The organism is Bradyrhizobium sp. SBR1B (genome assembly GCF_014198205.1).
GTDB lineage: Bacteria > Pseudomonadota > Alphaproteobacteria > Rhizobiales > Xanthobacteraceae > Bradyrhizobium.
In genome coordinates this window covers 1-113,159 of the sequence record NZ_JACIHC010000013.1, presented here as the reverse complement: position 1 = coordinate 113,159, position 113,159 = coordinate 1, and the positions used below count along the sequence as shown (strand labels likewise).

The window sequence follows — 113,159 nt, the reverse complement described above, 5'->3', positions numbered from 1 at the left end:
GCTCGGTCTGAAGGTGGCGCAGGGCCTGAACTTCACCGAGACCTTCTATTGGGACATGAACGACGGTACGCGCGCGTTCTCCAAGCGCTTCTCCGAGCGCATGAAGAACAAGGCGATGCCCTCGATGGTGCAGGCCGGCGTCTACTCGGGTCTGCTGCACTATTTCAAGGCGCTGGAGGCGATGGGCGGCAATCCGCATGACGGGGCCAAGGTGGTCGCCAAGATGAAGGAGATGCCGACGGACGATCCGCTGTTCGGCAAGGGAACGATCCGCGAGGACGGTCGCAAGCTGCATCCCGCCTATCTGTTCGAGGTCAAGAAGCCCGAGGAATCCAAAGGGCCCTGGGACTATTACAAGCTGATCGGCACGACGGCCGCGGATCAGGCGTTCCGGCCGCTGTCCGAGAGCGTCTGTCCGCTCGTGAAGAAGTAAGTGTGATGATGCGAGCCGGCGCAACTGCGCCGGCTTGCTCTTGGGGAACGACGAGAAGGGACCGGGTGCGGGATCGATGCAGGCTCTATACGCTCAGCTACTGGTGGGATTGATCAACGGCTCGTTCTACGCGCTGCTCAGTCTCGGGCTTGCCGTGATTTTCGGCATGCTGAACATCATCAATTTCGCCCATGGCGCGCTCTACATGATGGGCGCCTTCGTTGCCTATTTCCTGTTGAGCCTCGGTGGCATCAACTACTGGTGGGCACTGCTGATCGCACCCGTGATCGTCGGCATCTTCGGCATGATCCTGGAAAGGACCATGCTGCAATGGCTGACCGGGCTCGACCATCTCTACGGCCTGCTCCTGACCTTCGGCATCGCGCTGATCGTGCAGGGCGTGTTCCAGAATTATTTCGGCTCCTCCGGTCTGCCTTACGCCATTCCGGACCAGCTCAAGGGCGGCATGAATCTGGGCTTCATGTTCTTGCCGATCTATCGCGGCTGGGTGGTCGTGTTCTCGCTGGTCGTATGTCTGGCGACATGGTTCCTGATCGAGAAGACCCAGCTCGGCGCTTACCTGCGCGCCGCCACCGAAAATCCGACGCTGGTGCGTGCCTTCGGCATCAACGTGCCGCGCATGATCACGCTGACCTATGGTCTCGGCGTCGGCCTTGCCGCGCTCGCGGGCGTGCTGTCGGCGCCGATCAACCAGGTGCGACCGCTGATGGGCGCCGACCTGATTATCGTGGTGTTCGCGGTGGTCGTGATCGGCGGCATGGGTTCGATCATGGGCTCCATCATCACCGGCTTCGCGCTCGGCGTGATCGAGGGTCTGACCAAGTATTTCTATCCCGAGGCCTCCAACACCGTCGTGTTCGTGCTGATGGTGCTGGTGCTCTTGGTGAAGCCAACGGGATTGACGGGAAGGGCGGCCTGATATGACAACCCTGACGGACGACACGCTGCCGGTGACCCCTCGCGCGATGCGCGACGAGATGATCGCTTTCGTAGTGATGGCGCTGCTGCTGGCGTCGGTACCATTCACGGGCGTCTACCCGTTCTTCGTGATGCAGGCGCTGTGCTTTGCGCTGCTCGCCTGCGCCTTCAATCTGCTGGTCGGCTATGGCGGCCTGCTGTCGTTCGGCCACGCCATGTTCCTGGGGACCGCCGGCTATTGCTGCGCGCATGCGCTGAAAGTGTGGGCGTTGCCGCCTGAGCTCGGCATCCTCGTCGGCATCGCCGCGGCTTTCGTGCTCTCGATCATCACCGGCTACATCTCGATCCGCCGCCAGGGCATCTATTTCTCGATGATCACCCTGGCTCTGTCACAACTCCTGTACTTCATCTACCTCCAGGCCCCGTTCACCCACGGTGAGGACGGCATCCAGGGCATCCCGCAGGGACGCATGTTCGGCGTCTTCGATCTCTCCAAGCCGACGGTGCTCTATTACGTCGTGCTGGTCGGGTTTCTTGCCGGCTTCCTGTTGATCTACCGCATCATCAACTCGCCGTTCGGCGAGGTGCTGAAGTCGATCCGGGAGAACGAGCAGCGCGCGATTTCGCTCGGCTACCGCACCGACCAGTACAAGTTCCTGGCCTTCGTGCTGTCGGGAACGCTGGCCGGTTTTGCCGGTGCGCTGAAGGTCTTTGTGGCGCAGAACGCCTCGCTCACCGACGTCCATTGGTCGATGTCGGGCGAGGTCGTGCTGATGACGCTGGTTGGCGGCCTCGGAACCATCTTCGGCCCCGTGGTCGGTGCCTTCGCGATCATCGCCATGCAGCAATATCTCGCCGGTTTCGGCCAATGGGTGACGGTGATCCAGGGCTCGATCTTCGTGGTCTGCGTGCTCACCTTCCGCCGCGGCGTCATCGGCGAAATCGCGCATTACTTCCGGAGATCGCTCTAACTGGTTGATTTTAAATCGGTTTGCCGGCCGCTTGAAAGCGGTGGATGATCCGGCTCCGCGGGCGTGAGATGACACGCGCGCGGATCGAAAATGGTCTATGACAGTTTCATGACGGCCTGATAGGGCCGGGCCATTTCCAACCGGTAGCCTCCCCCCATGATGCGATGGTTTCGTGCTTTCCTGCCCAAGGAAGAACGGTTCTTTGACCTGTTCGACCGGCATGCCCAGACGGTGATCCAGGGCTCCATCGCGCTCCAGGGCATGCTCAACGGGGGCGAGGAGACGCCGGTCTATTGCCAGCGCGTCAACCAGTTCGAGAATGATGCCGACAACATCACCCGAGAGGTGCTGACGGCGGTGCGCCGCACCTTCATCACCCCGTTCGACCGCGGCGACATCAAGAACCTGATCACGTCGATGGACGACGCCATCGACCAGATGCAGCAGACGGCCAAGGCGGTGATGTTGTTCGAGGTCCGCACCTTCGAGCCGCCCATGCGCGAGATCGGCGGGCTTCTGATCGAGTGCGCCAATCTGGTCGGCCGCGCGCTGCCGCTCATGCAGTCGATCGGTCCGAACGTCGCCATGCTGACCGCGATCACGGAGGAACTCGGAAAGCTCGAGGGCCGCGTCGACGATCTCCACGACATCGGTCTGAAGGAGCTGTTCCTCAAGCATCGCGACGGCAATGCGATGGACTTCATCGTCGGCGTCGAGATCTACGACCACCTCGAGAAGGTCGCGGATCGCTTCGACGACGTCGCGAACGAGATCAACAGCATCGTCATCGAGCAAGTTTAGGGCAGGCCGCTGTGGATGCCGCGTTGGGTCTTCCCGTCCTGGTCGGCTTGATCGCCGTCGCGCTGCTGTTCGATTTCCTAAATGGCCTGCACGACGCCGCCAATTCGATCGCGACCATCGTCTCGACCCGCGTGCTGCGGCCGCAATTCGCGGTGTTCTGGGCCGCGTTCTTCAATTTCGTCGCCTTCATGGTGTTCGGCCTGCACGTCGCCCAGACCATCGGCACCGGCATCATCGATCCCTCGATCGTCGACGCCCAGGTGATCTTCGCAGCCCTGGTCGGCGCCATCGTCTGGAACCTCGTGACCTGGGCGCTCGGCATCCCGTCCTCGTCGTCGCATGCGCTGATCGGCGGGCTCGTCGGCGGCGGCATGGCCAAAGCCGGGATCTCCGCTGCGGTGTGGAGCGGATTGAGCAAGACGGTGCTGGCGATCGTGCTGTCGCCGCTGATCGGCTTCCTGCTGGCGATGATGCTGGTGGCGATCGTGTCCTGGGCCTCGGTGCGCTCGACGCCATTCGCGGTCGATCGCGCCTTCCGCATCCTGCAATTCGCCTCCGCCTCGCTCTATTCGCTCGGCCATGGCGGCAACGACGCGCAGAAGACCATGGGCATCATCGCGGTGTTGCTCTATTCGCAGGGCCATCTCGGCAGCGACTTCTCGGTGCCGTTCTGGGTGGTGCTGTCATGCCAGGCGGCGATGGCGCTGGGCACGCTGATGGGCGGCTGGCGCATCGTCCGCACCATGGGCCTGCGCATCACCAAATTGACTCCCATGCAGGGCTTTTGCGCCGAGACTGGCGGGGCCGCGACTTTGTTCATGGCGACCTATCTTGGGGTTCCCGTCTCCACCACGCACACGATCACCGGCGCCATCGTCGGCGTCGGCGCCGCCCGCCGCGTCTCGGCGGTGCGCTGGAACGTTGCCAGCTCGATCGTCTACGCCTGGGTGATCACTATCCCGGCCTCGGCCATCGTAGCGGCGCTGACCTGGTGGGCGGTCAAGATCTTCGTCAAGTAACCAGCTTCAGCCCGACGATCCCGGCAACGATCAGGGCGATGCTGGCAAGACGAAGGGCGGTGGCCGGCTCCCCGAACAGGACAATGCCGAGGGTCGCGGTGCCGACCGCGCCGATGCCGGTCCACACCGCATAGGCGGTTCCGACGGGCAGCGATTTGAGGGCGAGGCCGAGCAGGATGACGCTGCCAGCCATGGCCGCGAGCGTGACGACGGACGGAACAAGTCTGCTAAAACCCTCGGTATATTTCAGGCCGATCGCCCAGGTGATCTCGAGAAGACCCGCGACGAACAGGATGCTCCAGGCCATGACGACCCTCCCTTCAAGGCAGGGTCGTCCCCGCGGCTGATGGGCGAGGAGGCCGTCCTCCCCCCAAGGCCAGTATGGCCAAGGCCGATATGGGGCTGGCCGGAAGGCTCCGCAATCACCAAATGAGGCTTGATCAGGCCCGTTTTCCCTGCCACACGCTCCCGCCATGTCCGACATCGCCACCACCACAGCCGAATCGCCGGCCCGTTCCCCGCTTGCCGCCGAAGTGGCGCGGCGGCGCACGTTTGCGATCATCTCCCATCCCGACGCCGGCAAGACCACGCTGACCGAAAAGCTGCTGCTGTTCGGCGGCGCCATCAACCTGGCCGGCCAAGTCAAGGCCAAGGGCGAGCGGCGCAACACGCGCTCGGACTGGATGAAGATCGAGCGCGAGCGCGGTATCTCTGTCGTGACCTCGGTGATGACCTTCGAGTTCGAGGGCCTTGTCTTCAACCTGCTGGACACGCCGGGCCACGAGGACTTTTCGGAAGACACCTATCGCACGCTGACCGCGGTCGATTCCGCCGTGATGGTGATCGACGCCGCCAAGGGCATCGAGGCGCGCACTCGAAAGCTGTTCGAGGTGTGTCGTCTTCGGGATATCCCGATCATCACCTTCATCAACAAGATGGATCGCGAGAGCCGCGACGTGTTCGAGCTGCTCGACGAGATCGAGAAGACGCTGGCGCTCGACACCACGCCGATGACCTGGCCGGTCGGCCGCGGCCGCGACTTCCTCGGCACTTACGACGTCGCCAATGGCGGCGTGCGCCTGCTCGAAGGCGGCGGTGCCAAGACCGGCGCGGCGCAGCAGATCGAGATCGCCGAGCTCGCCAAGCTCAATGCCAATCTCGATGTCTCCGCGGTCAAGGACGAGCTCGAGCTCGTCACCGAAGCGTCAAAACCGTTCGAGCTCGACGCGTTCCGCGAGGGCCATCTGACGCCGGTCTATTTCGGCAGCGCGCTGCGCAATTTCGGCGTCGGCGACCTGCTGGAAGGCCTCGGCAAGTTCGCGCCCGAGCCGCGCGCGCAGGACAGCGACCAGCGCAAGGTCGAGGCCACCGATCCGCGCATGAGCGCCTTCGTGTTCAAGATCCAGGCCAATATGGATCCGAACCACCGCGACCGCATCGCCTTCGCGCGCCTCTGCTCGGGCAAGCTCAGCCGCGGCATGAAGGCCAAGCTGGTGCGCACCGGCAAGAGCATGCCGCTGTCGAGCCCGCAATTCTTCTTCGCCCAGGACCGTTCGGTCGCGGATGAAGCCTTCGCCGGCGACGTCGTCGGCATTCCCAATCACGGCACGCTGCGCATCGGCGACACGCTGACCGAGGGCGAGGATTTCAACTTCGTCGGCGTGCCGAGTTTCGCGCCGGAAATCGTCCGCCGCGTCCGTCTCACCGACGCGATGAAGGCCAAGAAGCTGAAGGAAGCGCTGCAGCAGATGTCGGAAGAGGGCGTGGTGCAGGTGTTCCGCCCGCGCGACGGAGCGCCGGCGCTGGTGGGTGTCGTCGGCGCGCTCCAGCTCGACGTGCTGAAGGCACGGCTGGAGGCGGAATATTCACTGCCGGTCGAGTTCGAGGTCAGCGAATTCCAGCTCGCGCGCTGGGTCTCCTCGGAGGACCGCAAGAAGCTCGACACCTTCATCGCCGCCAACACCTCCAGCATCGCCGACGACGTCGACGGCGATCCCGTGTATCTGGCGCGGAACGAATTCTATCTCGGCTACACCAAGGAACGCGCCGAGGGCATCGAATTCACCAACGTGAAGGACGTCAAGAAGAAGGGGTAGGGTGGGCCTGCCGCTCGCGCGCGAGCATGTGAACGCGCGCGGACTTGACGCATTCATGGACAATGCCACCTTTTCTGGTGGCATTGCGAGCTCACTCCATGTGGCGCGGCTTCCTTGTTTTTCTCCTGCTGACGATCTCGACGATCGCCGCCGACGCGCAGCGACGCCAGATCAATCCAATCCCGTTTGCGCACGAGCCGTGCAGCGTGCTCGACTATCGGCCCTGCACGCCGTCCTATTGCAGTCCCCTCGAGCCCGGCCCCTGCATTCCCGAGATCGACTATCCCTATGGGCAAAATCTTCAGCTGACGATCGAGAGCGTGCCCTCCGAAGCCGATCGCGCCAAGTATCGGAAGCCGGATCACGATCTCGACACGATCGGCGATCTCTTCGCCGAGCTACGCACCTGCTGGTCGCCGCCATCAGACGGTGCGCGCGCGGGCATGCAGATGTCGGTGCGTTTCAGTTTCAACAAGGCGGGCGGCCTGATCGGTCCGCCGCGCCTGACATTCGCAACCACCGGCGTTCCGGCCGACACCCGCGCGACCTATCTGAAGGCGATCAACGCCTCGCTGAACGCCTGCCTGCCGCTGAAATTCACTGGCGGACTCGCCGGTGCCCTGGCCGGGCGGCCGATCGCGATCCGATATGTCGACAATCGGCAGATCGGCCAGTAGCGCACGAGTTGCGAGCAGCCGCCAATCGATGATACCTCAGAGGCGGGGGCTGCATTGCGGGGAGGATGTCGTGGGTCTGCTGGTCATGATCCTGGGGCTGGTGCTGTTCTTCGCCACCCATGTTTTCACCACCAAACGTGAGGCGCGTGCGCAGGCAATCGCAAGGCTGGGCGAGGGGACCTACAAGATCCTCTATACCGTGGTCTCGCTCGCGGGTCTCGCGTTGATCATCTGGGGCTTTGCGCATTACCGCAGCTCCGGCTGGATCGACGTCTGGTATCCGCCGAAGGCGATGAAGCACATCACGCTCGCGCTGATGCTGCCCGCGGTCATCCTGGTGGTCGCCTCTTATCTGCGCGGCCGCATCTACGCGACGCTAAAGCATCCGATGCTGGCCGGCATCAAGCTGTGGGCGGCGGCGCATCTTTTGGCCAACGGCGATCTCGGCTCCATCATTCTGTTCGGCTCGTTCCTGGGCTGGGCGGTGTATGACCGCATTTCGCTCAAGCATCGCACCGACGCCGGCGGCCCCCCGATCCCGGTGGGCGGCGTCAGCAATGATCTGATTGCGGTCGTCGTCGGCGTCGTCGCCTATCTCGCGCTGGCCTTCGCGTTCCATCCGGTCGTGATCGGTGTTCCCGTGATCGGGGTCTAGCCGGTCAGCACAAGACGAAACCCCGATGTCCATGCGCGGAAGCTGATAAGAGCAACAAACCGAGGGCCCTTCGATGGACTGGTCGCAATCTCAGATCCCGCCGATGCGGTTCGAGGCGCGCTTCGGCGACCGGGTGGTGCCGGCATTTTCGGATCGGCCGGCGAGCGTGTGGGCGATGATCGCGGAGGCGCGCGATCGCAATGCCGAAGGCGAGGCACTGATCGCAGGCAATGTCCGGCTGAGCTGGCGGCAGGCCGTGGAGCAGGCTGCGCGGATCGCCGCGGGCTTCCGCAAGCTTGGCCTGCAACGGGGCGACCGCGTCGCGATCCTGCTCGGTAACCGCATCGAATTCCCGCTGCTGCTGTTTGCCGCCGCGCATGAGGGGCTGGTGACGGTGCTGCTCAGCACGCGCCAGCAGAAGCCGGAGATCGCCTATGTCCTCGCCGATTGCGGCGCCAAGATCCTGATCCACGAAGCAGGCCTCGCAGAGCGGCTGCCCGATGCGGAGGAGGTGCCCGATGTGATCCACCGCATCGCCGTCGATGACGATCCGGCTCGCTCACGTTTCGCTGCGCTCGCCGACAACCCGTCGGCGCCTGCGCCGATCGAGGTGAGCGAAGAGGACACCGCGATGATCCTCTACACCTCGGGCACGACAGGCAGGCCGAAGGGCGCGATGCTGGCCCATTGCAACATCGTCCATTCCTCGATGGTGTTCGTGTCCTGCCTGCAATTGACGCAAACGGATCGCTCGATCGCGGCGGTGCCGCTCGGTCATGTCACCGGTGTCGTCGCCAACATCACGACGATGATCCGCTGCGGCGGGGCGCTGATCATCATGCCCGAGTTCAAGGCCGCCGATTACCTCAAGCTCGCCGCGCGCGAGCGCGTCACCTACACGGTGATGGTGCCGGCGATGTACAATCTCTGCCTGCTGCAGCCGGATTTCGACAGCTACGATCTGTCGAGCTGGCGCATCGGCGGCTTTGGCGGGGCGCCGATGCCGGTCGCGACCATCGAGAAGCTCAAGGCGACAATTCCCGGCCTGAAGCTGATGAACTGCTACGGCGCGACCGAGACGACGTCGCCCTCGACGATCATGCCGGGCGAGCTGACCGAGAGCCATATCGACAGCGTCGGCCTGCCCTGTCCCGGCGCGCGCATCGTCGCGATGGATCCGAGCGGGCGCGAGCTGCCGCACGGGGAGATCGGCGAGCTCTGGATCCAGAGCGCCTCCGTCATCAAGGGCTATTGGAATAATCCCAAAGCCACCGCCGAGAGCTTCACCAGCGGGTTCTGGCACTCCGGCGATCTCGGCTCGGTCGATGCGGAAGGGTTCGTCCGCGTGTTCGACCGCCAGAAGGACATGATCAATCGCGGCGGCCTGAAGATCTATTCGGCCGAGGTGGAATCCGTGCTGGCGGGCCATCCCGCCGTGATCGAGAGCGCGATCATCGCCAAGGCGTGCCCGGTGCTGGGCGAGCGCGTCCACGCCGTGGTGGTGACGCGCGCGCCGGTCGCCGGCGAGGCCCTGCGCGCCTGGTGCGCGGAGCGTCTGTCCGACTACAAGGTTCCCGAGACCCTGGCGATCACACCTGAGCCGCTGCCGCGCAACGCCAACGGCAAGGTGCTGAAGCGGCAGCTCCGGGAGCTCCTGGGCGCTTGAGCCGGGCAGGGCCATCCGGGCTCTCCCGGGTGGTTAACGCCTTGATCGGGCTCGCTTTGCCTTGCCACCGCCATATCGTTAGGGTACCTCGCCGCCACGTGGGGGACGGGATTCCTGACGCGAACGCTTCGGCGCGCGCACCCGGACGGGCATGGGATTAGCATAAGTGTCTGAATTATTTGACGAAGTCGACGAGGAAGTACGTCGCGAACAGCTCAAGAAGCTGTGGGATAGATATTCGATCTACTTCATCGCCCTGATGGTGCTGGTCGTTGCCGGCGTCGGCGGCTGGCGCGGTTATCAATATCTGGAAGCCAAGAAGGCCGCCGAGGCCGGCGCCGCCTTCGAGAAGGCGGCGGAGCTGTCCGACCAGGACAAGCATGCCGAGGCCGAGGCCGCCTTCACCGAGCTCGCCGCCAAGGCGCCCTCGGGTTATCGCACCCTGGCGCGGCTGCGCGCCGCAGCCGAGGCGGCGCCCCGTGACGCCAAGGCTGCTGCCAAGATGTATGACGACATCGCTGCCGACCGCAGCGTCGGTGGTGAGTGGCAGGATCTGGCCAAGATCCGCGCCGCCGGCCTGGTGCTCGACAGCGCCAGCTATGCCGACATGCAGCAGCGGCTGGAGCCTTCCGCCGCCCCCAAATCGACCTTCCGCCACACCGCCCGCGAGATGCTGGCGCTGTCGGCCTGGCGCAACAACGACATGACGGCGGCCCGCAAATGGCTCGACGCGATTGGTGAAGACGGCGAAACGCCGCCCGGCCTGCGCTCGCGCGCCGAGGCGCTCCAGGCCCTGCTGCCGCCCGTCGCCAAGAGCTGAGCAAAAAGAGCTGAGCAAGAAGAGCTGACGACGGCTCCCTGACCTAGACGAGACACGATATGCGCCGCACGCCACGCTTGATCGCAGCCGCCGTCCTGATCGCCTTCACGGGCGTCCTGGGCGGCTGCTCCAGCTTCGATCCAAGCGATATGCTCGACTTCCTCGACACCAAGAAGAAGCTGCCGGGCGACCGCAAGCCGGTCTTCCCGGAGGGTGTGCCGGGCCTCGAGCAGGGCGTTCCGAAGGACCTGTACAAGGGCGCGCAGCAGCAGCCCGATCCGAACGCGCCTGCCGTCGCGGCTCTGCCCGCCGAGCCGCCGCCCGAGCCGGCCAAGCCGGCGAAGGGTGCCAAGGCGAAGCACACGAGGCAGCCGACCGCCGCAGCGGCAGCACCGACTGAAGCGCCCGCCGGCGAAGTCGACGGCGAGGCTCAGCCGGAGGCGGCGCCGGCCACGGCCGCTCCGCCGCCCAAGCACAAGATCGTCCGCAAGCGCACCACTGCGCCGCCGCCGGATCAGCCGGTCCAGCAGGCGCAACCGACCCAGACCACGCAGCAGCAGACGCAGGGCGGCTTCCCGGCGCCGCTGCCGAGCGGCAGCTTCTCGCGCTAATTTTTTCCTTTGATTGACAGGCGCAGCCCCGGCAGCGCACGAATGACCGATGTCCTTCACGATCGCCATCATCGGCCGGCCCAATGTCGGCAAATCGACGCTGTTCAACCGCCTGGTCGGACAGAAGCTTGCGCTCGTCGACGACCTGCCGGGCGTCACCCGCGACCGCCGCGAGGGTGAGGCGAGGCTCGGCGATCTCGAATTCACCATCATCGATACCGCAGGCCTCGACGAGGGCGCCAAGGGCTCGCTGACCGCGCGCATGCAGGAGCAGACCGAGACCGCGATCGCGCAGGCCGACGCGCTGTTCTTCGTCATCGATGCCCGCGTCGGCCTCACGCCCACCGACCGCGCCTTCGCCGATTTCGCCCGCAAGGCCAACAAGCCCGTGCTGCTGGTCGCCAACAAGAGCGAGGGCAAGCATGGCGATGCCGGCGCGATGGAATCCTTTGCGCTCGGCCTTGGCGATCCCATCCAGATCTCGGCCGAGCATGGCGAGGGCATGGGCGAGCTCTACGATGAGCTCGCCAAGTTGATGCCGGAGCCCGTCGACGACGACGAGACCGAGGACGACGAGCCGCTCACCGAGGAAGAGGCCGCGACGCGCCCGATCCGGGTCGCCATCGTCGGCCGGCCCAATGCCGGCAAGTCGACGCTGATCAACCATCTGCTCGGCGAGGAACGCCTGCTGACGAGCCCGGAGGCCGGCACCACGCGCGATTCCATCGCGGTCGAGATCAACTGGAAGGGCCGCGAGTTTCGCGTGTTCGACACTGCAGGTCTCCGCCGGCGCTCCCGCATCGAGGAGAAGCTGGAAAAGCTCTCGGTCGCCGACGCCCTGCGCGCGGTCCGTTTTGCCGAAGTCGTCGTGATGATGATGGATTCGCAGAACCGCTTCGAGGAGCAGGATTTGCGCATCGCCGATCTGATCGAGCGCGAGGGCCGCGCGGTGGTGCTCGCCGTCAACAAATGGGACCTGATGGAGAGCAAGGGGGGCGGTGCGATCTCGGGTCTGCGTCGCGATGCCGACCATTGGCTGCCGCAGATGAAGGGCGTGCCGATCGTCGCGGTCTCGGGCCTGATGGGCGAGGGCATCGATCGGCTGATGCAGGCGATCCAGGACGCCTACGCGCTTTGGAACCGGCGCGTGTCGACGTCGGCATTGAACCGCTGGTTCGAGCAGGCGGTTCAGGCCAATCCGCCGCCGGCCGTGTCCGGCCGACGGCTCAAGCTCAATTACATCACGCAGACCAAGGCGCGCCCGCCGAGCTTCGTGCTGTTCTGCTCGCGCGCTGACGCGGTGCCGCAGTCCTATTTGCGCTACCTCATCAATTCCATGCGCGAGACCTTCGAGCTGCCGGGCACGCCGGTGCGCATCACCTTGCGCGAGAAGGCCAATCCCTTCGCGCACAAGCGCAAGCGGCCGTCGTGAGTGACGGCGCCAGCGAGGCGGCGGCGCAAGGCGCTGTGCCGGTCCAGCGCGGCGCGGTCGCCTTCATCTTCGTCACCATCCTCCTGGACATGCTCGCGCTCGGCGTCATCATGCCGATCCTGCCGAAGCTGATCGAGAGCTTCGTCGACAACGATACCGCCCACGCCGCCCGCATCTTCGGCCTGTTCGGCACCGCCTGGGCGCTGATGCAGTTCGTGTTCTCGCCGTTGCTCGGCGCGCTGTCGGATCGTTTCGGGCGGCGGCCGGTGGTATTGCTGTCGAATTTCGGGCTCGCGGCCGACTACGTGCTGATGGCGCTGGCGCCGTCCCTGGTGTGGTTGTTCGTCGGCCGCGTCATCTCGGGGATCACTTCGGCCAGCATCTCGACGGCCTTTGCCTATATCGCCGACATCACGCCGCCGGAGCGACGCGCGGCGGTCTTCGGCCGGATTGGCGCGGCGTTCGGCGCCGGCTTCATCCTGGGGCCAGCGCTCGGCGGTCTGCTCGGCGACATCGATCCGCGCCTGCCGTTCTGGGCGTCGGCGGCCCTCAGCTTCGCCAATGCCCTCTACGGTCTGTTCGTCCTGCCGGAATCGCTTGCGCCTGACAAGCGCGCGCCGTTCCGCTGGCGAAGTGCCAGTCCGCTCGGCGCGCTCCGCCTGTTGCGCTCCAATGCGGTGCTCGCTGCGTTGTCCGTCGTCAATTTCATCGCGCAGGTCGCGCATGTCGTGTTGCCCTCGACCTTCGTGCTCTATGCGACCTATCGCTACGGCTGGGATTCCAAGACCGTGGGACTGACGCTGGCGATGGTCGGCATCTGCGCCATGGTGGTGCAGGGGCTTGCGATCGGCCCGATCGTGCGCGTGCTCGGCGAGCGGAACGCGCTGTTGCTGGGCCTGTGTTGTGGCGCGCTCGGCTTCGTCGTCCTGGGCGCTGCGCCGACCGGGCCGCTGTCCTGGATCGGGATTCCCATTCTGGCGCTGTGGGGCATCTCGGGTGCCGCCTCGCAAGCATTGATGACGCGGCTGGTCGCGGCCGAGCAGCAGGGCCAGCTCCAGGGCGCAACCGCGAGCGTGCAGAGCGTGTCGCAGCTCGTCGGCCCGTTCCTGTTCACGCTGACCTTTTCCTATTTCATCAGCGCCGGCGCGCCGCTGCACCTGCCCGGCGCACCGTTCCTGCTCGCGGCAGCGCTCATGGTGGTCTGCGTGGCGATCGCGGTGCGGACGCGGGGTGGGGCGAAGACGGGATCGTAGGGTGGGCAAAGGCGCGCAGCGCCGTGCCCACCATCTGTTCGTGATAGCAAGAAGTCGTGGGCACGCTTCGCTTTGCCCACCCTACGGCAGCGGAGAATGCCGCGCGAGATCCCGGGTTCGATGCTTCGCATCGCCCCGGGATGCCGCTACACTCTTACTTTTTCACCAGCGGACAATCGCTGTCCTTGAGCGGCTTTGCTGCGTCTTCGGCGGAGATCGTGGCGATCTGCTTGTAATAGTCCCACGGCCCCTTCGACTCCTCGGGCTTCTTCACCTCGAACAGGTAGGCCGGGATGAGGCGGCGGCCGTCCTGGCGCAGCGGGCCGTTGCCGAACAGCGGATCGTCGGTCGGCAGCTCCTTCATCTTGGCGACGACCTTGGCGCCGTCATGCGGATTGCCGCCGAGCGCGTCCATCGCCTTGAGATAGTGCAGCACCATCGCGTAGTTGCCGGCCTGGGTCATCGACGGCATCGCGTTCTTGCTGGCCAGCGCCGAGAAGCGCTTGGACCATTCGCGGGTCTTGTCGTTCAGGTCCCAGTAGAACGATTCGGTGAAGGTCAGGCCCTGCGCGGTCTTGAGCCCCAGCGAGTGCACGTCGTTGATGAACAGCAGCAGCGCCGCGAGCTTCTGGCCGCCCTGGACGATGCCGAACTCGGCCGCCTGCTTGATGGCGTTGGTGGTGTCGCCGCCGGCGTTGGCGAGGCCGATGATCTTGGCCTTCGACGATTGCGCCTGGAGCAGGAAGGAGGAGAAGTCCGCGGTGTTGAGCGGGTGCTTGACGCCGCCGAGCAGCTTGCCGCCATTGGCGGTGACGACGGCGCTGGTGTCGCGCTCCAGCGCGTGACCGAACGCGTAGTCGGCGGTGAGGAAGAACCAGCTGTCGCCGCCGGCCTTGGTCAGCGCCTTGCCGGTGCCGTTGGCGAGCATGTAGGTGTCATAGGTGTAGGAGACCGTGTTGGGCGTGCAGGCCTTGCCGGTGAGATCCGCGGTGGCAGCGCCCGAATTGAGCAGCACTGCATTCTTTTCCTTGACGAGGTTGCTGACCGCCAGCGCGACGCCGGAGCTCGGCGTGTCCGCGATCGCATCGACCTTGTCGTTGTCGATCCACTGCCGGGCGATGTTGACGCCGACGTCGGGCTTGTTCTGGTGATCGCCGCTCAGCACCTCGATCTTCCAGCCCTTCTTGAGCAAGCCGGAATCCTCGACCGCCATCTTGATCGCAACCACGGAGTTGGGGCCGCCGATGTCGGCATAGAGGCTCGACATGTCGTTGAGCACGCCGATCTTGACGGTCTTGTCCTGCGCGTAGGCGGATGTTGCAAAACCGAAGGCGGCACAGGCCAGAAGGGCGGCGGAGCGGCGCGCGAACGTCGTCGTCATAAAAGGTTTCCTCCATTGTCAAATATGCGGACTGCTCTCTTGCGGAGCCTTGTTCCGGCTGATTGGCTCTAGCCTGTCCCAGGGCCGGCGGCAATGCGCCTAAAGCCGGATGACGCTGCGTCGTAGCGTCATCCGTCGGTTAACTTTTTGGGAAAAATGCGTTGAGACGCTATTTGAGCGCGTCCGATGTCAGCTTGAATTTCTGGATGCGCTTTCCGGTATCGACCTCGGCGGTATAGACGTTACCCCCGGCGTCGATCGCCATGGCGTGCACCCAGTGGAATTGACCGGCGTTGCGGCCGTTATGCCCGAAGCTGCCGACCACGCTGCCGTCCTCGCGCTTGATGACCCGGATCTCGTTGTTCTCGCCGTCGGCGCTGAGCAGATAGGTTTGCTTCGGATCGGGCCAGATCGCGATGTCCCACACCGCGCCGTTGCCGAGCGTGTTCTTCTCGAAGAAGAACTCTTTCACGAAGCTGCCGTCCTTCTTGAACACCTGGATACGGTTGTTGATGCGATCGCAGACATAGACGAGGCCGTCATTGGCGAGCTTCACGCAGTGGACGGGGTTGCCGAATTGCTGCGATGCCGGCGCCTTGGGATCGTAGGGCGCCTGCTTGTTGTCATCGGGCTTGTTGCCGTAGGCCCCCCAGTGCCGCTTGTAGGCCAGCGTCGTCGCATCGAACACGATGACGCGGCGGTTGCCATAGCCGTCGGCGACGTAGATTTCGTTGGCCTCCTTGTCGAGCGCGGTCTCGGCGGGTTTGCCGAGCTGCGTCGTATCGTTGCTGCCCAGGCTCGGGGCGAACTTGCCGATCTGGGCGACGAATTTGCCGTCGAGCGTGAACTTCACGATGGCGTTGTCGTTGTCGGCATTGCCGCCGACCCAGACGAAGCCGCGCTCGTCGACCTCGATGCCGTGCTCGCGGCCAACCCATTCATAGCCCTGCCCGGGACCGCCCCATGAGCGCAGCAGATTGCCGTCGACGTCGAACTCGAGCACGGGCGGCGCCGACACGCAGCATTTCGAGCGCGGCGGATTGAGGCTTGCGCCTTTCTCGTCGTCGGTAAGCGAGCGCGGGCGATGGATCACCCAGATATGGCCCTGCCAGTCGACGGTGATGCCGCCGACCTGGCCGAGGATCCAGTTGTTCGGCAGCTGCTTTGGCCAGGAGGGATCGACCGCAAAAGTCGGGACGTCGCCAGCATTCGACGCAACCGGAAGAGCAAAGGCGACGGCTGCGATCAGAATGGAGAGAGCGTGACGTGCGAGCGCAGACGCAGAGCCTGCGCGATCGTGCCATGGCGCCATGGCAACCTCCCTTTTGTTGGCGTGCGGCTTGCTGCCGCTTACGCGCGGGCAGTCAATCGCGGGGAGGCAGTCAAGTCAATCAGGCCGGGGAGCGGAAGCTCATCAGGCTGCGGGTCTTGTAGTCATAGAACTTGCCGGTCTCGGTCCAGTCAGGCGCGCACATCGGCACGATGAATTCGGCGACCTGCTCGGGCGTGTCGAGCGTCGCCGGGTCTTCGCCCGGCATCAGCGTCGCGCGCATGCGGGTGCGGACCGGTCCCGGGTTGAACAGATTGACGCGCAGCTTCGTGTTCGCGGTCTCCTGCGCCCAGGCGCGAGCCAGCGTCTCCAGCGCGGCCTTGGACGCCGCGTAGGGGCTGACATAGGCGGTCGCCTTGTTGGCGGCGCCCGAGGTGATGAACACGGCGCGGCCGGCATCGGATTGCTTGAGCAGCGGCTCCATGCAGCGGATCAGCTGGAAGTTCGCGGAGACGTTGACGGCCATCACGTCGGTGAAGGTCTTCAGCTCGATATGACCGATCGGCGAGGAGGGGCCGAGCACGCCGGCATTGCCGACGAGGATGTCGAGCTTGCCGTAGCGTTCGTGCAGGCCGGCGCCCAGTCGCGCGATGCCGTCGGAATCGGTGAGATTGAGCGGCACCAAGGTGGCGCTGCCGCCGAGTTTCCGGATCTCGTCGTCGAGCTCTTCCAGCCCGCCTTGCGTGCGCGCCACCGCCACAATATGCGCGCCGGCCTTGGCGAGTGCGATGGCGGTGGCATAGCCGATGCCGCGCGAGGCGCCGGTGACGAGAGCGATACGGTCAGCGAGGGGTTTTGTCATGGCAGGGTTTTACAGCGGTGGATGGCCGGGACAAGCCCGGTTGAAGCGGAATCCGAGCACATACCCGGTCAGGGCGTGTAGTTCTCGAACTCCCAGGAGCCGAAGAGGCCAACTTTTTCGGCAGTCTCTTTCCAGCTGTTACCCATGCATTTCTGGCAATAGCCCCGCACGTACCGCTCTAGCGCGGGGTAGTCGTATTCCTTGACGAATAGGAAGTGTCGTCCCGGGACATGAGTGTCTTTCATGTTCTCCGCGAACCATTCCGGTGTGCACAAAGTGAATCCAAAGGACTCCTCGCCTGGCTCGCCAGCAGGGCCAACCATTGCGAGGATGTAGATGCCGAATGGCCCTTCAGGCCGAAATGTCTCCAGCGACGGCGTGTCGCTGCACGACAAGTGCCTGAGGTTGGCGACGACGACCATACTCGCGCCGTCAGCTCGCCTCCGCCAGCAGAGACAGCTGCCGGGGCTGCTGCTCGGTCTGGGTCTGGTCGGTGAGGTGGGTCGGATAGGCCCCGGTAAAGCAGTGATCCGAGAATTTTGGATTGGCAGGATCGCGGCCGGGTTCGCCCATGGCGCGGTACATGCCGTCGATCGACAGGAAGGCGAGCGAGTCGGCACCGATGATCTCGCGCATCTCCTCCAGCGAATGCGTCGCCGCGAGAAGACCGCCGCGATCGGGCAGGTCGATGCCGTAATAATCGGGATAGAGGATCGGCGGTGAGGCGAGACGGAAGTGCACTTCCTTGGCGCCGGCATCGCGCATCATGCGCACGATCTTCTTCGAGGTGGTGCCGCGCACCAGCGAGTCGTCGATCAGGATGATGCGCTTGCCTTCGATCGCGGCACGGTTGGCCGAATGCTTCATGCGCACGCCGGATTCGCGGATCGCCTGCGTCGGCTGGATGAAGGTGCGGCCGACATAATGGTTGCGGATGATGCCGAGCTCGAACGGCACACCGGAATATTGGCTGTAGCCGACCGCGGCGGGGACGCCGGAATCCGGCACCGGCACGACGACGTCGATCGGCACGTGGCTCTCGCGCGCGAGCTGCGCACCGAAGGCCTTGCGCACCTCGTAGACCGAACGGCCGTGGACGATGGAATCCGGGCGGGCGAAATAGATGTATTCGAAGATGCAGGGACGCGGCGCCATCGGCGGGAACGGCTTGTGGATGTCCTGGCCGTTCTCGTCGAACACGATGACTTCACCCGGCTCGATGTCGCGGATGAAGCGCGCGCCGATGATGTCGAGCGCGCAGGTCTCCGAGGTCAGGATCGGGCAGCCGTCGAGCTCGCCGAGCACCAGGGGACGGATGCCGCGCGGATCGCGCGCGCCGACCAGCTTCTTGTTGGTCAGCGAGACCAGCGCATAGGCGCCCTCGATCTCGCGCAGCGCGTCGATATAGCGCTCGATGAAGCGGGCGCGCCTGGAGCGCGCGACCAGATGCAGGATCACCTCGGTGTCGGTGGTCGACTGCATCATCGCGCCGTGCTTCACGAGCTCGCGGCGCAGCGTCAGGCCGTTGGTGAGGTTGCCGTTATGGGCGACCGCGAGACCGCCGGCATTGAGCTCGGCGAACAGCGGCTGCACGTTGCGCAGGATGGTGGCGCCGGTGGTGGAATAGCGGACATGGCCGACGGCCATATTGCCGGGGAGGCGGTCGATCACCTCGCGGCGGGAGAAGGTGTCGCCGACGAGCCCGAGGCGGCGTTCACTGTGGAAGCGGCTGCCGTCGTAGGAGACGATGCCGGCGGCCTCCTGGCCGCGATGCTGAAGGGCGTGAAGGCCGAGCGCGGTGATGGCGGCGGCGTCCGGGTGGCCATAGATGCCGAAGACGCCGCATTCCTCGCGCAGCGTATCTCCTTCCAGGTCGTCCTGAACCTCTAGCGCGGCCGGGCCCGGACCGGCGTTTGGATCGAGATCAAGTTGGGCGTCCTGGTCAGGGTGTCGCATCTCGTCCGCGCCTCTCTTTAAGGGCAATCAACGCGCCGCAGGTTTCTCGATCAGTTTCTTCAAACTGTCACGAGCAGGTTTACTGTATCCGTCACCACTGCCCGAAGGCTGCTGCTCGGATTCAGCTTGATCATCATCTGGTTTGTTTTTCTTGAATCTCTTCAAGATGGTGTTCTCGGGGTCGTCAGGCAAGAGGGCCATCAGCCAATCCCCGGTTCCCTGGAGCACGACGCGGGATTTGGCCCCCGTCACCCAGTCCGGGCGTTGCTTGTCCGGAACCAGCCAGGTGAAGAACAGGAAGGCGACCACGACGATCAAAAGCCCGCGAGCCAGGCCAAACAGGAAGCCGAGGGTGCGGTCCAGCGCACCGATCCTGGAATCCAGGATCATGTCGGAGATCCGGACCGTGATCACGGAAACCACGACCAGGGTGCCCACGAACACGCCGGCGACCACGACCACGCTCGCGACGGTGTCGTTGTTGAAATAGGTCTTGGCGGTCGGCAGCAGCTTCGAGAACGAGTACAGCGTCACGATCGCCGCGGCGCCCCAGGCCGCGATCGACAGGATTTCGCGCATGAAGCCGCGGACCATGGCAAGCAGGCCCGAGATCAGCATCACACCGAGCAGGATCAGGTCGAGGAGTGTTACTGGCATCGGCTGGTCTGGTCCGCTCGTACGTCGAAGGTGCTCTAGCGAATCGGTGTTTGGCCGCTGCCCTAAAAGAGGGGCAGACGGCGTTCCCGGCAAGGCCGCAACCACGCAATCCCATGCTGCTTTTGTGACGGCTGTATAGCGGCGGGGGCCTCCGACGTCACCTCCACCTAACCCTCTCCACGGCGGAATCTTGCCGGTGTGGCGTTTTTCTCTGCCGGCGCGTTCGATTCGCCCCGGCGGGAGCCCTTGGCGGCAATCTCTGCGACCAATGTCGTCAGGCTGTTGACCGCATTCAGGGCCAGTCCGGCGTCACCGCCGGCATCCCCGCCTCGGGCCGATTCGGGCAGCACGGCGCGCTTGAAGCCCAGCTTGACCGCCTCCTTGAGCCGGGCCGGGGTCTGCGCCACCGGCCGGATCACGCCAGAAAGTGAAATCTCGCCGAAATAGACCGCATCGGTGGGTAACTGCGCATTAACCAGGGAGGACACCAGCGCGGCCGCGGCGGCCATGTCGGCCGCGGGCTCGTGGATGCGCAGGCCTCCCGCCACGTTCAGATAGACGTCGTGGCCCGACAGCTTGACCCCGCAATGGGCCTCCAGCACCGCCAGCACCATCGAGAGCCGACTCTGATCCCAGCCTACCACCGCGCGCCGCGGCGTGCCGAGCGAGGTCGGCGCCACCAGCGCCTGCAATTCGACCAGGACGGGCCGCGTGCCCTCGATTCCCGCGAACACTGCGGTGCCGGGCGTGCCGAGATCGCGCTCGGACAGGAACAGCTCGGAGGGATTGGTGACCTCGCGCAGGCCAAGGCCCGTCATCTCGAACACGCCGATCTCGTCGGTCGGGCCGAAACGGTTCTTCACGGCGCGCAGGATGCGGAATTGCTGCGAGCCTTCGCCCTCGAACGACAGCACGGCGTCGACCATGTGCTCGACCACGCGGGGGCCGGCGATCTGGCCGTCCTTGGTGACATGGCCGACCAGGATGATGGCCGCACCGGTTTTCTTCGCAAAGCGGATCAGCGCCTGTGCCGAGGCGCGCACCTGCGTGACGGTGCCGGGCGCGGATTCCACCGTGTCGGTCCACATGGTCTGGATCGAATCGATCACGATCAGCCGCGGCACCGCGCCCTCCGACAGCGTCGAGACGATGTCCTCGACCGAGGTCTCGGCGGCGAGCTGCACCGGCGCATCCGACAGCCCCAGCCGTTCGGCGCGCAGCCGCACCTGCGCGACCGCCTCTTCGCCGGAGATGTAGACGATGCGGTGGCCGGCGCGTGCCATCATGCTGGTGGCCTGCGTCAGCAATGTCGACTTGCCGATGCCGGGGTCGCCGCCGACCAGCAGCACCGAGCCGCGGACGAAGCCGCCGCCGGTGACGCGGTCGAGCTCGGTCATCCCGGAGGACAGGCGAGGCGCATCCTGGGTTTTCCCCGAGAGGCTCTCCAGCGCAAACGTTCGTCCCTTGCGCTTGGAGCGGATCGACACCGGCACGCTGCCGCTGGTGTCTTCTTCCGCGAGCGTATTCCACTCGCCGCAGGATTCGCACTTGCCCTGCCAGCGGTTATAGGCCGCGCCGCAGTTCTGGCAGACGAAGGAAAGGGTGTTCTTGGCCATGGGGCGTCAATCGTGCTCAGGGAGATTGCGTCGCGTTCCATAGCATGGAGAGCCCGGCCGCGACCATGATCGCGTCCATCAGCAGGCGGAACACGTCCGGCTTCAGGTGCAGCACGAAGCGTTTTGCGATGAAGGCGCCCGACATCAGCGAGGCGCCCGCGATCAGCCCCTTCATGAAGACATCGCCGGTCAAGGCGCCGAAGCGCTCGAAGGTCACGGATTTCGCGAAGTAGAGGCCGAGCGAGGAGGCCGCCTCGGTGGCGAGGAAAGCGCCCTTGCTGAGTCCGTAGAACAGGAACAGCGGCACGCTGAGCGGGCCGGTCGAGACCACGATGCCGGTGAGATAGCCGATCACGGCGCCGCCGACGGCGAGATGCCAAAGATTGGCCTTGAGGTCGTGCCGCGCCAGCCAGTGCCGCACCGGCACCATCGCGATCAGGAACATGCCGATGGCGAGATCCACCGCATGCGAAGGCAGCGCCAGCAGCGTCCGTGCGCCGAGCACGGCCGCCGGAATGCCCGTGACCGAGTAGGCCGCACAGGCCCGCCAGTCGACCTCGCGCCACCAGGCCAGGATCCGCGAAAAGTTCGCCATCACGGACGCCACCGCCATGATCGGCACCGCCTCCTTCGGCCCATAGGCGTAGACCAGCACCGGCATCAGCATGATCGACGAGCCGGTGCCGACGATGCCTGAGATGGTGCCGGCGACGAGGCCGACGGTGAGGACGAAGAGGAAGGCCAAAACGCTCTCCACGAATCGGGAGAGTTTAGCCGCGGGCAGCGATATGGGCGATTCGTGCTAGGCGAGGGAACCTATTGCGCTGCGCATCGGCATGCCGGTCTGGGCGCCGGCTTTGAGGCATTTCAATGCGGCGGCTTCGCAGCTCACATCGAGCGCAATCTGCAGCGACACGCCTTCGCTCAGCATGGCCGCAAACGCGCCGACAAAGGTGTCGCCAGCGCCGGTCGTGTCCACCGGCGTGATGCGCGGGGCGGGCGCACGCAGGCGGGTGCCGTCGGCCGTCACGGCCAGCGCGCCTTGCGCACCGGCGGTCACGATGCAGGTGAGGTCGCCGGCCCTGGCGAGCTCGGCGGCTGCGGTTTCGTAGTCGGATGCGACGATGCCGATGGCTGCGGCCGCGTCCTGCGCCTCGTGCTCGTTGACGAGGAGATGGTCGGTCACGGCAAGAAGCTTTGTCACCATCTCGCGGGTCATCCTCTCCGGGACGGGCGCGAGATTCCAGACGACGGTGCCGGCGGCCAATGTCGTCCTGCGCGCAGCCTCGAGCGCCTGCGCGAAGGGCACTTCCATCTGAAGCACCAGCACCGTGTCGGGCGTGAAGAGTGCGGCACCAAGATCTCCGGCACTCGCGGCCATGTTGGCGCCGCTCGCCACCGTGATCGCATTCTCGCCGGCCTGATCGACCGTGATGAAGGCGCAGCCGGTCGGCTCGTCGGCCCTGGCGATGAGATCGGCGTCGACACCGTTTGTCCGGAGGTTCTCGATCGCGCTGTCGCCAAACCCGTCCCGGCCGACGCGGCCTGCCATCCGGACTTGACCCGGTCGCGCGATCCGCGCGGCGGCGACAGCCTGGTTGGCGCCCTTGCCGCCGAAATGCGTCTGGTAGGACGGCGCCAGCACCGTCCGGCCGGGGCCGGGAATGATCGGGACCTTCGCGACGAGGTCGATGTTGAGCGATCCGAACACCAGGATCATGGCGGAGAGGCCTTCAGCCTTGCTCGTCCATGACGCGCAGTTTCTCGACCCGGCGGCGGAAATCCTCGTCGGTCGAGAATTCCGCGGAGAGGTAGGACGAGACGAGATCCACGGCGAGCCAGGCGCCGACGATCTGCGCGCCGATGCACATGACGTTGACGTCGTCGTGCTCGACGCTCTGATGGGCGGAATGAACGTCGTGGCAGACCGCGGCGCGGATGCCCTTCATCTTGTTGGCCGCGATCGAGGCTCCGACCCCGGTGCCGCAGACCATGATGCCCCGCGCGGCTTCGCCCGACGTCACCTTCTGCGCCACGGCCCGCGCGATGTCGGGGAAGTCCACCGGCTTGTCGTCATGGGAGCCGACATCGACGATGTCGTGGCCGAGCTTGCGGATGTGGTCGATGACGGTCTGCTTGAGCGGCCAGCCGGCGTGGTCGGATCCGATGACGAGACGCATGTGGTGTCCTTCTTGATTTTGCATTGACCGTGACAGCCGGAAAGCGGCTGTCACGGCTTCTCTTCGTTCAGCTACGCATGTCGGGCGGCAGCTCGACCCCGTGGAATTTCTTGTAGATCGCGTTGAGCTTGCCGTTCTTGACGTTCTCGGTGATCCAGCCGTTGAGCTTGTCCATCAGGCGCTGCTCGCCCTTCTTCAGGCCGATGGCGAGGTCGAAGGTTGCGAGCGGAATCTTCGACTCGAAGATGCGGGCGGGATTCTTGACGCCGATCTGGTTGATGATCGTGGCCGATGTGCCGACGCAATCGACCTGACCGGAGACGGCCGCCGTGACTTCCGTGGCGTCGTCGTCATAGCGGGCGATCGTCAGCTCCTTGTCCTTCATGTTGGACAGGGTGGTATCCTGCGTGGTCCCGCGCGAAACGCCGATGGTCTTGCCTTTCAGGTCGGGCCAGTCCTTGACGTTCATCGACTTGAGGCAGCCGACGTCGGATTGCAGCGTCGCATAACGCTTGGTGAAGTCGATGACCTTGGCGCGCTCGGGCGTCACCGACAGGGTCGAGATGATGATGTCGGCCTTGCCGGTCAGGACGTTCGGGATGCGGGTCGCGCCGGTGGTCTGGATGAATTCGAGCTCGAGGCCCCAGTCCTTGGCGAGCAGCTGGGCCACCTCGACGTCGGAGCCGGTCGGCTTCATGCTGGAATCCATCATGCCCGAGGGCGGAATCGCAAGGTCGGTTGAAATGCGAATCTTCTTGGCCTTCATCACGTCGTCGAGCAGGTCGGCCGATGCCGGCGTGGTGGACAAAATGACGAGGCCGAGCAGCGCGGCGGCGGTCCCAAGCAGTGTCTTGTTGGTCATCCCTAGTTCTCCTCTCCCTGTTATGATTTTAGATTTCCGGTGCCCACGAATTGCGTGAGTTCCGGCGTCGTCGGCGATGTCAGGATCGAGGCGGGGCCGGTTTCGTGAACCTTGCCGCGGTGCATGAACACGATCCGGTCGGCGATCCCTTTGGCAAAGCCCATCTCGTGCGTGACCATCACCATGGTCATGCCGTCCGCCGCCAGCTGCTCGATCACCTTCAGCACTTCGGCGGTGAGCTCGGGGTCGAGCGCAGAGGTGACCTCGTCAAACAGCATCACCTTCGGCTGCATGGCGAGCGAGCGCGCGATCGCGGCGCGCTGCTGCTGGCCGCCCGACAATTGCTCCGGATAGGCGTGCAGTTTCTCCTCGAGCCCGACTTGCGCCAGCACTTTTCGCGCGAGGTCCTTGGCCTGCGAGTGCGCCAGGCCCTTCACCGCGCAGGGCGCCAGCGTGATGTTCTGCTCGATTGTCAGGTGTGGAAACAGGTTATAGCTCTGGAACACGATGCCGACGTCCTGGCGTAGCGCGCGCAGATCGACGTCGGGACGGTCGACCCGATGCCCGCAAACGACGATCTCGCCGCCGTCGACCTTCTCGAAACGGTCGATGCAGCGCAGCGCTGTGCTTTTGCCGGAGCCTGAGCGGCCGATCAGCGCCAGCACTTCGCCGCGCTCGACTGCGAAGCTGACGCCATCGAGGACCCGGAGCGAGCCAAAGCTCTTTTGCACGTCGCGGAGCGACACGATTGAATCGGAGGAGGGGTTCTGTTGCATGTCAGGCTGGCGCGAGGTTGGATCTGCCACGCCCCATCCGCCGTTCCAGCCTCTGGCTGAACAGCGACAGCGGATAGCACATGGCGAAATAGATGACGGCGATGATGGCGTAGATGGCGAACGGCTCGAACAGCGAGTTGTTGACGATCTGGCCGGAGCGCATCAGCTCGACGAAGCCAACGACGGAGGCGAGCGAGGTGTTCTTGACGATCTGCACCATGAAGCCGACGGTGGGCGGCGTCGCGATGCGAATGGCTTGTGGCAGGATAACTTTCATCATGCGCTGGGTCCGGCTCAGCGCCAGGCCTTCGGCGGCCTCCCATTGCGGCTTCGGCACCGACTGAATGCAGCCGCGCCAGATCTCGCCGAGATAGGCGGCGACGTACAGCGTCAGCGAGGCGCCGGCCGCAGCGAGCGGCGACACCTTGAGGCCGATCGCGGCGAGACCGAAATAGCCCAGGAACAGGATGACGAGCAGCGGCGTGCCCTGGATGAGCTGGACATAGACGGCGCTGGCGATCCGCACCGATTTCAGCGGCGAGATCCGCGCGAGCGCGATCACGAACCCGACGATGCCGCCGCCGATCAGCGCGATCACCGACAGGCCAATGGTCCACAGCGCGCCCTGGCCGAGGAACATCAGATGATTGATGTTGAGATGTCCGCCCATGATCATCTCACAATGGCGTGCCGAGCCGGCGACGGCGCGGAAACAGCACGAGGCCGAGACCCCAGAAGCCGGCGCGCATCACCAGCGACAGGATGACGTAGAGAACTGCGACGATGATGTAGGTCTCGAACGCGCGATAGGTATCCGACTGGATGTAGTTGGCGACGGCGGTGAGCTCCTCGGCCGAGATTTGCGAGCAGACCGAAGAGGCCAGCATCAGCAGCACGAACTGGCTGGTCAGCGCCGGATAGACCTTCTCGATCGCCGGCAACAGGATGATGTGCCAGTAGATCTGGAGGCGCGACAGCGCCAGGCCCTCGGCCGCCTCGATCTGTCCGCGCGGGATCGCCTCGAAGCCGGCGCGCATGATCTCGGCGGTGTAGGCGCCGACATTGATCGTCAGCGCGGCCACGGCCACCGCGAAAGCGGAGAATTTCAGCCCCAGACTGGCAAGGCCGAAATAGACCAGGAAGATCTGCACCAAGAGCGGCGTGTTGCGGATGGTCTCGACATAGACCTTGCAGGGGCCTGATATCAGCGCGTTGTGCGTTCCGCGCCCGACCGCCGCGAGCGTGCCGAGGAGGGCGCCGAGCACCGTCGCGAAGGCGGCAAGCTCCAACGTGAGGACGGCGCCGGCGAGAAAGCTCGTCCAACGCTCCAGCACTGCGGGAAAGTCGAGTTGAAGGCTCATCGGCGCCCGTTCAGCCGGTTGTCTGGTTGGTCATGCGGTCGTAGACGCGGAACAGCGCCTGGTTGCCGTTGCTTCCTTCGCCATGCGCGCGCGCATCGACATACTGGCTGGTCACGAGCGCGGTGCCGGGGAGCGGCACGCTGAGCGCCTGCGCATGCTCCTGGACCAGACGAAGGTCCTTGAGCTGGAGATCGATCCGGAAGCCGGCGGAGACGTCGCCGGCGATCATCTGGGGGCCGAGCTTGTCGAGCATCCAGGAGGCGGCGGAGCCACCGAGCAGCACCCGGCGCAGCAGATTGAGATCGAGGCCCGAAGCGCGGCCAAGCGCCAGCGCCTCGCAGATCGCCTGGATGTTGATGCCGCAGATCAGCTGGTTGCAGAGCTTGACGGTCTGGCCGGCGCCGGACGCGCCGACATGCGTGATGGTGGTGCCCATCGCACGAAAGAACGGCTCGGCCTTGGCGAACGCGTCGGCGTCGCCGCCGGCCATGATCGAGAGCGCGGCATTCTTGGCGCCCACCGGCCCGCCCGAGACCGGCGCGTCGACGAAGCTGACGCCGCCCTTTTGCAGGTCGGCGTGGATCTTGCGGACCGCGACCGGCGAAATCGTGCTCATGTCGACGATGAGCTTGCCTGATGGCGGCGACTTCAGCAGGCCGTGCTCGCCGTAGATGGTCGCCTCGACATGGGGCGTGTCGGGCAGCATGGTGATGACGATGTCGGCGCCTTGCGCGGCATCGGCAGGGCTGTCGGCGCGAGTCGCGCCTTCCCTGGCGCTGTCGGCAAGTGCCGCCTCATTGAGATCGAACACGCGAACTGCGTGGCCGGCCCTCAGCAAGTTGCGCACCATCTCTCGGCCCATCGTGCCGATGCCGATGAAGCCGACATTGCCCTTGTCGTTCCGTCCCATGTGATCAGTCCGTTTCTTGGTTGATTGGCTTCTTGGTTGATCGCGCTGCCGCGATCATCCCGAGGCGCTGGTCTTGTCGATGTCGCCGACGATGGCGCGCCGCCGGTACTCGTCGCCGATGGCAAAATGCTTGCGCAGGGTCGCGTCCGCCCGCTCCGGGTCGCGCGCGATAACGGCCTCGAAGATGCGGCGGTGATCGTCGATCAGATAGGTCTTCATCGACGGGAAGGCCTGCACCAGCTCACGGCGGCTGCGATGCGAATGCGTCAACAGGCCGGCCAACGAACCATGCAGGACCGTCAGCGTCTCCGAATGCGAGGCGACGACGATGGCGCGGTGGAAGTCGAAATCGGCCATGCCGCCGGCATCGGCCTCGTCGATCGTCTCGCCGATCTTCACGAGCGCGCGCTGCAGGCGTTCGAAATCGGCAATGTTGGCGCGCTCGCAGGCGAGGCGGATCGCCTGGCATTCGATCGCGACGCGCGCCTGCATGACGTCGTCGAGCATGTCGGCCTGCTGGGCCAGCGCGAAGGTGAAGAAGTCGTTCAGCACCGACACGTCCGGCCGGGTCACCACGGTGCCGATGCGGTCGCGGATCTCGACGATGCCGAGCACGGTGAGGGCGCGTAGCGCCTCGCGCACGATCGGCCGGCTGACGCCCAGGAGAGTTGCCAGCTCGCGTTCCGAGATGAGGCGGTCGCCGGGCTTGAGCGAGCCCGCAAGCAGGCGTTCGCGCAGGAAGGCGAACACCTTCTCGAACCCTTTTTCGCCTTCGGTGGCCCGCTTCAGCTCCATTTCCGTCCCACTGGTCTGATCTTGGTCAGACCAGTATGCTGACCAATGGGCCGAGGTCAAGAGGTTCAGCTCTCAAGCCGGCCTCGGTTCCGACCTTGGTCCACCAGCGGAGCCGCTTTTGGCCGTCGATGTCGACATCGCCCAGTCCGTGATCGGGTCGTCAGGGCGGCATCGAGGCGGCGCTCGCGGCAAACTGGACGGCGAAGCTCGACTATCTCCACATCGACCTTGGCAGCACCTATTCGACGAAGACGTTCATTCTCGACAACGACGAGTTACCGATCCGACATCCGCAACAATGTCGATCGCGTCGGCTTCAACTCAGCGGACGATCCTCGCAGCGATACTGACACCCATTGCGGTCGGAGTTTCGGAAAACGCATCTTGAAGAAATGGTCATTGGTCACGTTGCGGCGCGCTCTCCGGGTTGCCATCATTCGTGCAAACCGCGATCATGATGCCGTGACCCTCACTTCTCTCAGAAGCAATGTCCGTCGCCTCTACGAGGGCGCAACGCCGAGCGGCGTGCGCTTCCGCTACGCGCTGCTCGCCTTCGACATCGTGACGGTGCTGTTCATCATTGCAACCTCGTTCCTGCCTCCCAGTGAGATCGTTGAAACGCTCGACGTCCTGTTCGGCGTCACGTTACTTGCCGACTTCTCGGCGCGGCTTCTGGTCGATCGGCATCCGTTTCGAAAATTCAGTCAACTCGCGACTTGGGCTGACATGGTTGCGATCGTGTCGTTCCTGGCACCGCTTGCCGGCGAGGCGGGCGGCTTTTTCCGGATCCTGCGAACGTTGGGCCTGCTTCGCGACTACCAGATGCTGGTGAGATTGCGCATCGATTCTCCGTTCTTCCGTCGCAACGAAGACGTCATCTTCGCCGTCACGAACCTGGCCGTTTTCATCTTCGTCATGACCGGGATCGTTTACGAGACTCAGAAGTTTCGCAACGATGAGATCCGGAACTATGCCGATGCCCTGTATTTCACCGTCACGGCGCTGACAACGACCGGCTTTGGCGACATTACCCTGCCGGGCACGCTCGGTCGTCTCATCACCGTCGTGATCATGATCTTCGGCGTGACGCTGTTCTTCAATCTCGCACGCGCTCTCCTCAGTCCCCACAAGGTGCGATTTCCGTGCCCGGCTTGCGGGCTCCAGAGGCACGATGCCGACGCCGTGCATTGCAAGGCCTGTGGCGTTGTTCTCAATATTCCCGACGAAGGCGCCACCTGAATCCCCGACGGAGGCATCGTGCCGGTGTTTTGCCCGACGGCAGGCAGGTCGAATTGCGGAATCAGTAACTCATTGATCCGACAGCGGTCGGCTACTGTGTATGGGGTTGTTTTTCATATTTTGGTTGAGGCGTCCTGCTGCTGACAGCATGTTGGCAGCAGGAGCTGGCTATGCCCCAGCTCTGACACAACGGGGAGCGGGTCATGCCGATCGAGGCAAGTTGTCATTGCGGTGAGACGGTGTTCGAGGTGACGGAGGTGCCTTCGAGCGTGACGCGCTGCACCTGCTCGCTCTGTGCCAAGCGCGGCGCGCTGTGGGCCTATTACACGCCGGCGCAGTTTCGTCTGCTGTCACCGCCGGACAATGTCGCGACCTATCTTTGGGGTAGCCGCACCGTCAAACATCATTTCTGTGCAAGCTGCGGCTGCGGCACCTATTCGGAGTCGCCGGACTGGTCGACCGGCAAGCCGGATTTCGACAATCCCAAGGTCGCGGTGAACGCGCGCCTGTTCGACGATTTCGATCTGGAGGCGGTGCCAGTCAACATGATCGACGGCAAGAACTTGTGGTGAGCATGCATGCGCGCCGATGTCCGCAGCACGTTCGTGCTCTTGTCGACAGTTCCTACACCATGGGGCTGGATGCGGGGACGGCGCAGCTTCTGCAAAAGGCGGCGTGGGAGACGGTGTGGACTATTACGGGCGCTGAACTCGCGTGATCTCGTAGGGTGGGCAAAGGCGCACTTGCGCCGTGCCCACCATCTGTCTCCGTAAGCCGGGATTGCGTGGGCACGCTTCCGCCTTCGCTCGTCGAGCTACGGCGGACAAGTCGCTTTGCCCACCATTGAGGTTACTTCAACACCACCCATGCCGGCGCGTGATCGCTGGCGCCATCCTCGCCACGGATCTTCTTGTCGACGCCGGACTTGGCCAGGCGCGGGGCGAGAGCAGGGCTGAGCAGGAGATGATCGAGCCGCAGCCCGGCATCGCGCGGCCAGCGGTTCCGCTTGTAGTCCCAGAACGTGTAGATGCGCTGGTCCGGATGCAGCTCGCGGATCGCATCGCACCAGCCTTGCTCGACCAGCGAAGCAAAAGCTGCGCGGCTCTTTGGCTGGATCAGCGCATCCTTGTCCCATGAGCGCGTCGGATAGATGTCGATCTCTGTAGGCGCGACGTTGTAGTCGCCGGCGAGCACGACCGGCAGATCCTGCTTGATGAAGCTCTTGGCGTGGCGCCTGAGGCGCGCGAACCAGTCCAGCTTGTAGTCGAATTTCGGTCCCGGCTGCGGATTGCCGTTCGGCAGGTAGATGCTCGTGACGATGATCCCGCGCACGGCGGCTTCGATGTAGCGGGCTTCGAGATCGCTCGGTTTTCCCGGCAGGCGGTCGCGGGTCAGAATGGGCTCTGCATTGCGGGCGAGGATCGCGACACCATTCCAGGCCTTCTGTCCGCGCCACACCGCGCCATAGCCGGCCTTTTCGATCGCGGCCGCCGGAAATTCGCCATCACTTGCCTTCAATTCCTGAAGCGCGACGACATCGGGCTTTGCGGCGCGCAGCCATGCCAACAGATTGGGCAGGCGGCGGTTGACGTTGTTGATGTTGAATGTCGCGATCTTCATGTAGAGCTACCGGCTCCTGCCTTCCGTACCCGGAGATACAATGTCCAAGTTGAACTTTGCCGCCATCATCGTCGCCCTCGCGTTCTCCGGGGCCGCGTCGGCACAATCTTCCGACCCGCGCGGCGCGTGCAAGGCAGACTATGACAAATTCTGCGCCGGCATCGCGCCGGGTGGAGGGCGCGTCGTCGCCTGCCTCACCGACAAGCACGACCAGCTCAGCGCGACCTGCAAGGCGGCGCTGGACAACAGGAAGAAGAAGTAAGCGATCCCTTCCGTGTCCCGGACGCGCGCAGCGCGAGCCGGGACCTAGAAGGCGACACGGTGCGCTATTGAGAGATGGGCCCCGGCCCAGCAGCATTACGCCGCAAAGTGCAGCGCACTGCGCCGCGTCCGGGGCACGAAAGTTCAGCCCGGTAGCGGCGGCGGGGCCGCGGGCTGCTCGATCGGCGGCGGGGAGGGCGGTTGCTCTGCCGTGCTCGCCGGAGCCGGCTTCACCAGCGGCTCCTCCACATTGCCGCCCTTGTAGAGGCGGGCGTAGCGGTGGCCGAGGCTGGTCAGCACCTCATAACCGATGGTGCCGAAATGATGCGCGAGCTCGTCAACGGTGATGCCCTCGCCGAGCAGCGTCACCATGTGGCCGCGCCGCGCTGCGTTCGGCGGCAGATCGGTGATGTCGATCGCGATCAGATCCATGGAGACGCGGCCGGCGACCGGGCAGCGCTTGCCGGCGACGATAACCTCGGCGCCGCGGGTGCCGTCATTGGAGCTGGCGGCGCGGAAATAGCCGTCGGCATAACCGACAGCGATGATCGCCAGTTTCGTCGGCCGCCGCGCGGTCCAGGTGCCGCCATAGCCGACGGTCTCGCCGCGTTCGATGGTGCGGATCTGCACGATGCGCGCCTTGAGGTCGACCACCGGCTGCATCGGATTGTCGGCCTCCGGCGTCGGGTTGACGCCATAGAGCGCAGCGCCCGGCCGCACCATATCGAACTGGAAGGGCGCGCCGAGGAAGATGCCGGAGGAATTGGCGAGCGCCGCGGGCACGCCGGAGAATTCGCTGGCGATGCCGCGGAAGGCTGCCAGCTGCTTGGCGTTCACCGGGCTGTTGAGCTGCTCGGCCGAGACCAGATGGCTCATCACCAGCGTGATGCCGTGATCGCCGGCATTGATGCGGGGGATGATGGCCTGCGCTTCCGATAGCGTCAGGCCAAGCCGGTTCATGCCGGTGTCGATGTGAACCGCCGTGCCCCCGGTCCAGCCGGTGCGGCGACAGAACACGTCCCATTCGGCGAGCTCGTTGAGATCGCCGATGACCGGACGGCAATTGATCTTGGCGTAGTGCTCGCCGGTGTTCTGGAAATAGCCGCCGAGCACGTAGATCGTGGGTTCCGGCACGGCTGCGCGCACCTTGCGCGCTTCCTCGATGGTGGCGACGAAAAAGGTCTTGCAGCCGGCCTTGCTCAGCGCGCGCGCGACCTCGGCGGCGCCGCAGCCATAGGCGTCGGCCTTGATCACCGCCGAGCATTCGGCCGGTACCGCGGTCTTCTCGAGCTTGCGCCAATTGGCAATGATGGCGTCGAGATCGACGGTCAGCACGCCGCCATAGGCAGCGAGCGCGGCAGCCTGGTTGGCCTCCGCGGAGAGAAGGCCGGATTGTGAGATGGTTTTCGGGTCGGACGCCATTGTCATGACGCCGTTTTACGCAAGAGGCAGGTCCTGTTCAAGGAACTCAGTAGTCGTTGCCGCTGCGAACCGGAAGCTGACTGTCAGGGGCGAGGTCGCCAAACCGCGTGACCGAGGCTTCGAAGGCCAGGTCGACGGTGCCTGTGGGGCCGTGACGCTGCTTGCCGATGATGACCTCGGCCTTTCCGTGCGCAAGACTCATGTCAAGCTGCCACTTCTCGTGTTCAGGCGTGCCCGGGCGCGGCTCCTTCATGGCGAGGTAATATTCCTCACGATACACGAACAGCACGACGTCGGCGTCCTGCTCGATCGAGCCGGATTCACGAAGGTCCGAGAGCTGCGGCCGCTTGTCGTCGCGGGATTCGACCTGTCGTGAAAGCTGCGACAGCGCGATGACGGGAACGTTGAGTTCCTTCGCCAGCGCCTTCAGGCTGGTCGTGATCTCCGTGATTTCCTGCACGCGATTATCGCTCCGCTTGCCCGAGCCCGACAGCAGCTGAATGTAGTCGATCACAAGCAGGTCGAGGCCCTTCTGCCGTTTCAGCCGGCGCGCGCGCGCCATCAGCTGCGCGATCGACAGGCCGCCGGTCGCGTCGACATAGAACGGCAGCGATTGCAGCTCGATCGAGACCTCCCGGATCTTTTCGAAATCGGCTTCCGAGATGCCGCCGCGGCGGATGTGGGAGGAGGGAACGCCGGTGCGCTCGGCCACGATACGGGTCGCGAGCTGGTCGGCCGACATTTCACAGGAGAAGAAGCCGATCACGCCGCCATTGGCGGCCTTCGTGGTGCCGTCGGCCTGGAGTTCCGGCACATAGGCTTGCGCGACATTGTAGGCGATGTTGGTCGCCAGCGAGGTCTTGCCCATGCCGGGACGGCCCGCGACGATGATGAGGTCGGAGTGCTGCAGGCCGCCCATCTTGGTGTCGAGGTCGCGCATGCCCGTCGAGATGCCGGACAGCTTGCCGTCGCGCTGGAACGCCTTTGCAGCGAGATCGACAGCGACCGCCAGCGCCTGCGAGAATTTCTGGAATCCGCCGTCATAGCGGCCGGATTCGGCGAGTTCGTAGAGACGGCGCTCGGCGTCCTCGATCTGCGCTCGCGGCGCGAAATCGACCGGGGCGTCATAGGCGACATTGACCATGTCCTCGCCGATGCCGATGAGGTCGCGTCGCAGCGCAAGGTCATAGATGGTGCGGCCGTAGTCCTGGGCATTGATGATGGTGGTCGCTTCGGCCGCGAGGCGCGCCAGATACTGCCCGATGGTCATACCGCCGACATCGGTGTCGGCGGGCAGGAACGTCTTCAGCGTCACGGGCGTGGCGATCTTGCCCATCCGGATCAGGCTGCCGGCAGTCTCGTAGATGGTCTGGTGCAGCGGCTCGAAATAATGCTTCGGCTCGAGGAAGTCGGAGACACGGTAGAACGCATCGTTGTTGACCAGGATTGCGCCCAGCAGGCTCTGTTCCGCTTCGATATTATGCGGCGCGCTCCGATAGGCGGGAGTTCCGGGCTCGTGTGCGAGTTTGAGGACGTTCGAATCAGTCAGGGCCATGGTCGGACGTGCTTAGCAATTTTCTTGGGCGGATGCGGGGCCGGGATAAAGCGCCGCCTCGGTGCAAAGCGGAAGCGAAAGCTGACCGCTATCAACCGCTCAGTTAAAATGGTGGATGATTAGCGCTCGCAGCACGCGTCGCGCTTGACGGATTTTTGCGGAACTCGTCCCGGCCTGGAAAGCGGCCGCGCCCGCACCATGGAAAAATCCTGAAACCATGAACCTTATGGCATGAACCTGATGGATGGGCGCGCAGACGAATCCGGAGGCGCGCGAAATGACGCACGCTGGCGGCCTTGGGCTCGCCTTCAGACCAGCAGGAGGTAGACCAGCGCAACCAGAGCCGCCCCGACGCCGGTAACGATCAGGGCGTAATCGGTGCGGAGGTCGTCCTGCACGTCGAATGAGGTTTGGGTCTCTTTGCTCATGGCGACGGTCTAGGCCAGGCCCGACCAGACTTATGTGAATTGGATCACATCTCCCCGGAATCTTTCGGGGGTAAGACGGGAACAGGCAGGCGGGGAGGGAATTGTCTCCCGCGATCCGTCAACAGGGAACGAGGCAGGCGATGCGGCCAGAACGGCAGCACCAGATTTGGCGGAGCGAGGCAGGTAGCCGGCTTTGGCTCTCAGGGCTGATTGCGGCCATGGAGCACGCGGAACGGCCGGAAATACGTCGCCAGCCGGTCGCCCCGGAAATCCTGGTCGCGCTGAGGGCGCAACTGGCGTTAACGGCCAGTTTCCGCTCCTCCCAACTTTCGACCCTGCGTCACTAGGATCTATTCACCAGACTAGGATCTATTCACCAGCCAATTTCAGCCTGGGCTTGCTCGTGCGTTCGCGAGCTCGCAGCCGGGCTTCTTCACGCGGCATGTAGTCGCGGGTCATCGGCACCACGCCCTGGCGCCGGGTGAGCTGGATCTGGAAGTTCATCATGGCCTGCTTGCGGAACGTCATCTCGCAGGCCGCCAGATAGAATTCCCACATCAGTGCGAAGCGCTCGTCGTAGAGCTGCACGGCCTCCTCGCGCCGCGCCATGAAACGTTCCCGCCAGGCCTTCAGCGTTTCCGCGTAATGCAGGCGCAGGATCTCGATATCGCAGACCAGGAGGCCGGCGCGCTCGATCGCCGGCAGCACCTCCGACAGCGCCGGGATGTAGCCGCCGGGGAAGATGTATTTGGCGATCCAGGGATTGGTCGAGTCCGGGCCCTGCGAACGGCCGATCGCGTGTAGCAGCATGATGCCGTTTTCGCTCAACAGCTCGGCGCAGCGTTGGAAGTAGGTGTCGTAGAAGCGGGCGCCGACATGCTCGAGCATGCCGACCGAGACGATGCGGTCGAACGGGCCTTCGACGTCGCGATAGTCCTGGAGCAGGAATCTGGCCGAGCCGGTCAGGCGCTTTTCGGCCGCGCGCGCGTTGGCGAGCTGCAACTGCTCGCTCGACAGCGTCACGCCGGTGACGTCGGCGCCGGCGATCTCGGCGAGATAGAGCCCGAGCCCGCCCCAGCCCGAGCCGATGTCGAGGACGCGCTGGCCGGGCCTGACCAGCAGCTTTGCGGCGATGTGCCGTTTCTTGGCGAGCTGCGCGTCGTCGAGCGTCGCGTCCTGCGTCTCGAAATAGGCGCAGCTATATTGCTTGTCAGCGTCCAGGAAGAGCGAATAGAGCCGGGCATCGAGATCATAATGATGCGCGACGTTGTGGCGGGAGCGCGAGCGCGGATTGAATTGCTTCAGATGCCGCGTCAGATAGCGCAGGCGCCACCAGGGTTTTGCCCACTGCGGCAATAGGTCGGGTTGATCGAGCAGGATCGCGAGGGCATCAGCTATGGTGCCGCGCTCGACGACGAACTCGCCGTCCATATAGGCCTCGCCAAGCCCGAGCTCGGGATTAACGAGGATCTTCCGCTCCGCCTCCGCGGTGACGAAGCGCACCGCGACCGGCTCGCCAGTGGCGTCGCCGACGGTGAACTTCGATCCGCGCGAGCCGGTCACCGTCATCGTGCCGCGGCGGATGAATTGAGACAGAAATCTACGCAACAAGAGGTCCATCGACACCTTCCTCTCGAGCGAACCCGAAGGGATGCGACTAACCCGGCCTTCACTTCTGACGCCCAGGTGACGCGGCGGTTCCTATGCGCTTGCATCCAAATTTGGGGAGGCAGGATCGGCTACGCTAATGCGCTGAGTTCACAGCCGATATTCGCAAACCGCTTAATCACATCCTTGCGCGTGGTGCCTGCTTCCATTCGTGGCTCAATCGGATAAAAGGTGACCGCGCCGCGCCGGACGCCGGCTGCACCTCTCGGAATTCAATGGAGATGATGGGAATGTCGAGCCGAGCGCTCAGCCTCGCGACGGTATTGCTTCTGATCGGCTTCGGCGCGGCCGATGCCGTTTTTGCGCAGGTGACCAATCTCGAGGCCGGCAAAACCCCGTCCCAGCTGTTCGCGCAGACCTGCAATGCGTGCCACAAGAGCCCGCGCGGACTTCTGAAGTCCGTCGCGCCGGGCTCGCTGCCGGGCTTCCTGCGCCAGCACTACACCACGAGCTCGGACATGGCGGGCATCCTCGCCTCCTATCTCGTCTCCAACGGTGCCACCGACACCCGCTACCAGGCCAAGGACGGCAAGAAGGACGGCGCCAGGGAGAAGGACGCGAGCACCAATCCCGAGCATCAGGGCCGCCGCCCGCGCGCCCAGGACGCGGCCAGGCCGGACGGCGAGGCTGTTGCTCCCGCAGCCGAGGGTGCGCGCCAGAAGCGCGCTGCGCGGCCGGCCGAGGAGGGCACGAAGCCCGAGGGACAAGCTGCGCCCGAGGGACGCAAGAGCAAGCGCCGCGCCAAGCCCGGCACCGAGGAGGCGCCGAAGATCGATGCCGCCGCGCCAGCCACTGACGAGAAGAAGAGCGAGCCCAAGCCTGAATCCAAGTCCGAATCCAAGCCTGAGTCCAAGCCCGACGCGGCGAAGGTCGAGCCCGGTCGCGACGAGGCCAAGCCCGACAGCGGCAAGGCATCCGAGAAGCCCGTTGAGACGAGGCCCGATAGCGCCAGGGTCGAGCCCCGCGGCAGTGACGCTCCGGCGCTGCGGCCCGATCCGGTCCCGGCGGTAACGCCGGCTGCAAAGCCTGCCGAGCCAGCCGCACCCAAGCCGGCGGAAGAGGCTGCTCCCAAGCCGGCCGCGCCTGCGGCCAGCTCCGAACCGGCGGCCAAGCCGCAGCCCGCACCGCCCGCGACCGCTGCAGCCCCACCTGCTGCGCCGGCCGAGCAGTCCGGTCCGCCAACGCCGCCTATCTCGCGCTAAGCCAGCTATTTTTTGATCGACATGCGGAGGCCGCCTTCATCGCGGCCTCCGCATTGTTGACCACGCCTAGAGTATTGCTCTAGAGTATTGCTCTAGGAGGAAGTCTCGATGACGGCGAGCGTGCGGGACGACCTGTTGGCAGCCGGGCTGATCGTGTTCGACCGCGTCGGCTTCGAAGCCGCGACCGTGGCCGCGATCCGCACCCGGGCGCGCGCCTCCAATGGCAGCTTCTTTCACGCCTTCGGCTCGAAGAAGGAGCTTGCCGGTGCGCTGTTTCTTGAGGTCTTGCGGCACTATCACGCCGCGGTGCTGGCGGCGCTCGATCCCGCGCCCGATGCGAAGCAGGGCATCGATCGGCTGATCCGGGCCCATCTCGACTGGGTTGTGACCAGCCGGCGCGAGGCGCGCTACCTGTTCGAGATTTCGCGGAGCGAGTGGGGCGAGGAGGTTCGCGACGCCCAACGCGCTCAGAATGCGCGGCTCGCCGATGGCATCGAGCGCTGGCGCGCGCCGCTGGTTGCAAATGGCGAACTCTTGCCGATGACGCCGGTGATGTTCGTCAGCCAGCTCATCGGTCCCGCGCAGATCTTCTGCCGTGCGTTCCTGTCGGGACGCGACCGCGCCGATCCGCGCGTCGAGGCCGATACGCTGATCGCCTGCGCAGTCCGCGCGCTGGTCCCGCCCGATCGCATCAACAAACAATAAGGAGAGGCTGCATGCGCAACGACGCAGATCCTGAATTTGGACCGATCGCCGAGCACATCCATGCCAATGTCGGCCGGCAGGGTTTTATGAACCTGGTCGGCGCCGAGCTCTCGGAATTGTCGCGCGGCACCTGCACGATCGCCGTGGACCGCCGGCCGGAGCTGCTGCAGCAGCACGGCTTCTTCCACGGCGGCGTCACCGCCTTCCTGGTCGACAACGCCACGACGATCGCAGCCGCGACCTCGCGCGGCCAGCCGGCGCTGACGGCGGAATACAAGCTCAACCTGCTGTCGCCCGCGGTCGGCGAGAAGCTGATCTGCCGTGCCCGGGTGATCAAGCCGGGCCGCCAGGTGTCGGTGGTTGCGGCCGACGTGTTCTGTGTCAGCGGCGGTGTCGAGAAGCACACGGCAACGGCGCTGGCCTCGATCGCGATGTTGAGCGAGGACGTCGCCGCCAAAACGAAAGCCCGGCCGCCTGAGGCGACCGGGCCTTAATCGTGCCCGTCATTCCGGGATGGGGCGCAAGCGCCAGACCCGGAATCTCGAGATTCCGGGTCTGGTCCTTCGGACCATCCCGGAATGACGAGTTGAGCCGCTTACTTCTCTTCCGCGGCCGGCGCCGGCGCGACGTCGTCGTGCTCGGCTTCCGGATCGAAGAACTCGCCGGCGGCGGCGATCGCCTCGGCGGCTGCGTCGCGGTCCTCGTTGCGGGTCGAGATGTCCTCGCCGCGGTTGATGCGTTCGGCCTCGTCCTGGCTGCGCGCGACCGTCACTGTGATCTCGACCTCGACCTCGGGGTGGACGGCGACGGTGATCGCGTGCTTGCCGATGGTCTTGATCGGCGCGTCGAGCTGGATCTGCGGGCGGGCGAGCGAAACGCCATCGGCCTCGAACGCGATGACGATGTCACGCACGTTGACCGAGCCGAACAGCTGGCCGGCTTCCGAGGCCTGACGGATCACGATGATGTTCTTGCCTTCGATCTTCTCGGCGACCTTGGCAGCTTCGCCCTTCGAGGCGAGGTTGCGGGCCTCGAGCTCGGCCTTCATGCCGTCATACTTGGCACGGTTGTCGGCGGTGGCGCGCAACGCCTTGCCGCGCTTGAGCAGGAAATTGCGGGCATAGCCGTCGCGAACCTTCACGACTTCGCCCATCTGGCCGAGCTTGTTGACGCGTTCCAGCAAAATGACTTCCATATTCGTTCTCCTTTTGAAGTGCTCTGTAAGGTTTCGGTTTCGGGTTGAACTCAAGGGGTCGGCAGCGGCGGCGGTTGCCGGCTGCGCAGGAAGCGTTCGCGGAAGCCGAACACGGCATCCGCAAGGCCGAGGATCACCATCGCGATCACGGGCCATCCGAACACGACCACGGCGGCATAGGCCGAGCCGAGCCAGAAGGTGCGGCTCTTCAGTGCCAGCGTGAGCGTATGCAGCACGGCAAAGCCGGTTACCGCATAGCCCATCATGAGCGCGGCCGCGGTGATCTGGGCGACGATCGCGAGCAGCCCGCCGGTGAAGCAGAAGGCGAGTGCGATGCACAGCGCCACCAGCGTCATCGGCGGCAGCTCGGCCGTCCTCATATCCGGCCACGGGCGTCGCAACCGGCCCGACGTCGCCGTGACCTTGGCGCTGAGCCAGAGGTTGAGGGTCAGCGTCATCATCGCGATGATGGTGGCCCCGGCTGGTGCGATCCGCACCAGCGCGTCGACGAACTGTCCGGCTTCGCCGGAGCTTTGCGGGTCGGTGGCCCGGAGCAGGCGCATCAGGCCGCGTCTGAGCGTACCGATGATGGTCTCGGCGTCGGTCCCGAGCGTGAGCAGGGCGGCGAGCGTGGTCAGCGTGGCGAAGCCCGCGAGCCAAAGCAGGATGCGGCCGACCGGATACCATTCGAGCTCGGGCTCGGCGGGCGCGGTGGCGTCAGGCGCGACATGTCCCACGGCAACCTTTCCCACAGGACGGCTGAGCAGCACGAGATGGCCGAGCCACCACGCCGGCAGCGCGACGGTGAGGGCGAATGCGATGCAATAGGGCAGGCCGAACAGGGCACCGAGGCCGATCGCAGCAGCGATGCCGCCGAGGCTTGCGCAAAGCGGTCCCCAGCCGATCGCGGCGACCATCAGCGGCAGCGGTGCGAGATAGAACAGGACGAGCGAGATCAGCGCGCCCGAAATGATCGAGGCGAACATCAGGGCCGACGCAGCGCCGGCGATCAAGGCTATCAGCACAAAGGCCATCATCAGCTGTCCCGCTCCCTTCGAGCGGTTAGAGGCATCTCGCCCCAACCATCGGCGACCGGACGATCCGGAAGCCTTATGAGTTCAGAAAAGTCGCGACCGGCGGCTTGGCGCCGCCGGTCGAATTGGTCGTATCAGCGAATGACGTAGGGCAACAGGCCCAGGAACCGCGCGCGCTTGATGGCGCGGGCGAGCTCACGCTGCTTCTTCGCAGACACCGCGGTGATGCGGCTCGGCACGATCTTGCCGCGCTCGGAGACGTAACGCATCAAGAGCTTGGAGTCCTTGTAGTCGATCTTGGGAGCATTGGCGCCCGTGAACGGGCAGCTCTTGCGACGACGGAAAAACGGGCGGCGTGCACCAGCTTCAGCCATTGTTCTTACTCCCCATCCGTCGTGGTGGTTTCAGCTTCTTCGCGTGGACGGCGCGGGCCGCGGTCGCCACGGAAGCCACCGCCTTCACGATCGCCACCACGGAAACCACCCTCGCGGTCACCGCGGAAGCCGCCTTCACGCTCGCCGCGGAAGCCGCCGCCACGATCGTCACGCTCGCGGTCACGGTCGGCCTTGCGCATCATCGCGGACGGGCCCTCCTCGAGTTCCTCGACGCGGACGCTGAGATAGCGGATCACGTCTTCGCTGATGCGCTCCTGGCGCTCGATCTCGGCGATCGCCGCGGACGGCGCGTCGATGTTGAGCAGCACGAAGTGCGCCTTGCGGTTCTTGTTCATGCGGTAGGTGAGGGAGCGTACGCCCCAATTCTCGGTCTTGGTGACCTTGCCGCCGAGACCCTCGACGATACCGGTCATCTGCGCAGTCAGCTCTTCGACCTGCTGCGTGCTCGCGTCCTGACGCGCGAGAAAGACATGCTCATAAAGAGCCATGGTGGTCCTTTCCTCATGTTGGCGCATCGCCCGGCGTCAAGCCCTTAAGAGGCCTTCGGAAAGGACTCTGGGATTAAGCTCAGAAGGCGGAAACACGGGACGACGGGCCGACTGGCCCTGCCACACCAAAATCACGAATGACTTGCTGAGACCGTCCGTTCAGCTCCCGGCCGGGGTCTGCGGATGCGCGCCTTATACGGATTTTGGCTGACTTGGCAAGGTTGGAGCGCCTCGTTTTCGGCCAGACGGTGCTGACAGGCGCGTCCAAACCACCCTCCCGTACCAGCTTGACCTATTTGTTTGTATGTCATACAAATAATGGATCGGGAGGTGCTGATGGCGGGTGAATCGGTCCAGGCTCCGCTTGAGGCGTCGGCGGGTGATCCGAAGCACGCTGCGCGGGCCACACGGTCGGCCGGCCGCAAGATGCGCTCGCTGCTGCTGGATGCAGCAAGTCCGCTGTTCCGGGAGCGCGGGCTGTCGGGCACGGCGATCACCGACATCGCGGCCGCCGCGGACGCCTTCCCAAGCCAGATCACCTACTACTTCCGCACCAAGGAGGCGCTGTTCGTCGAATGCGCCTGCCGCGACCTCTTGTATCTGGCGCGTGCGACCGAGCAGGCGGCGCTGAAGGCGCGCACGCCACGGGAATACACGCATGCGCTGGCGGAGACCGTGACGGCGAGCGATTCGGTGGCTTTCTTCGCCGAGGCGCTGACATTGACGCGGCGCCGCCAGGATCTTGCACCGCTCGTCGAGCGCACGATCGAGCGCCTGCACGGCGAAGGCGCGCGCGCCTATGCGAGCCAGGTGGCGCGGCACGGCTGGCGCTCCCTGCGCGCGCCCGACGAAAGCTCGCGGCGGTTCTGGGCCGTCGCTATCGGCGTCATTCTCGAAGGCTACGCCATGGGCCGTTCGCCCGAGGCGCTCTGTGCCGAGATGCTGCGCGTGCTGGGCGAGCAAGCGAAATCTGATGACGCAGCGCGCCTGCGTCTTGTCGAGGGCCGCGAGGCATCAAGCAATTCGAACGAGGAAGGCTAGGCCATGACCGCTCTTCGCATGCGTGCCCGCGATTTCCTGACCGACGACCAGCTTGCCGACGTGCGAGAGCGTGTGACCTGGAAAGGTGTTGCTCTGATCGTGCACGCCTGGGCGCTGATCATTGGCGCGATCGCCCTGGTCGCGTGGTGGCCCAATCCGGTCACCTATGTCCTTGCCGTTGCAATCATCGGCTCGCGCCAACTGGGCCTTGCGATCCTGATGCATGATGGCGCACATGGCTGCCTGTCCGCCGACGAGAAAACCAATCTGGCCCTGAGCCAGTGGCTCTGTGCCTATCCGCTGTTTGCGGAGACGCGCAGCTACCGGCGTTACCACCTGCAGCACCATGCGCGCACGCAGCAGGAGGATGATCCCGATCTCGTGCTGTCGGCACCGTTTCCGATTACGAAGCTGAGCTATCGCCGCAAGTTCATTCGCGATATCACCGGGCAGACCGGCTACCAGCAGCGCAAGGCGCAGCTGCTCAATGCGCTCGGTCCGAAGGACTGGCCGTGGCGGCAGCGTCTGGCGCATTTCTGGGACAAGCTAGGTCCGCAATGCCTGCTCAACGCCGCGATGTTCGCCGCGCTCGCGGCGGCCGGCATATGGTGGGCCTATCCGCTGCTCTGGCTGGTGCCGCTCCTGACCTGGATGATGGTCATCACCCGCATCCGCAACATTGCAGAGCATGCCGTCGTCCCCGACAGCAGCGATCCCCTGTGCAACACCCGCACCACGCATGCCAATGTTCTCGAGCGCTTGTTCATCGCGCCGTACTACGTCAATTATCACCTCGAGCATCATCTGCTGTTCTACGTGCCCTGTTACAATCTGCCGAAGGTCCATCGCCTGCTGAGTGAGAGCCGGCATGCCGGCCGCATGGAGGTGCAGCCAAACTACGCGGCGGTGTTGCGGCTGGCGACGGCAAAGCCTGACAGGGAGGATCGGCCGGGGCAGTTGGCGAGCAGCGCGCGCCGTGCGCAGGCCGGAGCGGAGGTCGACGCCAACCAGACCGCCGGTGGGTTTTGAGGGGGCGCATCCCCAGTTGAGTGCTGCTCGAAGTTCCCATCTCGGCTTGACAGTCCGGCCCCGGACAGTGTCTACGGCCCCCTTTGGAGCACGATCCGGAACCATGGCCTAACGCCGTGCGTAATCGGCTGCCGGTTCTCGCGGGGATCGTGTCCGACAAGCAGGGAGCGCCGATGACGGCTGCATTCACATTTCCTGGGCAGGGTTCCCAGGCGGTCGGCATGGGCAAGGCCCTGGCCGATGCCTTTCCGGTGGCGCGCGCCGTGTTCGACGAGGTCGATGCCGCGCTCGGGGAGAAGCTGACGGCGATCATCTGGGATGGTCCGGCCGAAACCCTCCAGCTCACCGAAAACGCCCAGCCGGCGCTGATGGCGGTGTCCGTCGCCACCCTGCGCGTGCTGGAGGCTGAGGCTGGATTTTCCGTGGGACGAGATGCGGCCTTCGTCGCCGGCCACTCGCTCGGTGAATATTCGGCGCTGGCGGCGGCCGGCAGTCTGACGGTCTCGGATACCGCCCGCCTGCTTCGCACCCGCGGTCTCGCAATGCAAAAGGCCGTTCCGGTCGGCGCGGGCGCGATGGCCGCACTGCTCGGTCTCGACTACGAGGCCGCCATGGAGGTCGCCAAGGAGGCGGCGCAGGGGCAGGTCTGCCAGGCCGCCAACGACAATGGCGGCGGGCAGGTTGTCGTCTCGGGCGACAAGGCCGCGGTCGATCGCGCCGTCGAGATCGCCAAGACCAAGGGCGCCAAGCGCGCGATGCTGCTGCCGGTGTCCGCCCCGTTCCATTGCAAGCTGATGCAGCCCGCTGCCGACGCCATGGCCGAAGCGCTGTCGAAGGTCACGATCAAGGCCCCGGCTTCGCCGCTGGTGTCGAACGTGCTGGCGAGCGCCATCACCGATCCCGACGAGATCCGTCGCCGCCTGGTCGAGCAGGTCACCGGCACCGTGCGCTGGCGCGAGTCGGTTGCCTATATGGCGGGGCAGGGCGTCACCCGGTTCTTCGAGATCGGCGCCGGCAAGGTGCTATCCGGTCTCGTCAAGCGCATCGCGGACGGCGCCGTCGGCGTTTCGGTCGGTGGCCCGAACGACATTGCCGCCGCCAAGGATGCATTGGCCGCTGCCAAGCAGGGCTAAAGCGCGATTTCTCGTCGCGCTTGAGTTTTTCAGTTTACGCACGATCTTCGGAAAACCGCTGCGCACTTTTCCGGATCGTGCTTTGGAGGAGTTTTCGATGTTCGATCTGACTGGCAAAAAGGCGCTCGTCACCGGCGCGACCGGCGGTATCGGCGGCGCGATCGCGCAGGCGCTGCACGCGCAGGGCGCGACCGTTGCGATATCAGGAACGCGCAAGGAGGTGCTGGACGAGCTTGCCGGCAAGCTCGGCGAGCGCACCCATGTGCTGCCCTGCAATCTCTCCAAAGCCGACGAGGTCGAGGCGCTGGTGCCCGCTGCGGAAGCGGCAATGGGCCAGGTCGACATCCTCATCGCCAATGCCGGTATCACCCGCGACAATCTCTTCGTGCAGCTCCGTGACGAGGATTGGGAGGAGGTCATCAACGTCAATCTAACCGCGACCTTCCGGCTGGCGCGCGCCGCCACCAAGCTGATGATGCGCAAGCGCTTCGGCCGCATCATCGCCATCACCTCGGTGGTCGGCGTCACCGGCAATCCCGGGCAGGGCAATTACACGGCGTCGAAAGCGGGCCTGATCGGCATGATCAAGACGCTTGGTGCCGAATACGCCAAGCGCGGCGTCACCGCCAACTGCATCGCACCGGGCTTCATCAAGACGCCGATGACCGATGCGCTCAACGACAAGCAGCGCGAAACGATTCTGACCAAGGTTCCGGCCGCCCGCCTGGGGACGCCCGAGGATATCGCGGCGGCCGCCGTCTACCTGAGTTCGAACGAAGCAGCCTACGTCACCGGCCAGACCATTCACGTCAACGGCGGCATGGCCATGATCTGAAGCGCTCGTTCCGCACTGCCCACATGGGCTGTGCGGATGCGGCAAACGGCCGTTTCCGGAGGGAAATGAGGCTTATAGTCAAGGCAGTTGAAGTATGATAACCGGACGCTCAACGGATGGGCAAAGAACGCCATTGCAGGTTTTTGAAACCCTGTATATTGGCGATGCGGAGCCTTGGCCGTCGTTCGCCGGGCCCTGTATCGGTTAGGATGGGGCCAAATCAAAGTTCGTAAGCGAAGGCAAGTAACACGACCACGACGGCTCGTATCGTCCCGGGGGGTCGGGTCTACAGGGAACAACACGAGGTTATGCAATGAGTGACATTGGCGAACGGGTTAAGAAGATCGTGGTCGAACACCTTGGTGTTGAACCCGAGAAGGTTGTCGACGCCGCGAGCTTCATCGACGACCTCGGCGCCGACAGTCTGGACACCGTCGAGCTGGTGATGGCGTTCGAAGAAGAATTCGGTTGCGAGATTCCGGACGACGCTGCGGAAACGATTCTCACCGTCGGCGACGCCACGAAGTTTCTCGAGAAGAACGCGAAGAGCTAAGGCTCTTCATTTTCGCGGGGACAACATTGAAACCGGACGGGCCGCTTCCCAGCGGTCAGCCGGTTTCTTGTTATTGGCCGTGAATCTTTCGATGCGGAGTTTTCGGATATGAGGCGGGTTGTCGTCACTGGTCTCGGCATGGTGTCGCCACTCGGCTGCGGCGTCGAGCCAACCTGGAAGCGCATCCTCAACGGCGAGAGTGGTGCGCGCAGGATCGAGAGCTTCGATGTCTCCGATCTTCAGACCAAATACGCCTGCACGGTCGTGCGCGGCGACGGCAGCAACGATACCTTCAATCCCGACAAGTGGATGGAGCCGAAGGACCAGCGCAAGGTCGACGACTTCATCATCTTCGGCATGGCCGCCGCCGGCCAGGCGCTCGACGATGCCAACTGGCATCCCGAGACCGAAGAGGACAAATGCGCGACCGGCACCATGATCGGATCGGGCATCGGCGGCCTCAACGGCATTGCCGAGACCGCGATCCTGCTCAAGGAGCGCGGACCGCGCCGGGTGTCGCCGTTCTTCATTCCGGGCCGCCTGATCAACCTGGCTTCCGGCTACGTCTCGATCGCGCACGGGCTGAAGGGGCCGAACCATTCGGTGGTCACGGCCTGCTCGACCGGTGCGCACGCCGTCGGCGATGCCGCCCGCCTGATCGCGCTGGGCGACGCCGACGTGATGGTCGCCGGCGGCGCCGAATCGCCGATCAGCCGCATCGGCATTGCCGGCTTCAACGCCGCGCGCGCGCTGTCGACCGGTTTCAACGAGACACCCGAAAAGGCCTCGCGTCCCTACGACAAGGACCGCGACGGTTTCGTGATGGGCGAGGGCGCCGGCGTCCTCGTGCTGGAAGAGCTCGAGCACGCCCGGCGCCGTGGCGCCAGGATCTACGCCGAGGTGATCGGTTACGGTCTTTCGGGTGATGCCTATCACATTACCTCGCCGTCGCCCGATGGCGATGGCGGCTTCCGCAGTATGTCGGCCGCGCTCAAGCGCGCTGGCCTCACCGCCTCCGATCTCGACTACATCAACGCGCACGGCACCTCGACGCCGCTCGGCGACGAGATCGAGCTCGGTGCCGTCGAGCGTCTGCTCGGCAATGCTGCCTCCAAGGTTGCGATGTCCTCGACCAAATCGTCGACGGGCCATCTCCTGGGTGCGGCGGGTGCGATCGAGGCGATTTTCGCCATTCTCGCGATTCGCGATAATGTCGTGCCGCCGACGATCAACCTCGACAATCCGTCGGTGGAGACTGCGATCGATCTCGTGCCGCATACGGCGAAGAAGCGAGAGGTCAACGTCGCCTTGTCGAACTCGTTTGGTTTTGGCGGTACCAATGCGTCGGTGATCGTGCGGCGCCTCGCCAGTTAGTTTAAGTTTGAGCCGAATCCACCGTTTTGCCGTATTCGGCGATAGTCATGGAAGTGGGCGCGTGCATTTGGCAGGGCAAGCGATTGTCGGGCCGCGATTGAACCGGCAGGATTCAGGTTGTTTCGATGAGTGAAAGGCCGCCCATTTCGCCCCGGAGTCCGCGGGCAGCGCTCGAGCCCGAGCAGGTCCCGCCGCCGCCGAAGCGATCGGACCGTGCGCGCAATCCCTTCGTGATCGTCGGCAACGCCATCATCACCCTCCTGCTGATCGCCATGCTCGGCGCCGGCGGCGTCTATTATTACGGCCGGCAGGTGCTCGAGGCGCCCGGGCCGCTCAAGGATGACAAGATCGTCAACATTCCCCAGCGCGCGGGCAAGCGCGACATCGCCGAGACGCTGAACCGGGAAGGCGTGACCGACATCAACCCGTGGGTGTTCATCGCCAGCGTTGCCGCGTTGAAGGCGAGCTCGGACCTCAAGCCGGGTGAATATTCGTTCCAGAAGAACGCCTCGCTCCGCGACGTCATCGCCACCATCGTCGAGGGCAAGGTGGTGCAGCACGCCGTCACGATTCCGGAAGGGCTCACCTCCGAGCAGATCGTGGCGCGCCTGTCCGACAACGACATCTTCACCGGCAGCGTGCGCGAGCTGCCGCGCGAGGGCACGTTGCTGCCCGAGACCTACAAATTCCCGCGCGGCACCCCGCGCGAGCAGGTGGTCCAGCGCATGCAGCAGGCGCACAAGCGCGTGCTCGCCGAGATCTGGGAACGCCGCAATCAGGACATTCCGGTCAAGTCGCCGGAGCAGCTGGTGACGCTGGCTTCCATTGTCGAGAAAGAAACCGGCAAGCCCGACGAGCGCAGCCGCGTCGCCGCGGTGTTCGTCAACCGCCTGAAGCAGCGGATCAAGCTGCAGTCCGATCCGACCATCATCTACGGCCTCGTCGGCGGCAAGGGCACGCTGGGCCGGCCGATCAAGCGCAGCGAGATCACGCAGCCATCGCCCTACAACACCTATGTGATCGAGGGCCTGCCGCCGGGCCCGATCTCCAATCCCGGCCGCGCCTCGCTGGAGGCCGCCGCCAACCCGGCCCGCACCCGCGACCTCTATTTCGTCGCCGACGGCACCGGCGGGCACGCCTTCACCGAGACTTACGACGCGCATCAGAAGAACGTCGCCAAGCTCCGCGCCATGGAAAAGCAGATCCAGAACGACACGGTGGAGCCGGCCGAGGATGCGCCACCGCCCGCTGCCGTCGCGCCCGGAGCCGCCGATACGCCGACGGCGACCACGCCGGCCCGGCCCAACCAGCAGAAAAAGCCGCCGGCGGCGCGCCCCGCAGCTCCAGCACCGGCGCGGCAGGGCGCGGTGCAACCCTCGCCGCCGGTGGTCCAGCGCTAGGCGCGTTGCAGACCTGCTCGCCGGCTTTGCGGATTCCACTTTCCTGCAAAATAGTCTTAAGATTCGCGTGGCTTGATGCCTCGCGAATCCCGTGTTTCTGGAGAATTTGACCTGATGGCGCTGTCGTCCATGACCGGCTTTGCGAGATGCCACGGCGCAAGCGGGCCGTATACGTTCGAATGGGAATTGAAGTCGGTCAACGCCAAGGGCTTTGACCTCAGGGTGCGGCTGCCGCAGGGGTTTGACGAGCTCGAGGCCCACGCCAAGAAACGCGCCGGCGAGCTGCTGTCGCGCGGCACCGTCTATGCCAATCTCACCGTCAAGCGCGCCAACGCTGCGGCCACCGTTCGCGTCAACGAGGACGTGCTCAACGCCGTGCTCAAGGCCGCCGCCGTCATCGCCGGCAAGGTCGATGCGGTGGCCCCGAGCATCGACGGCCTGCTCGCCATCAAGGGCGTCGTCGAGGTTGCCGAGCCCGAGGGCGACGAGGAGGAGGACAAGGCCGCGCGCGCTGCCGCAGCCGAAGCCTTCGACAAGGCGCTCGCCGATCTCGTCGAGATGCGCAAGCGCGAGGGCACTTCGCTCGGGCAGATCCTGACCCAGCGGGTCGACGAGGTCGAGCAACTCGCGAAGAAAGCCGAAGTCGCACCGGGGCGCAAGCCGGAGGCGATCAAGGCGAGGCTCGCCGAGCAGATCGCGAGCCTGCTCGACACCTCTGACCGTTTCGATTCCGACCGCCTGATGCAGGAGGCGATTCTGATCGCCACCAGGGCCGACATCCGCGAGGAGCTCGACCGCATTGCTTCCCACATCGCGCAGGCGCGCGAGCTGATCGGCAAGGGCGGCCCGATCGGCCGCAAGCTCGACTTCCTGGCGCAGGAGTTTCACCGCGAGGTCAACACCTGCTGCTCGAAGTCGAACGACATCGAGCTGACCAATACGGGCCTCGCCATGAAGAACGTGGTCGAGCAGTTCCGCGAGCAGGTCCAGAATCTGGAGTGATCGATGACGAGCGGCGGTCACGGAACTGACGGTGTCGAGCGGCGCGGATTGATGTTCGTGCTGTCCTCGCCCTCGGGCGCGGGCAAGACGACGCTGTCGCGTCTTTTGATCGACCGGATGTCCGGCCTGAAAATGTCGGTGTCCGCGACCACGCGCCCGATGCGGCCGGGCGAGGTCAACGGCAAGGATTATCTGTTCGTCGACAAGCCCCGCTTCGAGGCGATGGTGAAAGGTGACGAGCTGTTGGAATGGGCCACCGTGTTCGAGAACAGCTACGGCACGCCGCGTGGCCCCGTCGAAGCCGCGCTATCGTCCGGGCAGGACGTGCTGTTCGACATCGACTGGCAGGGCACGCAGCAGCTGCGCGAAAAAGCCCGCGCCGACGTCGTCAGCGTCTTCATCCTGCCGCCCTCGGCGGCGGATCTCGAAAAGCGTCTGCACTCGCGCGCGCAGGATTCCGACGAGGTGATCCGCAAGCGCATGAGCCGCGCCAGCCACGAGATGAGTCACTGGGCCGAGTACGACTACATCGTGATCAACCACGACGTCGACGAGGCCTTTGCCGAGGTGCAGTCGATCCTGAAAGCCGAGCGCCTCAAGCGCGAGCGGCGGATTGGCCTCGTTGGCTTCGTGCGAGGTTTGCAAGGGCAGCTGCAGGGCTAGGCTGCGGCAGCCGCGGCCCTTGCTTCGCCAGCCGTTCCAGCATCGCGGTGATCACGTCGACGTCGACGGCCTCTCCGGCCTGCGCGTCTACCGGCGCATCTTCATGGTGATCGACGGCCTTTTCGTCGCCGATGTCCTTGGCTGCGAGCCGCGGGGGCGATGCCTCGATCTCGAACTTTCCGTTGAAGATGTCGGCCTTGTCGAGTTCGGCGGCCTTGTTGCGAATGGACGCGGATTGCGCCGCGATCCTGCCGATCTCCCTGGTGAAGGCTGCGATTTGCGCGGTCTGCGGCGGCCGAACTTCATCGAAGTCGACGGGGCCCTGCTTTGCGCGCGGCGTGACGGCGGGCTCCGCACCGAGCCAGGGTGCGCGGCTTCCGTCCTGGTCCTGCGGCGCCCAATCGTCCCAATGCCCGCGGCGGTCGACGGCGGCCTGGACGCGTACGCGTCCGCCGGCGAAGCGGTAGATGATGCTGGCGAGGATGCCGGCGAGCGCCAGCGCGCCGCCGATCACGAGCAGCAGCATCTGCACCGAGCCGGCCGGCTTGTCGGCGGTGCCGTCTGGCCCGGCCAGCGCCATCGGCGCGGGAGGCTTTGTCGGCTTCGCGCTTGGTGGTGCGGTGGCCGCAACGGGAGCTGGCCGCGGGGCGGGCGCGGCGGAGGCCGGGGAGGTCTCGGGCCAGCGCGCGGTCACGGCCGGCTGCTGCGCGTTGGTCTCGGGCGCGCCGCTTGGTGGTTGCTGGGCGACCGGCTGCGCATTGGTTGCGGCGGGCGCGGGCGCGCTCGTGTTGGGCATGCCAGGTGCGGCACTCGTCTGCGGAGCGATGTATTCGGCGCGCGCGTTCTGCATCGTTTGCGGCGCGGCTGAATCCGCCTCGGGTGCGTCGGTCGTCGCCTGCGCGGTCTGGGAGGATTTGCCGCCTGCGGCGCGCAGATACCAGCATTGCCGCTTGGTGGTGCGGTCGAGACGATAGTACCAGTGTTGCCCCTGCGGCGCGGCACCCTTCGGCGAGGCGAGGCAGTCGGCGGCCGCGTTGGCTGTGCTCGATGGCGCCGGCGCATTCTGCGACACGGCAGCCAGTGGTGCGCCGGCAATGATGCTGCCGACCAGCGCGGATACGAATTTTGCGGTGCGGTTGCCCATCCTGGTCTCCCGGTTACGCATGACGCAACTCTCAACCAGCCCTTTGTCATCAAAGACTTGGGTGGCAATGAGCCGCAAATCCGGAGAGGATGTGGCTTGAATTGGGCTCGCAGCGCATTCGTTCCGGCGCGAGATCAGGCATTTTCCTGGGCGTTACTGCTTCGCCGAGCTCCAGGTTCCGCCGCAACCATCGGAGCGCCCCCCGGTTCCGGAGCCGCTGCGGGCGCCGAGACAGCCAGAGCCGGTGAAAGTCACACCGTCGCCTTCGCCCGACCGTGCGAGCCGCTCGGGCTGACGGTTCCAGTGACGGGGCGAAAGGTGCGTGACAGTGGGGGCACTCGCAATGACGAGTATGGGGCAAATAGATCGCGCTCGATCGGCTTTCGTAACTCGCAGACACGGCTTCCCATTCTCGCGGCGCATTTCGCCCGAGGCTTGCTGTCGTCGCGCTCCATGAAGACCAAAGGGCGCAGGGAAGGCCGGGCGCCGGCGGCACCCGCAAGTCCGTGCGCGACGAAGATGCACACGGGGTGGACCACAGGTGATGCCGGTCGCCCGGCCTTCCCTGCGCGGCTGGTTTTAACGGTGTCCTTCGTGCTCTCCCCGGGGAGCGATGCACTATTGCCCCCGTCGCCTTGCGGGAATGATCGATGCAGTGCCCGGTCGGACCGCCGCATCACCGCAAGCCTTGACGCACAGACCCCGGGCGTCAGGACCACACGACTTCTCCGTCCGCGGACGATCCCGCCGGAATATCCGGAAGCTTGCGTGTGCTCGCCCCCAGGCATCGACGAAACCGCTGTGACCGCGCCGGGTCGTATCGCGTCCCCTGAAGACTCACGGTTGCCCGCCCTGTCATCAGGCTGATCGCGCCGGCGCTACCGCGTCCACCGCCACCCGGCCCGCATCTCGTGACGATCGCGAAGCGCCCCTTTGGCAGGGCCGGGATGAGGCGCATATGCCACAAATCCGAAATTCGGGAAAGTGGAATATTTTTGCGCGTTGGGCTTGACCGGGTGTTTTGCCCGACGCCTCTCAAGGAACCGCCGTCAGCTCCGTTTGTCGTGTACATCGCGGAAACGCGCCCCATCATCGCAAATGACCCAAGCGGCCTAGCGGACCAGCGTTCCCTAGTTCCAAACCTTTACCTCTGCGACTGCCCAAGGGAAACCTGAATTTCAAGCCTTGCAGTCACCGACTGTTAGGAAGGCTAAGATAAACCGCAGGATGTGGGAATGGACCCCGGCAAGGCGTCAATCGTGATCGAGCGACTGACAGGGGAGTGTGATGGCTGTCGTCGATCAATGCGATTGCCCCGACAAGACAGGCAGGGCGTCGTCGGGACAATTGGGTGCCGATACCTGGATTCAACCCTCAACTGCAGCCATACTCGTTTGGCTGGGATTGCTTGCGATGGAGATCATCGCAGTCCTGGCGCTGTGCGACTTCAGGCTCTTCTTCACGCTCGACGATGCGTATATCCACCTTGCGGTCGCCGACCAGATCCTGTCCGGCGGATATGGGATCAACGCCGGGGAATATTCATCGCCTAGCTCATCGATCATCTGGCCATATTGTCTGGCTCTGACCGAAGCGCTTCATCTCGGTGCATTTGGTCCGTTGTTGATCAACGCTGCAGCCGCAGGTGCGGCGATCTTGGCTATCACACGCCTCTTGGAGGCGAATGGCCTGTTCGATGGTGTGGGCGAGCTTCCGTTCGCTTGCGTGATCGCGCTGCTCCTCATCTTCAGTGTCAGCGCCGTCGCGCTGCCCATGACCGGCATGGAGCACAGTATTCACGTCTGGGCCTCAATCGTGACCTTTGCTGGTCTCGTGGCGGCTGCGCGCGGGTTCGCACCAACATCACTCCATTTCCTCGCCCTGGTGCTGCTTCCGCTCATCCGCTTCGAAGGGATCGCATTCGCCGGTGCCGCAATCGCGGCGTTCACGCTGCTGGACCAGCGCCGCTTCGCGGCCGGCGCAGCGCTAGTCATTGTCGTCACTCTATCGGGCTATGCCGTTCTCATGGCCTCGCGTGGCCTGCCGTTGCTGCCGAGCTCCGTCTTGTTGAAAGGCTATCTGACGACTCTTGATCAGCCCGCGAGCGAGCTACCCGCTATCGTCAGAAACATGCTGCGGAGCGTGATGACGTCGTATGGATTGCGGCTCATCGCACTCGGTCTCGCTGTTGCCTGGTGCGCCAGTCTGCTACGCGCCGATCGCAAGGTACTGATCGTCCTTCTGGCTGTTCTTGTTGCCGCCGGAGCCCATCTGGTGTGCGGTCAATACGGTTGGTTCAATCGGTATGAGGTATACATCATGGCTCTCGCGGCAGCCGCGTTGCTGTGGGGCATCGCACAACTCAAGCCACGGCTCTCTGCGCTGCAATGGTCTCGTGTGAAGGTCGGCGTGGTCTTCGGGCTCGGCACCGCGGCGATTCCCTACATGACAGCGGCAGTGGTCTCGCCGCTAGGCGCAAGCGATATCTACGAGCAGCAATACCAGATGGCTCGTTTCGCCCAATCGTTTTACAGAGATGCGGTTGGGGTCAACGATCTCGGCTTGGTTGCATATCGCAATACCAACTATACGCTCGATCTCTGGGGCCTTGGTTCGGAGCAGGTGCGCAAGGCGAGAATGGCGGGAGATTATGGGCCGGCAGAGATGGCGGCCCTTGCCCACGATCACGACGTCGGTCTCGTCATGATTTACGAGGGCTGGTTCGAGAAAGGCGTGCCATCGAGCTGGACGAAGGTCGCCGTGCTCCAAACGAGAAGCGTAACCTTGTCGCGTCAGAACGTCGATTTCTACCGCACGCCGCTGGCCGATGCGGCGGCGGTTGACGCCGCGCTTCGGGCCTTCAAGGCAACGCTCCCGTCGCGGGACAGGCTGGATATCATCACGCCGTAGCGTGATCTAAGGAGGTGCGAGGCATCGCTAGAGAGATCATCCGCAGGACGGAGTGGGGCCTGCCGATCAAGCCCGTTCGCCTGAAACTTCTCACCTCCAGCGTCGTTGAACCGTGGCTGAGGACAGGCCATGCCGATCAAGGACCAGATCAAGAATCTCGCCAAGAAGCTCGTGGAGGAGCATCCCGATGCGGCAACGCTGCGGGCGCTGGTGCGGGCCCGGAAGCCGGCAGCCATCCGTTTTCGCGACGATGGCATCGTGCCGAACAATCCGCGTTTTCCGGTGTTGCTCTATCGCGGCGCGGTCAATCTGAAGTCCAGGCGCTATCCCCCTGAGGTCATCATCGACACGCTGTTCGATACAAACGGCTGGGGCCGGTCGTGGCGGGACACCGTGTATGACTTCGTCCATTATCATTCGCAGGTCCACGAAGTGATGGGCGTGGCGCGCGGCACGGCCAGGCTTGAGTGCGGCGGGGTCAAGGGACGCGTCCTCCGCGTGAAAGCCGGCGACGTTCTGGTGCTGCCCGCCGGCACCGGACACAGGCTGATCGAGTCCAGCCGGGACTTTGGGGTCGTCGGAGCGTATCCGCAGGACGGGACGTACGACGAGTGCACCGACACGCGCGAGCGTCCCGATGCCGTCAAGCGCATCGCCAAGGTCCGCAGGCCGAAGACGGATCCCGTCCTCGGCCGCGGTGGTCCGCTGTTCACATCATGGCGGACCGCGCGGCCGCGATCGTGACGCGAGGGAGAGCGGTCCGCTCACCCATCCTCTGCGCTCGCCCTCCGCGCTCAGGTCAGATAGTCGGGCGTGAAATCGGCAAGCCTGCGCAATTCTTCAGGCTGCAGCAGCTCGATCTCGCTGCCCTCCCATGCGATCAACCCGCGATGCCGTAGTTCTTGAATGGTGCGGTTGACGTGCACGATCGACAGGCCACAGGCATCGGCGACGTGGCGCTGCGTCATCGGCATCTGGAAACAGGCGTCCTTGAGAAGGCCGACGATCTCCAGCCGCGCCGCGAGCTCGCAGATCAGATGCGCGACCTTCGGCAGGGCCGCCTGCGCGCCGAGGCGGGCGATCCATTGCCGCGAGATCGCCGCATCGATCAGCGTCTCGCGCCAGAACGCGCGGGTCAGATGGATAGAGCCGTCGAGCAGCTGACGGAGCTGGCTGTGCCCGACGTAGCCGACGATGGTCGGGCCGAGGCCGACGAGATCCGCATCCATCGGCGTGACCAGGAGCGTGTGCAGGCAGGGCATGTCGCCGGGAACGTGGAACGCGAGGATCTGGCTGCGATCGCCGACGATGCGGGCCTGGTAGAGAAAGCCGCTGACGACGAAGACGCAGCGCGAGGCGGCCTCGCCCTGACGCAGCACGATCTCGCCGTCCGCGACCTGGCGTAGCGTGGACGGCAGGCCCGCGATCTGCTGGCGTTCGTCCTCGGACAGGCCTTCGATGGCCTGGAGACGCGCGATGAACTTCGGATGCGGCATGAGTCTCGTGGCGCGCTTCAGCCCTCTCGCGGCGCGTCGATGAAGCGCCGCGAGAGCTTTGCGATGGTCCAGTCGGAGACCTCAGTGCTGCGGAACTCGCGGATGGCGTGGGCGAGTTCCTGATCCGACATCGGATGCGCCGGCTCGCGCAGCGTGCCGTTCTTGAAGGCATCGCTGATGCAGTCGAGGTGTTCGCTGGTATCGGATGCGAACAGGCCGCGGATGCGCTCCAGGATCGTCGTAGGACTCATGAGAAGGGCGGGCTCGGTTGGTGGTCGAGGTGATGGTGTGAGTGCGACCCGAATGATCGCAAACGGATTAGCAACCAGTGCGTCCGTCTCGCGTTCTAGTCCGCTGAACCAGGGCCAGAAGTATCATTTGATAGATCCGGCGCGATTTTTGGTGGTCTCATGGAAAAAGCCCACGACGTGCTGATCCGGAACCTGAGCGAGCACACCGCGCTCACCGGGGAGGATCTCGACGAGATCCGCGCGCTCACCTTCACGCAGCGCGATGTCGCGCCCAACGAGGATTTCATCCGCCAGGGCGAGGAGCCTGAACATTCGGCGCTGGTCGTCTCCGGCATGGTGGCGCGTTACCATCTGCTCGGCAGCGGGGGACGGCAATATCTCGCGTTCCATATCTCCGGTGACCTCCCGGACTCCCAGGGGCTGTTCATCGACCAGATGGACCATGGGCTCTCCGCGCTCGGGCACGCCTCGGTCGCCTTCATCCCGCATCGCGAATTGTTCATAGCCTTCCGGCGCCGGCCCACTTTCGCGCTCTCGGTCTGGCGCGAGACGCTGCTCGATGCCTCGATCTTTCGCGAGGCCATCACCAACAACAGCGCCCGGCCGATGCAGGCGCGTATGGCGCACCTGTTCTGCGAACTGTTCTACCGCGCCCGCGCCGCGCAGCTCGTCCGCGGCAATCGCTTCCGCCTGCCCATCAGCCTGGTGCAGCTCGGCGAGACGCTCGGCATGGCGATCGCGACCGTGAACCGGACGCTCGCTGACCTCAGGCGGGGCGGCACCATGGATCTGCGCGACGGGGAGCTCATCGTCCTGAAATGGCGCGAGCTGCAGCGGCTCGGCGATTTCAGCCCGGCCTATCTGCATCTGAAACGCCAGTCGCCACCGGAGGGGTGAGGCCGCAAAGATGCTAGAGCATAATCCGGAAAAGTGCGCAGCGGTTTTCCGAAAAGATCATGATTGAACAACAACCTAAAGCGGGATGACGATGCATCCTGATCGCATCGCGCTTTAGCCATCGGCAGGTGACGCTCCGCCCAGCACCTCGTCAAAGTGCTTCCTCACCCAATCATTGCAGCAGCAGGCTCTGGCTTCGAGCGCTGTCCCGTCGAGGATCAGGATGGCGCCGCGGCGGGTCGCGAGGATGCGCCTTGCCTTGAACATCTGGATGACGCGGCTGGCATAGCTGCGGGAGACGCCGAGCATGCCGGCGAGCTGCTCGTGGGTGAGGGGGATCTCGGCGCCGCCGATACTCTCCTTCGCGGAGATGATCCACCGGGCGGCGCGCTGCTCGATCGAATGCGCCGCGTTGCAGGCCGCCGTCTGCAGCAGCTGCGCGAATTGGCAGTCGGCGTAGCGCGAAAAGACCTCGTGGAGCGTGGCTGACCGCTGCTGTGCCTGCTCAAGCGCGCGCAGCGGCAGACGGACGAGGCTGCCGCCCAGCTTCACGACGATGCGTGAATAAGCCAGCGAAGGGTTGCGGCCTGCGGCAATGCCCACCGCACCCTCGCGGCCCACCAGCAGGCTTTCGACCTCGCGATCGTCCTCGACCGGCACGGCGAACGACACGAGTGCGGGACCGCAGGGAAAATGCACCGCCGCCACGTCGTCGCCGGCGTGATGCAGAACGTGGCTCGCCGCGAGTTCGACCGGCTGAAGGTGAGGCGCGAGCAATTCGAAATCCTGGTGGGTGAGCTGCCGGAGCAGATCGTTCGGGGGCCGACCGGTCACAGTTGCGTCTCTGGGCTGGCCGGGAATCGGCGCCAGCCAGAACCCTACGTTTCCATGGCGGAACCGACGGTTCCAAAGTGCACACAAGCGGCCGTTGCATAGTTGAGATGCTGGCGCGCGGTCTTTGCGGACTTCCGGAAGGTTGGGAGCGAGGCTGCATGCGTGCGCTGCCCGGCAGCGTTGATCTGGCGAGGTCTGTTCAGGAGTGAACATAGCGGGCTTGCGGATTGGCGTAGCGTGTGGCGCCGAGCGCCGTACTTCGTGCGCTTTGCCCGAGGACCGCTGGCCTCAATCCGCCAAAACGCCGCCGGGCCGGCGGCCCGAGGGGCGGCGAAGATCATCAGCCGAAGCGTGCTTCGCGATCCCACGAGGATCGGCGCATCGCCGCGTGCGCGCGATAGGCGTCGATCGCCTTGTTGGCGAGCATCAGCTGCCGGCGTTCGCCGGTTTTGAGCTGACCTTCGATGGCGTCGAGAATGACGTTGGCGCTCTCGTCTGGCGGGCCGAGCTCGCCGCTCTGCTCCAGGCAGCTCCAGGCGATGAAGAATGCGCTTTCGACGGTGCAGCGAATGGACATGCGCTGCCAACGCGGCGGGGCCGCAGGCGTTCCGTCACGCGGGCCCAACTTGCGTCGGGCCCGCTGCGCGCGGCTCAGTTCTTCAGCACGATGCGGCCGACGACCTTGCCGGCACGAAGCTGGTCGATCCATTTCTGGACATCGCCCATCGGCTCCTCGCGCATCGGCGTCGGCTTGATCTTGCCGGCGCGCGCCAGCGCCATCAGCTCCTGGGCCTCGTTGAGCGTTCCGACCATGAAACCCTCGATGGTCATGCGCTTGTAGACCCATTGCACCATCGGCAATGTGAACTGGCCGCCCATCAGGCCGGAGACCACGATCTTGCCGCCGCGCGCGGCGACCGCGACCGCGAAGGCCATCGACTTCTCGTTGCCGGCGAAATCGACGATCTCGTCGAAGCCGCCTTCGGTCTCCTTCAGGATGCGCTTGATCACGTCGGGCTCGGACGGATCATAGGCATTGGCGGCGCCGTTGTTCAGCGCGGTCTCGCGCGCGGCCGGCGAGAGGTCGGCGACCGTGATCGGCTGCTTGAACATCGCCTGCGCGAACGACAGGCCCATCATGCCGACGCCGCCGAGACCGATCAGCAGCAGGTTGCGTTGGCGCGGGCGGTCGACCAGGCGCTTGAGCGCGCCATAGGCGGTGACGCCGGAGCACATCAAGGTCGCGGCCTGGTTGACGGGCAGGGGATCGTAGTCGAGCAGATATTTCGCGTCGGGCACCAGCACGTGGGTGGCGAAGCCGCCATCGATGGAGACGCCGAGGAAGCGCTGCTTCACGCAGAGATTCTCGTCGCCATTGGCGCAGTCGCGGCACTGGCCGCAGCCGATCCAGGGGAAGACGGCCTTCTTCGCGCCAATGAGGCCGGCCGGCACGTCGGGGCCGACTTCGTCGACGACACCTGCGATCTCGTGGCCGAGCGTGAAGGGCAGCGTCATGCCGCGCGTGGTGTCGAGCTTCTTGCCGCCGCCGAGATCGGCGTAGCCGTCCTGGATGTGCAGGTCGGAATGGCAGAGGCCGCAACGCTCGATGCGCACCAGCACTTCGGCGCCTTTCGGCTTGGGCGTGTCGACGATGGTCTCGCACAGCGGCGCATCGAACTTGACCAGGGACTGCCGACGCATCAACGCCATATTTCTTCCTCCGAAATTATCTCATTGTTTGAGCATGATCTCGTTCGGAAAACCGCTTCACACTTTTCCGGATCATGCTTCTTCGGTTCGTATATTGGCCAATTCACAGGCCATGGCAACAAAGCCGGATATCGGAATGGTCTCCGCGCGACGCGTCGCATCGACGCCGGCGGCGGCGGCGAGCCGCGCCGGATCGGCGCCGAGCGATTTCAGGCTCTGCCGCAACATTTTCCGGCGCTGACCGAAGGCGGCGGCGGCGACCTGTTCGAGCAGCCTGCGATCGCAAGGGAGAGGCTCGGCGCGCGGCGTGAGGCGCACGACGGAGGAGGTGACCTTCGGCGGCGGCACGAAGGCGGACGGCGCAATGTCGAACAGGATCTTGGTCTCGCAGCGCCAATTGGCGAGCACGCCGAGCCGGCCATAGGCCTCCTCGTCCTCGCGCGCGACGATGCGCTCGCCGACCTCGCGCTGGAACATCAGCACCATCATATCGTACCAGGGCGGCCAGGGCTCGGTGGTGAGCCAGCCGATCAGGAGCTGGGTCGCGATGTTGTAGGGCAGGTTGGCGACGATCTTCGCGCGTTCGCCATTGAGCAGCGGGCGGGGATCGAAGGTCATGGCATCGCCATGCACGATCTCGAGCCTGTCAGGATAGCGCGCGGAAATATCCTGCAAGGCCGGGATCGCCCGCTCGTCATGCTCGATGGCGATGACGCGCTTCGCGCCGAGCGCAAGCAGCGCGCGTGTCAGCCCGCCCGGGCCGGGGCCGATCTCGACGATCGTGGAATCGTCGAGCGGTGCTGCGGCGCGCGCGATGCGGGCGGTGAGATTGAGGTCGAGCAGGAAATTCTGGCCGAGCGATTTGCGCGCCGACAGCGCGTGCTGGCGAATGACCTCGCGGAGCGGCGGGAGGTCGTCGATCGCGCTCATCGGCTTTGCGAAGCCGCCATGCGGCTGGCCAGCTGAAGCGCCGCGATCAGGCTGGCCGGATTGGCCTTGCCGGTGCCGGCGATGTCGAAGGCGGTGCCGTGATCGGGTGAGGTGCGGATGAAGGGCAGGCCGAGCGTGACGTTGACGGCGTCGTCGAAGGCGACGGTCTTGATCGGGATCAGCGCCTGGTCGTGATACATGCAGATTGCGCAGTCATAGGTGCTGCGCGCGGCCTCGTGGAACATGGTGTCGGCGGGCAGCGGCCCCCTGGTCTCGATGCCGTCGCCACGCAACACCTTAAGCGCCGGGGCGATGATCGTCTGCTCCTCGTGACCGAGCGAGCCGTCCTCGCCGGCATGCGGATTGAGGCCGGAGACCGCGATACGCGGCTGCGCGATGCCGAAGCGCGATTTCAGCTCGGCTGCGACGATGCGCACGGTCGAGACGATCAGCTCGCTGGTGAGCTCTGCCAGCGCATCGCGAATCGAGACGTGGATGGTCACGGGCACCACGGCAAGCCGAGGCGACCACAGCATCATCACCGGCTGCGGCACGCGGCCGCCTTCCGCGGCGAGCTCGGCGAGGAATTCGGTGTGGCCGGGATGACGGAAGCCTGAGCGGTAGAGCACGCTCTTGGCGATCGGATTGGTGACGACGGCGCCGGCGCGGCCCTCGCGGACATCGGTGACCGCCTGCCGGATCGAGGCGAGCGCGGCCGGCGCGCTCGATGCGTCGGGCTTGCCGGGCTCGGCGGTCGCGCGCTCGCCGGTGGCGACCACGGGGAGGGCATCGGTGAAGGCGGAAGCGGACTCGCCGGGGCTCACCGCCGCGGTCCTGACGTCGGCCCCCAGCGCGGCGGCGAGCGCCTTGGCGCGCCGGGCGATCAGCGCCTCGTCGCCGAGCAGATAGAAGGCGGGCAGGTTCAGTTCACGGCGCCGGAGCCAGGCTGCGATCGTGATGTCGGGGCCGATGCCGGCGGGCTCTCCCAGGGTCAGGGCAAGGGGAAGGCTATGCGGTTTGGCTGCGCGATTGGCCATCAGCGGTTGCGATATTCGATCATCGCCGCCTTGCGGAGCTCGTCGAGATAGGCCTTCTGGGTCTTCTCGTACTTCTCCTGATACATCTTCTCGCGGACCTCGCGCTTCTTCGGCGTGTCGATCATGGTCGGCTTGCGCGAGCACAGCACCACCATCTCGATGCCGTTCTTGGTCATCTCGGGCGCGGTCAAATGGCCGATCGGGGTGTCGTCGAGCACCTTGCGCAGCGCTTCCGGCAGCTCTGCGGTAGTCTTGGTGACGCTGTCGCGGATGGTGGCGTTCGGCGTCGAGCGGAACAGCGAGTTGGCTTCCTCGCAGCTTCCGACGCGCGCGCGATAGCTCTCGGCTTCCTTCTTGCGTGTTTCCAGGAACGCCGCGGACGAGCCGCGCGGCACGATCAGCACGATCGGCTGCATCTTGTATTCGGTGCCTTCGATCTGGAGCTTGTCGCCGGTCTGGGCCTGCACGGCCTGCGCGACGTCGCGCTCGCCGACCAGCAGCTTCTCCTTGAAGCGGCCGCGCACCAGGCTGGTCCAGACCATCTCGGCCTTCATGCGGCCCTTCAGCGTCTCGGGACGGACGCCTTTGGATTCGAGCGACTTGGTGAGCTGGTCCGGCGTGATGCGCATGCGCTGCGCCATGCCTTCGTAGGACTGGTTGATGTCGGAGATGCCGGGGTCGACCCCGTACTTCTTGCCCTCCTTCATCTTCACCTTGTCGTCGATCAGCTCGTTGATGACCTCCTGCCGGCTCGGGGTCTTCTGCGTCGTCAGCTGGTCGAGCTTGGAGCGCTGCTCGATGTCGAAATCGGTGATCGGGTCGCCGTTGACCATGACGACGATGTTCTGCGCGCGCGACGGCGAGGGCAGTCCGGTCAGGACCAGTCCGGCAGCGATGGCGAGGAGGAGGCGGAAGACGGGCAATGGGGTCGTCATGATTGTCGCTCGCATGTCAGCCGCGTCGAGCCTGTGATGGGGGCAAGCGCGGCCGGCACTTCAAACCGTTCACTGGAGGCCGGCGGAACTGCTGGTCGTCGACGAGGTCGCCAGCGTGCGCAGGCCGATCTGGAACATGAACGCATGGCTCAGCACGGGCGGCGCGGTGCCCGCCGAATAGCTATACGAAGTTACGTAGTTCGCCGCCAGCACGAAGCAATCGTCGACATAGCCGGCACCAAGCACATACTGGTTGATCTTGTTGGCCTCGAGGTCCCACCGCGCCGAGCCCGACACCACCCAGTTGGTCGCAACCTTTATGGAGCCCGAGGTCAGGATGCCCTCGCGGCGGGTCAGATAGCCAAGCTCCGGCTGCGCCGCGTAACTGCCGTACAGCACGCTGACCGCCCAGCGATTGAAGTTGGCGCGGCCTTCCGCCTCGAAGCGCTGCACGTTCCAGGTCTGCTCGTCCATGCGGGAGCGGACGCTGAACGTGTAGGTGCTGTTGGGCGAGTAGCTGGCGCTCGCGACGTAATCGGAACGCGGCTTGTCCAGGCCGGAATTGAGGCCGGTATTGATGGGGTCCTGGACCGCGAACGAGTTCATGCCGAACAGCTGGTAGGACTGGCCGAACAGGGCCTTGACGGCGCCGCCCTTGTCGAACTGCGTGGTGGACTGCACGCCGACATTGGCGCGGCCGCCGCCCTCGACGCGGTCGTAGCCGGAGAACTTGTCGACGCTGAACAGGTTCGAGGCGTCGAACACCATGCTCTGGGCGTCCTCGTTCGGGAGCTTGCCTGCATAGGTCTCGTTCGGCCGGATGATGATCTGCGCGATCGGCTCGACGGTGGTCGAGCCCCAGGGCTGAACGTTGATGAAGGGGTAGCGGTATTCCAGGCCCACGGTCGGCATCAGGCGGAACGCCTGGGTGTCGCCGATGGGAAGATAGTTCGACACGCCCGGCTGGTTGGAGACCGAGGAGTTGATCGCGTCGGCGCGCAGGCTGGCGAACGGCGTCCAGATCTGGCCGAGCGGATCGGTAAAGGATTTGCGCCACTGCGCCTCGGCCGTGAGGCGGGTGTAGGTGCCGGGGAAGCCGCGCAGCAGGCACTGTGACGGCGTGCGGGCGAGCGGATCGGCCGACGCCGTCGTGCACAGGCTGTTGGTGTTCGCGATCGTGGTGATCGGATCGAACACCGCCTGGTCACGCGACAGGTTCACGAAATTGGTCTTGTAGCTGAACTCGCCGCCGAACACCGGGTAGTTGAGCACGTTGGAGTAGTCGATCACCGGATAGACGATCGGCACCTGGCTCTGGTTACCCGAATAGCTCAGCCAGTACATCGTGCGCGCGTCGAAGAAGCTGCGGTTGCCGACGCCGGTCAGATAGAGCTGCGACAGCGCCTCCGTCGGCAGCAGCAGGAACGAGCCGAGCGGATCGCGGTACTGGTAGAGCCGGTAGTCCGAGAAGAAATAGTAGTCGGACATCAGGACGCCGTCCCAACCCCAGACCCATTTGTCGTTCAGCGCGAACTGACCCTTGGTGTCGACGGCGCCGCGGAACTGCTTGTCGCCCGGCTGCCCGGCAAACGCGCCGGGATCGAGCTGGTCGATGCCATAGGCGCGGATCTGGTAGGCGCCGTCGATCAGGCGCTGCCGGAATTCTCCCTGCAGCAGCACGCCTTGCCGCGACAAGAAGCGGGGGTTGATGGTCGCGTCCATGTCGGGCGCGATCGCCCAATAATAGGGAACCTCGACGCCATAACCCGTGTTCGACGTGCCGGAAACATAGCCCGGCATCAGGAAGCCGCTCTTGCGCTTCACGGTCGGGTCGGGCGTCGAGAAATAGGGCATGTAGGCGAGCGGCACACCGAAGAATTCGATCTGCGCCGTCTCGAAATACAGCATCTTCTCCTGCTGGTCGTGGATGATGCGCGCACCCTTGACCTGCCACAGCGGCGGCTTTTTCGGATCGTCCTTACACGGCGCGCAGGCCGTGTAGACGCCGTTCTCGAACACCGTGTAATTGCCGCTGGAGCGGTCGGCGCGGCTCGCGGCCATGCGGGTCTGGTCGGCGGTGTCCACACGCAGCGAATCGACGAAACCGTCGCGGTAATCGTCGGAGAGATCCATGATCTCGGCATAGGTGATCTTGCCGTCAGCATCCGTCATGCGGATGTTGCCTTCGGCATGCAGCCGCTTGGTCTTCTGGTCGTAGATGACCTTGTCGGCCTCGACGCTGGTGCCGTTGTAGAACAGCTGGACGTTACCGACCGCGGAGACGCGCGAATTGTTGTAGTCGTAGTCGACCTCGGTCGCCTGAACCAGCATCTGGTTGTCGTTGGCTGCTTTCGGCGGCTTCGGACGCGGCGGCAGCGGATTATAGGTGAAGCTCTGGGCCGAGGCGGGGGCCACGGCGGCAACATCGATCAGCGCGCCGAGCGATGCCACGGCAGCGACAGCCATCATGAGCCTGCGAAGAGACAAGCCGGACCCGTTCGCGCGCATCACGATGCGGCGCGTCAAACGAGACACGGGTCCTCGATGGACGGCAGTCACTAACCGTCCTCCTGGTACAACAAGGCCAAAAAGCCGGTGAGGCCGCCCACCACTACGGGCAACCACGCCGCAGCGATCGGATGCATCAACTCAGCCTTGCTCAAGTCTTCAGTCACTTTCGACAGAACGTAGAGCAGAAAGCCTGCGCCCACGCCACTCAAAACCATCTTCTGCACGCCGCCCATCCGGAAGAAGCGCAACGACACGGAGGCCGCGAGCATCACCATGGCCGCAAGCAAAAACGGCTGTGCCAGAAGCTTTTGATACTGGAGTCGGTATCCGGCTGTCGCGAAGCCTGAGCTTTCGGATGAGCGGATGTAGCTCGGTAGTTGCCAAAAGGACACAGTCTCGGGGGTGGAAAAGCTGTTGCGGACCTGCGCCTCGGTGAGCGTCGTTGGAATCTCCAAGGTGGCCTGGTCGATCGGCGGGGAGTCCAGCGAGAAGCGGCGAACGGATTTGAACAGCCAATGGCCGGACTCCAGTGTCGCCTCGCGCGCCTCGATCCGCTCCTTGAAGTGACTGTCTGTGTCAAAGCGGAACAGCGTCAGGCCGGTGAGTCGGACGCCCTGCTGCTCGCTGCGCGCGGCGTTGATGATGGTCTGGCCGTCGCTGGTCACCTGATTGAGCCAGAAGCCGGAGGCGTCCTGGATGCCGCCGCCGGGCGCCGAGCCGAACAGCTCGGCTTCCATGCGCTTGGAGAGCTCGCGCAGATTCGCCGACATGGGATTGTAGGCGACGGTTGCGATCACCCCGATCAGGAGCGCGCTGCCGAGCGCCGGTGAGATGAACTGCCATGCGGAGATGCCGGCGGCGCGCGCAACCACGAGCTCGAGCCGGCGGGAGAGGGCGAGATAGCAGGTCATGGCGCCGATCAGCATGCAGAACGGCGTCAGCTTCTCCAGCAGTTGCGGCACCCTGAACAGCGAGGTCTCGGCCACCATGAGTGCCGAGGCGGACGCCAGCCCCGAGGTCTTGCGCACCATCTCGATGTAGTCGACCAGCACCAGCAGCAGGAAAATGCCCAAGAACACGCCGAGCGCCGCGACCACGAAGCGGCCGGCGAAATAGCGTCCGAGTGTGTTGGTGAGCATGCTCATGCGGTGGCCGGCCGTCCGAACAGCCGCGCGATGCGCGCGTTCGACCTGTTGATGGCCTCCATGAGGCCAGGGGGCGGCTCGACCACAACGCCGCGGATGATCATCCACAGCCCGACGCCGATGGCGCCCATGACCATCGCATATTGCACCAGCACCGGGCTCGGCGACTTCACCGCCATCACCGAGCAGGCAAAGCCGGCCATGCGCAGGCCAAACACCGCAACGACCGAAGTGCCGATCGAGAAATTACGGCTCTGGCGGGTGGTGCGGGGCGCACCGAGGAAAGCGAAGGTCAGCACGGCGAAGGCGAAGGGATAGATCGGCGCGAGCAGGCTGTCATGCAGGGCCGAGCGGAACTGGCCGGGAATCTGCTTGTAGACGGGGTCGTTATCGGACGGCGCAAGCAGCTCCCAGAGATAGCGCTCGCGGATGCCGAGGGTGACGTCGCGGCCCTGGTTGGAGAACTTCGACATGTCGAAGCCGTAGCGGCCGAAGGCCACCAGCGCGGGATCGCGCTTGCCCGCCTCGAAGCGCTGGAGATTGCCGGTCTCCAGCACCAGGAACGAGCCGGTCTCGTTCTTCACGACCTCGCCGTGCTCGGCGACGATCGAGACGCGCTCGTTCGGATCGCGGCGGTCGTCGATGAAGATGCCGGCAAGGATGCCGCCGGGCTGGCGTTCGCGAATCCGGATCGTGAGGTTCTTGTCGAGCTGGGCGAAGCGGCCGGGCTGCAGGATGTTGGTGAGCACGTCCGCGGTGATCTCGGCATCCCACTGCTTGATCCGCCGCATGCCGTCGGGGGCGAGATAGGCCGCTATGAACGCAACCAGCAGCGCCACCACGCAGGTGGCGTAAAAGAACGGATAGAACAGCCGGAACGGCGACAGGCCGGCGGCATTCATCACGATGATCTCGGAATCGGTCGCGAGCTTGTTCAGCGTGTGCGAGATCGCGATCATCAGCGCGATCGGCGAGATGATCAGGACCAGGGCCGGCACGACGAGGCTGGTGATGCCCAGGAAAGTGAGGATGGTCTGACCCTGGCTCGTCATCAGGTCGATGCCGCGCAACGCCTGCGTAATCCAGATCACGCCAGTGAGGCTGACCAGGATCAGCGCAAACGACGCCAGCGTCGTGCGGAAGATATACCTATCGATCGACCCCATGCGCTACCGCACGAATCCCACCAAGTCCCCAATGTCGGCCGAAACTCCGCTGTCCAACCAATCCCCGATCAGGGGATCCCCAAGGTTGGCCAGCGCCTCTTCCGCCAGCTCACTCTCTCACTACCATCCCTTTGATCCGTCAACAAAATGGCTGCCCCGTGGCACCCTCAATATATGGTTAATATTTCGCTCGTTGTGACCTTGAGGCCACGGGGGGTGCTTGGCATCTGCCGGGGCGCTGGCCCATAGTGCAGATGGCTCAGTGAATCGCCGTTCATGTCCGGCCCTGGCCAGGGACCGTGAGCAGCAAAAAGACCAAGTTTTTTGAAGGAGTTACCCATGTCCGATGCCATCAAGGTCGGCTTTGTCCCGTTGTCTGCCGCCGCCCGTGGCATCATGGTCGTGTTCTGCGACGACAGTCTGAAGGTTGGTCCGGCGACGGCCAAGGCGCTGGGCGGCGCTATCGAACTCGTGAAGCGTGCGGCCGCCGCCGCCGCCTTCAAGGGCAAGAGCGGGGCAGCGCTCGACATCCTGGCGCCGGAAGGGGTCAAGGCCACCCGTCTGCTCGTGATCGGCGCCGGCAAGGCGGCCGGCCTGAAGGCGAACGATTTCCTCAAATTCGGTGGTGTGGCGGCGGGCAAGCTTGCCGCCGGGGCGGCCGCCATGACGATCATGGCGGAACTGCCCAGTGGCGCGATGACGAGCGAGCAGGCGGTCGCGATCGCCTCGGGCCTGCGCCTGCGCGCCTACAAGTTCGACCGCTACAAGACGAAGAAGAAGGACGGCGAGGAGGGCGGCTCGCGCGCCGACATCTCGCTGGCGGTCGGCGATGCCGCTGCCGCGAAGAAGGCGTTTGCCTCGGCCGGCCACGTCGTCGACGGCGTGATCATCGCGCGCGACCTCGTCAACGAGCCGCCGAACGTGCTCTTCCCCGAGGAATTCGCTCGCCGCGCCAGTCAGCTCCGCAAGCTCGGCGTCAAGGTCGAGGTGCTCGACGTCAGGGCGATGCAGAAGCTCGGCATGGGCGCGCTGCTCGGCGTCGGCCAGGGCTCGGCGCGGCCGAGCCGCACCGTGATCATGCGCTGGGACGGCGGCAAGAAGGGCGAGGCGCCCGTGAGCTTCGTCGGCAAGGGCGTCTGCTTCGACACCGGCGGCATCTCGATCAAGCCAGCCGGCAGCATGGAGGACATGAAGGGCGACATGGGAGGCGCGGCCTGCGTCGTCGGCCTGATGCACGCGCTTGCCGCGCGCAAGGCCAAGGTCAATGTGGTCGGCGCCATCGGCCTCGTCGAGAACATGCCCGACGGCAATGCGCAGCGGCCGGGCGACATCGTCACCTCGATGTCGGGCCAGACCATCGAGATCATCAACACCGACGCGGAAGGCCGCCTCGTGCTGGCCGACGTGCTCTGGTACGTCGCCAAGAAGGTGAAGCCGAAATTCATGGTGGATCTGGCGACACTGACCGGCGCGATCGTGGTCGCGCTCGGCACCGAGCATGCCGGCATGTTCTCCAACAATGATGAGCTCGCCGAACGCCTGCTGGCGGCCGGCATCGAGAGCGGCGACAAGGTCTGGCGCATGCCGCTCGGTCCCGAATACGACAAGCTGATCGATTCCCAGTTCGCCGACATGAAGAACACCGGCGGTCGCCATGGCGGCTCGATCACCGCCGCGCAGTTCCTGCAGCGTTTCGTCGATGGCACGCCCTGGGCCCATCTCGACATCGCCGGCACCGCCATGGGCGCGCCGAAGACCGACATCAACCAGAGCTGGGCAAGCGGCTATGGCGTCCGCCTGCTCGACCGTCTCGTCGCCGACCATTACGAGCGCAAATGATCTGAGATGACCGAAGTCCTGTTCTATCATCTGCAAAACATGACGGTGGAGAACGTGTTGCCGCCGCTTCTCGAGAAATCGCTCGAGCGCGGATGGCGCGTCGTGGTGCAGTCGACCTCGGAAGAGCGCGCCGATGCGCTCGACGCGCATTTATGGACCTACCGCGACGATTCCTTCCTGCCGCATGCGACATGGCGCGTGAACGATGCCGCCGATCAGCCGATCGTGCTGGCGATCGAGGAGGGCAATCCCAACGGCGCCCATGTCCGATTCCTGGTCGACAATGCGGCCTTGCCGCAGGACGCGCAGGGTTATGCGCGCATGGTGCTGCTGTTCAACGGCGACGATCCGGATGCACTCGCGCTTGCCCGCAGCGCCTGGACGGATTGCAAGGAGCGGGGATTTGATGTCACCTATTGGCAGGCCGACGAGCGGGGCCGGTGGCAGCGTCGGAATTAGGGGTCCTTCGCAATTAATGATAATTTGCACTTTTCGGGCGATGCTGGCTTTTGTCACCTTCGTGCCGCAAAGTGATGTTGGGACAATCGCTTAGGGCTGGTCCTTCACGCGGGGAATTTGGTTTATCGTGCGACATCAAAAGCTTCCCAGGTCGCTTCTTGTTGCTTTGGCTGCCGCGGCTCCGCTGCTCGCCGGCTGCTCGGGCGCGTCCGATCTGCTGTCGAAGGACGCACAATGGTTCAACACGCCGAGCCGGCTGTTCATCAAGAACATCTCGATCGAATCCCCGCCGCTGACCCCCGACAAGCCGGTCGGAGCTGAGGATCTCGTCAGCGCTGACGGCGCCTGTCCCGGCATGGCGCCGCCTCCCGGGCCGGCCGATGCCAACGCATCGACGACGGCTCCGGCGCCGATGGGCGGTACGGTCGCGCTGGGCCATACCGAATGCGACGTGGTGCGCGGCATCGGCGCGCCATCGAACATCAATCTCTCCAATGACGCCGCCGGTCGCCGCGTTGCCGTCGTCACTTGGGCCACGGGACCGCGCGCCGGCATCTACACCTTCACGGCTGGACGTCTGTCGTCAATCGAGGGCAATCCCGATCCGCAGCCAACACCGAGGGCGGTGAAGCCGAAGAAGAAGCACGCGTAGGCGGGACCGCCTGCGAGCGTGGCGGACCCGATCGAAAGCCGGGTTTGCGCGCGCCGTCAGAGCACCGGCAAGCGATCGGGCTGGCGAACGCGGAACCGGCTCTTCATCTTGAAGCCGTCGCGCATATTGAGGCCGAGAAGAGCGATGTTCATCGCGCCGGCCAACAATTCGAGAGTCTGTACCGCATAGAACGTGGTGTCGAACTCCGCGGCCTTCGCCTTGAACGCAAGAAACAACGCGGCAGGAATGAGAAGCAGGATGCCGTTGCCGGCGATGAACGGCATGCGCTTGATCTTCGCGCCGATCACGCCACCACGTCGTCCCTTTGCCAGGAAAAATCCTGAGCCTCCCGTCACCGCCAACGCCGGAACCAGCAACAGGAAGCCCCAGGGTATGGCCATTTTCACCGTGGCTATGCTCGCGTGCGACGCAAATAGCTCGGTGAGAGCCGTGGAGAGCCAGAAGGTCGCAATCGTCGTCAGCGCGACCGCGCCCGCGACTGGGTGGATGATCCTGGTCATCGGGGTCCTGCCGTTTCGAAGCGCGCTATGCCACACAGATGCCGGGCACGGCGACCTTTTCGAACAGGTGCGGAGAGGCGACGGCAGATGAGGGATAGGCCGCGATTTTCGATCTGAACTCAGGATGCGTGAATGCAGCCCGGAAGTGGGCCGTCGATTCCCAGACGGCATAGTTCAGATATGTCGGGCTATCGCCGATCGCGCGGTGAAGCTGGGTGGCAATGAAGCCCGGCTGCCGCTTCATGAAGGCTGCATCGTCCTGCCAAACCTGGAGGAAGCTCTGCTCGTCGGTCTTGTCGAGCGTGAACACATTCACGAGCACCACGGGGCTGGTGTCGATGCCAAGCTGACGTTCGATGGGAAAGTCAGGATCCAGGGGACGCAGGTGCGTCATGGGTGGGCTCCGTTCGTTGTGGTATTATGATGTCAATATGGTACTATGAGCAATGTACTGATTTGACATTATGATGTCAATAACAGTTTATGGTGACGGATGCCGAAATCCTTGCGAACGCCGGCCGGTGATGCGCTGTCGAACCTCGTGCTTGACCTGTTCCGGCTGAATAGCCTGCTCTTGACCGCAGGGGACCGCTTGGTCGCCCGGCTCGGGCTCACGAGCGCTCGCTGGCAGATTCTCGGCGCCATCGTGCACGCGGAGCGCCCCCAGCCGGTGGCTTGGCTTGCCCGCGATCTGGGGGCCAATCGCCAGAACGTGCAGCGGATCGTCAATGACCTGCACGCGGAAGGCCTCGTTGCTTTCGAGGCGAACCCGCATCACCGCCGGGCGCAGCTTGTCGTCCTGACCGACAAGGGGCGGCGCGCTTTCGAGGCCGCCATGGCTTTGCAGGCGCCGTGGGTCAACGGCCTTTCGGAGGGGCTTACGGTCAAGGACCTGCAAACCGTTCATCGCGTCGTTGCCGACCTGCGGACGAAGCTCGAGAACGAGACAGAGAGCCAGACCTAGCGCAGGGCGAGCGGGCGGAATTGACGGCAGCTCTTCGCGACATGTTCCCGGAACGCCGCTGCGGCCGAACAATTGCAGCACGCTTCTGATGAGTCGCTTTCCTGATGGTCTTGCGGCCAGGAATGCGCTCATATGGAGCCATAAAAATCTGGAGGAGACTATGCGGTTCTCGATTGCCCTCGTATCGGCTCTGCTTCTGCCGCTTGGCGCGGCCGTTGCCCAGGATTATCCGACGAGGCCCATCACCATGCTGGTTCCATTCGCGGCGGGCGGGCCGACCGACACCATCGCGCGCCTGACGGCCGCAGGCATGGGGAAGTCGCTGGGACAGCAAATCGTTGTCGAGAACGCGACCGGCGCCGGCGGTACCATCGGCACGACCCGCGCCGCGCGCGCCCAGCCCGACGGCTACACGCTGCTGATCCATCACGTCGGCATCTCGACCGCAGCGACGCTGTACCGCAATCTCAGCTATGACACGAAGACGGCGTTTGCGCCGATCGGCCTCGTGACCAACGCGCCGATGACGATCATTGCGCGTCCGGATTTTCCAGCCAACACGCTCAAGGAGCTGGTCGCCTACGCCCAGCAGCAGGGCGACAAGCTGACCTATGCCAATGCCGGGTTAGGTGCGGCATCGCATCTCTGCGGCATGCTGTTCATGACCGCGATACAGAAGCAGCTCACCACGGTGCCCTATAAGGGCAACGGCCCGATCATGAACGATCTGCTCGGCAAGCAGATCGATCTCACCTGCGACCAGGCGACCAACACCACCGGGCCGATCACGGCCAAGCAGGTCAAGGCCTACGCGATCACCACCAAGGAGAGGCTGAAGAGCCTGCCTGATCTGCCGACGGCCGATGAGGCGGGCCTCAAGGGGTTCGAGCTCGGCGTCTGGCATGGCCTCTATGCTCCCAAGGGCACTCCGCCCGCGGTCGTGCAGAAGCTGACGGCCGCGCTGCAGACGGCGCTCAAGGATCCGGCGCTGATCGCCCGGTTCAACGACATCAACACCGAGCCCGTGCCGCAGGACAAGGCGACGCCCGAGGCGCTCGGCGCGATGCTGACGAGCGAAGTCGACCGCTGGGCCCCGATCATCAAGGCGGCCGGGCAGTTCGCGGACTGAGCGGACAATCCCATGAAGAGTAGCTTGGCCAGCTACTTGATCCAGGGTGATTTATTACCGCTACTGTGCATGGGGTTGTTTTCCCAGATTTGGATTCAGCCCGCAGCCTCGTCGAACTGCGTGCTCGCCTCGAGCCACTGCTCCTCCGCGCGCGCCAGCGCATCGGCGGCATTGGCGCGCGCCTTTGACAGCTGTGCGGCCTGCTTGGGATCGCGCGTAAAAATGTCGGGCAAGGCGAGGGCCGTGTCGATCTTGGTGATGATGTCGCTGACGCGGGCGATCTCGGCTTCGGCTTCGGTGATGCGCTTCTTCAGCGAGCCGCGATTGTCGGGCCGCGCGCGCTGCGGTTTCTCGCTCGCGACACTGCGCTCGCGCGGGGCGGGCTCGGCGTTACGCGTTGACAGCACCAGGCGGCGATATTCGTCGAGGTCGCCGTCGTAATTGGTGACGGTCCGGTCGGCGACGATCCAGAGCCGGTCGGCGCAGGCCTCGATCAGATAGCGATCGTGCGAAACCATGATCACTGCGCCGGGGAATTCGTTGATGGCTTCGGCCAGCGCGGCGCGGCTGTCGATGTCGAGATGGTTGGTCGGCTCGTCCAGGATGATCATGTTGGGGCCGAAGAAGGTCGCAAGGCCCAGCAGCAGCCGCGCCTTCTCGCCGCCGGACAATTTGCCGGCCTTGGTGTCGGCCGCCTTGCCCGAAAAACCGATCGCGCCGGCGCGTGCCCGCACTTTGGCTTCGGGCGCATCGCCCATCAGCTTGCGAACGTGGTCATAGGCCGAGGCGTCCTCGTTCAGCTCGTCGAGCTGATGCTGCGCGAAATAGGCGATCGAGAGCTTGTCCGCGCGCGTCACCTTGCCGGAGAACGGCGCGAGCCTTCCGGCGAGCAGCTTGACGAGCGTCGACTTGCCGTTGCCGTTGGCACCCAGCAGTGCGATGCGATCGTCATTGTCGATGCGCAGCGTGACGCGGCCGAGCACGGGCGCCGCGGGATCGTAGCCGACGGAAGCGTTGTCCACCGCGATGATCGGCGGCGACAGGATCTTCTCCGGCGCCGGAAAGCTAATCTCGCGCACGTCCTCGGTGACCAGCGCCGTGATCGGCTTCAGCCGCTCCAGCATTTTCACGCGAGACTGTGCCTGGCGGGCTTTCGAAGCCTTGGCCTTGAAGCGGTCGACGAAAGCTTGCAGCCGGGCGCGCTCGGCTTCCTGGCGCTTGACCTGCTTGGCATCGAGCAGCTCGCGCGCGGCGCGCTGCTCCTCGAACGAGGAATAGGTGCCCTTGTAGAGCGTGAGCTTGCCGCGCTCCAGATGCAGGATCTGGTCGACCGAGCTTTCGAGGAGGTCGCGGTCGTGGCTGATCACGATCACCGTGCGCGGATAATGCGCGAGGTGATCCTCCAGCCACAACGTTCCCTCGAGGTCGAGATAGTTGGTGGGCTCGTCGAGCAGCAACAAATCGGGGGCTGCGAACAGCGTCGCGGCGAGCGCGACGCGCATGCGCCAGCCGCCGGAGAACTCGGCGCAGGGGCGGAGCTGATCGGCGGCGGAGAAGCCGAGACCGGAGAGGATCGCGGCGGCGCGACTCGGCGCCGAATGCGCGTCGATGTCGACCAGCCGGGTCTGGATCTCGGCGATCCGGTGCGGGTCGGTCGCGCTCTCGGCTTCCGCGAGCAGCGCGTCACGTTCGAGGTCGGCCTTGAGCACGACGGAGATCAGGCTGTCGGGTCCGTTCGGGGCTTCCTGGGCGAGGCTGCCGACGCTCCAGCGCGGCGGCAGGGTCACCGAGCCGTGCTCGGCCGCGAGCTCCCCGCGGATCACCTTGAACAGCGTCGACTTGCCGGTGCCGTTGCGTCCGACCAGGCCGACGCGCGATCCCGGCGTGATCTGCACGGAACTCTGGTCAATCAGAAGGCGTCCGGCGAGGCGGAGGGAGAGATCGGTGATGACAAGCATGCGGCCTTGTCACCGCAAGGCGCGTCGAACGCAACCCGTTTTTCTTGGCCGCTCAATGCGAGTCGCGGTCGCGCTGCCTCAGCTCGTTCATGAGCTGCTCGAGGTGGGTCGGGAGCTGAGGTTCGGGACGCAGGCTCTGCTGAAGCCGTTCGCCCACCGCATCGCAAATCGAGCGGCTGGTCCGCCGATCGATCTGTTCGCTGTCATTGGCAAAAAGGCCAGCCATCGCGCAGGTTCCGTGTGCTCAAAGTAAGGACACGGTACCAAGTCATTGGCCCCCAAAATGGTTTCGCGGTTTTTAGGGGAATGCCGGCATTCTCGTCAAAATTGTATGAATCCCGCAATATCCGCCCAAAATGCGAAGCCCCGGCGGGGGGATCGCCGGGGCTTCTCTTGGAAGGCAACCGTGTGGGGCGGTAGCCTTTAGGTTTAAGGTGCTGTCGGGCTCAGTAGCAGCGGTTGATCATCCGCCAGCGGGGTCCCCAGGGGGTCGGGACCAGCCGGCGCACATAGCAGCCGCCATAACCGTAGGAGACGGGGGCATAGAAGCGCGGTCCGCCCCAGCCGTGGCCGCGGTGCCAGCCTCCGCCGCCGCCGTGCCAGCCCGGGCCGCCACCATGCCAGTGGGCGGAAGCCGAGGTCGGCGCCAGCGCGGCACCCAGCGCAACCGCAGCGACAGCGGCAAGCGAAAGTTTCCTCAACATGGTGATCTCCTCAAAACTGCCGGCGCGGGGGCATCCGCGTCGATGGAAAGGCCGCCGAAACGGTCCGCCCTGTGATCGGGCTCGGTTTCGATGGGGCCAACCCTACGCCGGCGAGGCTGAACCGAATCCTGACAGGGGCTTCAGATTGGGTTCATCTGGGTGAAATTGTCGTAATCCAGATTGAAACTGCAGGGGTCCGGTCCTGCGGCGAAGCGTCTGTGACGTCATACCGGCGGTCGCTTGCCGGATGGCAAAGGCGCCGATATAAGCCCCGCAACTCGACAACCACCGCTTTTCTTCCAAGGACAAGATTATGGCCATCGAACGCACTTTCTCGATCATCAAGCCCGACGCGACCGCGCGTAACCTGACCGGCGCCGTCAACGCCGTGATCGAAAAGGCGGGCCTGCGCATCGTCGCGCAGAAGCGCATCCGCATGACCAAGGAACAGGCCGAGACCTTCTATGCCGTCCACAAGGCGCGGCCGTTCTTCGGCGAGCTCGTCGAGTTCATGACCTCGGGCCCGGTCGTCGTCCAGGTGCTGGAAGCCGAGAACGCCATCGCCAAGTACCGCGACGCGATGGGCGCGACCGATCCGTCCAAGGCCGCCGACGGCACCATCCGCAAGCTCTACGCCAAGTCGATCGGCGAGAATTCCGCACATGGCTCGGATGCGCCGGAGACCGCCGCGATCGAGATCGCGCAGTTCTTCTCGGGCAACGAGATCGTCGGCTGATCATCCGGCCGTAATTTAGAGACTGGGCGAGGGGACCTATTGTGAGCTGGCTCTGGCAGATCTTCGATCCCGCGACGATCGGGGCATTCTTCACCCAGTTTCGCAACGAGATGGCCGAACCGACCTTCTGGATTGCGGTCGGCAAGATCATCTGGATCAACATCCTTCTGTCCGGTGACAACGCGCTGGTGATCGCGCTCGCCTGCCGCGGCCTCTCGCCGCGACACCGCCTGTGGGGCATGATCTTCGGTGCCGGCGCCGCAGTGCTGCTGCGCATCATCTTCACCGGCATCGTCGCGACGCTGATGGAGCTGCCCTATCTCAAGCTGATCGGCGGTCTCGCCCTGATCGTGATCGCGGCCAAGCTCCTCGTGCCGGAGCATGACGAGGACGACGACGTCGACGCGGCCTCGCATCTGTGGCAGGCCATCCAGATCGTCGTGGTCGCCGACATCGTCATGTCGCTCGACAACGTCATTGCGGTCGCAGCCGCCGCCAATGGCAGCGTGCCGCTCCTGATCCTCGGCCTTGCCATCAGCGTGCCGCTGATCGTCGCCGGTGCGGCGCTGATCATGGCGCTGCTCGAAAAGCTGCCGGTGCTGGTCTGGGCCGGTGCTGCGCTGCTCGGCTGGATCGCGGGCGAGGTGATGGCGACCGATCCCGGTGTCGCGCCGAAGCTGCACACGCTGTTCGACGGTCCGTTCGGCGCCTCGCTGGACAGCATGCTCGGCGCCTTGCGCATCCCGCCGCAATTCGGCCATGGCGGAGCCGGCGGCGAATATTTCTGCGCCGCGCTAGGCGTCATCGTCGTGCTGGTGGTCGGCACCATCTGGCGCCGCCGCAAGCTGACCGCAGCGGCGCTGGAATCGTCCGAGCGGCACGCCCGGGCGTCGGCGGAGTAGGCCCGCTCAGTCGATCGTGCCGAGTTCCGTCACGGGTATCGTCCAGTAGACCAGCTTGGTTCCGGCGAACGAAACCCGCAGACGGTCGAGCAAGCGGCCGGCATCACTGCTCGACAGAACCACTTGCACGACGGCCTGATCGGCGTGGCCCTTCACGCGTTCGGCGGCCGTATGCAAACGGATCTCAGTGCCGTGACCGGCTCCGTGCGATGCCGTGAATCCCGAAACCAGGTCGGTCTGCTCAGCGAGATAGTCGAGCACCTCCTCGCGCAGGAGATGCGGCACAATCAGCGTCAGACAGACCGGCTGCTCGATCATTTGGCCACCTTCGACGATCCGCCATAGCGGCGATACAGGATCGGCAGGAGAATCAGGGTGAGCAGGGTGGAGGACAGCAGTCCTCCGATTACGACGATTGCGAGCGGTCGCTGCACCTCGGATCCCGGGCCGGTGGCGAACAGCAGCGGGATCAAGCCGAGCGCCGTGATGCTCGCGGTCATCAGCACGGGGCGAAGCCTGCGCATGGCGCCTTCGACGACGATGCGATCCTCGGGAAGGCCGTGGGCGCGGAGCTGATTGAAGTAGGAGACCAGCACGACGCCGTTGAGCACGGCGATGCCGAGCAGCGCGATGAATCCGACCGAAGCCGGCACCGACAGGTACTCGCCCGTCACGACCAGGGCGAAGACGCCCCCGATCAGGGCGAAGGGAATGTTGACGAGCACCAGCAGGGCCTGGCGGATGGCACCGAATGTTGTGAAGAGCAGCACGAAGATCAGGCCGATCGCGACGGGGACCACGACGGATAGGCGCGCGGCGGCGCGTTGCTGGTTCTCGAACTGCCCGCCCCAGGTCAGCCGGTAACCGCTGGGCAGCGGCAGTTCGGTCGCGACCTTCTGGCGGGCCGCTTCGACGAAGCCGACCATGTCGCGACCGCGGACGTTGGCGCGCACCACGCTCATGCGGGCGCCGTCCTCGCGGTCGATCTTCACCGGGCCGTCCACGCGCTGGATGCGGGCGACCTGCGACAGCGCGACGTGCCGTCCGGAGACGAGCGTGAGCGGCAGGCTCGCCAGCAGCGTCGGCGCTTCCCGCGTCGTCTCGCTGCCCCGGATGAGGATCGGCGTGCGGCGTCCGTCCTCGAGCGCGGTCCCGATGGTCCGGCCCTCGATCTGCGTCCGCAGCGAGTTGACGATGGAATCCACGGTCAGGCCGAGGCGGCCGGCCTCCATGCGGTTGACCGCAACCGTGTAGTATTGAGCGCCTTCGTTCAGCGTGGTGTAGACATCCTCGGCACCGTCGATGCTGGACAGGATCGCCGACAGCTTTGCCGCGGTTTCGTTCAGCTTGGCGATGTCGGGGCCGAAGATCTTGACGGCGACGTCACCGCGCACGCCGCTGATCATCTCCTGCACACGCATGTCGATGGGCTGGGTGAAGCTGAGCGAAATGCCGGGGAAGCCGGTGAGGACCTCGCGAAGCTTCTGCAGCAAAGCCTCGCGATTGTCGGTCGCACGCTCGGCGGCCGGCTTGAGCACGAGGAACGTGTCGGTCTGGTTGGGGCCCATGGGGTCGAGGCCGAGCTCGTCCGACCCGGTTCGCGCGACGATGCCGGCAATATCAGGCACGGCCAGAAGCGCGGTCTGCAGCCTTGCATTCATCGCTAGCGACTCGTCGAGGTTGACGGACGGAAGCGTCTCCACGCTGACGATGACGTCGCCTTCGTCCATGGTCGGCATGAAGGTCTTGCCGAGCTTGGTATAGGCGAAGCCCGCCGCGACGAGGCCGATCAGTGCCACAGTCATCACCTTGTGCTCGTTGTTGAGCGCCCAGGTCAATGCCGGCGCGTAGACCCGTTGGGCCGCGCGTACCAGCAGGGGATCGCGATGCGATGCAGATTTGAGCACGAAGGAGGTCGCGACCGGGATCACTGTGAGCGCCAGAAGCAGCGACCCGCCCAGCGCGAAAATGATGGCCAGCGCGACGGGGATGAACAGCTTCCCCTCCAACCCCTGCAGCGTCAGCAGGGGGACGAACACGATGATGATGATGAGCACGCCCGAGGCGACCGGTTCCAGGACTTCGCAGACCGACCGGTAGATCAGGTGGATCAGCGGAGTGGCCTTGCCCGGCTCGTGCTTGCCGAGGTTCCCGACGATGTTCTCGACCACGACCACCAGCGCGTCGATCAGCATGCCGATCGCGATCGCAAGTCCGCCGAGGCTCATCAGGTTGGCCGACATTCCCACCACGCGCATGACGATCAAGGCGATGACGATGGCAAGCGGCAGGCTGAGAGCGATCACCAGCGAGGCCCGCCAGTTGCCGAGGAAGAGCAGCAGAAGGACGATGACGAGGGCGGTGGCCTCGCCGAGGGCCCGCACCACGGTGCCGACGGCGCGGTTGACCAAGCGGCTGCGGTCATAGAACACGTTGATCGACACGCTCTTCGGCAGCGAGGGTTGCAGTTCCGCGAGCCGGGCACGCACGTCACGGATCAGCTGACCCGCGTTGGCGCCGCGCAAGCCGAGGACCAGTCCCTCGACGGTTTCGCCGCGGCCGTCCGCCGTGACGGCGCCATAGCGGGTCAGCGTCCCGACTTTGACGCTCGCGACGTCGTTGACCAGGATCGGTACGCCCTCGCGGGTGTCGACGACGATCGCCTTGATGTCCTCGATCGAGCGGACGCTGCCTTCGATCCGGACCAGGGCGCTGTCCTCGCCTTGGTTCACCCGCCCGGCGCCGTCGTTGCGGCTGTTGGCTTCGATGGCCCGGCGAAACACATCGTAGGTGATGCCGCGCGCGGCCAGCGCATCGTTGCGCGGCACGATCTCGAAGGCGCGGACATAGCCGCCGAGCGCATTGACGTCCGCAACGCCGGGGACGGTCCGCAAGGCCGGGCGGATCACCCAATCGAGCAGGGTGCGGCGTTCCGCGAGCGACAGCTCGGGACTGTCGATCGTGAACATGAACATCTCGCCGAGAGGGCTCGTGATCGGCGCCAGACCGCCGCTCACCCCGTCGGGGAAATCGCGCGAGATGTTCGACAGCCGCTCCGAGACCTGGTTGCGCGCCCAGTAGATGTCGGTGCCGTCCTCGAAATCGACGGTGATGTCTGCCAGCGCGTATTTCGTGGTCGAACGAAGCACCTTCTTGTTCGGCAATCCGAGCAGTTCGAGCTCGACGGGAACGGTGATGCGCTGCTCGACCTCTTCGGGAGTGAGGCCCGCCGCCTTCATGATGACCTTGACCTGAACCGGCGAAACGTCAGGAAAGGCATCGATCGGCAAGCCGGGCAGGAGGACAGCGCCGGCGCCGATCACCAGCAGCACGCCGAGCATGACGAACAGTCGCTGCGACAGTGCGAACGCAACCAGGCGCCGGAGCATTTACTGCCCCAGTCCGGAGAGGATGCCGCGAAGCGCCGAGATGCCGCCGATCGCGATCTCATCCCGGTCCGAGACGGCGCCCGCTACGACCACATGGTCCTGATCTTCCGCAAGCAGCTTGACCGGCACCAGCCGGAAGCCGCCGTCAAAGCCGACGAAGACCGACGTTTGCTCGCCCCGCCGGACCAGCCCGCTGTAAGGGATCTCCCAGGCGCTTTCGCCGGTCGAGAGAAATCCGATGCGGGCCGCGGTGGTCTGGCCGGGATGCAGCTCGCCGTCGTTGGGGACTTCCGCGCGAACCAGAATAGTCTGGGTGGCAGGATCGATGGTCTCTGAGACCAGCACGACCTTGCCCGGGGTGGAATAGCCCTCGATCTCGACTTTCGCGCCGGTACGGATCGCTCGAATATTGGCGGCAGGGACCGCGATTTCCGCCCATAGCGGCGAGAGCCGCGCCAACTTGACGAGCGGTGCGGATTGTTCGAGCCGCTGCCCTGGTGACACCGCGAGCTCGACCACGGACGCGGCTTGCGGGGCATTGACCGTGAGCGTCCCGCTGATCGCCGCTTGCTGGGCCAGCCGGGAGATTGCATCGTCGGACATCCCGCTCAGATGCAGCATCTGACGCCGTTCGGCGACGACGAGGGCGGCCTGGCGCGCTTCGGCCTGGCTGGCTTCGAGCACGCGTTGCGGCACGGCCTTGCCTTCGAACAGATCCACGTTGCGATTGAGCTGCTGGCTGGCGAGGTGCTCCTGCGCGATCGCGTGGAGATAGTCGCGTTGCTGGGAGACGAAGCTCGGACTCTCCAGCGTGACCAGCGGCTGACCGGCTGTGACGCGGTCACCGCGCCCCACCAGGAGATTGGCGACCATGCCGGCCACCGGCGCGCTGACGACCCACAATTGCTGCGTCGGGATGACGATCTGGACGGGATAGGGCAGCGTCAGATCGGTCCGGCTCGCGACCGGATGGGTGACGCGGACGCCGAGATTGCGCGCCTGCGCATCGCTGAGCTTCACCTCGTCCTGCGCATTCGGCGCGGAGGGCCAAAGACTCAATACAAGCGCTAGGAGAGCACGGGCAGTCGCGCTCCGAGCGGGGCTCAGACGGAAAATCCCATGGGGCAGTTGCATGGCGGAAGTCGTCCGGAGCGCCGCATTTGTATCTCGCTAACGCCGGCGCGACGGTGGTGGGTTGATGTGCATCAAGCGCGCTTGGCCTGCGCAGGATATTTTTGCACGAGGCGCGCCGGAGATGGCATCGATCCGGCTGTGGGCCGAGGTGGGCTCCGGGTGGTTTGCTTATCGGGGGGCGCAACAGCCAAGGCTGTTCTGAACTACGCAGGAGCAAAGTCGTGAAATTGAGCAGAATCTTGTGCACACTGCTGGGCAGTGTCATTGCGGCGCTTGCTCTCGTGCAGCCCGCGCTTTCCCACAGTGGAACGGCGCAGGATCCTTGGAGCCCCGCGCACATTGACATGCTCCCGGACGAAATCCGCGCAGACGTGCAGAAATGGAACGCTACGTGCGGGGGCTCGATAGCGGCCGCCCAACATTTTGCGCTCTATCTGACCGTGCCAGGCGCCGAGTTCGTGGCCCTTCACTTCGACGATTTTCAATGCCGCAGCAGAGCCGTTCTTTGCAATTCCGCGGGATGTCTTCACGAAGTGTATGTCGCGACGGCCGGCCGATACCGCCGCGTGCTCACGGTGCGCACCTATGACATCCGACTATCATCCGTCAACAACCAGGCCTTCGTCGAGCTCCTCGACCGCAATGGAACCAGCCGGAAGCTGCGCTGGAATGGCAGCCGATTCGTCGCGAAGTAAATGTCGGTGCAGATGCCTGTCGCTTGCACCTGTCTCGTTGCGCTTTGGTTTATTGTTAGAGCATGATCTTTTCGGAAAACCGCTACGCACTTTTCCGGATCATGCGCTAGCGCCGCACGATCGAGCCGGCGCGGCTGACCAGGCGGGCGAGTGCGCGGAAGCGGCTGCCGACGCGGTCGGCGACGAGGTCGCCGAGGCGATGCTCGAACACCAGCATCAGCTTGCGGCCCTGGCTGCGGAAATGCGTGGCCGGCAGCACGCCAGGGCGCGCTGCCGAGATCAGATGCGCGACGCGGAACGCAGCGCCCAAGAGGCGCGCGCGTTCGAGCTGCGCCGGCGTCAGCAGCTCCTGCATGGTGACCGGCGGCTGGTTTTCCTCGCTCAGGCCCGCATAGCGATAGAACACCGACAGGCCGACGAAGGCGCGCTCGGTGTGGGTGATCGCGCCGAAATTGCCGTTGACGACGAGGCTCAGAGTCTGCTCGCCGCGGTGATCGGGATGCACGCGCCAGCCGATATCGGACAGCAGGCACGCGGTGTGGCGCAAGCGGCGGTCCTCCTCGCTCTCGCGCAGCTTCACCACGCGCGCGAGGCGGTCGGTCCAGGCGATCAGCTCGTGGGCGTGCTTGGCCGAGCGTGACAGCAGCTGGTTCAGCTCTTCCGCGGCGCAGATCAGGCCGTCCTTGTTGCGTTCCGGCTCCGACAGCTTCTCGTGCAGCAGGCCCTCGCGCACGCCGAAGGTCGAGAACACGATCGTCTTCGGCTTTGCCACCCGGATGATGTGCTCGAGCACCAACGCCGCATAGGTGAGGAGCGGGCGCCGCGCATCGGCGACGATCTCGATGTCGGCGAGCATGTCCGCGGCCGCAAGGCGACGCAGACGACGCGAAAAGTCGAGCGCTTCAGCCGCGGACAGCGAATAGCCGTGCATCACCTGGAGCGGATAGCCGCTCTGGATGATGTGGATGCGCGCCAGCGCACGCCAGGTGCCGCCGACCGCATAGAAAGTGCGGCCGCGGCCCGCGGTGAGCTGTGGCACCTCGTCGATCGCCTCGCGCACGATGCGGTCGGCGCGCTTGAGCGATTTGTGCGCGAGGTCCTGGAGCGCGAGCCCGCCGAGCGGCAGCGTCACGCCGCTACGCACGCTGTTCCTGCGCACGTCGATCAGTTCGAGCGAGCCGCCGCCGAGATCGCCGACGATGCCGTCGGGATGATGGATGCCGGAGATTACGCCGAGCGCCGACAGCCGCGCCTCGCGCGGACCCGACAGGATCTCGATCTTCACCGCGCAAATGCGCTCGGCCTTCGCGATGAAGTCGGGGCCGTTGGAGGCGTCGCGGCAGGCCGCGGTCGCGATCGCGAACACGCGCCCGACCTGCATCACGCGGCACAGCGCGCGAAAGCGCCTCAACGAGGTCAACGCCTTGTCGACAGCGTCGGGCGCGAGCAGGCCGGTGCTCTGCACCTCGCGTCCGAGGCCGCACAGCGTCTTCTCGTTGAAGATCGGAATGAGGCTCCGCGTCAGCCCCTCGTAGACGACGAGACGGACCGAGTTGGAACCGATATCGATGACCGCGACGCTCGAGCCGCGCTTGCGCGGCCGCTTCACGCCGAACATCCCCGATCAGGATTGATGGCGTTCGTTCCGGCGCGTAAGACGACGCGGCGAGGATTCCTTGAGCGACTTTCCACGGCCAGACAGACTCGGATTTGTCATGAAGTAGTTGTGGACGTTGAAAGGCTCTTCGCCCTTCGCGGTCTTCATACGCGTTGAGGACCCGTCCGGCAACAATTGCCAGCTCTGCTCATTGTCCTTGAGATTCGCGACCATGATCTGTTCGAGAACCTGCTGATGCACCGTGGGATTCTGCAGCGGACACAGCACCTCGACGCGGCGGTCGAGGTTGCGCGGCATCATGTCGGCGGAGGAGATATACACAGCCGCTTTGGCACTCGGCAGACCCTGGCCCATGCCGAAGCAGTAGATTCGGCCGTGTTCCAGGAAGCGTCCGATGATCGATTTGACGCGGATGTTCTCGGACAGGCCGGGAATGCCGGGGCGCAGGCAACAGATACCGCGCACCACGAGCTCGACCTGCACGCCGGCCTGGGAGGCCTCGTAGAGCGCGTCGATGATGTCGGGGTCGACCAGCGCATTCATCTTCATCCAGACCGCGCCGTGGCGGCCGTGGCGCGCGTGCGCGGTCTCGCCCTGGATGTGCTCGATGATGCGCTTGCGCAAGGTCAGCGGTGACACCGCCATTTTTTCCAGATCGCTCGGCGCGGCGTAGCCGGTGATGAAATTGAACACGCGCGCGGCATCGCGGCCGATGGTCGGATCGGAGGTGAAGTAGGAGAGGTCGGTGTAGATGCGCGCGGTGACCGGATGATAATTGCCGGTGCCGGTATGGACGTAAGTCGTGAGGCTGCCGCCCTCGCGACGCACCACCATCGAGAGTTTTGCGTGCGTCTTCAGTTCGAGGAAGCCGTAGACGACCTGCACGCCGGCGCGTTCGAGATCGCGTGCCCAGCGGATGTTGGCTTCCTCGTCGAAGCGCGCCTTCAGCTCGATCAGCGCGGTGACGGATTTGCCGGCCTCGGCGGCTTCCGCCAGCGCGCGCACGATCGGCGAGTTGTTGGAGGTGCGGTAGAGCGTCTGCTTGATCGCGACGACATCGGGGTCGCGCGTCGCCTGCTGCAGGAACTGCACCACCACGTCGAAGGATTCGTAGGGGTGATGGACGACGAGGTCCTTCTGCCGGATCGCGGCGAAGATGTCGCCGCCATGCTCGCGCACGCGCTCGGGATGACGCGGCACGTAAGGGGTGAATTCGAGGTCGGGCCGATCGAGGCGCGTGAGCTGCGAGAGCTCGTTCATCGCCTGCACGCCGTCGACCAGGAACACCTCGTCGTCGGCGGCCGACAGCGCGTGCTGCACGAAGCTGCGCAGCTCCTCCGGCATCTTGGCATCGATCTCGAGTCGGATCACCGACCCGCGGCGGCGGCGCTTCAGCGCGGTCTCGAACAGGCGGACGAGGTCTTCGGCCTCCTCCTCGATTTCGAGCTCGGAGTCGCGGATGATGCGGAAGGCGCCCTGGCCGTGCAGATTGTAGCCGGGGAACAGGCGGTTGATGAACAGGGCGGTGGCCTGCTCCAGCGAGATCAGCCGGACCACCTTGCCGTCGGCCGGCAGGCGGATGAAGCGGTCGATCTTGCCGGGCATGCGGATCAGCGCGTTCATCTGCTTGCCGTCGGCGGCGCGCGTGAGCTGGAGCGCAATGGTGAAGCCGAGGCTCGGGATGAACGGGAAGGGGTGGGCCGGGTCGATCGCCAGCGGCGTCAGCAGCGGGAACACGTTGCTGAGGAAATAGTCCTCGATCCAGGTCCGTTCCGCCTTGGTGACGTCCTTGCCGTCGACCAGGACGATGCCGACATCGGCCAGAGTGCCGCGCAAATCGCGCCAGATGGCCTGCTGGTCGGAGGCGAGTTCGGAGACGGTGCGGTTGATCAGGGCGAGCTGCTCGGATGGCGTCAGGCCGTCGGGGCTGCGTTCGGCAATGCCCTCGCGCACCTGCGCCTTGATTCCGGCGACGCGAACCATGAAGAACTCGTCGAGGTTATTTGCGGAAATCGACAGGAATCGCACCCGCTCCAGCATGGGATGGCTGGGATTGACCGATTCCTCCAGGACGCGGCGGTTGAAATGCAGCCAGGAAAGCTCGCGGTTGATGAATCGCTCGGGACTCGATGCGATCGCCGGCAGGCTCTCGGTCTCTGGGGCTTTTTCTTTAGTTTCAACAGCTTGCGCAGAGTCCATCAGAAGTCGGTCCATCCAGTTCGCCCCAATTTGCGACTTATGCGCAAAACCGGCCGGAGCATGTGTTAGAGCGATGACGTTTCGATGACATTGATGTTCCGCGGCTTCCCCGCGTCAAGCGGGCTCGCGCGTAGGCCTTGGGCGCGGCCGCGTGGCCGATCAAGCGTCCCGCAGCAGCTCGGCGGCCAGCGCCCGGGTGACCGGGCGGCCAAGTCGCAGGGCTTCGCTGTCGAGCAATTCCACGGCTTGGCGGGCGGCGGCCGAGGACCGCTCCAGGCGGGTGGCGAGGTAGCCGACCACGCTCTCGTCCACGGTGAGCTGGCGATCGGCGCAGAATTTGACGATCAGGCCGCGGAAGAGCTGGTCGTCGGGCGGCAACAACGCGACCACCGGAACGGCGCGCAGACGCGAGCGCAGGTCGCGAAGCTCGATCTCCAGCGAGGCCGGCACCTCGCGTCCGGTGAACAGAACGTAGGCGCCATCCTCGCGGGCGAGGTTCATCAGGTGGAAGAGGGCGCGTTCGTCAAATTCCCTGGCCTTGAGATCCTCGACCACCAGCGCACCGGTGGCGAGCGTGCCCGGAACGCCCGCAGCGGTCAGCGCATTGGCCGTGGTGGAGCGGGCGCCGGCCTCCTCGGCCCAGATCGCGGCGAGATGGCTCTTGCCGCTTCCTTCCGGGCCGGCCAGCCACATGATCCGGTTCGGCCATTCCGGCCAGCTGTCGATCAGGCCGAGACCGGCTGCATTGGCCGGTCCCTCAAGGAAATTGTCCCGGCTGAGGCTCTCCGCATGCGGAAGCGAAAACGCCAATTGTCGGGGGTGAACGCGGCCTGGCACGCTTGCTTTGCTCCATGCCGGCGCGCCGGCGTCATTTGAAGAGGTCGGACGTATCGAGCGGGAGTTGGCCTTTTACGGGGCCGCATCCCCTCTCATTTGGCCTCGATCGTACTCATGTGCCGCAGCCACTCGACCAGATAGAGCGACACGGAGGAGAGCGTGAAGACCGTGACGAGGCCCATCAGGATGATATCATAAGGGGCCGGCTTGAAGCCGAAGGCAAGCGCCGCCAGCACGAGCGCCGCGAACGCCACTTGTGCCACCGTGTTGAGCTTGGACACTTTCGACGGCTTCATCTCGACGGGCCGGTCGAACAGCCAGGACACGATCACGGCGGCGACGATCATGATGTCGCGCGAGACCACCAGGATCACGATCCAGCGCGGAATTGCGCCCCAGATGCCGAGCGCCATGTAGATCGAGACGAGCAGCGCCTTGTCCGCGAGCGGGTCGAGCAGGGCGCCGAGCTCGCTCGTCATGTTGAAGCGCTTGGCCAGGAAGCCGTCCACGGCGTCGCTGATACCGGCGATCAGGAAGACGGCGAACGCGACCTCCATTTGGCTCGACACGATGGCCCAGACGATGATCGGGACCAGCATGATGCGGCCCAGGGTAATGATGTTCGGAATACTCACGAAAGCGCTTCCCGGCACCCGGTCTGACCTCGAATCCGGCCTCTCGGGAGGCTGAACCGGTTGATATCTCTACATAGTATACGGCGGTGCGCCATGCGAGCCATTGCGCGTCCCCGGAATTCGACGTAACCAGCCGCGAACCCACTGGAAATCGGGCATGACCGACCGCAAAAACGGCCTCACTTACGCCGATTCAGGCGTCGATATCGATGCGGGCAACCGCCTGGTCGACCTGATCAAGCCGATGGTGCGCGCCACCGCACGGCCGGGCGCCGACGCCGAGATCGGCGGTTTCGGCGGCCTGTTCGACCTCAAGGCGGCCGGTTTCAAAGATCCGGTCCTCGTGGCCGCGACCGACGGCGTCGGCACCAAGGTCAAGATCGCGATCGAGACCGGCCTGCATGGCGGGATCGGCATCGACCTCGTCGCCATGAGCGTCAATGACCTCGTGGTGCAGGGCGCCGAGCCGCTGTTCTTCCTGGATTATTTCGCTTGCGGCAAGCTCGATCCGGAGGCGACGGCTTCGATCGTCGCAGGCGTCGCCGAAGGCTGCCGCGAATCCGGCTGCGCCCTGATCGGCGGCGAGACCGCCGAGATGCCCGGCCTCTACAAGGACGGCGATTACGACCTCGGCGGGTTTGCCGTCGGTGCCGCGGAGCGAGGGACGTTGCTGCCGCGCAAGGACATCGCGGCCGGCGACGCCGTGATTGGCCTCGCCTCATCGGGGGTGCATTCGAACGGCTTCTCGCTGGTGCGCAAGATCGTGGAACAATCGGGCCTCGGCTTCGAGGCGCCGGCGCCGTTCGCCCCGGTCATGACCCTTGGCGGCGCGCTGCTGACGCCGACGAAGCTCTACGTCAAATCCTGCCTGCGCGCGATCCGCGAGACCGGCGCGGTGAAGGGCCTTGCCCACATCACCGGCGGCGGCTTCACCGACAACATTCCGCGCGTGCTGCCGAGCAACCTCGGCGTCGGCATCGATCTGGCCCGCCTTCCGGTGCTGCCGGTGTTCAAATGGCTGGCGGCGCAGGCCGGCATCGCCGAGCTGGAGATGCTGCGCACCTTCAACTGCGGCATCGGCATGATCGCGATCGTCGAGCCCGACAAGGTCGACCAGGTCGTGCAGGTCTTCACCGACGCCGGCGAGACCGTGGCGCAGCTCGGCACCGTGATTCCGGCCGAGGGCGAGCACCGCGTCGTCTACAACGGCCATCTCGACATGGCGCTGTGATGACTGGCGCTGTGATGAAGCGCCGCGTCGCCATCCTGATCTCCGGCCGCGGCTCCAACATGTCCGCGCTGATCAGGGCCGCCACTGCTGCGGATTTCCCGGCGGAAATCTCGCTCGTCATTTCGAACAAGGCCGATGCGCTCGGGCTCGAGCGGGCCAAGGCGGCCGGCGTGAACACGCTGGTGATCGAGAGCAAGCCGTTCGGCAAGGACCGCGCCGGCTTCGAAAAGGTGCTGCAGGCGGCGCTCGACCAGCATGGGATCGAGCTGATTTGCCTCGGCGGCTTCATGCGCCTGTTCACGGCCGAGTTCACCAGGGCCTGGTACGGACGGATGCTCAACATCCATCCGTCGCTGCTGCCGTCCTTCCCCGGCCTCGATCCGCACGGCCAGGCGCTGCGCGCCGGCGTCAAGCTATCAGGCGCGACGGTGCACTTCGTCATCCCCGAGACCGATGCCGGCCCGATCGTGATGCAGGGCGCGGTTCCCGTCAGCGATCACGACACGGGGGATACGCTGTCGGAGCGCATCCTCGAAGTCGAGCACCGCATCTATCCCGAAGCGCTGCGGCTGCTCGCGACCGGCAAGGTCCGGATCGAGGGCGATGTGTGCAAGACGGACGGAAGCTCCGCGTCGGAGAATTTTCTGGTTGCGCCGGTGGTGAGCTGAAGCGCCGTCCTCGCGGCGGTCTCACAAACAAAATCCCCCGGCAGAGCCGGGGGCAACGTCATGATCTCTCGCGCTTTGGCTTTAAGAGAATTCAGGAGACCTTGAGGTTCTCCGCGGATGCCTTGCCGCGGTTCTCCACGAGGTCGTATTCAACCACCTGGTTCTCGTTGAGGGTCGAAAGTCCGGCACGCTCGACGGCGGAGATGTGGACGAACACGTCCTTGTCGCTGCCGTTCGGCTTGATGAACCCATAGCCCTTGGTCGGGTTGAACCATTTGACGGTGCCCTTTTGCGGCATCCTCAGTCTCCTCCACTAGATATAAAAAAGACGCGGCCGCTTTTCGCGTGCCACGCCACAAACGGGCTTCCGGGAGTCTGTTCGAGTCTTGAATCTCAATGTCGCGAAACGCACAGCAGAGCGGCCAATTCCGATTGTGTCCAACATTGCAACATGAAAATCGCCCGTTAGCAAGCTGCGGTTAAATTTCAAGGGCGGGCGGATTGTGCCGTTCTGCAATTTCCGACCTGTGGCCGCGGAACCACAATCGAGGGCAATAGCCTCGGTGACCGCGGGCTAAGCGGTTGACCCTCCGTAGCAGTTCGGCACAAATCGCGACATGCGTGCGCCGCGCGTGTTGCATTTTTGCGCGCCGCCATTTGCTTCGGGATTTGTCGTCATGTGCTGCACATCGCAGCCCTCCGGGACACGGCGGACGATCGGGCTGGACCGCGTCCGCAGGGTCGCGGCAGCGATCGCGGCGGCGTTTGCGATCGTCGTGATGATGTCGGCCACGTCGCCGGTCTTCGCGCAAAGCCCGACGCCTACGCCGACCCCGACACCGACGCCCACGCCGTCACCCACCCCGATCCCGTCCCCGTCGGCCGGCAACGCTGCGCTCGATCTCGGCTCGAACTTCCTGGAGCGGCTCGGCAACCAGGCGTCGAACGGTTTCAACCGGACATTCCGCACCAATCCCGGCGGCGGCGGCGCGTCCGCCAGCACTGAAGATCCGCGCTACCGCACCTGGTTCGAGGGCTACGGCATCTCGGTCCGGACCGATGCGCAAGGCGACTTCGTCGGCGACCGGCGCAAGACGGTTGGCGGCGTCGCCGGCTTCGGCGCGCGCGTGGCCCCGGGCGTCAATCTCGGCTTTTCCGTCGACCAGAGCCATACCGACATCGAGGTGCCGCTGGCGCTGCAATCGGCCACGCTCGACCTGACGCAAATCGGCTTCAACGGCTCGGTCGACAAGGGGCCATGGACCTGGGCTTTTGCCGTGGTGCACGGTTTCGGCAAGGTCCGTTCCAGCCGCGACACCGGCCTTGGCCTTGCGACCGCGGGCTATCGCGCCGCGGTCGACGGCGCGCTGACCGAGATCAGCTATTACTGGACCAAGGACCAGATGCGCATCGTGCCCAAAGGCGCACTGGAATATGTGCGCGCCACCAGTGCGGCGTTCCAGGAGGTCGGCGGCCTCGATCCGCTCAACGTCGGCTCGACGGCGCTCTCACGCGCACGCATCATGATCGGGGCCGAGATCGGCCGCTACTTCATCATCGACCAGAAGATCCTGGACCTGTCCGGCTACGGCAAGTTCGTCGACAATTTCCACCAGGATCTGGGCTCAGTCCAGGTCAGCCTCGGCGCTCAGAACATCGTCGTTCCCGGCATCGGCGAGAGCCGTTACGGCGTGGATGCCGGTGCCTCGGCTTCGCTCAGCTTGACCAGCGTGGCGCGGCTTTACGTCAATTACGACGGCAAGTTCCGCAACGAGCTGACCTCGCACCAGGGCACGGTCGGCTTCGAATATCGCTGGTAGGCGCAGCCTCCTAAAGCGCGATGCGATTAGGATGAATCGCCATCGCGCTTTAGGTTGTTGTTTGAGCATGATCTTTTCGGAAAACCGCTGCGCACTTTTCCGGATCATGCTTTAGGTCGGCGTCGCCGCGACATATCCCGTCAATCCAAAACCCTCGCGCGCCGCCGTCATCATCGGCACCAGCGCGTTCGGATGGATGAACTCGTCGCGGAAGCAGGGATAGGTCTTGGGATCGAAGATCTTCTTCAGCCAGTCGACCACGATCTTGTGGCGCTCGGAGGTGCGGAATTCCCGGTGATAGGTGAGCCAGAGATCGGCGTGGTGGCTGACGCCGAGATCGACGGCGATCAGCGGCGCGCCGAGCGCGGTCGAGACCGTCGGCAGGAAGCCGATGCCGGCGCCGCGCTCGACTGCATAGAGCACGCCGACCGAGGAATTGGTCTTGATCCCAACGATGCCCTCGAGCGACTTCAGTCCGAGCACGCGCGCGTAGGCGCCGTCGTCGACCTGCGGCGCGCTCTGCTTGATGATGCGGTGGTTCTTCAGGTCGGCCAGGGTCGCCGGCACGCCGTAGAGATTTTCGTACTCCTTGGAGACGAAGGGATAGATGTGCAGACGCCCGAGCTTGGCGACGATCAGATCCGGATTGGTCGGCGGCTCGAGCTGGATCGCGATGTCCGATTCAAGCCGTGCGACGTCGGCCTGCTCCATCGCGCAGCGCAGATCGACGGTGATCCTGCGGTAGGTCTTCTGGAAGTCGATCAGTCGCGGCAGGATCCAGAAATTGCCCGGGCCTTCCGTCACCGCGACGCGCACTGTGCCTGATGTGTCGTTCGACGACCGCGCGGCGCGCCGGAAGACGTTGAAGGCATGACGCTCCATATGCGCAACGTCGGCGATCATCGCGATGCCTTCATCGCTGAGCGTGAGCCCGCTCTGGTCGCGCAGGAACAGCTTGCAGCCGATGCTCTCTTCGAGCCGGTCGACGCGGCGCATCAGCGTGGTCGAGGTGAGCCCGAGCTCCTCGGCGGCATTGCGAAAACTTTTATACTTTGCGCACGCTAAAAACAGTTTCAAATCGTCCCAGGACGCGCCCAGGACTTCTTCACGGTGCTGCGTCATCGCAGCACCCCGGTGCAATAACTGCTGCATACTCCTGATCCCCAGCCGCTAAGCTCGTCGGCGTAGCGGGGCACGAAAGTCTCGAACGATAGAGGCGTGACATGGGTATGGAAAGGGGCTCGTTTGCCGCAAGGCATGATTTCGACGCCTTGCCGCTGAGCCCGGATGTGGATGTCCGCTGCGCGCAATTGTCCGAAATTGCACCGCTTTCGCAGATGGCGCACCGGCTGGTGCCGGGCGTGCGGATCGGGACAGCCGAGCTTGCGCATTACTTCACGTTCGATCCCCAGAGCATCCTGACGTTCAGCCGGAAGGGCGATCTCGTCGGCGGCATGGCCTTCCTGTTTCTCAATGACCGCGGGCACGATGCGTTGCTCCTCGACGAGATCTGCCTCACCGCGCCCGAGACGCGCTATCTCGCTTCCGCGAACGAAGAGGTCGCGGCCATCTATATCTGGGCGATCGCGGCGACGGGACGCGGTATCGCCGGTCTCGGCAAGGCTGCAGCACATCTGCGACAGCTAAGGTTCCGCAGCGCCGATTGCTATGCGCAGCCGTCAACCGTGGCCGGACGCGACATCATGAAGGCGACCGGCTTTGCGCCGGTCCCGAGCTTCCAGCCCGACCTCTGGTGCTACGAGCGGCCCTGGCATCGCCAGCCGCTGCGCATGCCGGGCGCGATCATCCAAGCAAGGAGTTTTGCAGATGCACGGTACTAGGATCCCTGTCGCCCAGCCCTGTTCCCGCGCCATCACCATCCGCCTTGCGCGCGATCCAAGCGATCTCATGCTGGTCACCGCCATTCGCTCGGCGGTCTATCTCGCCGAGCAGGATTGTCCGTTCGAGGAGGAGTTCGACGGCAACGACATGGTCGCGGCCCATTTCATCGGCTTCGTCGGCAACGAGCCCGCAGGCTGCCTGCGGGTGCGCTTCTTCGGCGATTTCGCCAAGGTGGAGCGGCTCGCGGTCCGTCACCAATACCGGCGCTCGCGCGTCTCGTTCAAGCTGGTGCAGGCCAGCGTCGACTATGTGAAGCGCAAGGGCTTTCGCAAGATCTACGGCCAGGCACAGGACAGGCTGGTCGATTTCTGGGCCCATTTCGGCGCCAAGCCGCTCGGCCACAATCGCAAGATCACATTCTCGGATTTTTCCTACACGGAAATGCTGCTGGAGATCGAGCCGGGCCCGGACGCGATCACGCTGGACAGCGATCCCTACGTGATCATCCGCCCCGAAGGCGATTGGGACCGGCCGGGCGTGCTCGACGCCTCGGCGGGGCGGGCGGTGACTTCACCGCTGCGGGATCTCGCGCTCGCCGACCGTTGAAACTGGTGCAGCTCTGCGCAAGACAATGCTGGCTTCCATCCACGATGATCCGCCGATCCTGATTTGCGCGGATCTCCAGGTCGAGTATCTGACCCCTGGGCGCCGCCACGTCGTCCTCGACGGCGACGCCGTCACGACGCGCTGCCTGGAACTGCTGACCTTGTGGCGGGGCAATCTCTGGCCGGTGATGCATCTGAAGCGCATCGCGCAGGCGGCGTGGTTCAATCCGGCATCGAGGCTGACCGATTGGATCGCGGAGACCAAGCCGCGGCCGGGAGAGATGACGTTCGATCATCCGCTGCCGTCGGCCTACAGCTCGTCGCGGTTTGTGGACTACATGTCCAATATCCGGACCGTGCGCTGCATTCTGATCGGTTTTTCCCTGGACGAGACCATCCTGGCCACCGCAGCCGAAGGGTTTCACCGCAGCCATCGCTACCAGGTGGTCGCTGACGCCGTGGCTTGCCGGCAGCCGGGTACGGGCGATTCCGCCGCTTATAAGCATGCGGTAGTGAATGTCATCGGGAATTTTGCTACAATCCAGTCCAGCGCCGAACTGATCAGAACCAGCGGCGCCGTTGCGGTGTAGGCGGCCGCGACCGGCGGATGGGGTGAGAGATTGTCACGGGGAGACGAGCTCAAGGAGCTGGCGAGTGATCTGTCGCGTGCGGCCGAGAGGGCGCGCGGGCTTGGTTTGCCGACGACGGTCTATCTGCTCTCGATGGCGCTGGTGGAGGTGAGGGAGGCCGCTGCCGGCACTGACGACGGGCATGACGACGACGCGGCATGAGAGATGCTCCACATGTTGCTTCGTCATGAGCGGATTTGTCACGTGCGGCAATGTCACGTGCAGCTTTGTCGCGTGCATTTTTGTGCATCGCTGCTGAGCGCTTGCTGCCGACGAATTGGCGTTGCAAGTTCTGCGCTGTCGCAATAGCCAAGGTACTTGATCATCGAGTGATGACGCCGGCTATGCCTGCGACGAGACGCTTTCAAGGATCTCCGCAAATGTCCATGCTGCCCAATTCGCAAGAGGCCCGGGATGTAGCCTATCAGCTCCATCCCTACACCAACGCGCGCACCCATCAGCAGGCAGGTCCCCTGGTGATCGAGCGCGGCGAGGGTCCTTACGTCTTCGATGCGTCGGGCAAGCGCTATTTCGAGGCGATGGCCGGCCTGTGGAGCGTTGGGCTGGGCTTCAACGAGAAGCGGCTGGTCGAGGCCGCGCACAAGCAGATGCAGGCGCTGCCGTTCTATCACACGTTCTCCGCCAAATCGCACGGGCCCTCGATCGACCTCGCCGAGAAGCTGGTCGCGCTCGCGCCTGTGCCGATGAGCAAGGTGTTCTTCACCAATTCCGGCTCGGAAGCCAACGACACCGTCCTCAAGCTGATCGCCTATCGCTCCAACGCGCTCGGCCAGCCGCAGCGCAAGAAGGTGATCAGCCGGATGCGCGCCTATCACGGCGTCACCATTGCCTCGGCGAGCCTCACCGGCCTGCCGAACAACCACCGCTCGTTCGACCTGCCGCTGCCGAACATCCTGCACACGGGCTCGCCGCATTTCTACAAGGACGGCGCGCCCGGCGAGAGCGAGGAAGCCTTTGCGACGCGCCGGGCCGAGGAGCTCGACGCGCTGATCCAGAAGGAAGGGCCCGATACGATCGCGGCGTTCTTCGGCGAGCCGGTGATGGGCGCGGGCGGCGTCATCGTGCCGCCGGCGACCTATTGGGACAAGATCCAGGCGGTCCTGAACAAGTACGACATCCTGCTGGTCGCCGACGAGGTGATCTGCGGCTTCGGCCGCACCGGCAAGATGTTCGGCTGCGAGACCTACGGCATCAAGCCCGACGTGCTCGTGGTCTCCAAGCAGATCACCTCGAGCTATTTCCCGTTCTCGGCGATCATCATGAACGACCGCATGTTCGAGCCGATTGCGGACGAGAGCAACAAGATCGGCGTGCTCGGCCACGGCTTCACTGCGGGCGGTCATCCGGTCGGTTCGGCGGTTGCGCTGGAAAACCTCAGGATCATCGAGGAGCGCGGCCTGGTCGCGCATGCGGCCGAGCTCGGCGCTTATATGCAGGGCAGACTGCGTGAGCTCACCAGCCATCCGCTGGTCGGCGAGGTTCGCGGCGTCGGCATGATCGCGGCGATCGAGCTCGTGCTCGACAAGGGCCGCAAGACCGCAGCGGCGACGCCGGGCGCCGTCGGCGGCATCGCCAGCCGCATGCTCCAGGAGCGCGGCGTGATCTCGCGCAACATGCTGGACGCCATCGCCATCTGCCCGCCGCTGATCGTCACCAAGGCCCAGATCGACGACCTCGTCGCCGCGATCTCGGGTGTGCTGAACGACATGAAGGCGGAAGTGGCGAAGCTGACGCCGGCGTAGGGTACGCCGGCCTCAAATCTATCACCGTCACCCTGAGGTGGCCGCTTCTTCAGCGGCCCTCGAAGGGCGACGGCCCGGCTGTAGCAGCACGGGCGTTCATCCTTCGAGGCTCCCCGCGTGGTGCTCTGCACCACACGTCTCGCACCTCAGGATGACGAGCAAAAGTTTGCGCCTTGGTGAGCCCTACGCCCGCTGAACCCCGATCACGCGGCCTTTCTCGACCGCCAGCGCCAGCTCGCTGCGCTTGAGCTTCAAGGCAGCGTCGCCGAACAGCTCGCGGCGCCAGCCGCGCAGTGCCGGCACGTCGGCTTCGTCGTCGGCCGCGATCTCCTCGAGATCGTCGACGGTCGCGATCACCTTGCTGGCGACCGCATGCTTCTCGGCGGTCATGCGCAGCAACACCTTCAACAGCTCGACGATGGCGGCGCCGTTGTTGTTGTTGCGCGGCTTCTCCAGCTTCGGAAGCGTCGAAAAATCCCGCGCCAGCCCGCGCTCGACCGCGGCGACGATGTCCGCGCCCCATTTGGATTTCTCGAAACCCTTCGGCACCGAGCGCAGATGGGCGAGCTTTTCCAGCGTGTTCGGCGCGTGGGTCGCGATATCGCTGATGGCCTCGTCGCGCAGCACGCGGCCGCGCGGCACGTCGCGGCTCTGCGCCTCCTGCTCGCGCCAGGCCGCGACCTCCATCAGCACCGCGAGATCCTTCGGCTTGCGCACGCGCGTCTTCAGCCGCTCCCAGGCCCGCTCGGGGTGGAAGTCGTAGGTCCGGGGAGAGGTCAGGACCTCCATCTCGATGGAGACCCATTCGCTGCGACGGCGCTTCTTGAGGTCGGCATCGAGCGCTGCGAACACGTCGCGCAAATGAGTGACGTCGGACACGGCGTAGTGCATCTGCTCCTTGGTCAGCGGCCGGCGCGACCAGTCGGTGAAGCGGTGGGTCTTGTCCGGGCGGTGGCCGGTGACTTTCTCGACCAGCGCGTCGTAGGCGATGCTGTCGCCGTATCCGAGCACCATCGCGGCAACCTGGGTGTCGAACACCGGATGCGGGATGATGTTGGCCTGGTGCCAGATGATCTCGATGTCCTGGCGGGCAGCGTGGAAGACCTTCAGCACGGCCTCGTTGGCCATCAGCTCGAAGAACGGCTTGAGGTCGATCCCCTCGGCCAGGGTATCGACGACGATGGCTTCCTCGGCGCTGGCCATCTGCACCACGCATAGCAGCGGGTAGTAGGTGGTCTCGCGCAGGAACTCGGTATCGACGGTAATGACGGGGTGCTTAGCCAGCCGGCTGCAGGCAGCCGCGAGGTCAGCGGTGGTGGTAATCAAATCCATGAACGGCCCATGACACTTGATATCAGCCGTTCTGCCGAAAGCGCTGTGATGTCAAGGGGCTCGATGCGAATTCGAGCCTTGTATTTGAACGGAAATCGCTTTTTCCGACGAAATTCCTATTCGTAGCGGACCCGGTGCGAGGATTTGCGGGCGCAGGGCAACGCCACCACGACCACGCACATGGCGACCAGCGCCAGCCCCAGGAACTCGAAAACCAACAGATCCACGGCGAAATCTCCAGAAACATTGATAGATTTGTCGGGGGTGCGTTGACGGTCTGTTAATTGCGATGGTTACCGGCGGCGCGGGGCGGCGGATGGTGGACGGCGGGTTAACGGCGGAAACCGCCCTTCATGTCATCAGCTTCGGCAGGGCTGCGGCCAAGGTATCCACGGCCACCCGGACCTTTGGCAGCAGCCGGGGTGAGCGCGGCCATAGCGCGTGGCATTCGTAGAGGAATTCCGGTTGGCCGCTGAGGAGCCTGATGAGCGCTCCGGTGGCGAGGCGCTCGCGGACCAGCCAGTACGGTAGCCAGGCGAGCCCCATGCCCTGCGTGGCGGCATCGGCAATCGCCTCGAGATCGTCGAGCCGTAGCCTGCCGGACGGCATGATCTCGCGCACGGGCCCGCTGCCTTGTGGAAATAGCCACGGACGGATGCGCCCCGAGCGGCGATAGATGATCGCCTGATGCGCGGTGAGATCGTCGATCGATTTCGGCTTGCCGCTCGCCCGCAAGTACGAGCGCGCGCCGCACACCACCATGCGCTGGCTTGCGATGCGGCGTGCGATCAGGCCGGACTGGTTGATGAGATCGCCGGTCCGGATCGCAAGGTCGTAGCCGGCCTCGATGATGTCGGTGATCGGATCGCCGAAGGAAAGGTCGAGTTCGAGCCGCGGATGTTTTCGCGCGAGTTTCATCAGCAAGGGGGCAATGCAGTGCCGGCCCAGCAGGGCTGGCATGGTCACGCGGAGCCTGCCGCGCGGCTCGGACAGTTCGTCGGTAACGACGGCATCGGCGGCGTCCGCTTCGAGCAGTACCGCGCGGCAGCGCTCGTAATAGGCCTGGCCCGCGTCAGTCAGGCTCTGTCGCCGTGTGGTGCGGTTGAGGAGGCGGACGCCGAGGCGCTCTTCGAGGAAGCGCACATGCTTGCCGACCATCGGCCCCGACATCTCCAGGGCGTCGGCCGCGGCTGCGAACGAGCCGAGGTCGACAGCCCGAACGAACACGGCCATGCTGGTCAGGCGGTCCATGATTGAAAACTCCTGGTTTCGACTGTTCGCTCACTTTGCCGATTTATCCACTTCCTTGGGATCGGCATAGCTCCATTCAGTTCAATTGTTTTGGAGTGTATCCATGGCCCGCGTCGTTCGCTTTCACCGCCATGGCGGTCCCGAAGTGCTGGGTATCGAGACCGCCAACGTTCCGCCGCCGGCGAAGGGCGAGGTTCAGATTCGGATCAGGGCGCTCGGCCTCAACCGTGCGGAAGCCCTGTTGCGGTCGGGGTCCTATATCGAGACCGCCCAATTTCCGTCCGGTCTTGGTCTCGAGGCGGCGGGTCTTGTCGAGACTGTTGGCGAAGGCGTGGCCGGCTTTGCGCCGGGCGATGCCGTCAGTATCGTGCCGCCGACATCCATGGTGCGATGGCCGGCTTATGCGGAGCTCGCAACTTTTCCGGCCGAACTCGTCGTAAAGCATCCACCCGATCTAAGCTTCGAGACAGCGGCAGCGCTATGGATGCAGTATCTGACGGCCTATGGCGCGCTGGTTGACATCGCCGGACTCTTGCGAGGGGACGTGGTCGCCATCACGGCGGCATCGAGCAGCGTCGGGCTTGCCGCAATCCAGATCGCGAACCGGATCGGGGCTGTCCCGGTCGCCCTGACCCGGACATCGGCCAAGCGGCGGGCCTTGCTCGATGCCGGTGCCGCTTACGTCGTGGCCTCAGACGAGGAGGATATCGCAGCGCGGCTGGCGGAGATCGCCGGTTCAAACGGCGTCCGCGTGGTGTTTGATGCCGTCGGCGGTCCGGCGTTCGAGCCGCTGACTGCGGCGATGGCGCCGGGCGGCATCCTGATCGAATATGGCGGGCTGAGCCCTGAGCCGACGCCGTTCCCACTCTTCAACGTGTTGACCAAGAGCCTGGTCCTGCGCGGCTACCTCGTGCACGAGATCGTCCGCGATCCGACGCGACTTGGGCAGGCCAGGGCTTTCATCCTCGATGGGGTGGCGGACGACACGTTGAAGCCGATCATCGCGCGAACGTTCAAGTTCGAGGATATTGTCGAGGCGCATCGCTTCCTGGAGTCGAACACGCAGTTCGGCAAGATTGTCGTGACGATCTGAGGTCGCGCATTTCGAGGTGTAGTTTCGTAGGGTGGGCAAAGCGAAGCGTGCCCACCATCGCTCAATAGATAGAAAGGTGGGCACGGCATTGTGTGCCTTTGCCCACCCTACGAGATCGCGTTCGTGGCTCGCAGGATGGATTACGCCCGCGACGGCGTTTCACGCGGTCGCGGGCTAATCTTACTGCGTGACTAATCCACCCTACAAGGCAGCCTTACGGCAGCTTCAGCGACGTCTCTGCATTGTACGGCTTCAGCGTCTCATCCGCGGCCTTCTGGGCGGCGGCGAGGGCTTCCTTCGGCTGCTTCTTGCCGTTGAGGACCAGCATCACCTCGTCCTCGAGGTTCTTGCGCACCGGCACGGTCTTGTAGGTCGCGAACCAGGGCTTTGCGACGTCGAGTTGCTCGACGGCGGTCTTGGCGTCGGGGTTCTTGTTGAGGAAGTCGACCATCTCTGGCGTTTTGTAGGCGGCCATGTTGGGCGCGAAATAGCCGGTGGCGCGGCTCCACCAGCCGCTCTTCTCGGGCGAGGTCATCCACTTGATCAGCGTCCATGCGGCCTTCTGCTTGTCGGCCTCGAGCCCTGCCGGAACGATCAGCGAGGCGCCGCCGATCGGCACAGCGTTGCGGACGTTGCGCGGGATGAAGGCGACCTTGTAGGCGAACTTGGCGTTGTCGCGCACGTAAGTGAGCGAGCCCGTCGACAGCATCATCATCGCGGCGTTGCCGGAGATGAAGGAAGTGCTGACGGCAGGGCCAGGCGTGGCGCCGGGAGCGTGGACCTTGTGCTTGTAGACGAGGTCATTCCACCAGGTCAGTGCGCCGAGCATCGAAGGCGTGTCGTAATAGACCTCGCCGCCGAACTCCTCGTTGTAGTAGCGCCCGCCATTGCTCATGGTGAGCGTTTCCATCATCCAGCCGCAATAGTCATACGCGCAGGGGATCGCGATGCCCCATTGGGTCACCTTGTCGCCCTCGCGCTTGGTGAGCTTCTTGGCCCAGTCGGTGAGCTCGGCCCAGGTCTGCGGCGGCTTGCTCGGATCGAGGCCGGCTTCCTTGGCCTTATCGGCGTTGATGTAGAGCAGCGGTGTCGAATTGTGGAAGGGCACGCCGTAGACCGAGCGGTTGATCACCGCGTTGCCCTGCAGCGCCGGGAAGAACTGGCCGAGGAACTGCTCCTTGGTGGTGCCGTCGGCCTTGATCAGGGCATCGAGATTGGTGAGCTCGTTCTCGATCTGCATGTCGAGCAGGAAGTTCGCCGACATGATCACGGCGGACGGCGGCTTGCCGGCCTTGATCGCGGCGCGCGTCTTGATCAGCGTGTCGTCATAGGAGCCGGTGTAGACCGCGGTCGCCTTGACGTCCGGATGGGTCTCGTTGAACTCCTTGATCAAGGTGCCCATGTCGCGGGCGAGCTTGCCGTCGACGGGGACGGGGAAGAACAGATCGATCTCGGTCGGGCCTTCGCCGGCGAGCGCCGGAAGGGCGAGGGCACTTGCCATGGAGCCTGCCATGGCAAGGCCGAGCATGAGCCTGCGGGAAAACAGCATCGAAGAATCTCCTATTTGATGCCTGAGGTGACGAAAGAGCTGATGAAGCGCTTCTGGAAGATCAGGAAGGTGATGAGCAGCGGGCCGATCACCATCAGCGTGCCGGCGGCGATGGTGCCCCAGGCCTGCGTGCCTTCGGCGGTCTTGGTGAAGACGGAGAGCCCGACCGTGAGCGGCCGCTTGTCCGGCGAGTTAATCACCATCAGCGGCCACAGGAAGTCGTTCCAGTGGCTGGTCACGGAGATGATGGCGAAGGCGGAGAAGCTCGGCATCGACAGCGGCACGTAGATATGGCGGATGCGCTGGAGCAGGCTGGCGCCGTCGATCAGGGCTGCGTCTTCCAGCTCGGTCGGAATCGCCTCGAACGCCTGGCGCATCAGGAAGGTGCCGAAGGCGGAGGCGAAGAACGGCATCATCACGCCGGTGAGCGTGTCGTAGAGGCCGAGTTGCGCCACCAGCGACAGGTTCGGCACGATCAGCAGCACCGGCACCAGCATCAGCTGCATCAGGAACAGATAGAAGATCGGCGTCTTGCCGAGGAAGTCGAGGCGCGCGAAGGCAAAGCCCGCCAGCGTGATCGTGACGAATTGCACCAGCAAAATGCCGGCACAGATGATCGTGGTGTTGAGCGTGTAGCGCGGGAAATCGCCGATCTCCCAGGCATCCCTGACATTGTCGAGCGTCGGCTTCAGGCTCGGCATCAGCTCGGCCATGGCATTGATGCCGTCGGAGGCCGGGCGCAGCGTCGCCACGACCATCCACAGGAACGGAATGAGCCAGACGATCGCGAGCAGCACGGTCAGCAGGAAGCCGAGCTTGGGCGTGATCTCGCCCCGTGTGGCGAGCGGGGCGTCCTTGTAGAGGGCGTCGATCAGCTTCATGGCCCGCCCTCGCGGTTGGCCATGGTGCGGAAGGAAAGCGCGGTGAGGCCCATCAGCGCGGCGAGCGTCAGCAGCGTCGCGGCCGAGGCCTTGCCGACGTCGTAATGCTCGACCGCCTGCTGGTAGATGTAGAACAGCACGAGGTTGGTCGAATTGGATGGCCCGCCCTGGGTCATGACGAAGACGTGGTCGACCTGCGTCACCGCGTTGAGCGTGGCGATCACGATGACGAACAGGAAGGTGGGCTTGAGCTCGGGCAAGATGATGTGGCGGAAGCGCATGTAAGGCCCGGCGCCGTCGAGATGCGCGGCCTCCATGACGTCCTCAGGCACGGCCTGGAGACCGGCGAGGAAGAACAGCATGTAATAGCCGGCGTTCTTCCAGATCGTGATGATCATGATCGCATACAGCGCGATGTCGGGATCGCCGAGCCAGTTCGGCAGCACCGGAAGCAGGCGGCCGATATAGAAGTCGAGCAGGCCGACATTGGGCAGGAAGATGAACATGAACAGCGCCGAGGCCGCGACCATCGGGATCAGCACCGGCAGGAACAGCGCCGCCCGCAGCGCGCTGCTGACGGCGTTGGTGCGCGACAGCGCCAGCGCAAACAGCAGCGCGAGGCCGATGCTCGGGATCGCCGTGCCGATGGCATAGACGAGATTGTTGACGACCGCGCCGGTGAAGGCGGGGTCGGCCAGCACCGCGCTGATATTGTCGAGGCCGACGAAGCGGACCGGCGCCTTCGGCGTGGCGCGCTGGTAGAGCGCATCGATGAACACGCGGCCCATCGCGCCATAGGTGAACAGCGCGAGAAAGACCAGCGAGGGCAGCAACAGGAGATAGGCGGGCAGCGAAGCTTTGAAGCGCGTGCCGAGGCGCTTCAGGACGTCCAGGCGCGGCGCCGCCGAGGTCGCGACCGGAAGAGCCGCGGGTTCGGCGAGGCTCATCTCACCGCGCCGGGAAATTGAGCGCATAGTCGCGGCCGTCCGTTCCCACGGGTGGTTCGAAGGGAAAGCGCAGACTGGTGTCGAGGAAGTCGTGGCTGTGCACGACGAGGTTTTCGTCGTCGATCAGCACGACGCCATAGGCGGGGGGCTCGTGGCTGGCCAGATGCGGCGCGTCAGCGTCGAGCTCGAACCAGACCTGGTGGTTGGTGCCGCGTAGGGTGGAGAACGGGATCTTGCCGTAGCTGCCGAAGATCGGCCGGTGCACATGGCCGAAGAAGAGGTGGCGGATGCGCGCGCGATAGGGCGCGATCACCTCGGCGAACTCCGCGCTCTGTTTCAGCCCGATCTCGTCCATCGCATGGACGCCGATCGGGAAGGGCGGGTGATGCATGAACACGACGAACTGCTGGTCGGCGGGTGCAGCCGCGAGCGTCTTCGCGAGCCAGTCGAAGCGCTTGGCGCACATCTCGCCGGCGTGGCTGGTCTCGTCCAGCGTGTCGAGGAAGACGAACAGGCCATGGTCGGTGGTGCGCGTGCCCTGCACGAAGCCGTTTGAATCGCGCGGCGCGGCCTTCAGCGCGTCGAGGCAGGTGACGCGGCGGTCGTGATTGCCGACCATGGCGATGTAGGGGATTTTCAGCGCTGACATCGCGTCGGCGAAATTGGCGTAGGATTCCGGCTCGCCCCAATGGGTGAGGTCGCCGGTCACGACCGCGAAGGCGGCGTCGGACTGGTGCGTGTTGATGTCGGCGATCGCAGCATCCAGCCGGGTGCGCGGATCGAGGCCGTAGAGCTTCAATCCCGGGTTCGCGAGATGCGTGTCGGTGAGGTGGATGAATTTGAAGGGCATGGCGCGCTTTGTCGGGACGGTTGGAGGATGGGTGCCTCCGGCAGGACGACCCTGACAGGCGGTTAGAGCGCGTGTGTTTCAGTTTGATGACAGTGGTTCCCGTGTCCACAGCAGCGCGCTGCGCACGGTGGATTAGCCGAAGGGGTAATTCAAAGTTCCGGCTTACCTTGAGTTGCGGTGCTGCGCGGAGCAGAGCTAATCTAAGCGCGCAAACTTGGTTCTTGTCCCGCGGATCGAGCTAACGGTCGATCGCGCGCAGGCGCTTGATCTCGGCGATCAATCTCGGAATGTCCTGTCGCGCGTTGGCGATGAATTCCTGATCGGCGAGCGTCGCGCCAGTGAGGTAGATGTCTTCGCCTCCGGTCTGGACGAAGTCCGATCCGCTTAGTTCATCGCGCTTCTCGATGAACGATTTCCAAGGACCCGCGGTCGCCTGCTCGCAGCGCGCCTTGATCGCTTCGATCTCGTCATCTGTCAGGGCCGAGAGCTGCGTCATCTTGCAATCCAGAACAGGTTTACGTCCCACAAAACGTCTGCAACACCCGCTGGTCCGGCAGCGGCGGATCGGCGTAGGCCGCATATGCCGGCTGGTCCTCGTATGGCTTCGCCAGCACCTTCACCAGCTCTTCGAACGGCGCGTAGTCGTCGTCATTCACCGCAGCCTGGATCACAGCCTCGACGCGGTGGTTGCGCGGGATGAACATGGGATTGACGGCGTGCATGGCGGCTTGTCGGTCGGCAGCGCTCTGCGGCTCCAGCGCGATGCGTGCGCGCCAGCGGCCGGACCACTCGTCGAAGGCTGCGGGCTCCATGAACTGCGCACGCGCATCCGCGCTGTCATCAACGGCGGAATCGCCGAGCTTGCGGAAGGTGAGGGTGAAGTCGGCCTGGTTCTTGGCCATGGCTTCGAGCAGGTCCTGGATCAGGGCGTCGTCGCCTTCACGCTCCGTGAACAGGCCGACCTTTTCGCGCAAGCCGGCTTGATAAGCCGTGCTGAAAATCTCGGAGAAGGCGCCGAGAATGTCCTGGGCTTCGGCCACCGCCTTCTCCTGCTCGTCGGAGAACAACGGCAGCAGGCACTCGGCGAGGCGGGTCAAATTCCACAGCGCGATACGCGGCTGGTTGGCATAGGCGTAGCGGCCCATCTCGTCGATCGAGGAGAACACCTGCGCGGGGTTGTAGGCGTCCATGAAGGCGCAGGGGCCGTAGTCGATGGTCTCGCCCGAGATGGAGCTGTTGTCGGTGTTCATCACGCCGTGGATGAAGCCGACCAGCAGCCAGCGCGCGACGAGCTCGGCCTGGCGGGCGACGACGCCGGCGAGCAGTTCGTGATAGGGCCGCTCCGCATCGCGCAGTTCCGGATAGTGCCTGGCGATGACGTGATCGGCGAGCCGGCGGATCGCCTCGGTGTCACGCCGCACGGCGAAGAACTGGAAGGTGCCGACGCGGATATGGCTGGAGGCGATACGCGTCAGCACGGCGCCCGGCAGCGCGGTCTCGCGGATGACGTGCTCGCCGGTGACGACGGCGGCGAGCGAGCGGGTGGTCGGGATGCCCAGCGCATACATCGCTTCGCTGACGATGTATTCGCGCAGGACCGGTCCGAGCGCGGCGCGGCCGTCGCCGCGGCGGGAGAACGGGGTGGGACCGCTGCCCTTGAGCTGGATGTCCCGGCGGACGCCGTCCTTGTCGATGACCTCGCCGAGCAGGATGGCGCGGCCGTCGCCGAGCTGCGGGACGAACTGCCCGAACTGGTGGCCGGCATAGGCCATGGCGATCGGATCGGCGCCGTCGGGAACCGTCTTCCCCGCCAGGATCGCCGCGCCTTCCGCCGTCTCCAGCAGGTCAGGATCGAGCCCGAGCTGGACCGCCAGCGGCCGGTTTAGCTTGATCAGCCGGGGGGCGGCGACAGGGGTCGGCGCGACGCGGGCAAAGAAGCTGTCGGGCAGCGCCGAATAGGAGTTCTGGAAGGGGAAATGCACCGTCATGCCCTCAAGATAGGGCTGGAACGCCTGATGGCAAAGGGATGGGCCCAGATCGGGCAAAAATGGGCGCTTCCGGCCCAAAACAGGCCGTTCCCTTGGTTGCCGCCCCCGGCCTCGTCGGGTAAACCCTGCCGCAATCTCGGACCGGCCGTGACAGGCGGTCCGATTCGCTTCCACCGACATCATTTTTGGGACGACCATGCATCGCTACCGGTCACATACATGCGGCGCGCTCCGCGAGAGCAACATCGGCGAGACGGTCCGCCTGTCAGGCTGGGTCCATCGCGTCCGCGACCATGGCGGCGTGCTGTTCATCGACCTGCGCGACCATTACGGCCTGACCCAATGCGTGGTCGACCCGGACTCGCCGGCGTTCTCGCTGGCCGAAAAGCTGCGCTCGGAATTCGTGGTGCGGATGGACGGCAAGGCCCGCCGCCGCCCCGAAGGCACCGACAATGACGATCTGCCGACCGGCAAGATCGAGATCTATGTCACCGAGATCGAGGTGCTGGGTCCGGCCGGTGATCTGCCGCTGCCTGTGTTCGGCGACCAGGAATATCCTGAAGACATCCGCCTGAAGTACCGCTTCCTCGACCTGCGTCGCGAAAAGCTGCACCAGAACATCATGACGCGCGTCGAGATCATCAAGTCGATGCGCCGGCGCATGGAGGGGCAGGGCTTCTTCGAGTTCAACACCCCGATCCTGACCGCGTCCTCGCCGGAGGGCGCGCGCGACTTCCTGGTGCCCTCGCGCATCCATCCCGGCAAATTCTACGCACTGCCGCAGGCGCCGCAGCAGTACAAGCAGCTGCTCATGATGAGCGGCTTCGACCGCTACTTCCAGATCGCGCCCTGTTTTCGCGACGAGGACCCGCGCGCCGACCGTCTGCCGGGCGAGTTCTACCAGCTCGACGTCGAGATGAGCTTTGTGACGCAGGAAGACGTCTTTGCGGCGATGGAGCCCGTGATCACGGGCGTGTTCGAGGAGTTCGCCAAGGGCAAGCCGGTCACCAAAGGCTGGCGCCGGATTCCGTTCGCCGAGGCGCTACGCAAATACGGCAGCGACAAGCCGGATCTGCGCAATCCCATCGAGATGCAGGACGTCTCCGAGCATTTCCGCGGCTCCGGCTTCAAGGTCTTTGCGCGCATGCTCGAAGACCCCAAGAACCAGGTCTGGGCGATCCCGGCGCCCGGCGGCGGCAGCCGCGCGTTCTGCGACCGCATGAATTCGTGGGCGCAGGGCGAGGGTCAGCCCGGGCTCGGTTACATCATGTGGCGCGAGGGCGGCGAGGGTGCAGGTCCCCTTGCGAACAATATCGGTCCCGAGCGCACCGCTGCGATCCGCGCGCAGATCGGCACCAAGGAAGGCGATGCCGCCTTCTTCGTCGCCGGTGATCCCGACAAATTCTGGAAGTTCTCAGGCCTTGCCCGAAACAAGGTCGGCGAGGAATTGAACCTCACCGACAAGGAGCGGTTCGAGCTCGCCTGGATCGTCGACTTCCCAATGTACGAGTACAACGAGGACGACAAGAAGGTCGATTTCTCGCACAACCCGTTTTCGATGCCGCAAGGCGGCCTCGATGCGCTGAAGGGCCAGGACCCGCTCACCATCAAGGCGTTCCAGTATGACATCACCTGCAACGGCTACGAGATCGCCTCGGGCGGCATCCGCAACCACGTGCCGGAAGCGATGGTGAAGGCGTTCGAGATCGCAGGCTACGGCGAGCAGGAAGTGGTCGACCGCTTCGGCGGCATGTACCGCGCCTTCCAGTACGGCGCGCCGCCGCACGGCGGCATGGCCGCCGGCGTCGACCGCATCGTGATGCTGCTGTGTGGCACCACGAATCTGCGCGAGATCTCGCTGTTCCCGATGAACCAGCAGGCCATGGACCTCCTGATGGGCGCCCCGTCGGAAGCGACGACCAAGCAGCTTCGCGAGCTGCATGTGCGGGTGAACCTGCCGCAGAAGTGAGTGTGCCTTGCCTCTCCCCGCATGCGGGGAGAGGCCGCCTCGCATCGAAGATGCGAGGCGGGTGAGGGGGACTCTCCGCGAGTCTAACTCTCACCGTGATTGCGGAGGCGGCCCCTCACCCCAACCCTCTCCCCGTAAGAACGGGGCGAGGGAGCGCACCGCCGCCGTCACCTACAACCCCGTCGACGCCTCGATCCTGAACTGCGCCAGCGCGATGATCGGCTCGTTGTCGAGGACGTCCATGAGCTGAAGTACCGGCAGCTTGCCGAGCGGCGTCAGCTTGATGGTCAGCGTCTGGCCTGATGCCTCGACGAAGCCGGCCAGCGCATCGACCGCGGCCTTGGCATCGAGATTTGAGGCGGCGATCTTCTCGCCCTGCGCCCGGATCATCGCAACGAGGGCGCTGCGCGCGGCATCACGGCTGACATTCTGCACGCGCGCAAACTGGGCCACGACAAGATCGACAACGCCGCGATCGCGCAACGACAGCTCGATTGCGCCGGTCTCGACCTGCGCCAACTGGCCCATAGCCTCGAGCGGGTCCGTCGTGGTGAAGAGGTCGCGCGGCACCTTGGCGAGCGCCACGCTTACCTGCGCTTTGGCGAGGTTGCCGAGATCTAGCGTGGCCGGCGCCAGCGCGAATGCGCCTGACGCTTCCGTCCAGGCCGCGCCGAGATCGAGGTCGATCGCGAGCTTGTCCACGCCTGCCACGATCAGCGGCTGCAGCGCCGGATTGGCGGGATCGGTCGGCGTGACCATCTTCACGACCAGACTGGCCTTGCTCGGGATCGATCCCACCAGCTGGCCCCAGTTCAGGCTGATCGTGTCGATGGTGATCGGCTGCCGCGCGGTGTTGTGGGGCGCAACCACGCCCTTGATCTCGGCGCCTTCGAACACGCGGAACAGACCCAGCATCTGCTCCGGTGAGGGCGCCTGTCCGGGATTGCTGACGCCGGCCCCCAAGCGCATCAGTTTTGCCATGCTGAACGACTTCAAAGCGAAGCGCTCCATCTTGAACTGCCCCTGTGGGGTCGGCGTATCGACGCCCTCGATCGCGAATTCGCCTTCGCGATATCTGATCGTGTTCACCTTGCCGGTCTCCTGCGGCGTGCCGATCGAGATCTTGCTGACCTCGGCCTTGCCGATGCGAACACCCTCATAGATTCCGGCGATCCTCTCCAGCACGTCGCGCGTTTCTGCCGGCGTCGGAACGGCCGATTGAGCCTGCAGCGCGTCAAATCGCTCGGCCAGCCGGAATTTCGACGGTTGCACGTCGATGTCCTCCATCACGAAGCCGTCGATATCGATACGCAGCCCCTGAGCCGTTTTGAGCGCATACGGGCCGGCCAGGATTTGCCGGTAGACGCGATGATAGGTCTCGTCACTGCTGGTCTTTGGATCGAGCGCGGCGATGATCGCGGTCACATCGAAATCATTGACGATGACGTTAGACACCTCGCCGGTCAGCTTGTCCTGTTTGCCCGGCTGGTTCACATCGACCGAAATGGTGGCGCGGTCCGCCTTCATTGCATCGATCTTGCCGTGCTTCAGGTTCTGGATCGTCAATCCGGAATAGGTGATCTCGCCGCCGCCGGGACCGCGGCCGGAATCGAAGCTCATCGTCAGCGTGGGCGCCGTGAGCGAGGACGCCGCGACGCTTGCGTATTGACCGAGCATGTAGCGGTAGAGGTCGGCCAGGGAGCCGCTCGCCGGCGCAGCGCCGCTGTGAAAGGGGCCGGCATAGTCGCGCATCGTCAGTTGTGGGATCTTGTAGGACGCCTTCCCCTTGGGAGGGCCGACTTGGTCAAGCGCGACGTCGAAGCCGGTGATGTCGATGCTGTCGGCTGAAAACCTGCTGTCGTCGATCTGGCGAACGCCGGTGCCCTTGATGCCGGCGATCTTGATCTGCGCTTGCGGCTGGCTGCCGGGTGTGACCGCGATGTCCTCGATGGTCAGCGTTCGGCTCATCAGGTCGAATTCGACCTTGCCATGGCTCGCTTTACCGCCATTGCTGCGGATCTGCTCAAACGCTGTCTCGACTTCGGAGATGGCGCGATGCTTGGCGTAAAGGTTGAAGCCGAACCATCCGCCCGCGCCGAGCACGGCTGCCACGATCAGGCCGATCAGGATTCGCTTCATTCCCAGCTCCAGTTGCTCGTTTTGCACCGCGCAACCTGCCATATTCGCGAAACGCCGCGCGGTCCAGGGAAAGCTATGGTTTTCAAATATTTGACCGCGCGCCCTGTTGATGGGCGCGCAATCGGATGTTGCCACCGGGGCGCCCGGCGTGCTTCATCCCGTTTCCATGACCCGGAAATACGGTCCGCTTGGACCGCGGCTTCGGATCGTGCATTTTTGAGGCCGGTAACGCGAGGCGAGACACCGCATGTCGTCCTATTCTGATGATCTCCACCAGGCGGCGCTCGCCTACCATCGTCTGCCGCGCCCTGGGAAGCTCGAGATCCAGGCAAGCAAGCCGCTTGCCAACCAGCGTGACCTCGCGCTGGCCTATTCGCCGGGCGTCGCCGCGGCCTGCACCGAGATCGCCAAGAACCCGGCGGAAGCCGCCACGCTGACCACCCGCGCCAATCTGGTCGCCGTGGTCTCCAACGGTACCGCCGTGCTCGGCCTCGGCAATATCGGACCGCTGGCCTCCAAGCCGGTGATGGAGGGCAAGGCCGTCCTGTTCAAGAAATTCGCCGGCATCGACGTGTTCGACATCGAAATCGCCGCCGACACCATCGACCGCGTGGTCGAGACCGTGGCGGCGCTCGAGCCGACCTTCGGCGGCATCAATCTGGAAGACATCCGTGGACCGGAGTGCTTCGAGATCGAGGCGCAGCTCAAGGAGCGCATGAAGATCCCGGTCTTCCATGACGACCAGCACGGCACCGCGATCATCGTCGCCGCCGCCATCACCAACGGGCTCCGGCTGAACGGCAAGAAGCTGTCGGACGTCAAGATCGTCGCCTCCGGCGCAGGGGCCGCGGCCATCGCCACGCTGAACCTGCTGGTCTCGATGGGCGCGCAGCGCAAGAACATCTGGGTCTGCGACATCGACGGCCTCGTGCATGAGGGCCGCAACACCACGATGGACCGCTGGAAAGCGGTCTATGCGCAGAAGACCGACAAGCGCACGCTCGGCGACGTCATCGGCGGCGCCGACATCTTCATCGGTCTCTCGGCGCCGGGCGTGCTCAAGCCCGAGATGGCCAAGGCGATGGCCGACAAGCCGCTGATCATGGCGCTCGCCAATCCGACCCCTGAGATCATGCCGGAGGAGGCGCGCAAGGTGCGCCCTGACGCCATGATCTGCACCGGCCGCTCCGACTATCCAAACCAGGTCAACAATGTCCTCTGCTTCCCCTTCATCTTCCGCGGCGCACTCGATGTCGGCGCCAGCGCCATCAACGAGGAGATGAAGCACGCCGCCGTCGAGGCCATCGCGCAGCTCGCGCGCGAGGCGCCGTCGGATGCGGTCGCGCAGGGTTTTGACACCGGCGAGACGCAAGGGTTCGGCCCGGGCTCGCTGATCCCGAGCCCATTTGACCCGCGCCTGATCCTGCGCATCGCGCCGGCGGTGGCGAAGGCTGCGATGGAGTCCGGCGTCGCGACGCGGCCCATCACCAATTTCGACGAATACACCGCGCTGCTCGAGCGCTTCGCCTTCCGCTCTGGCCTCGTCATGAAGCCGATGTTCGCCAAGGCCAAGACCCAGCCGGTGCGCGTGATCTATGCCGAAGGCGAGGACGAGCGCGTGCTGCGCGCCACGCAGGTGGTGCTGGAGGAGAATTTGGCGCGGCCGATCCTGGTCGGGCGTCCTTCGGTCGTGGAGGCACGCATCAAGCGCTTCGGCCTCTCGATCCGCGCCGGCAAGGATTTCGACCTGGTCAATCCCGAGGACGATCCGCGTTACCGTTCCTATGTGCAGTCCTATGTCGAGGTCGCCGGTCGCCGCGGCGTGACGCCGGATGCGGCGCGCACGGTGGTGCGTACCAACAACACAGTGATCGCTGCGCTCGCGGTGACGCGCGGGGAGGCGGATGCCATGCTCTGCGGCGTCGAGGGCCGCTACATGAGCCATCTGCGCCATGTCCGCGAGATCGTCGGTTTTTGTCCGGGCATTAGCGACTACGCGGCGCTGGCGCTGCTGATCACCAGCAAGGGCGCCTTCTTCATCGCCGACACGCAGGTTCGCCCCAATCCGAGCGCGGAGGAACTCGCCGAGATCGCATCGCTCGCCGCGGTGCACGTCCAGCGCTTCAACATCAAGCCGAAGATCGCCTTCGTCTCGCACTCGGATTTCGGCAGCTACGACACCGATTCCTCGCGCAAGATGCGCCGGGCGACCCAGCTGTTGAAGGATAAGCATCCGGAGATCGAGGCCGACGGCGAGATGCAGGGTGACACGGCACTTTCGGCTGCGGCGCGAAAAATGGTGTTGCCGCATTCCAATCTCGAGGGGGAAGCCAACATCCTGATCATGCCGACGCTGGACACCGCCAACGTCGCCTATCAGATGATCAAGTCGCTGGCGGACGCGCTCCCCGTCGGCCCGATCCTGGTCGGCCCGGCGCGCCCGGCGCATATCCTCACCCCCTCGGTGACGGCGCGCGGCATCCTCAACATGACGGCCGTCGCGGTCGTCGAAGCGCAGGAGCGCGCGGCACGGCAGCCGACGTTGTTCACGTAGGCATCTAGCGTCGTCGGCGCTGCCATCCCTTCTCCCTTGTGGGAGAAGGTGGCGCGAAGCGCCGGATGAGGGGTTGTTTCCGCGCCTCGGGATCTCGCGAGTTTCCGCGCCGATAGATACCCCTCATCCGTCTCGCCGCTTTGCGGCGAGCCACCTTCTCCCACAAGGGGCCTGTTGCGTAATCCGCCAGTTGTGATTCCCTAGGGCAAAGCCTTGGAGGTAACGATGGCGGTGAAGCGGACAGGACAGCCGAGCTTTGTAGAAGCGCTGATGCCGAAGGGCGCCGGCGCCAATGCGGCGCTGGATCGGTTGGCTGGCCTGGTCAAGTGGTACCGGTTCGAGAAGCTGATCGGCCATTTGCGGGATGAAGGGAGTCCCGGTCGTCCAGGCTATCCGGTGCTTGTGCTGTTTCGCGCGGTGCTGCTGCAGTCGCTCTACGGTCTTTCGGAGCGCGAACTGGAGGAGGCGCT

The 113,159-nt window shown here is 64.8% G+C and carries 110 protein-coding genes and 1 pseudogene (1 of these 111 running past the window's edge); 51 read left to right on the top strand and 60 right to left on the bottom strand.

What is annotated here, in order from left to right; translation table 11 throughout:
- The 5 genes from GGD61_RS27595 to GGD61_RS27575 all read left to right on the top strand — a co-directional run.
- A protein-coding gene (locus GGD61_RS27595; RefSeq protein WP_092252766.1) for an ABC transporter substrate-binding protein crosses the window boundary here: on the top strand, nt 1-433 show its end. It extends 788 nt beyond the left edge of the window; the window shows 433 of its 1,221 coding nt (coding positions 789-1,221); its start codon lies off the left edge, out of view; its stop codon occupies nt 431-433.
- A 76-nt stretch (nt 434-509) separates the two neighbouring features.
- The gene (locus GGD61_RS27590; RefSeq protein ID WP_018317616.1) at nt 510-1,373 is read left to right on the top strand and encodes a branched-chain amino acid ABC transporter permease; all 864 of its coding nucleotides are present in this window, start codon (nt 510-512) and stop codon (nt 1,371-1,373) included.
- A gap of 1 nt (nt 1,374) precedes the next feature.
- Nucleotides 1,375-2,343, top strand: coding sequence for a branched-chain amino acid ABC transporter permease (locus tag GGD61_RS27585; RefSeq protein WP_092252768.1), 969 nt, complete (start codon nt 1,375-1,377; stop codon nt 2,341-2,343).
- Between the two features lie 156 nt (nt 2,344-2,499).
- Nucleotides 2,500-3,144, top strand: a complete 645-nt coding sequence (locus tag GGD61_RS27580) for a DUF47 domain-containing protein (RefSeq protein ID WP_018317614.1) — start codon at nt 2,500-2,502, stop codon at nt 3,142-3,144.
- Between the two features lie 11 nt (nt 3,145-3,155).
- On the top strand, nt 3,156-4,163 hold the full coding sequence (locus GGD61_RS27575) for an inorganic phosphate transporter (RefSeq protein WP_092252770.1): 1,008 nt from the start codon (nt 3,156-3,158) through the stop codon (nt 4,161-4,163).
- Here GGD61_RS27575 and sugE read toward each other — a convergent pair.
- Nucleotides 4,156-4,470 carry a quaternary ammonium compound efflux SMR transporter SugE gene (gene sugE, locus GGD61_RS27570; RefSeq protein ID WP_018317612.1) on the bottom strand — a complete coding sequence of 105 codons (315 nt, stop codon included), beginning with the start codon at nt 4,468-4,470 and terminating at the stop codon, nt 4,156-4,158. The genes GGD61_RS27575 and sugE overlap by 8 nt on opposite strands.
- 166 nt (nt 4,471-4,636) lie before the next feature.
- Between sugE and GGD61_RS27565 the strand changes: the two genes are divergently transcribed.
- The 8 genes from GGD61_RS27565 to GGD61_RS27530 all read left to right on the top strand — a co-directional run bounded on the left by GGD61_RS27565 (nt 4,637) and on the right by GGD61_RS27530 (nt 13,373).
- Nucleotides 4,637-6,259 (top strand): peptide chain release factor 3, encoded by a 1,623-nt coding sequence (locus tag GGD61_RS27565; RefSeq protein ID WP_018317611.1) that lies wholly within the window; start codon nt 4,637-4,639, stop codon nt 6,257-6,259.
- Between the two features lie 98 nt (nt 6,260-6,357).
- A complete protein-coding gene (locus GGD61_RS27560) occupies nt 6,358-6,936 on the top strand; it encodes a hypothetical protein (protein ID WP_177236929.1) in 579 nt (192 codons plus the stop codon).
- Nucleotides 6,937-7,006: 70 nt separating this feature from the next.
- Nucleotides 7,007-7,591: an NnrU family protein gene (locus GGD61_RS27555; protein WP_092252774.1), complete on the top strand. Its 585-nt coding sequence runs from the start codon at nt 7,007-7,009 to the stop codon at nt 7,589-7,591.
- A gap of 73 nt (nt 7,592-7,664) precedes the next feature.
- Nucleotides 7,665-9,257 carry a class I adenylate-forming enzyme family protein gene (locus tag GGD61_RS27550; protein ID WP_183231598.1) on the top strand — a complete coding sequence of 531 codons (1,593 nt, stop codon included), beginning with the start codon at nt 7,665-7,667 and terminating at the stop codon, nt 9,255-9,257.
- 166 nt (nt 9,258-9,423) lie between these two features.
- Nucleotides 9,424-10,077 (top strand): tetratricopeptide repeat protein, encoded by a 654-nt coding sequence (locus GGD61_RS27545; RefSeq protein ID WP_092252778.1) that lies wholly within the window; start codon nt 9,424-9,426, stop codon nt 10,075-10,077.
- Nucleotides 10,078-10,136: 59 nt separating this feature from the next.
- Nucleotides 10,137-10,688: a hypothetical protein gene (locus GGD61_RS27540; protein ID WP_092252780.1), complete on the top strand. Its 552-nt coding sequence runs from the start codon at nt 10,137-10,139 to the stop codon at nt 10,686-10,688.
- A gap of 49 nt (nt 10,689-10,737) precedes the next feature.
- Complete coding sequence (gene der, locus GGD61_RS27535) at nt 10,738-12,120, top strand: ribosome biogenesis GTPase Der (RefSeq protein ID WP_183231597.1); 1,383 nt, start codon at nt 10,738-10,740, stop codon at nt 12,118-12,120.
- Complete coding sequence (locus GGD61_RS27530) at nt 12,117-13,373, top strand: TCR/Tet family MFS transporter (RefSeq protein WP_183231596.1); 1,257 nt, start codon at nt 12,117-12,119, stop codon at nt 13,371-13,373. Before der ends, GGD61_RS27530 begins: the two co-directional genes overlap by 4 nt.
- Nucleotides 13,374-13,527: 154 nt before the next feature.
- On the opposite strand, the gene GGD61_RS27525 is transcribed toward GGD61_RS27530, so the two are convergent.
- From GGD61_RS27525 to GGD61_RS27450, 16 genes and pseudogenes are all read right to left on the bottom strand, one after another.
- Complete coding sequence (locus GGD61_RS27525; RefSeq protein WP_018317603.1) at nt 13,528-14,754, bottom strand: ABC transporter substrate-binding protein; 1,227 nt, start codon at nt 14,752-14,754, stop codon at nt 13,528-13,530.
- 169 nt (nt 14,755-14,923) lie between these two features.
- On the bottom strand, nt 14,924-16,066 hold the full coding sequence (locus tag GGD61_RS27520) for a hypothetical protein (RefSeq protein ID WP_092252784.1): 1,143 nt from the start codon (nt 16,064-16,066) through the stop codon (nt 14,924-14,926).
- Nucleotides 16,067-16,145: 79 nt separating this feature from the next.
- Nucleotides 16,146-16,886, bottom strand: a complete 741-nt coding sequence (locus GGD61_RS27515; RefSeq protein ID WP_092252786.1) for an SDR family NAD(P)-dependent oxidoreductase — start codon at nt 16,884-16,886, stop codon at nt 16,146-16,148.
- A gap of 68 nt (nt 16,887-16,954) precedes the next feature.
- Nucleotides 16,955-17,308, bottom strand: a complete 354-nt coding sequence (locus GGD61_RS27510; RefSeq protein ID WP_092252788.1) for an immunity 8 family protein — start codon at nt 17,306-17,308, stop codon at nt 16,955-16,957.
- A gap of 10 nt (nt 17,309-17,318) precedes the next feature.
- Nucleotides 17,319-18,842 carry an amidophosphoribosyltransferase gene (gene purF, locus GGD61_RS27505; RefSeq protein ID WP_018317600.1) on the bottom strand — a complete coding sequence of 508 codons (1,524 nt, stop codon included), beginning with the start codon at nt 18,840-18,842 and terminating at the stop codon, nt 17,319-17,321.
- A 27-nt stretch (nt 18,843-18,869) separates the two neighbouring features.
- Nucleotides 18,870-19,499 carry a CvpA family protein gene (locus GGD61_RS27500; RefSeq protein WP_018317599.1) on the bottom strand — a complete coding sequence of 210 codons (630 nt, stop codon included), beginning with the start codon at nt 19,497-19,499 and terminating at the stop codon, nt 18,870-18,872.
- Nucleotides 19,500-19,666: 167 nt separating this feature from the next.
- Nucleotides 19,667-21,115: a DNA repair protein RadA gene (gene radA / locus GGD61_RS27495; protein WP_092252790.1), complete on the bottom strand. Its 1,449-nt coding sequence runs from the start codon at nt 21,113-21,115 to the stop codon at nt 19,667-19,669.
- A 16-nt stretch (nt 21,116-21,131) separates the two neighbouring features.
- On the bottom strand, nt 21,132-21,860 hold the full coding sequence (locus tag GGD61_RS27490; RefSeq protein ID WP_092252792.1) for a sulfite exporter TauE/SafE family protein: 729 nt from the start codon (nt 21,858-21,860) through the stop codon (nt 21,132-21,134).
- 57 nt (nt 21,861-21,917) lie between these two features.
- Nucleotides 21,918-22,835, bottom strand: a complete 918-nt coding sequence (locus GGD61_RS27485) for a ribokinase (RefSeq protein WP_092252794.1) — start codon at nt 22,833-22,835, stop codon at nt 21,918-21,920.
- 13 nt (nt 22,836-22,848) lie between these two features.
- Entirely contained in the window at nt 22,849-23,295 is a 447-nt protein-coding gene (gene rpiB / locus GGD61_RS27480) for a ribose 5-phosphate isomerase B (protein WP_018317596.1), read from the bottom strand.
- A gap of 67 nt (nt 23,296-23,362) precedes the next feature.
- Nucleotides 23,363-24,157 carry a transporter substrate-binding domain-containing protein gene (locus GGD61_RS27475; RefSeq protein ID WP_092252796.1) on the bottom strand — a complete coding sequence of 265 codons (795 nt, stop codon included), beginning with the start codon at nt 24,155-24,157 and terminating at the stop codon, nt 23,363-23,365.
- Nucleotides 24,158-24,177: 20 nt separating this feature from the next.
- Nucleotides 24,178-24,933 carry an amino acid ABC transporter ATP-binding protein gene (locus tag GGD61_RS27470; protein ID WP_092252798.1) on the bottom strand — a complete coding sequence of 252 codons (756 nt, stop codon included), beginning with the start codon at nt 24,931-24,933 and terminating at the stop codon, nt 24,178-24,180.
- Nucleotide 24,934: 1 nt separating this feature from the next.
- The gene (locus GGD61_RS27465) at nt 24,935-25,603 is read right to left on the bottom strand and encodes an amino acid ABC transporter permease (RefSeq protein ID WP_026201880.1); all 669 of its coding nucleotides are present in this window, start codon (nt 25,601-25,603) and stop codon (nt 24,935-24,937) included.
- A 7-nt stretch (nt 25,604-25,610) separates the two neighbouring features.
- The gene (locus GGD61_RS27460) at nt 25,611-26,294 is read right to left on the bottom strand and encodes an amino acid ABC transporter permease (RefSeq protein WP_092252800.1); all 684 of its coding nucleotides are present in this window, start codon (nt 26,292-26,294) and stop codon (nt 25,611-25,613) included.
- A 10-nt stretch (nt 26,295-26,304) separates the two neighbouring features.
- Nucleotides 26,305-27,219: pseudogene (locus tag GGD61_RS27455) on the bottom strand (NAD(P)-dependent oxidoreductase); the annotation flags it as partial.
- A 39-nt stretch (nt 27,220-27,258) separates the two neighbouring features.
- Nucleotides 27,259-27,999, bottom strand: a complete 741-nt coding sequence (locus GGD61_RS27450) for a FadR/GntR family transcriptional regulator (RefSeq protein WP_092252804.1) — start codon at nt 27,997-27,999, stop codon at nt 27,259-27,261.
- A gap of 462 nt (nt 28,000-28,461) precedes the next feature.
- Here GGD61_RS27450 and GGD61_RS27445 point away from each other — a divergent pair, with 462 nt between their 5' ends.
- Both GGD61_RS27445 and GGD61_RS27440 read left to right on the top strand, forming a co-directional pair.
- Nucleotides 28,462-29,238, top strand: coding sequence for a potassium channel family protein (locus GGD61_RS27445; protein ID WP_092253073.1), 777 nt, complete (start codon nt 28,462-28,464; stop codon nt 29,236-29,238).
- 203 nt (nt 29,239-29,441) lie between these two features.
- Nucleotides 29,442-29,810, top strand: a complete 369-nt coding sequence (locus GGD61_RS27440; RefSeq protein WP_038946492.1) for a GFA family protein — start codon at nt 29,442-29,444, stop codon at nt 29,808-29,810.
- Nucleotides 29,811-30,087: 277 nt separating this feature from the next.
- Here GGD61_RS27440 and GGD61_RS27435 read toward each other — a convergent pair whose 3' ends face one another.
- Nucleotides 30,088-30,858, bottom strand: a complete 771-nt coding sequence (locus GGD61_RS27435; RefSeq protein ID WP_092252806.1) for an exodeoxyribonuclease III — start codon at nt 30,856-30,858, stop codon at nt 30,088-30,090.
- A 40-nt stretch (nt 30,859-30,898) separates the two neighbouring features.
- On the opposite strand from GGD61_RS27435, the gene GGD61_RS27430 reads away from it, so the two are divergent.
- On the top strand, nt 30,899-31,120 hold the full coding sequence (locus GGD61_RS27430) for a cysteine rich repeat-containing protein (protein WP_092252808.1): 222 nt from the start codon (nt 30,899-30,901) through the stop codon (nt 31,118-31,120).
- 143 nt (nt 31,121-31,263) lie between these two features.
- Here the strand turns inward: GGD61_RS27430 and alr are convergent, their stop codons facing one another.
- The 3 genes from alr to GGD61_RS27415 all read right to left on the bottom strand — a co-directional run bounded on the left by alr (nt 31,264) and on the right by GGD61_RS27415 (nt 36,144).
- Nucleotides 31,264-32,541 (bottom strand): alanine racemase, encoded by a 1,278-nt coding sequence (gene alr, locus GGD61_RS27425; RefSeq protein ID WP_177236942.1) that lies wholly within the window; start codon nt 32,539-32,541, stop codon nt 31,264-31,266.
- Between the two features lie 46 nt (nt 32,542-32,587).
- Nucleotides 32,588-34,096, bottom strand: a complete 1,509-nt coding sequence (locus GGD61_RS27420; RefSeq protein ID WP_092252812.1) for a replicative DNA helicase — start codon at nt 34,094-34,096, stop codon at nt 32,588-32,590.
- Nucleotides 34,097-34,893: 797 nt separating this feature from the next.
- Nucleotides 34,894-36,144: a cyclopropane-fatty-acyl-phospholipid synthase family protein gene (locus GGD61_RS27415; protein ID WP_177236930.1), complete on the bottom strand. Its 1,251-nt coding sequence runs from the start codon at nt 36,142-36,144 to the stop codon at nt 34,894-34,896.
- Nucleotides 36,145-36,422: 278 nt separating this feature from the next.
- Between GGD61_RS27415 and GGD61_RS27410 the strand changes: the two genes are divergently transcribed.
- The 3 genes from GGD61_RS27410 to GGD61_RS27400 all read left to right on the top strand — a co-directional run bounded on the left by GGD61_RS27410 (nt 36,423) and on the right by GGD61_RS27400 (nt 38,593).
- Nucleotides 36,423-37,394 carry a hypothetical protein gene (locus GGD61_RS27410; RefSeq protein ID WP_177236931.1) on the top strand — a complete coding sequence of 324 codons (972 nt, stop codon included), beginning with the start codon at nt 36,423-36,425 and terminating at the stop codon, nt 37,392-37,394.
- A 108-nt stretch (nt 37,395-37,502) separates the two neighbouring features.
- Nucleotides 37,503-38,099, top strand: a complete 597-nt coding sequence (locus GGD61_RS27405; protein WP_092252816.1) for a TetR/AcrR family transcriptional regulator — start codon at nt 37,503-37,505, stop codon at nt 38,097-38,099.
- 11 nt (nt 38,100-38,110) lie between these two features.
- A complete protein-coding gene (locus tag GGD61_RS27400) occupies nt 38,111-38,593 on the top strand; it encodes a PaaI family thioesterase (protein ID WP_092252818.1) in 483 nt (160 codons plus the stop codon).
- A 101-nt stretch (nt 38,594-38,694) separates the two neighbouring features.
- On the opposite strand, the gene rplI is transcribed toward GGD61_RS27400, so the two are convergent.
- From rplI to rpsF, 4 genes are all read right to left on the bottom strand, one after another.
- Nucleotides 38,695-39,294 (bottom strand): 50S ribosomal protein L9, encoded by a 600-nt coding sequence (gene rplI / locus GGD61_RS27395; protein WP_018317577.1) that lies wholly within the window; start codon nt 39,292-39,294, stop codon nt 38,695-38,697.
- 50 nt (nt 39,295-39,344) lie between these two features.
- A complete protein-coding gene (locus GGD61_RS27390) occupies nt 39,345-40,331 on the bottom strand; it encodes a hypothetical protein (RefSeq protein WP_092252820.1) in 987 nt (328 codons plus the stop codon).
- A 131-nt stretch (nt 40,332-40,462) separates the two neighbouring features.
- Complete coding sequence (gene rpsR, locus GGD61_RS27385) at nt 40,463-40,702, bottom strand: 30S ribosomal protein S18 (RefSeq protein ID WP_007592020.1); 240 nt, start codon at nt 40,700-40,702, stop codon at nt 40,463-40,465.
- Between the two features lie 5 nt (nt 40,703-40,707).
- Complete coding sequence (gene rpsF / locus GGD61_RS27380; RefSeq protein ID WP_026201876.1) at nt 40,708-41,211, bottom strand: 30S ribosomal protein S6; 504 nt, start codon at nt 41,209-41,211, stop codon at nt 40,708-40,710.
- Nucleotides 41,212-41,547: 336 nt separating this feature from the next.
- Between rpsF and GGD61_RS27375 the strand changes: the two genes are divergently transcribed.
- From GGD61_RS27375 to gmk, 9 genes are all read left to right on the top strand, one after another.
- The gene (locus GGD61_RS27375; protein WP_092253091.1) at nt 41,548-42,252 is read left to right on the top strand and encodes a TetR/AcrR family transcriptional regulator C-terminal domain-containing protein; all 705 of its coding nucleotides are present in this window, start codon (nt 41,548-41,550) and stop codon (nt 42,250-42,252) included.
- A 3-nt stretch (nt 42,253-42,255) separates the two neighbouring features.
- Nucleotides 42,256-43,281 (top strand): fatty acid desaturase family protein, encoded by a 1,026-nt coding sequence (locus GGD61_RS27370; protein WP_183231595.1) that lies wholly within the window; start codon nt 42,256-42,258, stop codon nt 43,279-43,281.
- A gap of 173 nt (nt 43,282-43,454) precedes the next feature.
- Entirely contained in the window at nt 43,455-44,414 is a 960-nt protein-coding gene (fabD, locus tag GGD61_RS27365) for an ACP S-malonyltransferase (protein ID WP_026201874.1), read from the top strand.
- 97 nt (nt 44,415-44,511) lie between these two features.
- Nucleotides 44,512-45,249 (top strand): 3-oxoacyl-[acyl-carrier-protein] reductase, encoded by a 738-nt coding sequence (gene fabG, locus GGD61_RS27360; RefSeq protein ID WP_027557576.1) that lies wholly within the window; start codon nt 44,512-44,514, stop codon nt 45,247-45,249.
- 313 nt (nt 45,250-45,562) lie between these two features.
- Nucleotides 45,563-45,802, top strand: coding sequence for an acyl carrier protein (locus GGD61_RS27355; protein ID WP_008130699.1), 240 nt, complete (start codon nt 45,563-45,565; stop codon nt 45,800-45,802).
- A 108-nt stretch (nt 45,803-45,910) separates the two neighbouring features.
- Nucleotides 45,911-47,176, top strand: a complete 1,266-nt coding sequence (gene fabF, locus GGD61_RS27350; RefSeq protein ID WP_092252899.1) for a beta-ketoacyl-ACP synthase II — start codon at nt 45,911-45,913, stop codon at nt 47,174-47,176.
- Between the two features lie 125 nt (nt 47,177-47,301).
- On the top strand, nt 47,302-48,576 hold the full coding sequence (mltG, locus tag GGD61_RS27345) for an endolytic transglycosylase MltG (protein WP_018317569.1): 1,275 nt from the start codon (nt 47,302-47,304) through the stop codon (nt 48,574-48,576).
- 114 nt (nt 48,577-48,690) lie between these two features.
- Nucleotides 48,691-49,578: a YicC/YloC family endoribonuclease gene (locus GGD61_RS27340; RefSeq protein ID WP_018317568.1), complete on the top strand. Its 888-nt coding sequence runs from the start codon at nt 48,691-48,693 to the stop codon at nt 49,576-49,578.
- Between the two features lie 3 nt (nt 49,579-49,581).
- A complete protein-coding gene (gene gmk, locus GGD61_RS27335; RefSeq protein WP_092252901.1) occupies nt 49,582-50,241 on the top strand; it encodes a guanylate kinase in 660 nt (219 codons plus the stop codon).
- Here gmk and GGD61_RS27330 read toward each other — a convergent pair.
- Entirely contained in the window at nt 50,174-51,385 is a 1,212-nt protein-coding gene (locus GGD61_RS27330; protein ID WP_244550605.1) for a hypothetical protein, read from the bottom strand. The genes gmk and GGD61_RS27330 overlap by 68 nt on opposite strands.
- 1,287 nt (nt 51,386-52,672) lie before the next feature.
- Here GGD61_RS27330 and GGD61_RS27325 point away from each other — a divergent pair.
- Entirely contained in the window at nt 52,673-54,295 is a 1,623-nt protein-coding gene (locus GGD61_RS27325; RefSeq protein WP_244550606.1) for a hypothetical protein, read from the top strand.
- A 129-nt stretch (nt 54,296-54,424) separates the two neighbouring features.
- Nucleotides 54,425-55,039 (top strand): cupin domain-containing protein, encoded by a 615-nt coding sequence (locus tag GGD61_RS27320; RefSeq protein WP_092252907.1) that lies wholly within the window; start codon nt 54,425-54,427, stop codon nt 55,037-55,039.
- Between the two features lie 50 nt (nt 55,040-55,089).
- On the opposite strand, the gene GGD61_RS27315 is transcribed toward GGD61_RS27320, so the two are convergent.
- Together GGD61_RS27315 and GGD61_RS27310 are read right to left on the bottom strand one after the other, a co-directional pair.
- Nucleotides 55,090-55,791, bottom strand: coding sequence for a Crp/Fnr family transcriptional regulator (locus GGD61_RS27315; protein WP_092252909.1), 702 nt, complete (start codon nt 55,789-55,791; stop codon nt 55,090-55,092).
- 17 nt (nt 55,792-55,808) lie between these two features.
- Complete coding sequence (locus tag GGD61_RS27310; RefSeq protein WP_092252911.1) at nt 55,809-56,042, bottom strand: hypothetical protein; 234 nt, start codon at nt 56,040-56,042, stop codon at nt 55,809-55,811.
- A gap of 159 nt (nt 56,043-56,201) precedes the next feature.
- On the opposite strand from GGD61_RS27310, the gene GGD61_RS27305 reads away from it, so the two are divergent.
- Nucleotides 56,202-56,939, top strand: coding sequence for a Crp/Fnr family transcriptional regulator (locus GGD61_RS27305; RefSeq protein WP_018317561.1), 738 nt, complete (start codon nt 56,202-56,204; stop codon nt 56,937-56,939).
- Nucleotides 56,940-57,053: 114 nt separating this feature from the next.
- On the opposite strand, the gene GGD61_RS27300 is transcribed toward GGD61_RS27305, so the two are convergent.
- The 9 genes from GGD61_RS27300 to lptF all read right to left on the bottom strand — a co-directional run bounded on the left by GGD61_RS27300 (nt 57,054) and on the right by lptF (nt 67,207).
- Entirely contained in the window at nt 57,054-57,773 is a 720-nt protein-coding gene (locus GGD61_RS27300) for a Crp/Fnr family transcriptional regulator (protein WP_183231594.1), read from the bottom strand.
- 340 nt (nt 57,774-58,113) lie between these two features.
- The gene (locus GGD61_RS27295) at nt 58,114-58,350 is read right to left on the bottom strand and encodes a hypothetical protein (protein WP_092252915.1); all 237 of its coding nucleotides are present in this window, start codon (nt 58,348-58,350) and stop codon (nt 58,114-58,116) included.
- A 74-nt stretch (nt 58,351-58,424) separates the two neighbouring features.
- A complete protein-coding gene (locus GGD61_RS27290) occupies nt 58,425-59,483 on the bottom strand; it encodes an alcohol dehydrogenase (RefSeq protein ID WP_092252917.1) in 1,059 nt (352 codons plus the stop codon).
- A 72-nt stretch (nt 59,484-59,555) separates the two neighbouring features.
- Nucleotides 59,556-60,413, bottom strand: coding sequence for a 16S rRNA (adenine(1518)-N(6)/adenine(1519)-N(6))-dimethyltransferase RsmA (gene rsmA, locus GGD61_RS27285; RefSeq protein WP_092252919.1), 858 nt, complete (start codon nt 60,411-60,413; stop codon nt 59,556-59,558).
- On the bottom strand, nt 60,410-61,450 hold the full coding sequence (gene pdxA, locus GGD61_RS27280; RefSeq protein ID WP_092252921.1) for a 4-hydroxythreonine-4-phosphate dehydrogenase PdxA: 1,041 nt from the start codon (nt 61,448-61,450) through the stop codon (nt 60,410-60,412). The genes rsmA and pdxA overlap by 4 nt, the downstream gene beginning before the upstream one ends.
- The gene (locus GGD61_RS27275) at nt 61,450-62,385 is read right to left on the bottom strand and encodes a SurA N-terminal domain-containing protein (protein WP_177236934.1); all 936 of its coding nucleotides are present in this window, start codon (nt 62,383-62,385) and stop codon (nt 61,450-61,452) included. The genes pdxA and GGD61_RS27275 overlap by 1 nt, the downstream gene beginning before the upstream one ends.
- 69 nt (nt 62,386-62,454) lie before the next feature.
- Nucleotides 62,455-64,944 (bottom strand): LPS-assembly protein LptD, encoded by a 2,490-nt coding sequence (locus GGD61_RS27270; RefSeq protein WP_026201870.1) that lies wholly within the window; start codon nt 64,942-64,944, stop codon nt 62,455-62,457.
- On the bottom strand, nt 64,944-66,041 hold the full coding sequence (lptG, locus tag GGD61_RS27265) for an LPS export ABC transporter permease LptG (RefSeq protein WP_018317553.1): 1,098 nt from the start codon (nt 66,039-66,041) through the stop codon (nt 64,944-64,946). The genes GGD61_RS27270 and lptG overlap by 1 nt, the downstream gene beginning before the upstream one ends.
- Complete coding sequence (lptF, locus tag GGD61_RS27260; protein ID WP_092252926.1) at nt 66,038-67,207, bottom strand: LPS export ABC transporter permease LptF; 1,170 nt, start codon at nt 67,205-67,207, stop codon at nt 66,038-66,040. Before lptF ends, lptG begins: the two co-directional genes overlap by 4 nt.
- A 339-nt stretch (nt 67,208-67,546) precedes the next feature.
- On the opposite strand from lptF, the gene GGD61_RS27255 reads away from it, so the two are divergent.
- The 3 genes from GGD61_RS27255 (at nt 67,547) to GGD61_RS27245 (ending at nt 70,157) form a co-directional block, all read left to right on the top strand.
- The gene (locus GGD61_RS27255) at nt 67,547-69,046 is read left to right on the top strand and encodes a leucyl aminopeptidase (protein WP_092252928.1); all 1,500 of its coding nucleotides are present in this window, start codon (nt 67,547-67,549) and stop codon (nt 69,044-69,046) included.
- A gap of 6 nt (nt 69,047-69,052) precedes the next feature.
- Nucleotides 69,053-69,505, top strand: coding sequence for a DNA polymerase III subunit chi (locus GGD61_RS27250; RefSeq protein WP_018317550.1), 453 nt, complete (start codon nt 69,053-69,055; stop codon nt 69,503-69,505).
- A 166-nt stretch (nt 69,506-69,671) separates the two neighbouring features.
- A complete protein-coding gene (locus GGD61_RS27245; RefSeq protein WP_177236944.1) occupies nt 69,672-70,157 on the top strand; it encodes a hypothetical protein in 486 nt (161 codons plus the stop codon).
- Nucleotides 70,158-70,213: 56 nt separating this feature from the next.
- Here the strand turns inward: GGD61_RS27245 and GGD61_RS27240 are convergent, their stop codons facing one another.
- Both GGD61_RS27240 and GGD61_RS27235 read right to left on the bottom strand, forming a co-directional pair.
- Nucleotides 70,214-70,678: a hypothetical protein gene (locus GGD61_RS27240; RefSeq protein ID WP_092252932.1), complete on the bottom strand. Its 465-nt coding sequence runs from the start codon at nt 70,676-70,678 to the stop codon at nt 70,214-70,216.
- Nucleotides 70,679-70,703: 25 nt separating this feature from the next.
- Nucleotides 70,704-71,072: an antibiotic biosynthesis monooxygenase gene (locus GGD61_RS27235; RefSeq protein ID WP_092252934.1), complete on the bottom strand. Its 369-nt coding sequence runs from the start codon at nt 71,070-71,072 to the stop codon at nt 70,704-70,706.
- 99 nt (nt 71,073-71,171) lie between these two features.
- Here GGD61_RS27235 and GGD61_RS27230 point away from each other — a divergent pair, with 99 nt between their 5' ends.
- Both GGD61_RS27230 and GGD61_RS27225 read left to right on the top strand, forming a co-directional pair.
- The gene (locus GGD61_RS27230) at nt 71,172-71,642 is read left to right on the top strand and encodes a MarR family winged helix-turn-helix transcriptional regulator (RefSeq protein WP_092252936.1); all 471 of its coding nucleotides are present in this window, start codon (nt 71,172-71,174) and stop codon (nt 71,640-71,642) included.
- Between the two features lie 160 nt (nt 71,643-71,802).
- Nucleotides 71,803-72,771: a tripartite tricarboxylate transporter substrate-binding protein gene (locus GGD61_RS27225; RefSeq protein ID WP_018317545.1), complete on the top strand. Its 969-nt coding sequence runs from the start codon at nt 71,803-71,805 to the stop codon at nt 72,769-72,771.
- A gap of 95 nt (nt 72,772-72,866) precedes the next feature.
- Here GGD61_RS27225 and GGD61_RS27220 read toward each other — a convergent pair whose 3' ends face one another.
- The 3 genes from GGD61_RS27220 to GGD61_RS27210 form a co-directional block, all read right to left on the bottom strand.
- Nucleotides 72,867-74,729 (bottom strand): ABC-F family ATP-binding cassette domain-containing protein, encoded by a 1,863-nt coding sequence (locus GGD61_RS27220; RefSeq protein ID WP_018317544.1) that lies wholly within the window; start codon nt 74,727-74,729, stop codon nt 72,867-72,869.
- 52 nt (nt 74,730-74,781) lie between these two features.
- Nucleotides 74,782-74,955: a hypothetical protein gene (locus GGD61_RS27215; RefSeq protein WP_018317543.1), complete on the bottom strand. Its 174-nt coding sequence runs from the start codon at nt 74,953-74,955 to the stop codon at nt 74,782-74,784.
- A gap of 220 nt (nt 74,956-75,175) precedes the next feature.
- Nucleotides 75,176-75,433, bottom strand: coding sequence for a hypothetical protein (locus tag GGD61_RS27210; RefSeq protein WP_018317542.1), 258 nt, complete (start codon nt 75,431-75,433; stop codon nt 75,176-75,178).
- 313 nt (nt 75,434-75,746) lie between these two features.
- Between GGD61_RS27210 and ndk the strand changes: the two genes are divergently transcribed.
- Nucleotides 75,747-76,169: a nucleoside-diphosphate kinase gene (ndk, locus tag GGD61_RS27205; RefSeq protein WP_018317541.1), complete on the top strand. Its 423-nt coding sequence runs from the start codon at nt 75,747-75,749 to the stop codon at nt 76,167-76,169.
- A 41-nt stretch (nt 76,170-76,210) separates the two neighbouring features.
- Complete coding sequence (locus tag GGD61_RS27200) at nt 76,211-77,071, top strand: TerC family protein (RefSeq protein WP_092252940.1); 861 nt, start codon at nt 76,211-76,213, stop codon at nt 77,069-77,071.
- A 6-nt stretch (nt 77,072-77,077) separates the two neighbouring features.
- Here GGD61_RS27200 and GGD61_RS27195 read toward each other — a convergent pair whose 3' ends face one another.
- From GGD61_RS27195 to GGD61_RS27185, 3 genes are read right to left on the bottom strand one after another with little or no spacing between them, the layout of a single operon-like run.
- Nucleotides 77,078-77,389: a DUF3240 family protein gene (locus GGD61_RS27195; RefSeq protein ID WP_092252942.1), complete on the bottom strand. Its 312-nt coding sequence runs from the start codon at nt 77,387-77,389 to the stop codon at nt 77,078-77,080.
- Complete coding sequence (locus tag GGD61_RS27190; RefSeq protein ID WP_092252944.1) at nt 77,386-80,460, bottom strand: efflux RND transporter permease subunit; 3,075 nt, start codon at nt 80,458-80,460, stop codon at nt 77,386-77,388. The genes GGD61_RS27195 and GGD61_RS27190 overlap by 4 nt, the downstream gene beginning before the upstream one ends.
- The gene (locus GGD61_RS27185) at nt 80,461-81,594 is read right to left on the bottom strand and encodes an efflux RND transporter periplasmic adaptor subunit (protein ID WP_409362474.1); all 1,134 of its coding nucleotides are present in this window, start codon (nt 81,592-81,594) and stop codon (nt 80,461-80,463) included.
- Between the two features lie 221 nt (nt 81,595-81,815).
- On the opposite strand from GGD61_RS27185, the gene GGD61_RS27180 reads away from it, so the two are divergent.
- A complete protein-coding gene (locus tag GGD61_RS27180; RefSeq protein WP_143109022.1) occupies nt 81,816-82,289 on the top strand; it encodes a hypothetical protein in 474 nt (157 codons plus the stop codon).
- A gap of 106 nt (nt 82,290-82,395) precedes the next feature.
- On the opposite strand, the gene ppx is transcribed toward GGD61_RS27180, so the two are convergent.
- The 4 genes from ppx to GGD61_RS27160 all read right to left on the bottom strand — a co-directional run bounded on the left by ppx (nt 82,396) and on the right by GGD61_RS27160 (nt 87,578).
- Nucleotides 82,396-83,898: an exopolyphosphatase gene (gene ppx / locus GGD61_RS27175; RefSeq protein WP_092253093.1), complete on the bottom strand. Its 1,503-nt coding sequence runs from the start codon at nt 83,896-83,898 to the stop codon at nt 82,396-82,398.
- 15 nt (nt 83,899-83,913) lie between these two features.
- Nucleotides 83,914-86,106 carry an RNA degradosome polyphosphate kinase gene (locus tag GGD61_RS27170; protein WP_018317534.1) on the bottom strand — a complete coding sequence of 731 codons (2,193 nt, stop codon included), beginning with the start codon at nt 86,104-86,106 and terminating at the stop codon, nt 83,914-83,916.
- 159 nt (nt 86,107-86,265) lie between these two features.
- Entirely contained in the window at nt 86,266-86,943 is a 678-nt protein-coding gene (locus tag GGD61_RS27165) for a DnaA ATPase domain-containing protein (protein WP_091955349.1), read from the bottom strand.
- 92 nt (nt 86,944-87,035) lie between these two features.
- A complete protein-coding gene (locus tag GGD61_RS27160) occupies nt 87,036-87,578 on the bottom strand; it encodes a CDP-alcohol phosphatidyltransferase family protein (RefSeq protein ID WP_025035876.1) in 543 nt (180 codons plus the stop codon).
- A 157-nt stretch (nt 87,579-87,735) separates the two neighbouring features.
- Between GGD61_RS27160 and purM the strand changes: the two genes are divergently transcribed.
- Both purM and purN read left to right on the top strand, forming a co-directional pair.
- Nucleotides 87,736-88,809, top strand: a complete 1,074-nt coding sequence (gene purM / locus GGD61_RS27155; protein ID WP_092252950.1) for a phosphoribosylformylglycinamidine cyclo-ligase — start codon at nt 87,736-87,738, stop codon at nt 88,807-88,809.
- Nucleotides 88,810-88,823: 14 nt separating this feature from the next.
- On the top strand, nt 88,824-89,477 hold the full coding sequence (gene purN / locus GGD61_RS27150; RefSeq protein WP_177236945.1) for a phosphoribosylglycinamide formyltransferase: 654 nt from the start codon (nt 88,824-88,826) through the stop codon (nt 89,475-89,477).
- 91 nt (nt 89,478-89,568) lie between these two features.
- Here purN and GGD61_RS27145 read toward each other — a convergent pair whose 3' ends face one another.
- A complete protein-coding gene (locus tag GGD61_RS27145; protein ID WP_007591938.1) occupies nt 89,569-89,775 on the bottom strand; it encodes a cold-shock protein in 207 nt (68 codons plus the stop codon).
- A 379-nt stretch (nt 89,776-90,154) separates the two neighbouring features.
- Between GGD61_RS27145 and GGD61_RS27140 the strand changes: the two genes are divergently transcribed.
- Complete coding sequence (locus tag GGD61_RS27140) at nt 90,155-91,297, top strand: autotransporter outer membrane beta-barrel domain-containing protein (RefSeq protein ID WP_177236935.1); 1,143 nt, start codon at nt 90,155-90,157, stop codon at nt 91,295-91,297.
- A gap of 111 nt (nt 91,298-91,408) precedes the next feature.
- On the opposite strand, the gene GGD61_RS27135 is transcribed toward GGD61_RS27140, so the two are convergent.
- The gene (locus GGD61_RS27135; protein ID WP_018317524.1) at nt 91,409-92,449 is read right to left on the bottom strand and encodes a LysR family transcriptional regulator; all 1,041 of its coding nucleotides are present in this window, start codon (nt 92,447-92,449) and stop codon (nt 91,409-91,411) included.
- A gap of 71 nt (nt 92,450-92,520) precedes the next feature.
- On the opposite strand from GGD61_RS27135, the gene GGD61_RS27130 reads away from it, so the two are divergent.
- From GGD61_RS27130 to GGD61_RS27110, 5 genes are all read left to right on the top strand, one after another.
- Entirely contained in the window at nt 92,521-93,138 is a 618-nt protein-coding gene (locus GGD61_RS27130) for a hypothetical protein (protein ID WP_018317523.1), read from the top strand.
- The gene (locus GGD61_RS27125; protein ID WP_018317522.1) at nt 93,125-93,745 is read left to right on the top strand and encodes a GNAT family N-acetyltransferase; all 621 of its coding nucleotides are present in this window, start codon (nt 93,125-93,127) and stop codon (nt 93,743-93,745) included. Before GGD61_RS27130 ends, GGD61_RS27125 begins: the two co-directional genes overlap by 14 nt.
- A 25-nt stretch (nt 93,746-93,770) precedes the next feature.
- Complete coding sequence (locus GGD61_RS27120) at nt 93,771-94,334, top strand: isochorismatase family protein (RefSeq protein WP_018317521.1); 564 nt, start codon at nt 93,771-93,773, stop codon at nt 94,332-94,334.
- A gap of 30 nt (nt 94,335-94,364) precedes the next feature.
- Nucleotides 94,365-94,535 (top strand): hypothetical protein, encoded by a 171-nt coding sequence (locus GGD61_RS27115; protein ID WP_162832232.1) that lies wholly within the window; start codon nt 94,365-94,367, stop codon nt 94,533-94,535.
- A 218-nt stretch (nt 94,536-94,753) separates the two neighbouring features.
- Nucleotides 94,754-96,136 (top strand): aspartate aminotransferase family protein, encoded by a 1,383-nt coding sequence (locus tag GGD61_RS27110; RefSeq protein ID WP_091955055.1) that lies wholly within the window; start codon nt 94,754-94,756, stop codon nt 96,134-96,136.
- A gap of 183 nt (nt 96,137-96,319) precedes the next feature.
- Here GGD61_RS27110 and rnd read toward each other — a convergent pair whose 3' ends face one another.
- Nucleotides 96,320-97,468: a ribonuclease D gene (gene rnd, locus GGD61_RS27105; protein WP_183231593.1), complete on the bottom strand. Its 1,149-nt coding sequence runs from the start codon at nt 97,466-97,468 to the stop codon at nt 96,320-96,322.
- Between the two features lie 351 nt (nt 97,469-97,819).
- Nucleotides 97,820-98,719: a LysR family transcriptional regulator gene (locus tag GGD61_RS27100; RefSeq protein WP_092252959.1), complete on the bottom strand. Its 900-nt coding sequence runs from the start codon at nt 98,717-98,719 to the stop codon at nt 97,820-97,822.
- 103 nt (nt 98,720-98,822) lie between these two features.
- On the opposite strand from GGD61_RS27100, the gene GGD61_RS27095 reads away from it, so the two are divergent.
- Entirely contained in the window at nt 98,823-99,812 is a 990-nt protein-coding gene (locus tag GGD61_RS27095) for a zinc-dependent alcohol dehydrogenase family protein (RefSeq protein ID WP_092252961.1), read from the top strand.
- A gap of 214 nt (nt 99,813-100,026) precedes the next feature.
- On the opposite strand, the gene GGD61_RS27090 is transcribed toward GGD61_RS27095, so the two are convergent.
- From GGD61_RS27090 to GGD61_RS27065, 6 genes are all read right to left on the bottom strand, one after another.
- Nucleotides 100,027-101,361 carry an ABC transporter substrate-binding protein gene (locus GGD61_RS27090; protein WP_092252963.1) on the bottom strand — a complete coding sequence of 445 codons (1,335 nt, stop codon included), beginning with the start codon at nt 101,359-101,361 and terminating at the stop codon, nt 100,027-100,029.
- A gap of 11 nt (nt 101,362-101,372) precedes the next feature.
- Nucleotides 101,373-102,242 (bottom strand): carbohydrate ABC transporter permease, encoded by an 870-nt coding sequence (locus tag GGD61_RS27085; protein ID WP_092252965.1) that lies wholly within the window; start codon nt 102,240-102,242, stop codon nt 101,373-101,375.
- Nucleotides 102,239-103,189: a carbohydrate ABC transporter permease gene (locus GGD61_RS27080; RefSeq protein ID WP_018317512.1), complete on the bottom strand. Its 951-nt coding sequence runs from the start codon at nt 103,187-103,189 to the stop codon at nt 102,239-102,241. Before GGD61_RS27080 ends, GGD61_RS27085 begins: the two co-directional genes overlap by 4 nt.
- 1 nt (nt 103,190) lies before the next feature.
- Entirely contained in the window at nt 103,191-104,039 is an 849-nt protein-coding gene (locus tag GGD61_RS27075; RefSeq protein WP_092252967.1) for a phosphodiesterase, read from the bottom strand.
- A gap of 238 nt (nt 104,040-104,277) precedes the next feature.
- Nucleotides 104,278-104,535, bottom strand: coding sequence for a hypothetical protein (locus tag GGD61_RS27070; protein ID WP_092252969.1), 258 nt, complete (start codon nt 104,533-104,535; stop codon nt 104,278-104,280).
- A gap of 19 nt (nt 104,536-104,554) precedes the next feature.
- On the bottom strand, nt 104,555-106,027 hold the full coding sequence (locus tag GGD61_RS27065) for a YdiU family protein (protein ID WP_092252971.1): 1,473 nt from the start codon (nt 106,025-106,027) through the stop codon (nt 104,555-104,557).
- Nucleotides 106,028-106,223: 196 nt separating this feature from the next.
- On the opposite strand from GGD61_RS27065, the gene aspS reads away from it, so the two are divergent.
- Complete coding sequence (aspS, locus tag GGD61_RS27060) at nt 106,224-107,996, top strand: aspartate--tRNA ligase (RefSeq protein ID WP_018317508.1); 1,773 nt, start codon at nt 106,224-106,226, stop codon at nt 107,994-107,996.
- 171 nt (nt 107,997-108,167) lie between these two features.
- Here the strand turns inward: aspS and GGD61_RS27055 are convergent, their stop codons facing one another.
- Complete coding sequence (locus GGD61_RS27055) at nt 108,168-110,135, bottom strand: hypothetical protein (protein WP_183231592.1); 1,968 nt, start codon at nt 110,133-110,135, stop codon at nt 108,168-108,170.
- Between the two features lie 247 nt (nt 110,136-110,382).
- Between GGD61_RS27055 and GGD61_RS27050 the strand changes: the two genes are divergently transcribed.
- Nucleotides 110,383-112,689 carry an NADP-dependent malic enzyme gene (locus tag GGD61_RS27050; RefSeq protein WP_018317506.1) on the top strand — a complete coding sequence of 769 codons (2,307 nt, stop codon included), beginning with the start codon at nt 110,383-110,385 and terminating at the stop codon, nt 112,687-112,689.
- Between the two features lie 225 nt (nt 112,690-112,914).
- The coding region (locus GGD61_RS27045) for a transposase (RefSeq protein WP_143108996.1) at nt 112,915-113,159 on the top strand (245 nt) is incomplete at its 3' end.

Coding starts and splice junctions, on each gene's coding strand:
- GGD61_RS27590 (WP_018317616.1), top strand. CDS start 510: ATGCAGGCTCTATACGCTCAGCTACTGGTGGGATTGATCAACGGCTCG.
- GGD61_RS27585 (WP_092252768.1), top strand. CDS start 1,375: ATGACAACCCTGACGGACGACACGCTGCCGGTGACCCCTCGCGCGATG.
- GGD61_RS27580 (WP_018317614.1), top strand. CDS start 2,500: ATGATGCGATGGTTTCGTGCTTTCCTGCCCAAGGAAGAACGGTTCTTT.
- sugE (WP_018317612.1), bottom strand. CDS start 4,470: ATGGCCTGGAGCATCCTGTTCGTCGCGGGTCTTCTCGAGATCACCTGG.
- GGD61_RS27565 (WP_018317611.1), top strand. CDS start 4,637: ATGTCCGACATCGCCACCACCACAGCCGAATCGCCGGCCCGTTCCCCG.
- GGD61_RS27560 (WP_177236929.1), top strand. CDS start 6,358: ATGTGGCGCGGCTTCCTTGTTTTTCTCCTGCTGACGATCTCGACGATC.
- GGD61_RS27550 (WP_183231598.1), top strand. CDS start 7,665: ATGGACTGGTCGCAATCTCAGATCCCGCCGATGCGGTTCGAGGCGCGC.
- GGD61_RS27540 (WP_092252780.1), top strand. CDS start 10,137: ATGCGCCGCACGCCACGCTTGATCGCAGCCGCCGTCCTGATCGCCTTC.
- der (WP_183231597.1), top strand. CDS start 10,738: ATGTCCTTCACGATCGCCATCATCGGCCGGCCCAATGTCGGCAAATCG.
- GGD61_RS27525 (WP_018317603.1), bottom strand. CDS start 14,754: ATGACGACGACGTTCGCGCGCCGCTCCGCCGCCCTTCTGGCCTGTGCC.
- GGD61_RS27520 (WP_092252784.1), bottom strand. CDS start 16,066: ATGGCGCCATGGCACGATCGCGCAGGCTCTGCGTCTGCGCTCGCACGT.
- GGD61_RS27515 (WP_092252786.1), bottom strand. CDS start 16,886: ATGACAAAACCCCTCGCTGACCGTATCGCTCTCGTCACCGGCGCCTCG.
- GGD61_RS27510 (WP_092252788.1), bottom strand. CDS start 17,308: ATGGTCGTCGTCGCCAACCTCAGGCACTTGTCGTGCAGCGACACGCCG.
- purF (WP_018317600.1), bottom strand. CDS start 18,842: ATGCGACACCCTGACCAGGACGCCCAACTTGATCTCGATCCAAACGCC.
- GGD61_RS27500 (WP_018317599.1), bottom strand. CDS start 19,499: ATGCCAGTAACACTCCTCGACCTGATCCTGCTCGGTGTGATGCTGATC.
- radA (WP_092252790.1), bottom strand. CDS start 21,115: ATGGCCAAGAACACCCTTTCCTTCGTCTGCCAGAACTGCGGCGCGGCC.
- GGD61_RS27485 (WP_092252794.1), bottom strand. CDS start 22,835: ATGATCCTGGTGTTCGGATCGCTCAACATCGACCTCGTCGCGAAGGTC.
- rpiB (WP_018317596.1), bottom strand. CDS start 23,295: ATGCGTCTCGTCATCGGATCCGACCACGCCGGCTGGCCGCTCAAGCAG.
- GGD61_RS27475 (WP_092252796.1), bottom strand. CDS start 24,157: ATGACCAACAAGACACTGCTTGGGACCGCCGCCGCGCTGCTCGGCCTC.
- GGD61_RS27470 (WP_092252798.1), bottom strand. CDS start 24,933: ATGCAACAGAACCCCTCCTCCGATTCAATCGTGTCGCTCCGCGACGTG.
- GGD61_RS27465 (WP_026201880.1), bottom strand. CDS start 25,603: ATGGGCGGACATCTCAACATCAATCATCTGATGTTCCTCGGCCAGGGC.
- GGD61_RS27460 (WP_092252800.1), bottom strand. CDS start 26,294: ATGAGCCTTCAACTCGACTTTCCCGCAGTGCTGGAGCGTTGGACGAGC.
- GGD61_RS27450 (WP_092252804.1), bottom strand. CDS start 27,999: ATGGAGCTGAAGCGGGCCACCGAAGGCGAAAAAGGGTTCGAGAAGGTG.
- GGD61_RS27440 (WP_038946492.1), top strand. CDS start 29,442: ATGCCGATCGAGGCAAGTTGTCATTGCGGTGAGACGGTGTTCGAGGTG.
- GGD61_RS27435 (WP_092252806.1), bottom strand. CDS start 30,858: ATGAAGATCGCGACATTCAACATCAACAACGTCAACCGCCGCCTGCCC.
- GGD61_RS27430 (WP_092252808.1), top strand. CDS start 30,899: ATGTCCAAGTTGAACTTTGCCGCCATCATCGTCGCCCTCGCGTTCTCC.
- alr (WP_177236942.1), bottom strand. CDS start 32,541: ATGGCGTCCGACCCGAAAACCATCTCACAATCCGGCCTTCTCTCCGCG.
- GGD61_RS27420 (WP_092252812.1), bottom strand. CDS start 34,096: ATGGCCCTGACTGATTCGAACGTCCTCAAACTCGCACACGAGCCCGGA.
- GGD61_RS27415 (WP_177236930.1), bottom strand. CDS start 36,144: ATGGACCTCTTGTTGCGTAGATTTCTGTCTCAATTCATCCGCCGCGGC.
- GGD61_RS27410 (WP_177236931.1), top strand. CDS start 36,423: ATGTCGAGCCGAGCGCTCAGCCTCGCGACGGTATTGCTTCTGATCGGC.
- GGD61_RS27405 (WP_092252816.1), top strand. CDS start 37,503: ATGACGGCGAGCGTGCGGGACGACCTGTTGGCAGCCGGGCTGATCGTG.
- GGD61_RS27400 (WP_092252818.1), top strand. CDS start 38,111: ATGCGCAACGACGCAGATCCTGAATTTGGACCGATCGCCGAGCACATC.
- rplI (WP_018317577.1), bottom strand. CDS start 39,294: ATGGAAGTCATTTTGCTGGAACGCGTCAACAAGCTCGGCCAGATGGGC.
- GGD61_RS27390 (WP_092252820.1), bottom strand. CDS start 40,331: ATGATGGCCTTTGTGCTGATAGCCTTGATCGCCGGCGCTGCGTCGGCC.
- rpsR (WP_007592020.1), bottom strand. CDS start 40,702: ATGGCTGAAGCTGGTGCACGCCGCCCGTTTTTCCGTCGTCGCAAGAGC.
- rpsF (WP_026201876.1), bottom strand. CDS start 41,211: ATGGCTCTTTATGAGCATGTCTTTCTCGCGCGTCAGGACGCGAGCACG.
- GGD61_RS27375 (WP_092253091.1), top strand. CDS start 41,548: ATGGCGGGTGAATCGGTCCAGGCTCCGCTTGAGGCGTCGGCGGGTGAT.
- GGD61_RS27370 (WP_183231595.1), top strand. CDS start 42,256: ATGACCGCTCTTCGCATGCGTGCCCGCGATTTCCTGACCGACGACCAG.
- fabD (WP_026201874.1), top strand. CDS start 43,455: ATGACGGCTGCATTCACATTTCCTGGGCAGGGTTCCCAGGCGGTCGGC.
- fabG (WP_027557576.1), top strand. CDS start 44,512: ATGTTCGATCTGACTGGCAAAAAGGCGCTCGTCACCGGCGCGACCGGC.
- GGD61_RS27355 (WP_008130699.1), top strand. CDS start 45,563: ATGAGTGACATTGGCGAACGGGTTAAGAAGATCGTGGTCGAACACCTT.
- fabF (WP_092252899.1), top strand. CDS start 45,911: ATGAGGCGGGTTGTCGTCACTGGTCTCGGCATGGTGTCGCCACTCGGC.
- mltG (WP_018317569.1), top strand. CDS start 47,302: ATGAGTGAAAGGCCGCCCATTTCGCCCCGGAGTCCGCGGGCAGCGCTC.
- GGD61_RS27340 (WP_018317568.1), top strand. CDS start 48,691: ATGGCGCTGTCGTCCATGACCGGCTTTGCGAGATGCCACGGCGCAAGC.
- gmk (WP_092252901.1), top strand. CDS start 49,582: ATGACGAGCGGCGGTCACGGAACTGACGGTGTCGAGCGGCGCGGATTG.
- GGD61_RS27330 (WP_244550605.1), bottom strand. CDS start 51,385: ATGGGCAACCGCACCGCAAAATTCGTATCCGCGCTGGTCGGCAGCATC.
- GGD61_RS27325 (WP_244550606.1), top strand. CDS start 52,673: ATGGCTGTCGTCGATCAATGCGATTGCCCCGACAAGACAGGCAGGGCG.
- GGD61_RS27320 (WP_092252907.1), top strand. CDS start 54,425: ATGCCGATCAAGGACCAGATCAAGAATCTCGCCAAGAAGCTCGTGGAG.
- GGD61_RS27315 (WP_092252909.1), bottom strand. CDS start 55,791: ATGCCGCATCCGAAGTTCATCGCGCGTCTCCAGGCCATCGAAGGCCTG.
- GGD61_RS27310 (WP_092252911.1), bottom strand. CDS start 56,042: ATGAGTCCTACGACGATCCTGGAGCGCATCCGCGGCCTGTTCGCATCC.
- GGD61_RS27305 (WP_018317561.1), top strand. CDS start 56,202: ATGGAAAAAGCCCACGACGTGCTGATCCGGAACCTGAGCGAGCACACC.
- GGD61_RS27295 (WP_092252915.1), bottom strand. CDS start 58,350: ATGTCCATTCGCTGCACCGTCGAAAGCGCATTCTTCATCGCCTGGAGC.
- GGD61_RS27290 (WP_092252917.1), bottom strand. CDS start 59,483: ATGGCGTTGATGCGTCGGCAGTCCCTGGTCAAGTTCGATGCGCCGCTG.
- rsmA (WP_092252919.1), bottom strand. CDS start 60,413: ATGAGCGCGATCGACGACCTCCCGCCGCTCCGCGAGGTCATTCGCCAG.
- pdxA (WP_092252921.1), bottom strand. CDS start 61,450: ATGGCCAATCGCGCAGCCAAACCGCATAGCCTTCCCCTTGCCCTGACC.
- GGD61_RS27275 (WP_177236934.1), bottom strand. CDS start 62,385: ATGACGACCCCATTGCCCGTCTTCCGCCTCCTCCTCGCCATCGCTGCC.
- lptG (WP_018317553.1), bottom strand. CDS start 66,041: ATGAGCATGCTCACCAACACACTCGGACGCTATTTCGCCGGCCGCTTC.
- lptF (WP_092252926.1), bottom strand. CDS start 67,207: ATGGGGTCGATCGATAGGTATATCTTCCGCACGACGCTGGCGTCGTTT.
- GGD61_RS27255 (WP_092252928.1), top strand. CDS start 67,547: ATGTCCGATGCCATCAAGGTCGGCTTTGTCCCGTTGTCTGCCGCCGCC.
- GGD61_RS27250 (WP_018317550.1), top strand. CDS start 69,053: ATGACCGAAGTCCTGTTCTATCATCTGCAAAACATGACGGTGGAGAAC.
- GGD61_RS27240 (WP_092252932.1), bottom strand. CDS start 70,678: ATGACCAGGATCATCCACCCAGTCGCGGGCGCGGTCGCGCTGACGACG.
- GGD61_RS27235 (WP_092252934.1), bottom strand. CDS start 71,072: ATGACGCACCTGCGTCCCCTGGATCCTGACTTTCCCATCGAACGTCAG.
- GGD61_RS27230 (WP_092252936.1), top strand. CDS start 71,172: ATGCCGAAATCCTTGCGAACGCCGGCCGGTGATGCGCTGTCGAACCTC.
- GGD61_RS27225 (WP_018317545.1), top strand. CDS start 71,803: ATGCGGTTCTCGATTGCCCTCGTATCGGCTCTGCTTCTGCCGCTTGGC.
- GGD61_RS27220 (WP_018317544.1), bottom strand. CDS start 74,729: ATGCTTGTCATCACCGATCTCTCCCTCCGCCTCGCCGGACGCCTTCTG.
- GGD61_RS27215 (WP_018317543.1), bottom strand. CDS start 74,955: ATGGCTGGCCTTTTTGCCAATGACAGCGAACAGATCGATCGGCGGACC.
- GGD61_RS27210 (WP_018317542.1), bottom strand. CDS start 75,433: ATGTTGAGGAAACTTTCGCTTGCCGCTGTCGCTGCGGTTGCGCTGGGT.
- ndk (WP_018317541.1), top strand. CDS start 75,747: ATGGCCATCGAACGCACTTTCTCGATCATCAAGCCCGACGCGACCGCG.
- GGD61_RS27195 (WP_092252942.1), bottom strand. CDS start 77,389: ATGATCGAGCAGCCGGTCTGTCTGACGCTGATTGTGCCGCATCTCCTG.
- GGD61_RS27190 (WP_092252944.1), bottom strand. CDS start 80,460: ATGCTCCGGCGCCTGGTTGCGTTCGCACTGTCGCAGCGACTGTTCGTC.
- GGD61_RS27185 (WP_409362474.1), bottom strand. CDS start 81,594: ATGCAACTGCCCCATGGGATTTTCCGTCTGAGCCCCGCTCGGAGCGCG.
- GGD61_RS27170 (WP_018317534.1), bottom strand. CDS start 86,106: ATGGACTCTGCGCAAGCTGTTGAAACTAAAGAAAAAGCCCCAGAGACC.
- purM (WP_092252950.1), top strand. CDS start 87,736: ATGACCGACCGCAAAAACGGCCTCACTTACGCCGATTCAGGCGTCGAT.
- purN (WP_177236945.1), top strand. CDS start 88,824: ATGAAGCGCCGCGTCGCCATCCTGATCTCCGGCCGCGGCTCCAACATG.
- GGD61_RS27145 (WP_007591938.1), bottom strand. CDS start 89,775: ATGCCGCAAAAGGGCACCGTCAAATGGTTCAACCCGACCAAGGGCTAT.
- GGD61_RS27140 (WP_177236935.1), top strand. CDS start 90,155: ATGTGCTGCACATCGCAGCCCTCCGGGACACGGCGGACGATCGGGCTG.
- GGD61_RS27135 (WP_018317524.1), bottom strand. CDS start 92,449: ATGCAGCAGTTATTGCACCGGGGTGCTGCGATGACGCAGCACCGTGAA.
- GGD61_RS27130 (WP_018317523.1), top strand. CDS start 92,521: ATGGGTATGGAAAGGGGCTCGTTTGCCGCAAGGCATGATTTCGACGCC.
- GGD61_RS27125 (WP_018317522.1), top strand. CDS start 93,125: ATGCACGGTACTAGGATCCCTGTCGCCCAGCCCTGTTCCCGCGCCATC.
- GGD61_RS27120 (WP_018317521.1), top strand. CDS start 93,771: ATGCTGGCTTCCATCCACGATGATCCGCCGATCCTGATTTGCGCGGAT.
- GGD61_RS27110 (WP_091955055.1), top strand. CDS start 94,754: ATGTCCATGCTGCCCAATTCGCAAGAGGCCCGGGATGTAGCCTATCAG.
- rnd (WP_183231593.1), bottom strand. CDS start 97,468: ATGGATTTGATTACCACCACCGCTGACCTCGCGGCTGCCTGCAGCCGG.
- GGD61_RS27100 (WP_092252959.1), bottom strand. CDS start 98,719: ATGGACCGCCTGACCAGCATGGCCGTGTTCGTTCGGGCTGTCGACCTC.
- GGD61_RS27095 (WP_092252961.1), top strand. CDS start 98,823: ATGGCCCGCGTCGTTCGCTTTCACCGCCATGGCGGTCCCGAAGTGCTG.
- GGD61_RS27090 (WP_092252963.1), bottom strand. CDS start 101,361: ATGCTGTTTTCCCGCAGGCTCATGCTCGGCCTTGCCATGGCAGGCTCC.
- GGD61_RS27085 (WP_092252965.1), bottom strand. CDS start 102,242: ATGAAGCTGATCGACGCCCTCTACAAGGACGCCCCGCTCGCCACACGG.
- GGD61_RS27080 (WP_018317512.1), bottom strand. CDS start 103,189: ATGAGCCTCGCCGAACCCGCGGCTCTTCCGGTCGCGACCTCGGCGGCG.
- GGD61_RS27075 (WP_092252967.1), bottom strand. CDS start 104,039: ATGCCCTTCAAATTCATCCACCTCACCGACACGCATCTCGCGAACCCG.
- GGD61_RS27070 (WP_092252969.1), bottom strand. CDS start 104,535: ATGACGCAGCTCTCGGCCCTGACAGATGACGAGATCGAAGCGATCAAG.
- GGD61_RS27065 (WP_092252971.1), bottom strand. CDS start 106,027: ATGACGGTGCATTTCCCCTTCCAGAACTCCTATTCGGCGCTGCCCGAC.
- aspS (WP_018317508.1), top strand. CDS start 106,224: ATGCATCGCTACCGGTCACATACATGCGGCGCGCTCCGCGAGAGCAAC.
- GGD61_RS27055 (WP_183231592.1), bottom strand. CDS start 110,135: ATGAAGCGAATCCTGATCGGCCTGATCGTGGCAGCCGTGCTCGGCGCG.
- GGD61_RS27050 (WP_018317506.1), top strand. CDS start 110,383: ATGTCGTCCTATTCTGATGATCTCCACCAGGCGGCGCTCGCCTACCAT.